The organism is Nostoc mirabile CHAB5784 (assembly GCF_020829645.1).
In the GTDB taxonomy this organism is placed as follows: domain Bacteria; phylum Cyanobacteriota; class Cyanobacteriia; order Cyanobacteriales; family Nostocaceae; genus Nostoc; species Nostoc mirabile.
Genome location: NZ_JAIVFS010000026.1, coordinates 1 through 101,285 on the forward strand (window position 1 = coordinate 1; position 101,285 = coordinate 101,285).

The 101,285-nt window shown below is 42.2% G+C and carries 83 protein-coding genes and 4 pseudogenes; 43 read left to right on the top strand and 44 right to left on the bottom strand.

Annotated elements, in window-relative coordinates; all coding sequences use genetic code 11:
• Window positions 1-373: 373 nt before the first annotated feature.
• The 3 genes from LC653_RS18060 to LC653_RS18070 form a co-directional block, all read right to left on the bottom strand.
• Window positions 374-736 (bottom strand): hypothetical protein, encoded by a 363-nt coding sequence (locus LC653_RS18060; RefSeq protein ID WP_229495839.1) that lies wholly within the window; start codon window positions 734-736, stop codon window positions 374-376.
• 470 nt (window positions 737-1,206) lie between these two features.
• Window positions 1,207-1,542, bottom strand: coding sequence for a type II toxin-antitoxin system RelE/ParE family toxin (locus LC653_RS18065; RefSeq protein WP_229495840.1), 336 nt, complete (start codon window positions 1,540-1,542; stop codon window positions 1,207-1,209).
• Window positions 1,526-1,816 (bottom strand): type II toxin-antitoxin system Phd/YefM family antitoxin, encoded by a 291-nt coding sequence (locus LC653_RS18070; protein ID WP_229495842.1) that lies wholly within the window; start codon window positions 1,814-1,816, stop codon window positions 1,526-1,528. Before LC653_RS18070 ends, LC653_RS18065 begins: the two co-directional genes overlap by 17 nt.
• Before the next feature lie 160 nt (window positions 1,817-1,976).
• On the opposite strand from LC653_RS18070, the gene LC653_RS18075 reads away from it, so the two are divergent.
• Entirely contained in the window at window positions 1,977-4,382 is a 2,406-nt protein-coding gene (locus LC653_RS18075) for a GH116 family glycosyl hydrolase (protein ID WP_229495843.1), read from the top strand.
• Window positions 4,383-6,625: 2,243 nt separating this feature from the next.
• Window positions 6,626-7,051, top strand: a complete 426-nt coding sequence (locus tag LC653_RS18080; protein WP_229495972.1) for a HetP family heterocyst commitment protein — start codon at window positions 6,626-6,628, stop codon at window positions 7,049-7,051.
• A 1,230-nt stretch (window positions 7,052-8,281) separates the two neighbouring features.
• Here the strand turns inward: LC653_RS18080 and rpe are convergent.
• Window positions 8,282-8,989, bottom strand: a complete 708-nt coding sequence (gene rpe / locus LC653_RS18085) for a ribulose-phosphate 3-epimerase (protein WP_229495844.1) — start codon at window positions 8,987-8,989, stop codon at window positions 8,282-8,284.
• Between the two features lie 228 nt (window positions 8,990-9,217).
• Here rpe and LC653_RS18090 point away from each other — a divergent pair, with 228 nt between their 5' ends.
• On the top strand, window positions 9,218-10,813 hold the full coding sequence (locus LC653_RS18090) for a S8 family serine peptidase (protein WP_229495846.1): 1,596 nt from the start codon (window positions 9,218-9,220) through the stop codon (window positions 10,811-10,813).
• Window positions 10,814-11,323: 510 nt separating this feature from the next.
• Window positions 11,324-12,655, top strand: a complete 1,332-nt coding sequence (locus LC653_RS18095) for a serpin family protein (protein WP_229495847.1) — start codon at window positions 11,324-11,326, stop codon at window positions 12,653-12,655.
• 132 nt (window positions 12,656-12,787) lie between these two features.
• Here LC653_RS18095 and LC653_RS18100 read toward each other — a convergent pair whose 3' ends face one another.
• Window positions 12,788-13,963, bottom strand: coding sequence for an AI-2E family transporter (locus LC653_RS18100; RefSeq protein WP_229495848.1), 1,176 nt, complete (start codon window positions 13,961-13,963; stop codon window positions 12,788-12,790).
• A 109-nt stretch (window positions 13,964-14,072) separates the two neighbouring features.
• Here LC653_RS18100 and LC653_RS18105 point away from each other — a divergent pair, with 109 nt between their 5' ends.
• Window positions 14,073-14,558: a hypothetical protein gene (locus tag LC653_RS18105; RefSeq protein WP_229495851.1), complete on the top strand. Its 486-nt coding sequence runs from the start codon at window positions 14,073-14,075 to the stop codon at window positions 14,556-14,558.
• A gap of 286 nt (window positions 14,559-14,844) precedes the next feature.
• The gene (locus tag LC653_RS18110) at window positions 14,845-16,275 is read left to right on the top strand and encodes an LCP family protein (protein ID WP_229495852.1); all 1,431 of its coding nucleotides are present in this window, start codon (window positions 14,845-14,847) and stop codon (window positions 16,273-16,275) included.
• 32 nt (window positions 16,276-16,307) lie between these two features.
• Here the strand turns inward: LC653_RS18110 and LC653_RS18115 are convergent, their stop codons facing one another.
• The 8 genes from LC653_RS18115 to LC653_RS18145 all read right to left on the bottom strand — a co-directional run bounded on the left by LC653_RS18115 (window position 16,308) and on the right by LC653_RS18145 (window position 23,295).
• Window positions 16,308-17,381, bottom strand: coding sequence for an anthranilate phosphoribosyltransferase family protein (locus LC653_RS18115; RefSeq protein ID WP_229495854.1), 1,074 nt, complete (start codon window positions 17,379-17,381; stop codon window positions 16,308-16,310).
• Window positions 17,382-17,502: 121 nt separating this feature from the next.
• Complete coding sequence (locus LC653_RS18120; protein ID WP_229495855.1) at window positions 17,503-18,450, bottom strand: LysR family transcriptional regulator; 948 nt, start codon at window positions 18,448-18,450, stop codon at window positions 17,503-17,505.
• Between the two features lie 362 nt (window positions 18,451-18,812).
• On the bottom strand, window positions 18,813-19,058 hold the full coding sequence (locus LC653_RS18125) for a hypothetical protein (protein ID WP_229495857.1): 246 nt from the start codon (window positions 19,056-19,058) through the stop codon (window positions 18,813-18,815).
• A 146-nt stretch (window positions 19,059-19,204) separates the two neighbouring features.
• Window positions 19,205-19,414 (bottom strand): DUF6887 family protein, encoded by a 210-nt coding sequence (locus LC653_RS18130; protein ID WP_229495859.1) that lies wholly within the window; start codon window positions 19,412-19,414, stop codon window positions 19,205-19,207.
• A gap of 118 nt (window positions 19,415-19,532) precedes the next feature.
• Window positions 19,533-19,727, bottom strand: coding sequence for a DUF6888 family protein (locus tag LC653_RS47350; RefSeq protein ID WP_372478187.1), 195 nt, complete (start codon window positions 19,725-19,727; stop codon window positions 19,533-19,535).
• Between the two features lie 314 nt (window positions 19,728-20,041).
• Window positions 20,042-21,403, bottom strand: a complete 1,362-nt coding sequence (locus tag LC653_RS18135) for a HEAT repeat domain-containing protein (RefSeq protein WP_229495860.1) — start codon at window positions 21,401-21,403, stop codon at window positions 20,042-20,044.
• Window positions 21,404-21,628: 225 nt separating this feature from the next.
• Complete coding sequence (locus LC653_RS18140; RefSeq protein WP_229495862.1) at window positions 21,629-22,042, bottom strand: QcrA and Rieske domain-containing protein; 414 nt, start codon at window positions 22,040-22,042, stop codon at window positions 21,629-21,631.
• A 2-nt stretch (window positions 22,043-22,044) separates the two neighbouring features.
• On the bottom strand, window positions 22,045-23,295 hold the full coding sequence (locus tag LC653_RS18145) for an RNA-guided endonuclease InsQ/TnpB family protein (RefSeq protein WP_229495864.1): 1,251 nt from the start codon (window positions 23,293-23,295) through the stop codon (window positions 22,045-22,047).
• A 688-nt stretch (window positions 23,296-23,983) separates the two neighbouring features.
• Between LC653_RS18145 and LC653_RS18150 the strand changes: the two genes are divergently transcribed.
• Window positions 23,984-25,612, top strand: a complete 1,629-nt coding sequence (locus tag LC653_RS18150; RefSeq protein ID WP_229495865.1) for a ferredoxin--nitrite reductase — start codon at window positions 23,984-23,986, stop codon at window positions 25,610-25,612.
• On the opposite strand, the gene LC653_RS18155 is transcribed toward LC653_RS18150, so the two are convergent.
• Entirely contained in the window at window positions 25,598-25,846 is a 249-nt protein-coding gene (locus tag LC653_RS18155) for a hypothetical protein (protein WP_229495868.1), read from the bottom strand. The genes LC653_RS18150 and LC653_RS18155 overlap by 15 nt on opposite strands.
• A 188-nt stretch (window positions 25,847-26,034) precedes the next feature.
• On the opposite strand from LC653_RS18155, the gene LC653_RS18160 reads away from it, so the two are divergent.
• From LC653_RS18160 to LC653_RS18185, 6 genes are all read left to right on the top strand, one after another.
• Window positions 26,035-27,537 (top strand): NarK family nitrate/nitrite MFS transporter, encoded by a 1,503-nt coding sequence (locus LC653_RS18160; protein WP_229495870.1) that lies wholly within the window; start codon window positions 26,035-26,037, stop codon window positions 27,535-27,537.
• A 471-nt stretch (window positions 27,538-28,008) separates the two neighbouring features.
• Complete coding sequence (locus LC653_RS18165) at window positions 28,009-30,363, top strand: molybdopterin oxidoreductase family protein (RefSeq protein ID WP_229495872.1); 2,355 nt, start codon at window positions 28,009-28,011, stop codon at window positions 30,361-30,363.
• A gap of 296 nt (window positions 30,364-30,659) precedes the next feature.
• Window positions 30,660-31,118 (top strand): phosphate-starvation-inducible PsiE family protein, encoded by a 459-nt coding sequence (locus tag LC653_RS18170; protein ID WP_229495874.1) that lies wholly within the window; start codon window positions 30,660-30,662, stop codon window positions 31,116-31,118.
• A 194-nt stretch (window positions 31,119-31,312) separates the two neighbouring features.
• Entirely contained in the window at window positions 31,313-31,765 is a 453-nt protein-coding gene (locus LC653_RS18175; protein WP_229495877.1) for a nitrate reductase associated protein, read from the top strand.
• A 201-nt stretch (window positions 31,766-31,966) separates the two neighbouring features.
• Window positions 31,967-32,569, top strand: a complete 603-nt coding sequence (locus LC653_RS18180; protein WP_229495880.1) for a DJ-1/PfpI family protein — start codon at window positions 31,967-31,969, stop codon at window positions 32,567-32,569.
• A gap of 947 nt (window positions 32,570-33,516) precedes the next feature.
• Complete coding sequence (locus LC653_RS18185) at window positions 33,517-34,899, top strand: PrsW family glutamic-type intramembrane protease (protein ID WP_229495882.1); 1,383 nt, start codon at window positions 33,517-33,519, stop codon at window positions 34,897-34,899.
• A gap of 1,082 nt (window positions 34,900-35,981) precedes the next feature.
• Here the strand turns inward: LC653_RS18185 and LC653_RS18190 are convergent.
• The 4 genes from LC653_RS18190 to LC653_RS18205 all read right to left on the bottom strand — a co-directional run bounded on the left by LC653_RS18190 (window position 35,982) and on the right by LC653_RS18205 (window position 42,072).
• A complete protein-coding gene (locus LC653_RS18190) occupies window positions 35,982-36,629 on the bottom strand; it encodes a hypothetical protein (protein ID WP_229495885.1) in 648 nt (215 codons plus the stop codon).
• Between the two features lie 155 nt (window positions 36,630-36,784).
• Window positions 36,785-38,365, bottom strand: a complete 1,581-nt coding sequence (locus LC653_RS18195; protein WP_229495887.1) for a CHAT domain-containing protein — start codon at window positions 38,363-38,365, stop codon at window positions 36,785-36,787.
• 145 nt (window positions 38,366-38,510) lie between these two features.
• Entirely contained in the window at window positions 38,511-40,787 is a 2,277-nt protein-coding gene (locus LC653_RS18200; protein WP_229495890.1) for a PP2C family protein-serine/threonine phosphatase, read from the bottom strand.
• A 925-nt stretch (window positions 40,788-41,712) separates the two neighbouring features.
• Window positions 41,713-42,072 (bottom strand): NAD(P)H-quinone oxidoreductase subunit M, encoded by a 360-nt coding sequence (locus LC653_RS18205; RefSeq protein ID WP_100900765.1) that lies wholly within the window; start codon window positions 42,070-42,072, stop codon window positions 41,713-41,715.
• Between the two features lie 874 nt (window positions 42,073-42,946).
• Here LC653_RS18205 and LC653_RS18210 point away from each other — a divergent pair.
• Window positions 42,947-43,231, top strand: a complete 285-nt coding sequence (locus tag LC653_RS18210; protein ID WP_229482490.1) for an Npun_R1517 family heterocyst differentiation transcriptional regulator — start codon at window positions 42,947-42,949, stop codon at window positions 43,229-43,231.
• A gap of 644 nt (window positions 43,232-43,875) precedes the next feature.
• On the opposite strand, the gene LC653_RS18215 is transcribed toward LC653_RS18210, so the two are convergent.
• Window positions 43,876-44,571 carry a response regulator transcription factor gene (locus LC653_RS18215; protein WP_100900763.1) on the bottom strand — a complete coding sequence of 232 codons (696 nt, stop codon included), beginning with the start codon at window positions 44,569-44,571 and terminating at the stop codon, window positions 43,876-43,878.
• A gap of 153 nt (window positions 44,572-44,724) precedes the next feature.
• Here LC653_RS18215 and LC653_RS18220 point away from each other — a divergent pair, with 153 nt between their 5' ends.
• The 3 genes from LC653_RS18220 (at window position 44,725) to LC653_RS18230 (ending at window position 46,065) form a co-directional block, all read left to right on the top strand.
• A complete protein-coding gene (locus LC653_RS18220; RefSeq protein WP_229495893.1) occupies window positions 44,725-45,048 on the top strand; it encodes an HAD family hydrolase in 324 nt (107 codons plus the stop codon).
• 45 nt (window positions 45,049-45,093) lie between these two features.
• A complete protein-coding gene (locus LC653_RS18225) occupies window positions 45,094-45,669 on the top strand; it encodes a Uma2 family endonuclease (RefSeq protein ID WP_229495896.1) in 576 nt (191 codons plus the stop codon).
• Between the two features lie 219 nt (window positions 45,670-45,888).
• The gene (locus LC653_RS18230; RefSeq protein ID WP_229495898.1) at window positions 45,889-46,065 is read left to right on the top strand and encodes a hypothetical protein; all 177 of its coding nucleotides are present in this window, start codon (window positions 45,889-45,891) and stop codon (window positions 46,063-46,065) included.
• Here LC653_RS18230 and LC653_RS18235 read toward each other — a convergent pair.
• Both LC653_RS18235 and ctpB read right to left on the bottom strand, forming a co-directional pair.
• Window positions 46,062-47,030 (bottom strand): glycosyltransferase family 2 protein, encoded by a 969-nt coding sequence (locus LC653_RS18235; RefSeq protein ID WP_229495901.1) that lies wholly within the window; start codon window positions 47,028-47,030, stop codon window positions 46,062-46,064. The genes LC653_RS18230 and LC653_RS18235 overlap by 4 nt on opposite strands.
• A gap of 684 nt (window positions 47,031-47,714) precedes the next feature.
• Entirely contained in the window at window positions 47,715-49,055 is a 1,341-nt protein-coding gene (gene ctpB, locus LC653_RS18240) for a carboxyl-terminal processing protease CtpB (protein ID WP_229495904.1), read from the bottom strand.
• Between the two features lie 309 nt (window positions 49,056-49,364).
• Here ctpB and LC653_RS18245 point away from each other — a divergent pair, with 309 nt between their 5' ends.
• The 10 genes and pseudogenes from LC653_RS18245 (at window position 49,365) to LC653_RS18285 (ending at window position 60,583) form a co-directional block, all read left to right on the top strand.
• Window positions 49,365-50,063, top strand: coding sequence for a YdcF family protein (locus tag LC653_RS18245; RefSeq protein WP_229495907.1), 699 nt, complete (start codon window positions 49,365-49,367; stop codon window positions 50,061-50,063).
• A 1,195-nt stretch (window positions 50,064-51,258) separates the two neighbouring features.
• Entirely contained in the window at window positions 51,259-52,140 is an 882-nt protein-coding gene (locus LC653_RS18250; RefSeq protein ID WP_229495910.1) for an EboA family metabolite traffic protein, read from the top strand.
• A gap of 33 nt (window positions 52,141-52,173) precedes the next feature.
• Window positions 52,174-53,175: a TatD family hydrolase gene (locus LC653_RS18255; protein ID WP_229495913.1), complete on the top strand. Its 1,002-nt coding sequence runs from the start codon at window positions 52,174-52,176 to the stop codon at window positions 53,173-53,175.
• 126 nt (window positions 53,176-53,301) lie between these two features.
• Entirely contained in the window at window positions 53,302-54,234 is a 933-nt protein-coding gene (gene eboC, locus LC653_RS18260; protein ID WP_308189100.1) for a UbiA-like protein EboC, read from the top strand.
• Between the two features lie 142 nt (window positions 54,235-54,376).
• Window positions 54,377-55,600, top strand: a complete 1,224-nt coding sequence (eboE, locus tag LC653_RS18265) for a metabolite traffic protein EboE (protein ID WP_229495915.1) — start codon at window positions 54,377-54,379, stop codon at window positions 55,598-55,600.
• Window positions 55,601-55,751: 151 nt separating this feature from the next.
• Window positions 55,752-57,128: an alkaline phosphatase family protein gene (locus LC653_RS18270; RefSeq protein WP_229495918.1), complete on the top strand. Its 1,377-nt coding sequence runs from the start codon at window positions 55,752-55,754 to the stop codon at window positions 57,126-57,128.
• A 655-nt stretch (window positions 57,129-57,783) separates the two neighbouring features.
• A complete protein-coding gene (locus LC653_RS18275) occupies window positions 57,784-59,277 on the top strand; it encodes a catalase (protein WP_229495921.1) in 1,494 nt (497 codons plus the stop codon).
• Window positions 59,278-59,365: 88 nt separating this feature from the next.
• Entirely contained in the window at window positions 59,366-59,575 is a 210-nt protein-coding gene (locus LC653_RS18280) for a hypothetical protein (protein ID WP_229495924.1), read from the top strand.
• 23 nt (window positions 59,576-59,598) lie between these two features.
• Window positions 59,599-60,060, top strand: a pseudogene (locus LC653_RS47360) (type II toxin-antitoxin system VapC family toxin); the annotation flags it as partial.
• Between the two features lie 250 nt (window positions 60,061-60,310).
• Window positions 60,311-60,583: a hypothetical protein gene (locus LC653_RS18285; RefSeq protein WP_229495925.1), complete on the top strand. Its 273-nt coding sequence runs from the start codon at window positions 60,311-60,313 to the stop codon at window positions 60,581-60,583.
• A 235-nt stretch (window positions 60,584-60,818) separates the two neighbouring features.
• Here the strand turns inward: LC653_RS18285 and LC653_RS18290 are convergent, their stop codons facing one another.
• Window positions 60,819-62,981: a tetratricopeptide repeat protein gene (locus LC653_RS18290; protein ID WP_229495927.1), complete on the bottom strand. Its 2,163-nt coding sequence runs from the start codon at window positions 62,979-62,981 to the stop codon at window positions 60,819-60,821.
• A gap of 203 nt (window positions 62,982-63,184) precedes the next feature.
• Window positions 63,185-63,613 (bottom strand): Tery_1686 family protein, encoded by a 429-nt coding sequence (locus LC653_RS18295; protein WP_229495928.1) that lies wholly within the window; start codon window positions 63,611-63,613, stop codon window positions 63,185-63,187.
• A gap of 342 nt (window positions 63,614-63,955) precedes the next feature.
• On the opposite strand from LC653_RS18295, the pseudogene psbQ reads away from it, so the two are divergent.
• The 4 genes and pseudogenes from psbQ to hemJ form a co-directional block, all read left to right on the top strand.
• A pseudogene (psbQ, locus tag LC653_RS18300) lies at window positions 63,956-64,429 on the top strand (photosystem II protein PsbQ); the annotation flags it as partial.
• 280 nt (window positions 64,430-64,709) lie between these two features.
• Window positions 64,710-65,825, top strand: a complete 1,116-nt coding sequence (locus LC653_RS18305; protein ID WP_229495930.1) for an NAD(P)/FAD-dependent oxidoreductase — start codon at window positions 64,710-64,712, stop codon at window positions 65,823-65,825.
• Window positions 65,826-65,985: 160 nt separating this feature from the next.
• The gene (locus LC653_RS18310) at window positions 65,986-66,837 is read left to right on the top strand and encodes an alpha/beta fold hydrolase (protein WP_229489893.1); all 852 of its coding nucleotides are present in this window, start codon (window positions 65,986-65,988) and stop codon (window positions 66,835-66,837) included.
• 318 nt (window positions 66,838-67,155) lie between these two features.
• On the top strand, window positions 67,156-67,737 hold the full coding sequence (gene hemJ / locus LC653_RS18315) for a protoporphyrinogen oxidase HemJ (protein ID WP_229489894.1): 582 nt from the start codon (window positions 67,156-67,158) through the stop codon (window positions 67,735-67,737).
• Between the two features lie 174 nt (window positions 67,738-67,911).
• Here the strand turns inward: hemJ and LC653_RS18320 are convergent, their stop codons facing one another.
• Entirely contained in the window at window positions 67,912-68,805 is an 894-nt protein-coding gene (locus tag LC653_RS18320) for a peptidoglycan-binding protein (RefSeq protein ID WP_229495931.1), read from the bottom strand.
• Window positions 68,806-69,117: 312 nt separating this feature from the next.
• Between LC653_RS18320 and LC653_RS18325 the strand changes: the two genes are divergently transcribed.
• Together LC653_RS18325 and LC653_RS18330 are read left to right on the top strand one after the other, a co-directional pair.
• A complete protein-coding gene (locus tag LC653_RS18325) occupies window positions 69,118-69,333 on the top strand; it encodes a hypothetical protein (RefSeq protein ID WP_229495932.1) in 216 nt (71 codons plus the stop codon).
• A 621-nt stretch (window positions 69,334-69,954) separates the two neighbouring features.
• The gene (locus tag LC653_RS18330; RefSeq protein WP_229495934.1) at window positions 69,955-70,563 is read left to right on the top strand and encodes a hypothetical protein; all 609 of its coding nucleotides are present in this window, start codon (window positions 69,955-69,957) and stop codon (window positions 70,561-70,563) included.
• Window positions 70,564-70,627: 64 nt separating this feature from the next.
• On the opposite strand, the gene LC653_RS18335 is transcribed toward LC653_RS18330, so the two are convergent.
• The 7 genes from LC653_RS18335 to LC653_RS18365 form a co-directional block, all read right to left on the bottom strand.
• The gene (locus LC653_RS18335; RefSeq protein ID WP_372478188.1) at window positions 70,628-72,082 is read right to left on the bottom strand and encodes a tetratricopeptide repeat protein; all 1,455 of its coding nucleotides are present in this window, start codon (window positions 72,080-72,082) and stop codon (window positions 70,628-70,630) included.
• Between the two features lie 3 nt (window positions 72,083-72,085).
• Window positions 72,086-72,223, bottom strand: coding sequence for a hypothetical protein (locus tag LC653_RS18340; protein ID WP_229495938.1), 138 nt, complete (start codon window positions 72,221-72,223; stop codon window positions 72,086-72,088).
• A gap of 38 nt (window positions 72,224-72,261) precedes the next feature.
• Window positions 72,262-73,005 (bottom strand): TIR domain-containing protein, encoded by a 744-nt coding sequence (locus LC653_RS18345; RefSeq protein ID WP_229495939.1) that lies wholly within the window; start codon window positions 73,003-73,005, stop codon window positions 72,262-72,264.
• Between the two features lie 353 nt (window positions 73,006-73,358).
• Window positions 73,359-75,128: an NAD+ synthase gene (locus LC653_RS18350; protein WP_229495979.1), complete on the bottom strand. Its 1,770-nt coding sequence runs from the start codon at window positions 75,126-75,128 to the stop codon at window positions 73,359-73,361.
• Window positions 75,129-75,233: 105 nt separating this feature from the next.
• Window positions 75,234-75,980 carry an NUDIX hydrolase gene (locus tag LC653_RS18355; protein ID WP_012411955.1) on the bottom strand — a complete coding sequence of 249 codons (747 nt, stop codon included), beginning with the start codon at window positions 75,978-75,980 and terminating at the stop codon, window positions 75,234-75,236.
• Window positions 75,941-76,540 carry a nicotinate-nucleotide adenylyltransferase gene (locus LC653_RS18360; protein ID WP_229495940.1) on the bottom strand — a complete coding sequence of 200 codons (600 nt, stop codon included), beginning with the start codon at window positions 76,538-76,540 and terminating at the stop codon, window positions 75,941-75,943. The genes LC653_RS18355 and LC653_RS18360 overlap by 40 nt, the downstream gene beginning before the upstream one ends.
• 57 nt (window positions 76,541-76,597) lie before the next feature.
• Window positions 76,598-78,013 carry a nicotinate phosphoribosyltransferase gene (locus LC653_RS18365; protein ID WP_229495941.1) on the bottom strand — a complete coding sequence of 472 codons (1,416 nt, stop codon included), beginning with the start codon at window positions 78,011-78,013 and terminating at the stop codon, window positions 76,598-76,600.
• Window positions 78,014-78,466: 453 nt separating this feature from the next.
• Between LC653_RS18365 and LC653_RS18370 the strand changes: the two genes are divergently transcribed.
• Complete coding sequence (locus tag LC653_RS18370) at window positions 78,467-78,619, top strand: hypothetical protein (protein WP_229495942.1); 153 nt, start codon at window positions 78,467-78,469, stop codon at window positions 78,617-78,619.
• Between the two features lie 249 nt (window positions 78,620-78,868).
• Here the strand turns inward: LC653_RS18370 and LC653_RS18375 are convergent.
• The 8 genes and pseudogenes from LC653_RS18375 to LC653_RS18410 all read right to left on the bottom strand — a co-directional run bounded on the left by LC653_RS18375 (window position 78,869) and on the right by LC653_RS18410 (window position 88,668).
• Window positions 78,869-79,489 (bottom strand): annotated as a pseudogene (locus LC653_RS18375) (Uma2 family endonuclease).
• Between the two features lie 45 nt (window positions 79,490-79,534).
• Window positions 79,535-79,786, bottom strand: coding sequence for a BrnA antitoxin family protein (locus tag LC653_RS18380; protein ID WP_229495943.1), 252 nt, complete (start codon window positions 79,784-79,786; stop codon window positions 79,535-79,537).
• Complete coding sequence (locus tag LC653_RS18385; protein WP_229495944.1) at window positions 79,761-80,045, bottom strand: BrnT family toxin; 285 nt, start codon at window positions 80,043-80,045, stop codon at window positions 79,761-79,763. The genes LC653_RS18380 and LC653_RS18385 overlap by 26 nt, the downstream gene beginning before the upstream one ends.
• A 272-nt stretch (window positions 80,046-80,317) precedes the next feature.
• A complete protein-coding gene (locus LC653_RS18390; RefSeq protein ID WP_229495945.1) occupies window positions 80,318-81,835 on the bottom strand; it encodes a trehalase family glycosidase in 1,518 nt (505 codons plus the stop codon).
• Between the two features lie 97 nt (window positions 81,836-81,932).
• Entirely contained in the window at window positions 81,933-84,731 is a 2,799-nt protein-coding gene (gene treY / locus LC653_RS18395) for a malto-oligosyltrehalose synthase (RefSeq protein ID WP_229495981.1), read from the bottom strand.
• A 705-nt stretch (window positions 84,732-85,436) separates the two neighbouring features.
• Window positions 85,437-87,284: a malto-oligosyltrehalose trehalohydrolase gene (gene treZ, locus LC653_RS18400; RefSeq protein WP_229495983.1), complete on the bottom strand. Its 1,848-nt coding sequence runs from the start codon at window positions 87,282-87,284 to the stop codon at window positions 85,437-85,439.
• Between the two features lie 256 nt (window positions 87,285-87,540).
• Complete coding sequence (locus LC653_RS18405) at window positions 87,541-87,945, bottom strand: thiol-disulfide oxidoreductase DCC family protein (RefSeq protein WP_229495946.1); 405 nt, start codon at window positions 87,943-87,945, stop codon at window positions 87,541-87,543.
• Between the two features lie 117 nt (window positions 87,946-88,062).
• Window positions 88,063-88,668: pseudogene (locus LC653_RS18410) on the bottom strand (Uma2 family endonuclease).
• Between the two features lie 1,043 nt (window positions 88,669-89,711).
• On the opposite strand from LC653_RS18410, the gene LC653_RS18415 reads away from it, so the two are divergent.
• From LC653_RS18415 to LC653_RS18450, 8 genes are all read left to right on the top strand, one after another.
• Window positions 89,712-90,278, top strand: coding sequence for a calcium-binding protein (locus tag LC653_RS18415; protein WP_229495947.1), 567 nt, complete (start codon window positions 89,712-89,714; stop codon window positions 90,276-90,278).
• A gap of 116 nt (window positions 90,279-90,394) precedes the next feature.
• Window positions 90,395-91,447: an aldo/keto reductase gene (locus LC653_RS18420; protein ID WP_229495949.1), complete on the top strand. Its 1,053-nt coding sequence runs from the start codon at window positions 90,395-90,397 to the stop codon at window positions 91,445-91,447.
• 116 nt (window positions 91,448-91,563) lie between these two features.
• Window positions 91,564-92,136 carry a DNA starvation/stationary phase protection protein Dps gene (gene dps / locus LC653_RS18425; protein ID WP_229495950.1) on the top strand — a complete coding sequence of 191 codons (573 nt, stop codon included), beginning with the start codon at window positions 91,564-91,566 and terminating at the stop codon, window positions 92,134-92,136.
• Between the two features lie 293 nt (window positions 92,137-92,429).
• Window positions 92,430-93,146: a pirin family protein gene (locus LC653_RS18430; RefSeq protein ID WP_229495951.1), complete on the top strand. Its 717-nt coding sequence runs from the start codon at window positions 92,430-92,432 to the stop codon at window positions 93,144-93,146.
• A 389-nt stretch (window positions 93,147-93,535) separates the two neighbouring features.
• Complete coding sequence (locus LC653_RS18435; protein WP_229495952.1) at window positions 93,536-94,153, top strand: hypothetical protein; 618 nt, start codon at window positions 93,536-93,538, stop codon at window positions 94,151-94,153.
• A gap of 16 nt (window positions 94,154-94,169) precedes the next feature.
• Entirely contained in the window at window positions 94,170-94,910 is a 741-nt protein-coding gene (locus LC653_RS18440; protein WP_229495953.1) for a hypothetical protein, read from the top strand.
• 181 nt (window positions 94,911-95,091) lie between these two features.
• Window positions 95,092-95,391 carry a hypothetical protein gene (locus LC653_RS18445; RefSeq protein ID WP_229495954.1) on the top strand — a complete coding sequence of 100 codons (300 nt, stop codon included), beginning with the start codon at window positions 95,092-95,094 and terminating at the stop codon, window positions 95,389-95,391.
• A 136-nt stretch (window positions 95,392-95,527) separates the two neighbouring features.
• Window positions 95,528-96,250, top strand: coding sequence for a class I SAM-dependent methyltransferase (locus tag LC653_RS18450; protein ID WP_229495955.1), 723 nt, complete (start codon window positions 95,528-95,530; stop codon window positions 96,248-96,250).
• 8 nt (window positions 96,251-96,258) lie between these two features.
• On the opposite strand, the gene LC653_RS18455 is transcribed toward LC653_RS18450, so the two are convergent.
• The 3 genes from LC653_RS18455 to LC653_RS18465 all read right to left on the bottom strand — a co-directional run bounded on the left by LC653_RS18455 (window position 96,259) and on the right by LC653_RS18465 (window position 98,522).
• The gene (locus tag LC653_RS18455) at window positions 96,259-96,687 is read right to left on the bottom strand and encodes a YidH family protein (RefSeq protein WP_229495957.1); all 429 of its coding nucleotides are present in this window, start codon (window positions 96,685-96,687) and stop codon (window positions 96,259-96,261) included.
• Window positions 96,688-97,069: 382 nt separating this feature from the next.
• Complete coding sequence (locus tag LC653_RS18460; protein WP_229495985.1) at window positions 97,070-97,732, bottom strand: hypothetical protein; 663 nt, start codon at window positions 97,730-97,732, stop codon at window positions 97,070-97,072.
• A gap of 79 nt (window positions 97,733-97,811) precedes the next feature.
• Window positions 97,812-98,522 carry a cadmium resistance transporter gene (locus LC653_RS18465; protein ID WP_229495959.1) on the bottom strand — a complete coding sequence of 237 codons (711 nt, stop codon included), beginning with the start codon at window positions 98,520-98,522 and terminating at the stop codon, window positions 97,812-97,814.
• A 214-nt stretch (window positions 98,523-98,736) separates the two neighbouring features.
• Between LC653_RS18465 and LC653_RS18470 the strand changes: the two genes are divergently transcribed.
• Window positions 98,737-99,738 (top strand): LysR substrate-binding domain-containing protein, encoded by a 1,002-nt coding sequence (locus tag LC653_RS18470; protein ID WP_229495961.1) that lies wholly within the window; start codon window positions 98,737-98,739, stop codon window positions 99,736-99,738.
• Between the two features lie 182 nt (window positions 99,739-99,920).
• On the opposite strand, the gene LC653_RS18475 is transcribed toward LC653_RS18470, so the two are convergent.
• On the bottom strand, window positions 99,921-100,289 hold the full coding sequence (locus tag LC653_RS18475) for a pentapeptide repeat-containing protein (protein WP_229495987.1): 369 nt from the start codon (window positions 100,287-100,289) through the stop codon (window positions 99,921-99,923).
• A 128-nt stretch (window positions 100,290-100,417) separates the two neighbouring features.
• Entirely contained in the window at window positions 100,418-100,954 is a 537-nt protein-coding gene (locus LC653_RS18480; RefSeq protein WP_229495963.1) for a PM0630 family protein, read from the bottom strand.
• Window positions 100,955-101,285 lie beyond the last annotated feature (331 nt).

Consider the following 101,285-nt stretch of genomic DNA (forward strand, 5'->3'; position numbering starts at 1 on the left):
TGGACGCAGGTCTGGGTTGCCGAGTCGCGCTGGACGTTTTTTACTCATGATGTATCACTAAGAACATCAAACCAGATGTTCTTAGATTATATCTTTTGCATCCTTTTTGCTTAAGTTGACACCAATGGGCATTGCCGTGCCCTCCAACCCATTTGGCATCTCAACGATAAATAATATTGTTTTGCACGATGTATATTAAGTTTGAATGATACTAATTCCTTGACGGGAAATTACAAATAAATTCTTGGCTGCGGTGAACAGTTCTATCAGGGCACAACATTGTTGTGCCCCTACGCAAGATATTTGTGGTAACTTTAGTTTGCAGGTTTGTGAAGATGGAATAATAAGGAAAATATTCGCCCTTGAATTACCATCATTCACCCTTGGATCTCGGTTGTTGCAGTTCTGAGCATGAAGTTCCGAGTTCAAAGGTCGAAGTTTCGAGTTCAGAAGTCAAACTTCCGAGTTCAAAGGTCAAAGTTCCGAGTTCAGAGGTCGAACTTCCGAGTTCAGAGGTCGAACTTCCGAGTTCAAAGGTCAAAGTTCCGAGTTCAGAGGTCGAACTTCCGAGTTCAGAGGTCAAACTTCCGAGTTCTGAAGCTGAAAACTGGAGTTCTGAGCCTAAATGGTGGAGATAATAAGTACAGACCATTGTAAGGGCACGGCAATGCCGTGCCCCCAACCCATCTGGCATCTCAACGAGAAACAATATTGTTTTGCACAGTGCGTATTCCATTTGAATGGTACTAATTACTCTACGGGAAATTACAAATAAAATATTGGCTAGGGTGAACAGTTATATCAGGGCACAACATTGTTGTGCCCCTACGCAAGATATTGGTGATAAGTTTAGTAGGTAATTTGTGTTTTTTGAGGTTGCAGGTTTGTGAAGATGGGATGATAACGAAAGCGATCGCTCCTGACTCACTATCATTCACTCTTGGATCTCGGATGTTGCAGTTCAGAGCTTCAAGTTCCGAGTTCAAAGAGTAAACCATCGCCCTCTACTCATCATCATTCACCTTTGGATCTCGGACGTTGCTGTTCAGAGCTTCAAGTTTTGTGTTCTCATCTCGAAATTCCATGTTCTGAGGTTGAAGCTTCGAGTTCAGAACTCGGAACGCCGAGTAATTTACTCCAACATCCGAGTTCTGAGCTTCAACATTGCCGACAAGCCGCTTTGCGTCTACGCCACGCTTTCAACAATCAAAATTCTTCTTCCTCGTCAACTTCCTCGCCTATCAGTGGAGCTTGCGAACTGTGACGTACATGAAGCACAAAAACAGCATCTTCCCGAATAGCGAACAAAATTCGGTACTTATTTTTTGACTTACCGTAAATAAGTTGACGGATTTCTTCAGTAAGTGCATCATTTTCTGGAGCTAGAGCGCAACGTAGAGGCTTTTCTTGCAGAGTAGCAATAGTATCCATCAACTCCCGAAACCATTTATCTGCATAAACTGGGTTACGCTGTCTCAACCAAGAGTAAGCATTATCAATTTCAGCTTTTGCAGTCTGAGTCACCCTAACTTGAAATGCCATACTTTTGCTGCATTTCTTGCTCAAACTCGCTTAGGGTACTGGTTCTACCAGCCTCTACATCTTCAAGTCCCTGCTTAATTCCGGCGATCACTTCCAATCTTTCCAACGCATCCAGCAGTTTTTGGTAAGACTCTGCATCCTGAACCACAAGTTCGGCTTTACCATTAACTGTCAGCACTACAGGTTTTCCTGTCTGCTTCATCTGCTGGAGGAATTCCAAGGTATTGCGTTTAAAGCTAGAGAGTGAATGGATGCCTCGACTAATGTTTAGCATATAGTTGATTATGCATTAAACTTGCACTTCATTTAACCCTATCTCAAAAGCTTCCGTCCAGTACAAAGTTAATTATTATGCTGTCACCGCGTTTTACTTGAGAAAAATCACACATCGCGCTAGTCTTCATTGACGTAACCGCACGCTGTAACATTAGGCGATGACAAATCAACTCTCTTTGAAAATTCCCTCTTGCACTTGGAGCCGTCCTATCGGCTTAGGCTGGGACAAACCTTATACCGTCCGCTACGGAAGTAATATCGATGATGGCCCTTGGCATGGTATGCCTTTAGGTGGCTTTGGTGCAGGTTGCATCGGTCGTTCTTCACGGGGAGATTTTAACCTGTGGCACATCGACGGCGGTGAGCATACCTTCAAAAACGTTCCCGCTTGTCAATTCAGTGTGTTTGAATCCAATAGCACATCTTACCAAGCCTACGCTTTGTCTACGCAAGCGCCCGATGATGGCACTCTCAAAGCTTGGCAATGGTATCCGACAACTCCCGCTACAGAGGGAACAGGTAATTATCATGGGCTATATCCACGTAGCTGGTTTGTGTATGAAAATGTCTTCCAAGCACAGTTGACTTGTGAACAGTTTTCCCCAGTCTGGGCAGGCAATTACCAAGAAACTAGCTACCCTGTGGCAATATTCCTCTGGAATGCCCACAATCCTACAGATGTAACCATTACTCTGGGCATTATGCTCACTTGGCAAAATATGGTGGGCTGGTTTACAAACGCTCTAAAATCTCCCGAAGTGCGGGTGCGCGATGATGGTAGTCCGGTTTATGAATACCAACCGCGCTGGGGCGAAAGTCAAGGAAACTATAACCAAATAGTTGAAAATACACAACAGTTTGGCTGTGTTTTAGGTCGGGTTAGTAGTGATGAACCTTTGCAAGAAGGTGACGGAACTTGGTGTATTGCGACGCTGAAGCATCCCCAAGTGGAAGTATTTCACCACAGCCAATGGAATCCAGAAGGAACGGGTAATGAGGTGTGGCAAAGCTTTGCTAAAGATGGTTCTTTGCCTAATTATCTAGATACCACAGCAATAGAGAATACACAATTAGGAGCTGCGATCGCACTCCGTTTCACTCTGCAACCAGGCGAAACTCTCGAAATCCCCTTTGTCCTCGCTTGGGATTTGCCGATCACAGAATTTGCCGCCGGGGTTAATTATTACCGCAGATATACAGATTTTTTTGGTAAAAGTGGAAACAACGCCTGGGCGATCGCATCTACTGCCCTACAAGAATATCAAACCTGGCGATCGCAAATTCAAAGTTGGCAAAAACCGATTCTCGACCGGGAAGATTTACCCAACTGGTTTAAAATGGCTCTATTTAATGAGCTTTATGACCTCACTAGCGGCGGTACTCTCTGGAGTGCAGCATCAGAACTTGACCCCATCGGTCAGTTTGCAGTGCTGGAGTGCCTAGATTATCGTTGGTATGAAAGTCTAGATGTGCGATTATACGGCTCTTTTGCCCTACTGATGCTGTTTCCAGAATTAGAAAAGTCGGTAATGCGGGCATTTGCAAGGGCGATTCCTCAAGGTGATGATAGACCCCGGATAATTGGCTATTACATGACAATTAAGGCAGAAAGCCCAATTGCAGTTCGCAAAGTTGCAGGTGCAACACCCCACGATTTAGGCGCACCCAATGAACACGTTTGGGAGAAAACCAACTATACCAGCTATCAAGATTGCAATTTGTGGAAGGATTTGGGTAGTGATTTTGTCTTGCAAGTATACCGTGATTTTTTGCTCACAGGTGCTGACGATGTAGAATTCTTAGCAGATTGCTGGAGTGCGATCGTTCAAACCCTCGACTACCTGAAAACTTTTGACATTGATGGCGATGGGATTCCCGAAAATTCCGGTGCGCCTGACCAAACCTTTGATGATTGGCGGTTACAGGGTGTCAGCGCCTATTGTGGTGGGTTGTGGTTAGCGGCGCTAGAGGCTGCGATCGCAATTAGCGATATTTTATTAACTTACCAGACAGGTGACACAGCAGAGTTGGCGGTTCAAAAATCCACTTATGAAACTTGGTTACAACAATCTCTTCCTATCTACCAAGAAAAACTCTGGAATGGGCAATATTACAAACTTGATAGTGAAAGTGGTTCCGATGTGGTGATGGCGGATCAATTATGCGGACAATTCTACGCTCGTCTGCTGGACTTACCTGATATTGTACCGAGCGATCGCGCTCTCTCTGCCCTAAAAACTGTTTATGATGCGTGCTTCTTGAAATTCTGCAATGGTGAGTTTGGTGCTGCTAATGGTGTTCGTCCTGACGGTTCACCAGAAAACCCCAAAGCTACTCATCCCCTAGAAGTCTGGACAGGGATAAACTTTGGCCTGGCAGCTTTTCTTGTGCAGATGGGAATGAAGGATGAAGCGTTTAGGTTAACGCAAGCTGTGGTGCAGCAAATTTATGACAATGGGCTGCAATTCCGCACCCCTGAAGCTATCACCGCAGCTGGTACTTTCCGCGCTAGCACTTACTTACGGGCAATGGCAGTTTGGGGAATTTACTTAGTTATTAATTGATAAAACACACATACAAGCGCACAGCTATCATGCGTGTCAACTCAAGGTGAAAGCCAATCTAGAGCAAGCTTTTATAGCAATACGCTCGGGTTAAGCATTTTCTCATTCTCTCTGTGTTCTCTGCGCCTCTGCGGTAGCCTGCGGCAAGCCGCTCCGCGTCTACGTTAAAAAAATTGACTTTGAAAGAGTTGTAACCTTAACTGAACCGTATTAGCTTTTATAGCGGTTCCCTCCCTGGTGAGGTATGTTTTCAAAGCTACTAACCTTGATAAACAAGATTTTGGTGTATCTCAGTTGCTTGGGAAACGCTATATTTGCAGCAAGTACCCAATGAGGAGCATTTCCAGCTAGAGGCTGGAAACTAGATTTAGCTTAAGTTTTTAGGTTTTCAGTAGCTGCTAAAAGCCGTAATACACCCTAGACTATATTCTAATTATTTCTGCCTACCTACTTATGGTATATGCGTTGCTAAATTTAACCTGTCTTTCTCTGAGAAAGCAGAGTCTAGATTTGTGATTTTATTTTCCGAGTGTTTCCGGAAGCGAAGGAAAATTTTAGTAATGGTAAGAGTTGAGCATTGAGAATTCAAGACTACTCTATGCCAACTATATCTTTGTTTTAGACCGAGGTATTCGTGTTGAGCAAGGCACCGATCGCGAACTCATAAACATTGGTAGTTTTGACTAGCATTTAGCTCAACTGCCACAGCATCCGTAATCTCAACTTTATAAAAGTTTTAAAGATTAAGACACATATAGGACTCCGATTTTATTTTTGAAATCCACGTAGGGGTGTGTTAGCGATCATGCGTGTCAACTTAACGTTAAAAGGGCGGTTATAAACCGCGTCTACACGAGACTTTACCCACCTCCGTGGGTTAAGAATCAAAGATTTTGTATTAGTCCACGGAGGTGGACGAGAGTTTGTGTAGCCGCGAATTCCCTGAGCCAAGGCTTAAGTTGACACCAATGGTTAACGATAGCCTAACGCACCAAAACCTTAGAATGGTGCGTTACGCTCCGCTAACACACCTTACAAGACTACTTAAATTTTTTCAAAAAAAATTACGATTCCTATAGGATTACTATTTGATTTTTGAATAAACACCGTACACCTCGAAAAGCCTGATTCCCTACTCCCTACTCCCTATTCCCTACTCCCTGCCCACGCAAATAATTTCAAAAATCAAAGCGGATTACTATATATAAGTTACTGTTGAATAAACTTCACAATATTATGTGTTAGTTAACTTTATCTCTATTAATAATTTTTTGAATATTTTACCGACTTAACCTGCTATATATTTTTTCTTACAAGCATCTTGCTACAAGTATTTTGCTTTATTCAATTAATGATAATTAAAACCAGCTATCTCTATTACTGCTAGCCAGTTTTTTTTCACAACTAGGCTATTTCTCATTACTAGCTGATAATCATGAAATAATTCACGATAAGTTTACAGTGATTTTATTTAGATACGCTAAAGCTGTAGTTCTTGTAAATCAAGAAATATAAGGATAATAAATATAATTCTCTAATTGAACTTATTAATAAAATACGTTCAATCTTATGCCTGGAACGTTTTTATTCTTTAAATTTTACTATTTTTAGAACTTGTTTTACATCATAGTTAATGGTAGTATTTTCTAGCAACTCGACAATAATAAAGGGTTTAAATTGAGATTGTATGGGGGGTCAGACCCCTCATGAATTAGCAAAGGAGGACAAAATTTAAAGTTGCACAATCCGCAATTACGTATCGAAATACATTCAGTAAATTTAACTTAAAAATCTACTAACTTAGTAGATGACATTAATGAAAAAAAATAGTATAAATACGAATGGCGTTATTAAAGCTCAAAGATAAATAAATTTTTCCCAATAATCGAAAAAATATGGAAACTTGCCGGAAAATGCTTAATTAAGCAGTAGTAAGAAATACAGGCGTTTTAACAGAGAAGATTTATTGAATTAGGAGTTGAGAAAGTTTCAGAGGACAAAACTGCATCTACTAAGAGCTACGCCAAGACTTTTATCCTACCAGTAAAATGAGAAGACAAAAGATAAATTTTTACTTTTCACTTACTAACAAGCTATAAGGAAAGTTTCCTCAATTCATCGCAGGAAATCTGGATAATTAAGACTGAGCAGCCAACAAAATTGATTAAAAACTTGATTGTTTTTAATCAAAGGTTACTTCATGAAAAAAATCATCAGGTCAAACAAGATAACTAAACACTATGATGAATCAAGACATTGCTGGTATTAATAGTAACTTAGATACAACAGTCAAGGCTCAACAATTTGACAAAGTAGTTGAAGCAATTATTGCTGGAAAGTACTCCTGGGCATGTGTTTTAATGCTACGTTTTACTGGTTATAATCCTCTCCATTACATTCCGTACCGTACCTACAATCGATTGCTTAAAGAAAACTCTCAAACCAACAGAACAAAACAACAGCAAAGTGAAAATATAACAATGCTGAAACATGCTAATGATTCAAGACCTGCTTATCTTGAAGTAGTTGGAAACCAAAAAACAGAAATCCGTGGTGGTAGTTTAGAGCAGAGATTGGGACACCCAATTAACGAACATCAATCAAGGAAATCGCCATTAAAACCAGAAGGCAGCCAAGATATTTCCTTGAAACGCTGTGGAGTCAATTAAAAACAATTTGGAATCCAGAAATTCTGTCCTAGAGTTGATTGAGTGTCTGAGAGCCTACTATGCTAATTTAAAATTTTTAGCATGGTAGGTTTTCTATAGCAGTGATTAATTTAATATTTATTTGCAAAAATCTGCCAAACTGGCAAATATGTACTGACGATATTGATAAACTAATAACAACTACAACTTCAAGCAAAATAGAGGTGATTAGCGGCAAGCAAGTTAATTTTAAAAAATAAAATCAATGATTAGTTCTGACTATGAAATAAATTAAATTTATTACAAAAGTAGTCAGCAGTTTATGGAGTAAATAACTCCTATACCAAGACCAACGATACAACCGTTGCTACTGGTGGTTCTTTTTCTAAGGAAGTCTCAGCAAAGAGAATTTGGGGAGGTGGATTCCCCCAATCCAAATTTTACACAGCTTTCATCGACTGCAGACGATGGGAGTAATGCTTATAAAACTTTCTATCCTGTGGTTGGTGTTGCTTTAGTTAAATATTGCAAACGCTTAACACCAATAACAGGAACGGAAACAGAAAAGTTACGGTAAAATCGTTGTCGTGGCTGGTAGAACTAGTACCGCAAGTCGGAAGTCACGCATTGAAAAGTCAAAAGTCAAACTTTTGTATATCAAGGCTTTTGCAAGTTTTAAAATGGTAGCTTGATTTGCGCTGCGTTGTACTAATAGGTCATACGCTTCTCTTTCTCTTTCGACTATTGTAATCCTAGTCCTCCCAACCTGGATTATCTCTGCTTTCTAAATTTTCAATTTATATAGCAACTACTGGAAGTTCAAAACTTGAATAGCTTCCAGTTTTTTTATGTGTATATAACTTACGCATTGACAATAAATACTAAATAAATATGCAGCAAGGTTAAAAACCATATCTTTCGTAAGGGCACAGCATAGTCTATTTACCATCGCAGAATAATTAAGAAAAGCCTGAACTTCCTATTTTAGGTAATACACATCACGATGCATTTGTATAGTGCATAATATTATGTCCGCATAATTAGTTATGATTCCCACAGTCATTGCACCCCACCCCGCCAAAGCTACGCTTTGTCTCCCCTCCCGAAGAGCGGGGAGGGGATTAAGGGGTGGGGTTCTTCGGGTTTAATAAGTAATCAAGCGGACATGATACAAGTCCTAGTGTAAATAAAAATAGGGTGAGCAATTTGCCCACCCTACTTTTTGTAGAGAATGGTTAATCCAAAAATGAATTAAACCTTAGCTAATTCTGGCGTAGGACGCTTGCTGTTGCGAATTGATGTAATAGCCTCAGCATAATCCTTAGCGTTAAATACAGCTGAACCGGCGACAATTGCATTAGCTCCCGCTTCCAAAACTTGCCAGGTATTATTTGCCTTGAGTCCTCCATCCACTTCAATCCAAGGGTCAAGACCGCGTTCATCACACATTTGACGCAGCTTGCGGATTTTGGGTAATACACCAGGGATAAAGCTTTGACCACCAAAACCAGGGTTGACGCTCATAATCAGTACTAAATCGCACAAATCTAGAACGTATTCAATTAGCTCTAGAGGGCTACCAGGATTAAGTACAACTCCAGCTTTCTTACCAAGCTCTTTAATTTGCCCCAAGGTGCGGTGCAGATGTGGGGAAGCATTATGCTCGCAGTGTACAGAGATAATATCAGCACCCGCTTTAGCAAATCCCTCTACATATTTTTCTGGCTCCACAATCATCAAGTGGACATCTAGTGGCTTGGTCGTAATCGGACGAATCGCCTCCACAACCAGAGGGCCTATCGTAATATTAGGTACAAAACGACCGTCCATTACATCAACATGAATCCAATCTGCTCCAGCCGCGTCTATGGCGCGAATTTCGTCACCCAGACGACTAAAATCGGCTGATAGGATAGATGGAGCAATTACAATGGGCTTTTGAGATAGGTTTTGGGTCATGGCTAGTGGGTTTTAAGCGTCCTCGTCTGTAAGCATTGTAACAAAACATTGAGCAAGACTCATAACTTTGATCCCGGTCTTTTTGGGGAGTAGCGAATGGGGAGTAGCGAGTGGGGACAATAATAACTCCTAACTCTGCTAATTTTGGATTTTGGATTTTTCCTTCAATCCCAAATCCAAAATTTAAAATCTAAAATTGAATGACTAATGACTAATGACTAATGACTAATGGCTAAAAAACTAACCTGGATAATTTGGGGATTAAGTGCTTCTTGTCTGAGTGCGCCGGTAATTGCTTCGGCTTTAGAATCTGCTTTAGGAACTAACGGCATTGATGCTCTGAAGCTACACCAAGCTCCTTATAATTTAATCGGTCGTAAGATTGCTATTGGTCAAGTGGAAATTGGCCGACCGGGAATGTTTGGGTGGGATAAGGCGGTGTCTAAAAATCGCGCTATATCTTTAGCGGCGGTATTCTTACGCAATGGGCCAGCTAAATCAAATAGTGGTGTTGACCCCCACGCTTACAATGTCGCTGGTGTGATGGTGAGTAAAGATAAAGCTTTGCCAGGAGTTGCTCCGGGAGCGCGACTGTATTCGTCTGCGGTGGGTTCCACTAAAAACATGGGTCAGCCAGAAGAGTGCTTATCAGCCCAGCACATAGCCCTACAAAATGGTGGCGATGTCCGCGCCATTAATTTTAGCTTTGGTGAACCTTTGAGCCGCGATCCTCGGCCAGAGGCTACTTTAGACGGTAATGCTTTACTAACTTTATGTGTTGACTGGTCTAGTCGCGTTCATGATGTTTTGTATGCGATCGCAGGCAACCAGGGTAAGGGCGGTATTCCTATTCCTACAGATAATTTTAACGGAATGAACGTGGCTTTTTCATCCCGCCGAGGGAAAGTTTTTAACAAAGTAGATGTGGCTAATCTGGCGGGTGCTAACCAAGGAGTGAGTGGAAGGCTAGCTGGAAGGGAATTTAATCTTGATGGGCGTCGCGCTATCAGTTTAGTTGCTCCTGGGAATAATATTCCCTTGCTCAATCCAGATGGCAAATTGAACAAGGTTACAGGTACCAGTTTTGCAGCGCCTCAAGTTACGGCTACTGTTGCTCTGTTGCAAGAATTTGCTGACCGACAGATACGGACAAAACAACCCCATTGGAGCATTGATTCTCGGCATCATCAAGTAATGAAAGCTGTATTGCTAAATTCAGCAGACAAAATCCTAGATAGCGGTGATGGCTTGCGGTTGGGAATGAGCCGAACGCTAATTGATAAACAAAATGAAAACTGGCTAGACTCTGATGCTTATAAAGATCCCACAATTCCCTTGGATGCCCAAATGGGAGCGGGTCATTTAAATGTATTTCGCGCTTATCAGCAACTTAGTAGTGGTCAATGGCAGCCATCAGGGGCTGTACCTGCCATTGGTTGGGATTATCGCACAGTCAATGCTGGAGCGTCTGTTGACTATATATTAGCAAAACCGTTAAAGCAGGGGAGTTTTGTTGCTGTTACTCTGAGTTGGGATCGATTGGTAGAACTCAACGATAAAAATAAAAACCAGCAATATGACGTAGGCGAAAATTTTCGCGATCGCGGTTTGAATAATCTCGACCTATACTTAGTAAAAGCTGATGCTAAAAATTCAGATGCTGGTGCTGTTTGCTCCTCAATCAGCCAAATCGATAGTGTAGAACATATTTTTTGCCCCGTTGCTGCTGCTGGCAATTACAAAATCCGCGTCCAGTTTCGTCAAAAGCGAAATGAAGTGACTCAACCATATAGTTTAGCTTGGTGGAGTGTACCTATCAATTAAATCAGTGAACAGTGAACAGTGAACAGTTATCACAGTAACTCTATCGGGGATTTGACCCTAACTGTTACCTACCACTTGTTAGAAGTGGGGGACTCTGACGAATCGGATAAATACATCATGCAACTGATAACTGATAACTGTTGAAATAGGGTAGCACAGCCGTCTGTCCCTATAAAAGTTTGGTATTTCGTAAACTGAAAAGCCTGATTTTATCTTTAAAAACCAAGAGCGCTGGTTATTTTGTGATTAGGTAATCTACAATACTTTTATAGATAAATAGGAAAATTCCTAATAATCGAGATTTTTCATAATTTGTCTGCATCGCTGCCTCAATTAGGAATTAGCAACTCTAATAGCTTGTGTTTAATTCCTCTGAGCTAATCACTTGCTGTTACAGAAACTGTAACAGTCCCATTTTCTATTGGAGCAAATGCAATAGTTAATCATTGACACAGTTTCTGCGTCAACCATGAGCACAGATCGGGAATCTTTGGCAAGTGAGGTAGCAGAATGAATCGACAAAAATTTAGTAACGCGAAAGAAAATTTCCTGCAAAGACGTTACGGTGTTAGTCTGGGCAGACGTTATGCTTTGGCAGCTGCAAGTGTTGTTCTATTCAGTGTATTAGGGTGTTCTCAAGTCGAGAGTAACAAAAGTGCCCTCGCCCAATCTAGTTTACCTCAGCCAGAAACTCCATTGCAAAAAAAAACAGTCAACCCTGATACAAGAATAGTTGAGTCTAGCAACAAGTTTGGCTTCAAACTATTTTCAGAAGTTCTCAAAGATGATCAGGCTCAGAAGAATGTTTTTATCTCACCTTCGAGTGTAGCGATCGCTCTTGCTATGACCTACAACGGCGCTAGCGGCTCGACTCAACAAGCAATGGCAAAAACTCTGGAATTACAGGGGATGACTCTACCAGAAATCAACTCTTCTTACGCGGCGGCATTAAAGCAGCTTTTAGACAATCAGGATGCGAAGGTGCAATTGAGCATTGCTAACTCACTTTGGGCAAATCAAGATGTTAGCTTTGCACCAGATTTCCTCAAGAGAACCCAGGATTTCTATCAAGCTAAGGTCAGCAATTTAAATTTTAAAGATGCCGCTGCATCTAGTATTATCAATAACTGGGTAAAAGAAAATACTAAGAGTAAAATTACTAAAATAGTTAAAACAATTGAACCCAATCAAGTGTTATTTTTGATTAATGCCATTTATTTTAAAGGTAATTGGAGTAACGAATTTGACAAAAATCAAACTGCTCAATACCCTTTTTACATTACATCTGGCAGACGAAAACAACACCCAATGATGTCACAGGAAGGTGACTATAGATATTATGAAAGCGAACAGTTTCAGGCAGTTAGTTTACCTTACGGCAAAGATGGTAAATTCAGTTTTTATATTTTCTTACCCAAACAGAACTCTAACCTTAAAGCCTTCTATCAAAACTTGAATGTTGAGAACTGGGAAAAATGGATGACTCAGTTTAACAAGCAAAAAGGGTTTATTCGCCTACCCCGTTTCAAAACAGATTACGAAGTTACACTAAATGATGCCTTGAAAACATTAGGCATGGAAGAGGCTTTCAGCAACAAAGCCAATTTTTCCGGCATGGGTAAAAATTTTGCCATTAGCCAAGTTAAACATAAAACTTTTGTTGAAGTGAACGAAGAAGGCACCGAAGCGGCTGCGGCTACTTCAGTGGGAATAGTAGCAACATCTTTGAGAGATGAACCAGAACCATTCCGAATGATTGTTGATCGTCCCTTCTTCTGTGCCATTAGGGATAATCAGACGGGAAATCTTTTGTTTATGGGTTCCATCATTGATCCACAGTAAAAAATTTAGGCATTGCAGAACAGTGGGATGAATTGAGGGAAGCAGGGGGAGAATTTTGGAAGTTGCTAAATCATCCCGCAAATATGTAACATCAAAATTCAAAATGAAGAAATTTTGAATTTTGAATTTAACTTAAGGTAATGTCGCTTCAGAAATACTCAATGTGTTGTTAGTATCAGCTTTCGAGGACTCGTTTGCTGCAATAGGTGCAGTTATTTCCCCAGTGGCGCTGTCATCTGTTTCGCTGCTAAGGCTCCCAGGACGCAAGGCGCTTAAAGCAGTCTTAATCACAACAGCTGTGGGTACTGCCACTATTACACCCAACAGTCCGCCAATTCTTGCGCCTGTTAAGACCGAAATTAAAATCCAAACTGGATTTAAACCCGTAAAGCTGCCTAAAATTCGGGGGGCAATTAAGTTTTCGAGAATTTGCTGTACAATTACTGCCGCTATCAAAACTCTCACACCCATTGAGAAATCTTGCAGTGCTACCAATAGTGTAGTCAGCGCGATACCTACAGAACCGCCAAAGGGGACGAGAGCCATCAGACCAATAGTTAGGCCGAATAGTAAACCAAATGGCACTTTCAGCCACAAAAACGTAGGAATGAGGGCTGATGCCATGCAAGTCGATAAAATTAGCTGGGTGATGAAGAAATTTTGGAAGCTCAGGCGGACTGTTTTGGAAAAAGGATCGCGAAATTTAAAGGGTAACCATTCCACTAAACTTTCCCAAAGTTCACCCCCATGCTGTAAAAGGTAGAAAGTCAAAACCATCGTCAAGAGAATATCTAGCAGACTAGTGACTGTAACTACTGCCAGATTTAAAACTTGTCCAGCGATCGCTTGCAATTGTCCCTTGACGCGATCGTTAATTTGCACTACCAGAGCATCAAGGTTAATCGGTAAACCATAAGTCTCAGCTTTTTCGTTTAATATCATTAACTGAGAGCGTCCAGAGTCGATCAACTCTGGCAAACGAGCTACCAGTTGTTGAGCTTGGGTAAGGGCCAACGGAAAAAGCGTCACACCCAACGCCAATAAAATCGATAAAGCCAAGAGAAATACTAAAATAGCAACTTGCTCTCGCCTAGCACCATGATGCTCCATCCAACTTACGGGGTAGTTGAGCAGAAATGCTAGCACTGAGGCTCCAACTAAAATGACTATGAGAGAATGGAAATAATTAAAAAATACCGAAAGTGCCCAACCATTAAGAACTAGTAGCGGAAGGAATAACGCGATCGCCCCGATTCGCGCTATTGGTGTGAATGTTTGCCACCAGTCGAGTAGCTTGCGTGTCTGCATTTTAAGCTGATTGCTGGATAGAACTAAATAAAATCTTTCTTTACAGATTATTATCTCTAACTATATGAGTCTTATTCATCCTTCTAGTTTAGGAGTTAGACTAACCCAAATGGAAAATTTTGAACCAAAAGAGAATGGGGAGTGGGGAGTGGGGAGTGGGGAAGAAGCAAGGGAGCTCTTAGCAGGGAGCAAGGGAGAAGAATTTTCCCCCCTGCTCCCTGCCCCCCGCCCCTCTGCCTTTTTTCAATACCCAATACCCAAAACACAGTTGCTTTTACATTTGATTCCAATCATCGGCTTTTTTCCGTCCTTGTGGACTCTCTATCGGGGCCAAGGGAGTCGGGAACAACTTGCTATTAGCCGTATGTCTATTACTTTGGCGCTTACTTGGCTGTTGGGATATCTATTATTAGGTACTGGAGCAGCAACTTCAGATTTTTTTCCGCTACGTTTTTTTATCCTGAATAGCTTTCTCACGTCGGGTTACTTTTTAGTAAGTGTCTGGTTGATTTTGCGCCTGATGCAGGGCAAATCTGGGCGTTTACCAGGGTTTACGACTTTAGCCGAACGAGTGTTAGGAAAGTACTTATCTTAATTTTTTAGGGTGATAATTTTTCAGTAGTTTTACCTATTTCCTAAAAAATTACTGTTGATTTATCTATATATCTAGTCAAATCCAGTTTATTATTGCCATACTTCAGTAAAACATCTCTAGGTTGACCCAAAAAAAGGAAAAATGCTGCTACAAGTGTTGTGGTTGACACTACATTAAAAAAATTAGCACTGATAATTAAGAGTTAGTTATTATGGGTTGATTTGTTTGGATGTTTTTAGTTTGCAAATTTACCGAATTTGATTAGTGAGTAAGTGTGAGGAAGTCTGTGACCATTCAAAGAAGTTCGGCGGAAGAAAACCAGTCGGGAAAAGCCTCAAAGTCCAGTAAAAGAATTCCCCTTTCCGATAACTCGAAATCCGGGCGTTGGCTGTGGTTTTGGGTAGGTATGAGTGGGATTGCAATGGTGTCAGCAACAGCAGGGGCGCTTTTGGCAGTGTCTTTGACCAGTACGCCTTTGCAACAAGCCCAGCTAAGTCCACAGGATGAAGCGGTGTTTGATGGCGATCGCATTTCTGGAGGTGTGCTGCGATTTTCAGAATTAACTCGCCCGGTGAATCTCTTGGTTATGGGGATGAGTGTACTTCCCCCAGATGTGCAAAACCCTCCCGAAGAAACCAAAAACCTTAGATACCTGCCCCAAGTAAACTCCTTTGATGGTCTTGCCGATGTGATGCTCTTGGTCAAATTTGATCCAGAGACTAAAAAAATAGTTATGCTCTCCGTTCCCAGAGATACCCGTACAGAAATAGAGGGGTATGGGGTGAAAAAAATTAATGCCGCCAATGTTGAAGGTGGGCCAGCTTTGACTGCCAGAACCGTCAGTAATCTCTTAGGTGGGGCAGGAATTGATCGCTATGTGCGAATTAATGTTCTGGGAGTTGCCAAGCTGATCGATGCTTTAGGGGGCGTAACAGTCTACGTCCCCAAAGATATGAAGTACCAAGATGATTCTCAGCATTTGTACATCAATTTGAAGGCGGGTAAGCAGCATCTCAACGGTGAGCAGACACTGCAATTGCTGCGGTTTCGCCATGACGAACTCGGTGATATTGGTCGGATTCAGAGGCAGCAAATGGTCATGCGTGCCTTGATGGATCAAACACTTAACCCCGCTACTGTCGCTCAATTACCTAAAGTTCTGGATGTAGTGAAAGACCACATTGATACCAACTTGACGGTTGAAGAGTTAGTAGCGCTGATAGGTTTTGGGGTGCGAACAAATCGCTCTAATATGCAAATGTTAATGCTGCCAGGTCGCTTTAGCGAGAAGAATGAATTTGATGCTAGCTATTGGTTGCCCAACAAAGATGGTATTGCTAAACTGATGGCTCAACACTTTGGTTTGGAGTCAGAAGAGGAACAGCAGGCGACTGCGACTGATCCACGCTCTTTACGTGTAGCAATTCAAGATAGTACAGGTGGCGATCGCTCTAACCTCCGACCCTTGATTAGAGCTTTGGAAAAATCTGGATATAGCAACATCTATGTGGCTAAGGCATGGGGTGAACCTCTAGAAGTAACTCACATTGTCGCCCAGCAAGGAGATGGTGACAGTGCCGAATCAATTCGTGACACTTTGGGGTTTGGCGAAGTGCGTGTGGAAAGTACTGGCAACCTTGGCTCGGATATCAGTATCCAAGTAGGCCAGGATTGGTTGCAACAAAAATCTATTTTGGAGGAGTTGCTGACGAAATAATTCGTAATTCGTAATTCGTAATTCGTAATTAATTACACTGGCACAAATGTTGCTGAGAGCGAATTTACTAACTGGCTGAGTTCTTGGAGTTTTGCTGCTACTGCACCATTAGTTAATAATTCTTCTGCCTTAGCTAAACCCTCTGGCATGTCTCCACAAATACCACTCCGCCATAGGTAAAAACCGCCATTCCACAAGGCTGTTTGCATTAGTTCGCCTGGTTCACCTGCTAAAACCTTCTGAATATCCGTCACCAGTTCTTCAGTAGTTCCAAGGGGTACGTTCTTGGTAGTAAAGCCGTAATCACGCGGTACGAGGTGCAATCGTTCTACCTCTTGGGATGCTACGGATGAAGATAAGCTGATAATCGCAGTGCGATCGCGCGGTAAGTCGCAACTACCTTCCAATCCTTTCACTAGTGTAAATTTTGTTACTCTCCGCAGCCCCAAAGCTATCTGAAACATCCCTTCTGTCGGCGGATGCACAAACCCAGCAATTACGTGAGCATCCCCAGCATAAGGACACCAGATTAGCTCCATTGTCGCCAATGGCGGACGTTTGCCAAGTTGGTCGCGGTACTCCCAAATACTGTTAGTTAAGGGAAAATGCTGAGGTAGATAAATAAAGCCGATTCCCGTTTGCTCAAACACTTGCTGGGTTTTTGCTAGTGGTAGGCTAGTCCAATCGACTCCTAAACCCTGCCAAATATCTATTAGAGGTAATCCATACTTAGTTGGGAGGCGATCGCCACCGTGCATTACCACTGGTTGTGCAACTGCGGCAAGTAGTAAAGCTGTTACCGGACTAATTGGTGCTGTGCGTGTTCTGCCATCATAGGGGATACCAAGAGCGATCGCTGGTCGCCAAGAGACGATTGGTTGCAGTTTTGGTCCCAGTTCATGATATGCATCTAACATTCCCGCTAACTCTTCCCCTGTGGGACGTTTGATTCGATGAGCAATCAAAAACGCTCCGATTTGGGCTGGTGTAGCTTCACCCAGCAGCATCATTTTAGTGGCGGTGGCTGCTTGGGCGCGAGTTAAATTCTCGCTTGTGTGGTTTCCACTACCTACTTTTTGCACTAATTCCCTAAATATATTGCTCATTTGTGCTTTGTGCTTTGTGCTTTGTCCTTTGTCATTTGTTCTTTGTCCTTTGTGAATAACCGAAAATGACTAATGACTAATGACTAATGACTAATGACGAATGACTAATAACTAATAACGCTTAAGAAGCTGATCGCTGCTGGTCAATTTGTAATGGGATATTTTCTCGCACGAGTTGCCAAAAGTGTTTGATGGGGGGAATTTGGAGCCGATCTTGAGTTGTTACCATAACTACCCGACGGGTCAAACTGGAACCATCTGCTAAACCACTAGTACTATTGCTAGCTAAGGAACGAATCGTTAGGGTAGGGTCAAGACGAGCTTCCACTAATGCTGATTGAGGTAGCAAAGCTATCAATTCTCCTTGGCGCACCACTCCCCGGAAGGCATCTAGGGTATTTACCTCTAAAGCCGCTTGGAGTGTAGCTTCCATTCGCTCAAATCTATCTTGTATTAAACGCTGCATCCCATAACCATCTTTAAAAACCACTTGGGGATAACGAATTAGCTCCGACCAAGGGACTAATTCATATTGGGCTAGTGGATGATTGGCTGCGGTTAGAACTTCTATAGGTTCATCATAAAGTACTTCTACCACCATTTCTCTACCAGTGGTTAAAAAGCGATTATTCATCACAATTGCTAAATCCACTAATCCATCTTTGAGGACTTTCAGGGCGCGATCGCTTCCCAATGAAGTCACCCGCAATTGCACATTTGGATAATCATTACAAAATTTTTGTAACACTGGTGGTAAGTAATATCCACAGAGGGAGTGAATCGCGGCAATGCAAAGTTCTGGCTGCTTTCCAGCGATTAAATCGGCTAATTCTTCTGTAGCTGTCTGCCATTCTTGGCAAATTTTGCGGGCACGGGGTAGTAAACATTCACCTCCCAGTGTTAATTTTGCATGAGTTGTTCTGTGAAACAGTTCTATACCCAAATCTGCTTCTAATGCCTGGATTTGGCGACTAATCGTCGATTGCGTAACACCAGATGTTCGCGCTGCTTGTTGAAAGCTGCCGGTTTGTGCGATCGCTAGAAAGGCTTGCAACTGCTCTAGGCGCATTTTTATGTAGCCTGAATTACATTTATAACTTTCATTAAAGTTAACGGTTTTTTACCTAAAATTTAGTATATTTTGTTACAGGTCTTTTCTAAAAATTTATATTTATGTAAATCGGGCTATACTCCCTTTTTCGCAAATTATCCGCTTTGCACAAAATTTTTTGGTAAATTCCGCCAAAAAAGACTTGACTATTTTCTTCTGCAATATATAAATTTTTAAATAAGATTTTTAATTCATCACATTATAAGGTTTCAGTAACACAATTTTCTTTGCAACCTCAAGCAAATAGCCGTGCAACTTGCGAATACGGCTGCGATCGCGTCATACTTGCATTTACTAATTACGAATTATGTAGATTATTTCTATTCTGTCTGCTGCACCGCAGTGTTAGGCTGCTGGCGTTGGGCAACCTGAATTAACAACCTCAATGCGTCATTCACCCTTTTATCATTAGGAAAAGCTTGGGCAACATCGGGATCTAAAAGTACTAAATTTGTTCCCTGAGGATACCGCTCAATATACTTGCCTCTGATGCCTCCCTCCATTTGAGCAAAATCGTACTCAGAACGTAATTCGTCTTCCATTTCATTCTCAATTTCTTTCTTCATAAAACCTTTTCTCCTGATGGGTGGCTTTCCCTGCGCTGATAATTCGTATTGGAGTGTTAACAAGCTACGTATCGATCTATTAATTTCCAATTTCCAAATAAGCAACTGTAACCCTCTGCATGGGTATTGTGCCTGTAATCGCTATCTCATGGCTCCGAACCGTTGCGAACCCGTTCAATAAATTCAGGATAATTTTCCAAATCATCTGGAGACTGTAACAGCGGCATTTCAACCCAGTTAGCTTCTGCGTGTAGCTTATCAAGATATGCATAAAATGCTTCTTGATTATCCCGATGGGCTAAAACGTAGGCTTGCAACTCTTTCTGACTCATTGCTTGAAAGTTAGGTTTGCTCATTGCACGTACCTTCATCTGCCATTGGGATATATTTCAATAATATTCTCCTCATATGATGTCCGGGTAATTAACCATAATAACCGGAACCCCACCCCGCAAAAGCTGCGCTTTAGCTCCCCTAAGAGCAAGCGGGGAGGGGTTGGGGGTGGGGTTCTTTTATTATGGGTGATTTGGCGGACATGATATCACCTGCCAAGAAGAACACATTCCCTGTTCGTTCGCCTACACGAACCACATTTATGGGCAAGTAAAATTTAGTAAACCAGCAGCACAGTATAAAGCACTGCGTCTTTTGTTCTGATGTAGGAATAATTCTTGCTCCTCATTATTTTTGATCGCATAAATTATCTTACTTTCTCTAGGCTATTTCTCTATTCCTCTGTCTGCTCCCAATACGCTTGGGTTAAGGCTAAAACTCTTTGTCAAAGTCAATTTTTTTTACGTAGACGCTGCATCGGCTTGCCGCAGGCTACCACAGAGACGCTGAGGGCACTGAGAGAAGAAATAAATGCTTAACTGAACTGTATTGTGTCTGCTCCAATCCGTGTCATACCGCATAATTTTCTAAGCCCAATTTAGTTACTTAATACTGAACGCGCACAGATAGCGCATACTCTTTGAAAAAATTTACCATTCGGCTAAAGCGATCGCTATTCCTTGTTGCAAATCTGGTGTGAGTGCAGCATTATTTGCTAACTGCTGCAATTGTTGATATGTGGCTTCCCCATCCAAATTTTTCAGTGCAGCGATCGCATGTAGTCTCACCGATACATTCTTGACAGCTAGCAGCGAAATCAATGGTTCAATAGCTTGCATTTCGCCTAACTGTCCTAAAGATAAAGCGATCGCACAATTGATGCTGGCAATTTCTGTGGCTGGATGCTGCGTTAGCGTTCGCGCAGCGTCTCGTAGAGAAGCTCGCCGTTCGCGTAGCGTTCCGCAGGAAAGGCATCGCAGTATTTGCAATAATATTTTTACGGCTGCTGTAGTTTGCGGCTTTTGCACTCGCCCCAAAACTGTAACAATTTCTTGCCAAAGTGTCTCTGAAGTGATTTGATTAAATGCAGTTTGCAAATATTCCAAACTGGATGGTGTTCCCACCCAAACCAAAGCGCGGATGGTTTCTAATTGCAGTGGTAGCGGTGTATGGGGTGATATTAGCAGCTTAAATAATTGCTGGGCTGCCTGATCACAACCCATTCGAGAAAGGGAAACTGCGGCTGCACAACAAACATCAATATTAAAGTCGTAAAGCTTGGGTTGTAGTCTCGTCACCAAATCTAATGCTTTGCGTAAGTCGGGGCGAAAACCTAAACCAAGTATTGCTGCACGCCTAACTGTGGCGGCTATATCATCCAAAGCGTTTAACAAGACTGGTGGTACACGTTCGTCATGAAAGCTGCTGAGGGCTTCAATTGCAGCCGTGCGGATTGTTGCTTGTGGATCTTGGACTACACTCAATAGCGGTGTGATGGTTTCTGTTTGGGGAATGCAGGAAAGCGATCGCACTGCTAAAAGCCTTGTATCTTCATCTGCTAGAAGTTCAGTTAGTGAAGTAATCGCAACACTACCCATTTTCCCCAGTGCTGTAGCTGCGATCGCTTTGAGTTCTTCATCCTCATCGGTTTTCAACAATTCAACTAAGGGTGCGACGGCTTCTGGGTGCTGAAATTCGCCTAAAGTCCGTGCTGCATACCAGCGTAATTCTTCCTCTGCATCTTCGTCTTCTAATATCTCAATGAGTGCTGGGATGGCAATATTTCCCAAGCGAGTCAACACCTTGGTGATTTCCCAGCGTTGCTGAAAATCCCCCATCTCTAACATTGAAAGTGTTAATTTCAGCAGATATTCTCGATTTTTAACTATCTCTGGATGTTCAGAATCTGTCCCTAAGATTAATTGTTGTAAATATTGAATTAGTGATGACCAATCACCTGCATCGTATGCTGTCTGGGCTTGCACCAAAAGCTGGTTGATATTACTCACCATACCCTAAATTGTGATTTAGTATGAATATAACGAAAGCACAAACTCGTAAATAAATCGCTGTTTTTCTTTGCCCTTACTCTGCTTTTTAGTACATCATTACACCAATTTTGATCGGCTTGTAGCTAGCGGCTCTAGCTCTGATTTAAGCACTAAAGTGCATACTACGAACTACGAACTACGAATTACGAACTTGTACTGAGCGTAGCCGAAGTATTACGAATTATTTTAACTTGCCTTGACTACAACTGAATTACCCTCAATTTTGGCGGCGTAAGTTTTAAGCGCTTCTGTCGCTGGGCCTTTTTGCACTTTCCCGTCAATGCCAAATTCCGAATCATGACAGGGACAGACAAATTTTTTTACTTCAGCTTTCCATCCTACCGTGCAACCTGCGTGAGGACAGGTAGGGTTAACAGCAGTCAGATTTGCATCCTTAGATGTGCCAACTACCAAGACAGGCCCAGCAGGTGAGTTTTTTGCCAGCAATTGGCCAGTTTTATCTAATTCTGCCGATGTACCTACTGTTTCCCAATTCTTAGATACTGGAGTTGTTTGAGAAGAACAGGCTGCGATCGCTACAGGTAGAGAACTCGCTATCCCACCCAAACCTACCCAATTCATAAAATCACGACGTTTCATAGCTACTGAATTGACACTCCCCTGACCTTTAGGTGAGGGGATTCTACATTCATAGACTCGCCGTTAGACGACAGGCTTGCGCCAATCGCCCAAGAGGGCAAATCTCCTGTAGCGTAAATTCCCGTATGCCCTACGGTACTCAGTCCTAGTCTCAAAATGTTGATACTGGCGTTCAAATCTCTATCCGCCATGTAGTTGCAATGAAGGCAAACATGGGTTCTTGTAGATAAAGATTTTTTCACTTTCTCGCCACAGTTAGAGCAATTTTGGCTTGTGTTATGGGGAGGAACTGCAACAGTTACTTTCCCATATTTATGCCCAAAATATTCTAGCCACAATCGAAAAGTGTACCAGCCAGCATCACTGATAGATTTAGCTAGATGTCGGTTGCGTACCAGCCCTTTCACATTCAAATCTTCATAGGCTACCAAATCATTAGATTGGATGACGGAGTATGCTAATCTCTTGCAATACTCTTTTCGTTGCCTACTTACCCTTAAATGTTTACGGGCATACCTTATTCTTGCTTTGTGGTAGTTGTTAGATTGTCGAGCTTTTTCTTTCTTCTTTGTCGTACTGAACTTCTTAGATTTTTTCCGATTAGCGCGGTTTAAAGCTTTCTCAGATTTGCGGTAAAACTTAGGCGCAGGTTCTACATTGCCAATATTATCGGCGATGAAATATTTCAAACCTAAGTCAATACCAACTACTTGAAGAGTTGGTTGTGTCTCAACTTTAATCTCAACATCAATTGCAAATTGAGCATAGTACCCATCAGCACGACGTACTAATCGGACACGCTTAATTTGCTTGAGTTCGTAGTAATTTAAGTCATAGGTTCCCTTTAGTTTCAAGGTTCCAATACCTTTCTTGTCAGAGAAAGTAATTGCTTTACGATTAGCAGAAAGTTTGTAGCCAGTAGTTTTATATTCAACTGAGCGACAATGTTTTTTAAACTTAGGGAACCCCTTTTTACCTTTGACTTTCTTCTTGCAGTTATCGTAAAATCGTGCTATTGCTGACCATGTACGTTCAGCAGCAGACTGTCTAGCCATTGAATTGAGTTCATCAGCAAAAGGAAATTCAGCAGCAAGTACAGCACAATATTTATTGAGATCGTACTTAGTAACATTTTTATTGTCCATCCAATATCTCAGCGATTTGTTTTGGATGAACTGACTAGTACGAATCGCATCATCTATTGCACGATACTGCTTGTCTTTTCCTTTGACCTTGAACTCGTAAATTATCATCGGTTCGACCTAACCAACCACACATTTATGCTAGTATGCTTGGCATAAGTTGGCAACTAAAGTCAAATAAAACTTTACGAAGTCCTAAAGAACTCAAATAGCTTTCATCACGCAGCCTGAAGTACGGAATACGCAACTACGTTCGGAGGCGGAGTGTCTCCGACTTTGCGCTGTTCCTCAAGGGTTTTCAGCATTTTTTCTATAATATCTAAGTTTTAGCTAACATCTGCCACTCAATTTTGGATTCAAGATTGATTTATGGCAATCCAAAATCCCTTTGATCATTTCAAATACCCTTCATTAAGGGCTTTACGTGGATCATTGGCTAGCTTTGATGCAATAAATGCATATTATTTATCCGTTTTCAGCAATTTTACCAAAAAACCGTAACAATTTATACGATTTTAACAGAAATATGCCTTTAAGTTATAGATATCGAAATTGTTACATGAACATTATCTAAACCTGCTTGACAAATTTCCAAGATGTAAATGGCAACAAGTTTTCCTTAACTAATCACGGATTTGGAGTTTCGCTTTGAATGCTCTGAAGTAAAAATAATCAACCGTAAGCAAATATTAAGTTTTTATTTCCTAATCCTCGTAGATACAACACTTGATGGAACTACGGGTTGATTGATATTGGGCAATTATCACCATATTCAGTAATTTGCATTGAGAGTCAGATCATGACAGACACAGCAACTACCACTACTAGCCTCAACAAGTTCGAGAAATTCAAGGCTCAAAAAGATGGACTCGCCATCAGGGATGAGATAGAGAAATTTGCCGCCTTGGGGTGGGAAGCAATGGACGAAACCGATCGCGATCATCGACTTAAATGGGTGGGTGTGTTTTTCCGCCCAGTCACCCCAGGTAAGTTTATGATGCGGTTGCGGATGCCTAACGGTATTCTCACAAGCAATCAGATGCGTGTTTTAGCCCAAGTAGTGCAGCGTTACGGTGATGATGGTTGCGCTGATATTACTACGAGACAGAATATCCAATTACGGGGGATCAGAATTGAAGATTTACCAGATATCTTTAATAGATTTCACGCAGTTGGTTTAACCACTGTCCAGTCAGGGATGGATAACGTCCGTAATATAACAGGCGATCCTGTGGCGGGGTTGGATGCGGATGAGTTGTATGACACACGAGAGTTGGTACAGCAAATTCAAGATATGCTCACCAACAAAGGGGAAGGGAACCCAGAGTTTAGCAACTTACCACGGAAGTTTAATATTGCGATCGCAGGTGGAAGAGACAATTCAGTTCATGCTGAAATCAACGATTTAGCTTTTGTTCCAGCATTTAAGGAGGGGATAGGGGACACTTCGACAAGCTCAGTGCATCGCTGGGGACAGGGGATAGGGCAAGAATTTTCACAATCACCAATATTCGGCTTCAACATCATTGTGGGTGGCTTTTTCTCAGCTAAACGTTGTGAGGCGGCGATTCCTCTAAATGCTTGGGTACTTCCCGAAGATGTAGTCGCTGTATGTAGAGCCGTTTTGGAAGTCTTTCGTGATCATGGCCCGCGTGCTAATCGGCAAAAATCGCGCCTAATGTGGCTAATTGATGAATGGGGTGTAGAAAAGTTTCGAGCAGAAGTAGAAAGCCGTTTGGGTAAATCATTATTATCCGCAGCAGCAAAAGACGAAATCGACTGGGAAAAACGCGACCATATCGGGGTATATAAACAAAAACAATCAGGATTAAATTACGCAGGTTTGAACATTCCCGTCGGGCGGCTGTATGCCGAAGATATGTTTGAAATTGCCCGTCTAGCGGAAGTTTACGGCAGTGGCGAAATCCGCTTCACAGTTGAGCAAAACATCGTTATTCCCAACATTTCTGACTCGCGTTTAGCAACATTTTTAACAGAGTCTTTGCTAGAAAGGTTTTCTATTGATCCAGGTTTGCTGACGCGATCGCTAGTATCCTGCACAGGCGCACAATTTTGCAACTTTGCCCTGATCGAAACCAAAAACCGCGCCCTGGCAATGATTAAAGCCTTAGAAGAAGACTTAACTTTCACCAATCCAGTCCGAATTCACTGGACAGGTTGCCCCAACTCTTGTGGACAGCCCCAAGTTGCAGACATCGGCTTGATGGGAACTAAAACTCGCAAAAATGGCAAAACCTTGGAAGGCGTTGACATATATATGGGCGGCAAAGTTGGCAAAGATGCTCATTTGGGAACTTGCGTCACCAAAGGCATACCATGCGAAGACTTGCAGCCAGTATTGCAAGATTTACTGATCAAAAACTTTGGGGCAAAACTCAAGCAAGAAGCCCTACTAGTTAGGAACTAGATTGGCCAAACAGGGCATTGGGCAAAACTCATACTTCAATCTTAAAGGCTCAACTTCCGAGATAAAAGGCTCAACTTCCGAGATAAAAGGCTCAACTTCCGAGATAAAAGGCTCAACCTCCGAGATAAAAGGCTCAACCTCCGAGATAAAAGGCTCAACCTCCGAGATAAAAGGCTCAACCTTCGAGATAAAAGGCTCAACCTTCGAGTTCAAAGGCTCAACTTCCGAGTTCAAAGGCTCAACTTACCCTCAATATGATTCGGATAAGATCCCCCCGCCTGTGGCGACCCCCTTAAAAAGGGGGTAATTAGAAAAAAAAGCCCCCCTTTTTAAGGGGGGTTGGGGGGATCTCCGACGAATAAACACGTTAACCGAACCGTCCCTACCTCTTTTCCGTATTTTATTCAATTAGAAAGATTAGAATGCTTAAAAACTTATTTTCATTTAGCGATCGCTACCGCATCTTACATCAAACTTGGTTTGCTTTCTTTCTCACCTTTGTCTGTTGGTTTAACTTTGCTCCCTTCGCTACAACCATTGGCAGAGAACTAAATCTAGCGCCTGAGCAAATTAAAACTTTAGGCATCTGTAACCTCGCCCTCACAATTCCTGCCCGGCTAATTATTGGGATGCTTCTGGATCGTTTTGGCCCCAGAATCACCTACTCAATGCTGCTGATGTTTGCGGTTGTTCCTTGTTTAGCAACGGCGCTAGCGCAAGACTTTAATCAACTAGTCATCAGTCGTTTGCTGATGGGAATTGTCGGATCTGGGTTTGTCGTGGGTATCCGCATGGTGGCGGAATGGTTCCAGCCGAAGGAGATGGGAATTGCTCAAGGCATTTATGGCGGTTGGGGTAACTTTGGGGCTTTTGGTGCAGAGTTTGCCTTACCGATACTTGCAGTTTCTACTAGCTTTTTCGCTGGTGGTGCTTCTAACTGGCGGTTTGCGATCGCATTTACAGGGATTATTGCAGCCATCTACGGCGTAATTTATTACAACAGCGTCCAAGATACGCCCACTGGCAAAGTCTACAAGAAACCTAAGAAAAATGGTTCTCTAGAAGTCACCAGTATTAAAAGCTTCTGGGCGATGATTGTCTCAAATTTTGGTTTGATTTTCGCTCTAGGTTTATTAGCTTGGCGCTTAGAACAAAAGAACATTCACTTCCTAACTTTGAGCCAAATGTATCTGGCTTGGTTCCTATTAGCAGGATTGTTTGCTTACCAAAGTTACCAAGCTTGGCAGGTAAACCGAGAACTTCTAACTGGTAAAAAAACTTACGCTCCATCTGAACGCTTTCAATTTGGTCAAGTAGCCTTACTCGAATTCACTTACATAACTAACTTTGGCAGCGAACTAGCAGTTGTTTCCATGCTCCCGGCATTCTTTGAAAAAACTTTTGCTTTAGAGCATGTTGTAGCTGGGATGATTGCTGCTACCTATCCGTTCTTAAATTTGGTTTCTCGTCCCAGTGGTGGCTTAATTTCTGATAAATTTAGCTCCCGTAAATGGACAATGACAATTATTAGTGCTGGCATTGGAGTTAGTTATTTGATTGCACATTTTATTAATAGTAACTGGCCGATTCCGCTAGCGATCGTAGTTACAATGTTTGCCGCCTACTTTGCCCAAGCTGGCTGCGGTGCAACCTACAGCATCGTACCCCTAATTAAAAAAGAAGCTACTGGACAAATTGCGGGAAATGTGGGAGCTTACGGTAATTTTGGCGGCGTAGTTTACCTGACAATTTTTAGCTTAACCGACGCTCCAACACTATTTAGCACAATGGGTATAGCTGCTTTAGTCTGTGCTTTCATGTGCGCCTTCTTCCTCAAAGAACCAAAAGGTTCCTTTGCCGCCGCCTATGAAGGTGAATTACCAGAAACCCCAACTAAAAAATCTATTTTCTTAACTGAAGAATAATCAACTTAAGGATGAAGTAGAAAATTAACTATAGCGCTTCTCTGTTGAGTGTAATACAGACCTAACCCCCAGCCCCTTCCCTTGCAGGGAAGGGGAGTAAGATTCAAGGCGTTGCTGAATCAAGGGATGATTCTTGTAGGGTGGGCGTCTCGCCCGCCCTGAAATACAAGGGACGGGCAAGATGCCCATCCCACAAAACTAGCAAAATCATCCCGCAAATATGCAACGCCGATTCAAAGCCTCTCTCCTAAAAGGAGAGAGGAATGGAAGTGAGGTCAAAATGTATTGTATCCAAACGAGAACCGCTATATCAAAATCCATGAAAATCTCTTTTTCTTCTCTCTGCGCTCTCTGCGTCTCTGCGGTTCGATAAATTAAGCTTTCTAGCAATTTTTCCCTAACACACAAATTCCTCAAACTGCCGCTACATCTGAGGTTGCACAATCCAAACAACAAAATGGTACAACTGCCATGAGTGAATTTACCAAAACCCTTTGTCCCTACTGTGGTGTTGGCTGTGGACTAGAAGTTTCACCCCCAGCCCAACATAACAAAGCAACTAATCGAGATAGCCAAGGAAATCCAACTTGGCGGGTGCGCGGTGATAAAGCCCATCCATCCAGCCAAGGAATGGTTTGTGTCAAAGGCGCAACGATCGCAGAATCTTTAGATAAAAATAGATTACATTACCCAATGGTGCGAGACTCCTTAGATCAAGAGTTTCGGCGCGTTAGTTGGGATGAAGCCTTTAATATCATCACGCAGCGCATTCAAACAGTACGCTTCACCCAAGGCCCAGAAGCCTTATGTATGTATGGTTCCGGCCAGTTTCAAACTGAAGATTATTACATAGCCCAGAAACTGATGAAAGGCTGTCTGGGTACTAATAATTTTGATGCCAACTCTCGCTTATGTATGTCTAGTGCGGTGGCTGGCTACATTCAAAGCTTTGGCTCAGATGGCCCGCCTTGCTGTTACGATGACTTGGAGTTAACCGACTGTGCATTTTTAATTGGTACTAATACAGCCGAATGTCACCCCATCGTTTTTAACCGACTGGAAAAGTATCACAAAAAGAACCGCAAAGTCAAAATGATTGTGGTTGATCCCCGTCGCACACCAACCGCAGAAGCTGCTGACTTGCATTTAGCAATTCGTCCCGGTACAGATATCGACTTGTTGAATGGCATCGCTCACTTGTTGATGCGCTGGAACTACATTGATACCATGTTCATGGACGACTGCACCAGCAACTTTCCGGCTTATGCTGAAGTGATTCGGCACTATCCCCCAGAAGTGGTGGCTCGTCAATGTGGAATCAGCATTGAAGATTTAGAAACAGCAGCTCGCTACTGGGGCAAATCAGAGCGAGTACTATCTTTGTGGTCAATGGGTGTGAATCAATCTTCAGAAGGGACGGCTAAGGTAAGAACTATCATTAACCTGCACCTGATGACTGGACAGATTGGCAAACCTGGGGCTGGCCCTTTTTCCCTCACTGGTCAGCCAAACGCAATGGGAGGAAGGGAAGCCGGAGGTTTGGGGCATTTATTACCGGGTTATCGGGTGGTGAAAAATCCTCAGCACAGAGCAGAAGTTGAGCAGCTTTGGGAACTTAAGCCAGGACAGATTTCGCCCAATCCAGGTTTGACTGCTTGGGACATGATTACTGGCTTGGAAAATGGCGCTGTAGAGTTACTGTGGATTGCGGCTACCAACCCAGCTGTAAGTATGCCAGATTTGGAGCGGACGAAGAAGGCATTATTGCGATCGCCTTTCACTATTTACCAAGACGCATATTATCCTACAGAAACTTCTGCTTACGCTCATGTTCTGCTACCAGCAGCCCAGTGGGGTGAAAAAACTGGTGTGATGACAAACTCTGAACGGGTGATAACTTTATGTCAAGCATTTCGCCAACCGCCAAGAGAAGCTAAAGCAGATTGGGAAATTTTCGCCGAAGTTGGACGTAGATTAGGTTTTGAGAAAGAGTTTGCCTTTGCTAACTCTGCCGAAGTTTATGCTGAGTTTGTCAAACTAACTAAAACTCGCCCCTGCGATATGACGGGTATCAGTCACGCGCAATTAAAAGCAGAAGGCCCGACTCAATGGCCTCATCCAGAAAAAAGTTATGAGTTAAGAGTGAGGAGTTATGAATTAGAATCTTCAACTCCTAACTGTACAGATGCGATTAATCGCGTCTCTACTCCTAATTGTACAGATGCGATTAATCGCGTCTCTACTCCTAATTGTACAGACGCGATTAATCGCGTCTCTACTCCTAATTGTACAGACGCGATTAATCGCGTCTCTAACAAACGCCTCTACACTAATCTTTGCTTCCACACCCCTGATGGACGCGCTCGATTTGGGGCATATTACTCAAAGGGACTGGCAGAACCACCAGACCCAGATTATCCTTTTGTACTAACTAATGGAAGACTTTACGGACACTGGCATACCCAGACACGCACTGGGCGAATTGAAAAAATTTGTAAAATGCATCCCGAACCGTTTATCGAAATTCATCCCCGTGATGCTGCTCGGTTAGGTATTGGAGATAGTATGTATGTAGAAGTGCGATCGCGTCGGGGTAAAGCCAAGTTTCCTGCTAAAGTGACAAAAGCGATCGCGCCTGGTACAGTTTTTGTCCCCATGCACTGGGGTTCACTGTGGGCAGATAATGCCGAAGCCAACGCCCTAACCCATCCAGAATCTTGCCCCGATTCGCTGCAACCAGAATTAAAAGCCTGTGCTGTGCAGCTGATACCAATATCTGTGGAAGTTACAGTCAAAGATTATCAACTCCAGTCCTCACAATGGTAAGCTCCTAACTGTACCGCTCAAGAGGTAATTAATAATCACTAATAGGTAATTTAGTCAATAATCAATAACCAATAGTGATTATCATTTTTTATGGCTCTCTACAATTGACCCATACCAATTACCATATCTAAAGAGTCAAAATCTCTAGTAACAAGAGGTTTGACAAGCGTAAATGGTAAGTTGTTTGATATGTCTAAGAGTTGCAAAACTGAATTACGAATTACGAATTATGAATTACTTTAATCCTCTAGATTTATCTATGGGATTTTATTTTATTTAAAAATCGGGTGCAGCAGATGAAAAAGTTAATGAGGCGAATTTTAGAAGTTACCAAAGATGAGAACTTCATGCACATCATTGAAAACATAGAAGTGATAGTTTCTAAAGTTCTATCTATTTTTATGGTGATCGTAATTTTGGTAGCGATCGGGGATTTAGGAGTATTTATTATTAAAGAGTTATTTACAGCGCCTTATGCAAAGTTTAACACAACCCTGTATAAAATTTTTGGTCTATTTTTGAATATTTTAATTGCTTTAGAAATCTTAGAAAATATCACAGCTTATTTACGAAAACACGTTTTTCAAGTTGAATTAGTTATTGTGACATCTTTAATTGCTGTTGCCAGAAAAATTATTATTCTTGACTTAGAAAAAATTGGAGGTATTGATATAATTGGTTTAGGAATTGCTATTCTCGCACTTTCAATTAGTTATTTGATAATTCGTTTCAGTAATGCCAAAAATACCCGTTAAAAATTAAAGAGGTCTGGCATAGAATTTAGTTAGATATAGGTTAGTGTGAACTCTTTGCAGATAATATATAGCAATCCGATTTTATTTTTGAAAAAATCGAGGTATATGTAAGGTGTGAAAGCATTGGGTAACGCACCGTTCATTGATGGTTAAAAACCTTTAATTTTGAATAATCGAATTTTGAATACTTTCTTATGACAGATTTCTTTGAATTTGAAGCAGACTTTGTTGATTCCCTGCGCTGTATCCCCATGCAAGTGCGTTGCAAATTAGATACTTGTGGCATTAAGCTAAAATTGTCTGATTGGAATCAAATGACTACAGCCGAGCGTCAAGCTTTAGTCGAATTACCTTGCACTAGAGAAACAGAAATTCAGTCTTACCGCGAACATATCCAGCAATTAATTCTACAGCGCACGGGTCTACCAGCTACAAAATTGCCCATCGAGCCTCATCCCGCATGGCTAGACTCTGCCACTCTACCAGCCAGCATCCAGGAAAAAGCTCAAGAAATAGGTGTAACCCTGACACAGCAACATTGGGCAGGTTTAACGCCCTTACAGCGTTTTGCCTTGATTAAACTCAGCCGCCCAGGACATGAAAACAAAAACTTTAACAGAGCGATCGCAGAATTTAATCTGCTTTAATTAGCCAATAGTCATTAACAGAAAAAATCTGTAGAGTGCATTACACTTTGTTAACTTGCTGCTCTCAAATGATACATTACAGCACAGTTAATGCTCTAATGTATCAGAAATTTACGCATGCTTAACGTAGCTAACTCTAAATTAATATTTACTTTATAGACCACTATTAACTATTGGCTAATAGGTGAGGGTAACAAAAATATGGCTGCAAAGAAACTTTTGATGCTGGTTGGGGACTATGTAGAAGATTATGAAGTGATCGTTCCTTTCCAGGCGTTGCAAATGGTGGGGCACACTGTCCATGCAGTTTGCCCAGACAAAAAAGCTGGCGACAAGGTACGGACAGCAGTTCACGACTTTGAAGGAGATCAGACTTACAGCGAAAAACCCGGTCACAATTTCACTTTAAATGCTACGTTCGCAGAAATAAAAGCCGAAACTTACGATGCCTTAATCATTCCCGGAGGACAGGCACCAGAATATATCCGTCTGAATCAGCAGGTACTAGAAATCACCCGTCACTTTGCCCAAACGAATAAACCGATTGCTGCCATCTGCCACGGCTTGCAATTATTAGTGGCTGCTGATGTACTGCAAGGCAAAAGATGTACTGGCTACCCTGCTTGTAGCCCAGATGTCAAGAGTGCTGGAGGGATTTATGTCGCTATCCCTGTTGATCAGGCAATAGTTGATGGTAACTTAGTGACAGCACCAGCTTGGCCTGCTCACCCCCATTGGTTAGCAGAATTCCTCACAGTACTTGGAACTAAGATTGAACACCCAGAACTGGCTACAGTTGTTTGAAGCAAGATACCGGAAATCTTTTGCTTCGATCTTCGGGGCAGGTTAAGAGTAAGAGGCATAAGGGACTTCCAAGAAATAAATTATCCAAATAAACGAACCACTCCAGACACAGAGAAGCCAGTGCGCCCTTGCGGGTTCCCCGACTTGAAGCAACTGGCGCAACACGGAGAGAGGAGAAATAGAGAGAGTTTTTGCGTCAGTTTTGGAACATTTTTTTATTTGGAAGTCCCTAAAGCAAGTGGCGTGGAAACCTCCTTTTCTACCAGACGCGCCGCGTTAGCAAAAGCCACAGTCCGGCGGAAATAAACCTACTATTTCCATTACAACCAGAAAGCCCAAAATTAAAGCATGTGTGAGTTTTGGCTTTTGAGAGCCAGTTGCTTCTCCCTACAGCCCTTCTCAAGACAGGAGACGCTGTTCGCGTTCGGGCATCCTACGGCAGGCGCTAGCCTCTCACGAATGGGATTCGGGAGACGCTGCGCGTAGCTTGCTTCCCCGGAGGGGTACAACGCTCTTAACCCGCGCAACGCACTGGCTCAAGATTGACTTCCGCTTTGCAGTCCTTGCCTCTCCCTTTGCGAGAATACCGTAGTGGCTCACACAAGACCAGTGAAAATTATATATTTTTTGAATAGAACAAAATGCAGTAAAAAATACTATTTTTTGATAAATTGCCGTGGGTTTAATTTGCAGTTAGGATGTCTTGAGTACACGACCGATACAATCTGATTTATCCGCCTAACAAGCCAGTTTTAGGATAAACTCTTAGCAAATGGAATACTTATTTACATTAGGTAAAACAATTTGAAATTTTGCATCTATAAATTTAAATTTCTTAGCAGTAAGTGAAGCTATAGTGGATTTAGCAATGCTGCTGTTAATGTGGCTAAGGTTAGTCCTGCTGCCAAATTATGTGAAGAATTAGTTTAGAAACGCACTTCTTATCGATGACAGGCAAACACGCAAGACATAATGCATTTCTGCGGCTAGTGTCTGGTAATGGGGCAGCTTTTGGATCAGAATCTCGCTACTCCCTGCCCCCCAGTAAAGAGATGGTAATTGGACGCGACCCCAGCTGCCAAGTTGTCTTGGATGCCATGATGTACCGAATGGTATCTCGTCGTCATGCAGTGGTTCGCCCACTCTCTCTATCGCCAGATAGTAAATTCAGTTGGGTGCTTTGTGATTTGAATAGTGCCAATGGCACTTATTTGAATGGACAACGCTTGTATGAATGTCAGGAATTGCACCCAGGCGATCGCATTTCTCTAGGTGCTGATGGGCCGCAATACGTTTTTGAGTACGAGTATACCTCACTCACCCCAGCCACAACAGTTAACCAAGTTACACCATTACCTTCGGCGACAAATTACCACAGCCACACACAATTAAAGCAGCCAGATTCTGTTAGCTTCACCCAGCTTTTTCCAATTATTTCCACTGGTAAAGATTTAACTCGTAAAGCTTACCTTGTACCAGGAATACTGACCGTCATCTTTGTAGTTTTAATGTTTGCTACAGTCGGTCAGCCCCAAGCTAATCAAGTTATCGTCGCAACTTACATCGCCTTCGCTGCCTACTATTTTGTTTACCAACTTTGCGGTAAACAGAAGCCTTGGTGGGTGCTAATGGCTGCGGCATTGGGTACGATGCTGATTTTGCTTAGTCCGCTATTGGATTTATTTATCTTCGTGTTTCGCACAGTCCTGCCTGGAAACTTGCCCTCATCCCAAGAATCTACCACCTTCACAGAGTTGCTGGTGCGGATGTTTTTTGGCGCTGGTTTGATGGAGGAATTACTCAAGGCATTGCCTGTACTAGGGGCCTTTGCCATCGGGAGAATGTTGTCTTCACCTTGGCGGGAACGCATAGGCGTCTGGGAACCTCTAGATGGTATTCTCCTGGGAACAGCTTCTGCTGTGGGCTTTACTCTCTTGGAAACTCTCGGACAATATGTGCCAGATATTACTCAAAATGTCACGCAACAGGTGGGTATAGGCGCTGCTGGTCAACTGGCGGGTTTGCAACTGCTAATTCCGCGAATTTTAGGCTCTGTAGCCGGACACATGGCTTATAGTGGCTACCTGGGTTATTTTATTGGGTTAGCTGTTCTCAAACCCAGTAGAAGTTGGCAAATTCTCTCTATTGGTTATCTTAGTGCTGCTGCGCTCCATGCTTTGTGGAATGCTACAGGATCAATTAATGCCTTGCTGTTGGTAGTTGTTGGGGTGTTATCTTATGCCTTTTTGATGGCAGCAATTCTCAAGGCACGGGTGCTATCACCGACGCGATCGCAAAATTTTGCTACTCGATTTCTTGGCCCAAAATAAGAGATGGAGCAGGGGGAGTAGAGAGAAGTGGGAACGGCGCTACCCTGCTGGTTCTTTGTGTACCCCTACGGTGAAGCAAGCGACGCGTAGCGTCTCGTAGAGAAGGAGTACCGCTACCATTTCATTACAGCCAGAAAGCGCAAAATTAAAACATACGTGACTTTTGATTTTTGACTTCCGCCTTGCGGTAGTATACGCTTTGCGGCTTGCCGCAGGCATCTGAACTGACCAGAATTAACAATTCAAAATTCACGCATTCACGCATTCAAACATTTTAGACATTTTCAGACGAAGGCGAATGCGTCTCTAAGAGTTGAGAAGTGCCAAGCGATAGGTTAAGAGCGTTGTGGCAACTACGTTCGATTTAAACCCCGACTGAAAATGATCGGAGGCGGAGTGGCTCCGACTCCGCACTACGTGTAATGGTTGGGGTCTTAAACCCTTTGATTTCCGATAAAAAGGTACAGAGTAACTAAATTTATTTATGGAAAATAAAAAAATGTATGTAGTGACACGTAGTGCAAGAAATACTACGTCAAAATAATTCGTAATTTATAATTCGTAATTCGTAATTATTACCCCACGACTGAAGTCGGGGGCCTAATTGAGGAATAAATTTATTTGTCTCCATAAACTTTAGTTAGGGGCTTGTACCTTTAATTACGAATTACGAATTACGAATTACGAATTAGTAATTATTTGGTCAGTTGACTCAGAGCAACTAAATTTATTTATGCGCTTGGTAAATTTTTGAATGCGTGAATGCGTGAATGCGTGACTTCCCCGAACGCGAGTGCGTCCCGTAGGGAAGGGGCTGACGCTGTTCGCGTTCGGGGGGAACAGGCGAGCCGGGAGAGAAGAGGATATAAAAGACCTCTTAAGCGTTGACTGTTGACTTTTGAATATTTATATCTTGGGATAGATAGCCTAATCTGAGAATCAGTTTAAGGTAAGGTTAATATAGGCGAACTATACAAAAATACTAATAATTAGTGAATGTTTAAATAGTCGCACAAGGTTACTAGCAGATAAATCTGCCTGCACCTGAAATTTATCTAGAAAACAGAGACAATTCATTCAAGTTATGCTTCATAGTGAGACTTGTTGATTTCATTGAAAGCATAAGAAGCGATCGCTAAACTAACCTTTGCTTTCTCTACTTCTGATAAAGCTGTCCACTGGCTATTTTGAAGATTACTGAGTGCAGATGCGGCGTTATGAGATTCGCTACTTCGCATAGCGTAAGCAAAAGGACGAGCTAAAACTAAAAGATCCTCTGTTCTCCAATTTGGTAGTACTGTCTGAACACACTCAACCAGTTGTTCACCGATTGATTGCTGGGCAGCAAGAATTTCAGCAGCTTTGGTGGCGATGGCATTGAGCAATGCTTGGGGGACACAGGCGGCAAAAGTAATAGATAATGTTTCTTGAAGATTAAGCACTAGTGCTTGTTGGGGATTGTGATTAGAGTCTGACTCCACAAAGACGCCAGACCAAAGTGTGTCTAGATGGCTATAAAAATCTTCTGATCGCGTTGTCAGTTCTTCCTCAAGCAAATCTTGCATTCCGAACTGTTGTTCTAATTCGTCAAAATAAGCTTCTGACTCTTCATCAGCTGGATTCCAGGGATAGGTAGCATCCTCTGGTTCCAGTAACACTTCTAATAATTCTAAATCTACTTGAGATGGCAAAGAAGAGAAAGTGTCTGAGCCGTTAATTTTATTAGCCATTTTTCATTGCCTCACAATTATTTGGTGGTATTGACAACTACAATTCCTCAGAAGAGATTTCCGCAAAAATAGTCGAATTTTTCTATGTTTCTATAGTAAAAACAAATTTTAAAGGTTGATGATAAAGACTCAAATTTATTTCTGCAATAGCTCTGCTAGGAGTCTTCAATAATAAACTCCCAGGTTTCAGCTCTAGCGCTTCCAAACTTTAACTGCATTCCCGATTTCAATGGGACTTCCTCTCGGAGGATTTGTTGCCAACCATTAGGGCCTAAAAACCAGGTTGTCCCGTAGGTGGAAAAATCTTGCAAATAATAACTTCGCACCAATGTAGCATCAGTTAGAGTATTGCGGCAGAAAATTTCGGCGTGGCGTTTGGATACAGATGGTTCAGGGATGACAATATCATTGTCTTGCGTGCGACCGATGCGGGTGACTCCATAACGCAGTATCCAGGTTTTACCTTTTGGGGCGAGCGATCGCAACGAAGCAGCCGGAAGCGGGGAACCTATATCAGGAATGGCTGTATCTGGTACTTCGGTAATACCTTCATCTAGATTCTTAATTAGTTCGCCATTAAAATCTGGATGAAGGTAGAGAACAGGCAAAGTCCAAGCAGGTTGATTAAATTTATACAATGTTAACAACTCTTGCCTAGCCTGGGCTACGGCTTCATCAATTGGTTTGTGCGATCGCAAAGCTTCGGTAAAGGCTTGAATAAAACTGTGGCTTTCTTGGTCTGCGATTTCATCACGCATCCCCAAAACCGCAGGCACACCATGACGAATCAGCACTTCTGCTAAACTGCTGGCAGGTATAGCTTGATGATTGATAGCAGCTGGTTGTGCGCCCCAACAGGCGTTGAAAACTGCTAATTTCACACCTGTACGGGTCAATACTTGCGCCAATTCTATCCCATTCAGGGGCATATCTGGTCGCAAAAACAGTAACCCCCCATCTGGGTCTGGCAAACCATGTCCAGCGTAAAAGAAAACATTGTATGCTCTGGTTTCTAATTCTTGAATTAACTCTTGTGGAGTTGGTTGTAGGAGTTGATTCACTATACAAGGTGCATATCTTTGGAAATTACCACCCACAGACGTATCTACAAGAGTTTGCTGTAAAATAGCAGCTTCTTGTTCTAGTTGCAGCTTGTCATCATGACCTAAAACCAGCAAAATATTTAAAGCTTTGTCAGTTCGCAAATAGGGTAAAGCGTCAACTTCAGTGCTGGTGCGACTAAATAGCAAATCTTGGGAGAGAGACATAGCCGATTGACCAGGTTCACGCTGCATAATTTCCCAAGGGAGAGCGATCAGATGGGGGTCGCGGATTTCTAATCGGAAGCGCAAACGTGTATGCTGACCCATAGCAATACCGCGACTGCGTTCTAGACTACCAAGAATTTGCCCGTCAAATATCCAGCGCCATAAATTCATTCCCAAGTTTTGCATTAGACGACTGCTGTAGGGGCCAGTGGTTTGACCTGAAGGGGGAGAAATCCAATCTATGGGGAATGGGTTGGCTTTTTGAGATGTTGAGTTTGGGGAAATATCTAAGCGACTATGACCAGCAAACATCTGCTGCCATTCTTGCCAGACTTGATTGAGTTCATCAGGCCATACACAGTCACGTAAAACGTAGCCACTGGGATAGGGAGCTTTGACCACCCAAATGGCGAAGTTGTCAGTGCCAGTGTTTAGGAGACGGGCGATCGCCAAATTCAGGGATGGCATGGATTCATTAAAATAAAAACTAAAATAAATAATTTCAAATAAGAATTCTCCAAGGTGAAAACTTTCTACTTTTTTACCTTGTAAGTTTTTACTCTGATGTTACCTGTTATTATTCCAGGTTTCTACCAGTTTATAGATTATTTCATTAAGTTGGACTGCTATCGTCGTCGGGTGGTTGAGTAACTGGTGGTTGTGTGACGGTTGTACATGGACTTGGTACATCTTCTGGTAAAATAGAGACGCCAAAGCGTTTCAGCTGGGATAAGTCCAGCAATACTGTTTCCGGCAAAGGTTTTGAATTTGATGAAACTGAGGAAGTTACTGCTGGATTATTAGTATTAGCTGGAGTTTGTGTGCTTTTATTAGCACAGACTCGCATAGACACGGAAAAATTAAGAGAAGCAGGTTTAGGATTTGGTTTTGTGTTGATAACTTCTAAAAAAGCTCCAGGGGGAAGGGATTGGTTGTTTCCCAAGGGGATTTGATTGTTGGTTTTAATTACCCAGCCAGGAGAAAGGTTAGCAAGCGATCGGGCTGCGGGTGTCGATTCGATGCTAGGGTTTTGAGTTTGTAAGGGATTGGAAAAAACTGGAAAGGCTCCTGATGGCGATCGCAGTTGCCTCACGAACAATCCTAAACCTCCTGCTGCTACCACAAATATTAAGGGAACAATCCACTGTAGCGGTAAACCGGAACTTTTAGCAGGCTCAGTGTCTGGAATCACCTGAGTTTTGTGGTTTGGGCTACCTAAAAGTGTCGCATCTGTCGCTCTGGATGCAAAATCAACAGTTTTGGCAGAATAACTCTCTGGAATGGAGGCTTTAATCGTGATTTCTGGTTCCCAGTATTGGACTTGATAATGAACTAAAGCGATGGTGACATTATCGTGTCCATTCTTAGTGTTAGCGATTTCAACTAATCTATCCGCAACATTACCTATAGGGGCTTCCCCAGCTAGAATCGGCAAGATTTCTGTTTCCCAGTACTCCTCCACCCGATCAAAATCACTCAAACCATCGGATGTGAGCAGAAAAACAGCATCTTCGTCGAGCATAAACCGCCCAGATGTGGGATGCAATGAAGTGCTGGGTCCCATGCCCAAAGCCTGGACGAGAGAGCCAGCAGAACTTTGTTGTACAGCCTCGCGGTAAATGGCATAGCCTAGCCGCACCTCGCGGGAGGCAACATCATCGTCCAGGGTAACTTGATAACAGCCGTGGCGGGTAATCCAGTAAGCACGACTATCACCGACGTGGGTAATGTACATTTCATGAGCAACAGGCAATGCCATTACTAAAGTCGTGCCCATCCGCTGCCGCCCTTGGCGATTTTCACTGTCATTGCGCTGACTAATTTTGTCATTAGCAATTGCCACTGCCTTTTCTAGGTCATTAAGTAGCAGTGAGGGATCTATATGGTCGTAGGGAACTTTTGTTAGTTGCTGTACCTGCTGCTGGATCGTTTCAATGGCTAAATTTGATGCGACATTGCCACCCTCGTGCCCACCGATGCCATCACAGACAATTGCTAAGGCTGTTGGCTGGGGTGGTTTGCTCACCAGAGTTCCACTGGGTGGGCTACAGGCATCTTCGTTACGTTGGCGGCTTGGCCCGGTATCGGTTTTGGTGATAATTTTGATTGTGGGTGTTTGCGATCGCCCTAACCCAGCTAGTGCGCGATCTAAAACTCCGATTAATTGATCGGTTGAATTAATCTTTCCCTGAATTAAGGAAAGGCTAACCTCATTAACAAATTCAGTTATGGCTGGTTTAGCACCACTAACCAACTGCTGCCAAAATTCACCTAATTGGGGCAATTCTGGTGATGTTGCTGCATCGAAACGCAATTCTAACAAACGGACTAATGATCCTTCTACCCTTAATACATAAGAGTCAAGCAAGCTAGATGCGACACCTTCACTTGCAAGAGGTTGCCACAGATGAGCTATTTGCCATAACCAATTGAGTTGGCGCATCGATGTTGCATCACGCCAAGCGGTGGTTAACTCGCTGGCCAACTGGACTTGTTGGATTTTGTCATCTACTAACAATGGAGGTTTTTCTAAAAGTAATATTTCTCGATGGGAAGGCCCGTCACCGAGAAAAAGCACTCCATATACCTGCGGTACGTGTAACCGGTAGGGAATGAGTCTCAGGTAAGCTTTTAGAGGCTGCAAATTATCTAACTCAGGTGTTAGCGCTAATAAACCAGGTTTCGTATCTAAAAGAAGAAATTTATCAAGGACTAAATAGCGATCGGCTAATATTTCTCCAGGGCTACCCACACTAGGGCCATCTACCACAGCCCAGAGGTAATTTTTGGTTAGGGGCGTGGAACATCGCAGGCAAAACTTGTGAGTCAGGGGGTTGGCAGCCTGACAATTTTCATTTGTACAGTAGAGCGTTGCCGCGTCATTTTCCATAGTTTTCGCACCGGGAAGCGATTGGCAATTTCTTTAACAGCATTATTAGGGACAATCTAGACCGCTCATCTTTCTTAAACTTGACATACCCAGACTTTAGATAATGATTTTAGCTGGCGGATATCAGCAGGTGCTAATACTTACTTATCCAAAGAATACGCTCCTAACTCAACCCTACAGCCTCATCATAGCTTCTATTGCTCTGTGACTCTCCATCGCCAAAGCAACTAACTCCAACCCTGTTACCAAAGCATAACCCAAGCATAACTGCGCCCCAAGCTTTTGCTGAATTACCCCATCATCAAGAGACAGATAATCTTGGTATTTATTTAGTTTATAAGTAGGATAGCAACAATTAACTTTAATTAAGAATTAAGATAATTAAATATACTTTTAGCAGAAGTACCTGACTAATGAAGTGGCTTTAAGCTGACTTTTGATGGTATCTAGAAACCTCTCTTCTATTTCTCTCTCCTACAACGAGGAGAAACTGCGCCCTTGCGGCTCTACCCACTTGTTCGCTCTTAGCCAGGACTTAGGCAAAAATTGCTAAAAAGCTTAATTTATCGAACCGCCCTTCGGGTGACGCTCGTTCGCCCTTGGCGTCTCCCCTTGGGAGAAGACTCGCTACCGCTACGCTAACACCAGTCACCTACGGCGGGAAACCCGCCTACAGCGCTGGTTCACCAAGACGCCTTCTGGTGCGTCGGCTTCCGCCAACGCGCAGCGTCTCGTAGAGAAGAACGCCGAGAATTCGTAGACTGTGCGTAAGTCCTGTTAGCGTTCCTGCAGGGTAGCATGTGGCGTCAGAGACTTTTAATTTTCCCCCTTCCTGCGTTGGGAAGGGGGTTAGGTTTTTGGTGGACTTTTCCAGGTGATCTGAATTGTCAGAAAGGTTCAGCCAGATCGGTACCAACTCATTGGCTTATTGTTTGTCGTCAATTGCAACTTGGGGGACTCCCATGCTGTAATTGGTAACGCGGGCAGATAGATTGTAGCTGATTTCGCCGAGTTGCAGGAGCGATCGCAGATAATGCTCTAAGTCTGACCCAACACGGCGCAAGTTATAGTCTGTGAGGTCTGCGCCACTAGATGCTTCTACTAGTTCATCAAATTTTCGATAAACTTTTTGCAGCGCATCTTCATTCCAGTTAAATTCGTTATCTGGGTCAATATCTAACGTTAAAACCTGTTCACTGGGAATCAGTTCGCCATCCCGGTCAATTTCGCCTGCAAAAATGCGGACATGCCGGGTTGTGGACTTGAGCAGCATCGGGTTATCCATAAAAGGGTGTAAGATTTGGGTGGATTACACTGAAATTATTGTAAACGGTATATTCAAGCTTGAATGCTCTCAATTTACAAGCTTTGAACGCAGTTTCAAAAGGGTATATTGAATGGGCATAAGTAAAAATATCACCTGTACTGATTAACTTACTACTTCTGTTAGGAGTTGAAGACACAATTAGCAGCTAGTACTGACAGTAGTCCAATTATTATCCTGTAAAAATTACTGTGAAAAGTATTTTTATTTGGCGTATACAAAGAAGTCAAAGCGGTGTGCTAATCTTACCTACTGCTAAGATTTTCGTACTTATGAAGTCTAAAAGCCAGTAGGATAAGGCACTCACCACGAATGATTTGATCTGTGTACATTTTTTTATGGAGAACAAAAGTTTTTACCTTAATAATTCTGCTTATCAATTTATTCGGATTTTTCTATTGCAAAAAACGTACATCAAGTAATTTTACTGAATAGGGCTACATCGACCTCTGGCTTTAATAAGTTCAAAAAAATTAAGCGATTTTACTTACGTATAAACACCAAAATTAAAGTAACAAGTCAAACTGTTGTTGACGTTAACATAAAGTTGATGTAAAAAGCTTTAAAAAGACCGGACAACTTCTTACAGAAACTTTATTGTGTAGAATCTTAAAAACTGAATAATAGTTATGGTTTACCATAAGCTACATCTGGCACAAGAACATCAAAATCTAGCTTGAAAATAAAACATAGGAGACTGAAATGGAATACAAAGGTGATTGATGAAGAAAAATTCTTAATTCAAGCACTTTGGATTCAAAGAAGATATAAAGAATTTTGCTGGGCATCTACCTCCTTATCCTCATGACCACCAAGTAAAGGAATCTCAATAGCTATGAACTCCAAAGCATTACCACGCCAAATAAATAATCTCGAAGTAGGTGTTTATGAATGCGAAATCCATCTCAAATTCCGATTGATTGAGGAAAAAAGTCTATTGGGCGATCGCGAACAACTGTTACAAGTGTTACTTGATGCCTTGACCGAGGGTTCTGACGACTTTCTAGAGACACTGCAAGCGTCTGTTAAAGCGCAGGAAGTGTCCGAGTTCAAAGCCTCACCTCAAATGCGACGCCAGTTGATGCGCTTGCGTAATGCTGCTGAAAATCCGCCAACTTAAAGGTATAATTTAAGTAGTAAAAAAACATGAATTGGGCATCAAATCAAATGTTGATCGCGTGGCCCCGTTGCAATAAAAACTAAGCAGCAAGTAGAATTCATAAAATATTGTGATTTCTAGTTTGTGAAAGTCTTATTTAGCAGCACAGAGTCCCAGGAACAGTTTCTTCTATTAAAAACTTTGTAGCAAAGGATACTGGTAGAATCTCAGAGCAAATTCAGCCGGGTGCATTTTACCGAGTTTTTATCAAAACATTGCAGGAACAAGAAAACCCTGTGTCTTTACAGATGGGGAATTGGACAACAGGCGCGAATTCAATGAAAATCTAAAAAGCCAAAGTGAAAATAAATAACCTTACTTTTAGCTTTTTACTTTAGGTAAGTGCCTGATTTGCTGAAATACTTATGTTTTATTTATTACTGGTAATAGGTTACGGTTTAACAGCCAGTTACCTATTACCAATTACCCACAAGAAGAGGGCAGGGGGCAGGGGGCAGGGGGCAGGGGGCAGGGGGCAGGGAGCAGGGGAGCAGGGGAGCAGGGTAGCAGGGAGCAAGGGAGAAGAGTTTTCCCCTCTGCCCCCCGCACCCCGCCCCTCTGCCTCTTTTCAATGCCCAATGCCCAATGCCCAATTCAAAAGCTGTCTATTTAGCAAGACCGTGTTCTAGGGCGAAACGGACTAACTCTGTACGGCTATTGGTGCCAGTTTTACTAAACAAACGGCTGACGTATTTTTCTACATTGCGGACGCTGGTTTCCAAGCGACGGGCGATTTCTTTGTTCATTAACCCTTCAGCGACCAAGTTCAAAACACTTTGTTCTCTAGGAGTCAAATCAATTTTGAAAGGGGCTGGCGATTGGGAAATGGCATTTCTTTGAGTTAACAATGCCTTAATTTGGGCAATCTGATTGGCTAGTTCAGCAATATCAGGGGTTTCAACGTCATCTCCGGTAGTTGAAGCCTTAGCGGCACGGCGGGCTAGCAAATTTTCGACTATAGCCACTAACTCGTCTGGATCGAAGGGTTTGGGTAGATAGGCATCAACACCAGCATGATAGCCTTGGATGCGATCGCCTGTCATACCTTTAGCAGTTAAAAATACTACCGGGAGTGCTTGGAAGCGGGGGTCTTCTCGCAATTGCTTCAGGAACTGATAGCCATCCACCTGAGGCATCATGACATCAGAAATCACTAAGTCAGGTGTATTCATCTGCATCCATTCCCAACCTTCAAGGGCGTTACTGGCGACTTGAACGCTGAAACCGCTCTCTTGCAAATAATCCTTCACGGCTTCCCGTATCCCTGGTTCATCATCCACCAGTAACAATTGTGCTGACATTTAAAATTCCCTTGAGTTTTCCTTTTTCCAATTTAGCGAAAGTTGACAGGCATTGAACAAAAGGATAGAAGGGAAGATGAAGAAGATATTGCCCTGTCTATAAGTACCAATATATAAAGGTACACTAATTGTAACTTTTTCCACAAAAACACTATGGTATGGTCACTAGAAGAAATTGCCAGAGATAGCCGAATAGCCAAAGAATATTTAGGGGAGATTTCTAGAAAAGAACCACCTCAGAGTGAACTGTGGGATGAAATACAGTCCGAAATCCTAGCAAAGTATGATGAGCAATTAGAGCAACTTGGAATTAATCTCCTTGACTGGGAGTTGATAGAAGCAATCAAGTATGCCATTTGTTTAGAGGATGCCATCATCCGAACGCTGCAACGTGCAAAGTATGGTTTTGAAAGTAAAACCCATGCTCACAGATACTTTGCAGCCGCACTTAGGGAAGGTTGGACTCCAATCTGGTAGCAGGTTAACCATAATAGTGATAATCAAGACAGGAGAAACTGCAAGATGAATGCTATTACTCTGAACTTAGAACCATTAATCAATCTCACTTCTGAGCAGTTTTATCAGCTATGTCAAGTCAACCCTGATGCTAAACTAGAGCGCACTGCATTAGGAGAATTAGTTGTAATGGCACCAACTGGTGGAGAAACTGGTAGTCGAAACCGCAGACTAACTCAACGCTTGGGAACTTGGACAGATGAAGACGGGACTGGAGAAGCTTTTGACTCTTCAACGATGTTTCAGCTTCCCAATGGAGCTTTACGTTCGCCTGATGCGGCTTGGGTTTATTTAGAGAGGTGGGAAGCACTGGCTCCTGAACAACGAAGAACTTTTTCACCCATCTGTCCTGACTTCGTAGTAGAGCTGCGCTCTGAATCTGATACGCTCAAGTCCCTCCAAGACAAAATGCAAGAGTATATGGAGAATGGTACGCGCTTGGGCTGGCTGATTGACCCTAAAGGAAAGCAGGTAGAAATTTATCGCCAAGGAAAAGAAAAGGAAGTGCTACTTTCACCAAATCAGTTATCAGGGGAGCAGGTACTGCCAGGTTTTGTTTGGGATTTACAAGGAATTCTTTAATAATTTTTACCATTTAGCGAAAGTTGACAGGGATTGAACAACTTGAATTCACTTCTACCGCCCCCAAAGCTTTAAAAATTTATTAATAACAGTGTATTTGCTGTACCTATTTTTAGATATATTTACTATAGTGATGTAAACGAAAAAATAAGGTTTTCAGGTGATGCTTTTGGACTAACAAGAGCGTTTGTTTTTTCTTACGTGTTGCGAAATTCAGGTATGAAAATGATTTTGCGTGATTTCAAAACCTTTGTAGAGACGTTGCAATTGCAACGTCTCTACACCAAGATTTATATATCTAATCAGCAACGCCCAACGCCGAAAAAACCTTTCCTTACTCCCTATTCCCCATCCTCACCCAGCAAACTCTGCTTGACAGACTACTGGTATTGTTAGAGTCGAGCAATTATCTTGGCATTCTCTGGTAGCTTGGCGTCTCTTTGTCCAGCAGTACGCGCCCTAGCTGTGAACAAACCAATGGGAGTATTTAATAAATCTACAAGGGTGGCTTGACCAGCAATCGCCTTTTTAATATCTCTTGGTATTTCCTTCAAGAACCAACGTGCCAAACGATAGCCATATTCTTTGGGTGTCATCTTTCGCATCAAATCTACACCGTACAGTTCGTGCAGATAGCGATTTGAGCGTCCATAGCGCCGCCATTGACTTTGCAGTTCTTTAAGTGTATTGCGGTGGCGGTGCTGAACGATCGCATTCGGGGCAAATTCCAAACGCCCGATGTTTTCCCCCAAAATCCGCCAGCAAATGTCGGCATCGCCACCAGTGGTAAGATAGGGACGAAATAAACCCGCTTTTTCTAAGGCAGTGCGTCGAATCGCCAAATTAGCCGTTTGACCATAGGGACGAAAGGAATGTTTAAGGGTATGCTTTTGCGACAAAGTTTCTTGACGGTCTGCGTGTTGTTCTAGCAGAGTTGTGCCTGGTAGTGCCAAAATCTCACCAGCGACAATTACCACTTCTTTGTTGACAAAAGGCTTAATTAATGTATCTAACCATTGCGGTTGTGGACGACAATCTGCATCAGTAAAAACGATAATTTCACCCGTAGCGGCGCGAATCGCAGTATTACGAGCAGCATAAGAGCTTTGAATTTGGTTTTCGCTCAATGGGCGAATTGTGATGGGGCAATTTTCGGCAGATGTTTTGAGGATGGTGAGAGTGCGATCGCTACTATTATTGTCCACTAACAAGTACTCTACTTGGTCTTTCGGGTAAGTTTGAGACAACAGACAATTGATTAACTCTGCTAAATCCGCCTCACCGTTATAAATAGGAACAACCACCGACACCATTGGTAAAAAGCTGGTGGCGGTGCTTGCATCAACTGGCTGATGATTCATAAATCTGAGATTTGGGAGATGGGATTACTAGCTAGTATTCCCAAACTAAAATCCTGGAACGGTATATCAAGCAGTTTTCTTGACACTCCCCGCAGCTATTGCCGAGGGGATTCTTGGTTCAACGAGTCCACTTAATCTAGACGCCTTGCAGTATCTAAGCCAGAGGTGGTTCTCTCCCCAAACTTTAACTTTCGGTATGCCCTACCGTAGTTGCATTACTGCAAAGTTTGTTTGAAGTTTAATGCTGGTCGTCTAGCTCCCATGTTCGCGTTAGCGTCTCGTAGAGAAGATTTTACCTATTCTTGGGATGTTCTAGAACTGTGGAATAGAACCCTATATCTTCAATTGTCTTCGCGTTAGCGTCTCCCCTTGGGAGAAGGTTCAGCACGGCAGTTGACGGCAGTTGCTCATGGGGGAAACCCCCAAGACCGCACTGCCTCCTCCACTTGGGGAGACCCCAAGACCGCACTGCCTCGTCTACGTGTTAGGTAGCAATAGGGTTTTTTAAGTGGTTAATTACCCTTCCACTACAGTAACTATACCACATTCCACTGAGGGCTAAAGCCCAAAAGCTAAGGTTTTCATCCCCGGTTTAAAACACGAAATACGCAACTACGTTGCTTTTTCTCCGGGGTTTTCAACCTACCCTTTATAAACACCTGGGAACAAATCATTCGCGTCAATCTAAAATTTTAGGTTATCGGCGCGGCTCATGGGTCGAGTGGGCTGATTTGCTGGCGGTTGGGCAAAGTTGTTATTTGATAAAATTGCGATCGCACGGGCATATTGCGGATCACTCTTAGTTCCGATTAAATCGGGATTAGAAGCCAACTGCCGCTCTTGTGCCTCTGTCAAGTCTAACTTGATATCTGGGGCAATCCCTTTATGGTTAATATCTGTTCCCGCCGGGGTGTAGTAATGGGCAATGGTGACAGCCAAGCCGGAACCATCTGCAAGTTCATGAACTGACTGCACTAAGGCTTTACCAAAGGTTTGACCACCTACGACTACCGCTCGCTTATTATCCTTGAGTGCCCCTGTGAGGATTTCGCTAGCACTAGCTGAATTACCATCCACTAAGACCGCTAAAGGACGATTTGTTAGAGCGGTGCGATTGGCTTTAGTTTCCTCAGTGCTGCCCACACGGTCTACTGTCTTGACAATGCCGCCGTCATTATACCACATTCGGGCAATTTCAATGCTCGCCTGTAACAACCCGCCAGGATTTCCCCGCAAATCCAAGACATAAGAATCAACTTTCTTAGTGTTCAAATCGCGGATGGCTCGTTGCATTTGGTCTGCGGCATGAGCGCTAAATTCCCGCAAACGGATATAGCCAACGCGGCGATTCCCTTCTTGCTTGAGGGTATAACGTACCGTTGGCACTTCAATACTTGCCCTTGTCAGCTTCAAATCAAAGGCATTTTGCCCCGCCCGTCCCAGCTTTAGCTTGATGGCAGTACCCGCTTTGCCACGAATTAGCTTAGAAGCATCATCCACCTTCATTTTGAGAGTGGGTTTGCCATCAATTGCCAAAATTTCATCGCCTGCTTTGATTCCAGCTTTCAATGCTGGAGAATTTTCTATGGCTTCGACAACAGTGAGCCGCTGAGTTTTTTCGTTCACTTCCATCCGAATGCCAATACCAGAGACTTCCCCAGATGTTTGGCTAGTCAGAGCTTCAAACTGTTTGGGGTCCATGAATCGAGTGTAAGGATCTCCCAACTTTTGTAAAGCTTCGCGGATGGCAGTATAAGCTTCTTCTCGAGAAGAATAGTCTTTGCTCAATAGGCTTTGCCTGGTTGCTTCCCAATCTTGTTGATTAAATTTGCCATCAACATATTCATGATTCACCAGTTGCCATACTTGGTCAACTATCACTTTCGGGCTGTCTTGTAGGGCTAGAGCGGCACGGACACCACGAGTCCAAGCGGTGCCGAACAAAGACATAGTAGCAGTAGTGGCGATCGCTCCACCAATCAAGGCTACTTGGAGCGGCGAGTAACTTTTCGCAGATTGGTTCATGTATATTAGCTGGAATAATTGTGTTATTGACAGTTTAGCAATCAGGCTTTCAAGAGACTTTTAAGTTTTTATACCCCAAACTAAGCTCTGCTCCCTTCATCATTTTTATCGTTGAATGATGCCGAAAATACTGCATTCTTAACAACCATTTCTCAGTTTGTTAGCCTTCTCCGGAAGGCTATACTGAACATGTGACACTTTGATCAGCGTCATTTTTGTACTTATTCATTACTTTTATAACATAGCACTTTGATCACTGAATTGCAGTACTGTTAGACAGCCATTAAATCAGCTTTTCTTACCTAAGTCATGAAACGTAAATTTCCCATCAAATCGTTAATTTCTATTAAAAAAAATTTTGCTAATCTGTGGCAATCGTTACAAAAACTAACTGGTGGATTGTACTTTGTTTTGGGCACTTGGCTGATTTTTACCACTATAACCTTAGTTTTTGCTTCTTCGCAGCCAGTAGATGCTTTCTTTGTGCTTGGTGGCAGTATTCGTCGAGAAACTTATGTTGCCCAACAAGCAAAACAATACCCGCAAACCCCAATTTTAATTTCTCATGGTTCCCCAGACCCCTGTATATGGTTGATTTTTCAGGCGGAATTAGCAAGGTTACAAAACGTTTGGTTAGAAAACTGCGCGAATTCTACCTTTGAAAATTTTTATTATGGTATTCCAATTTTGCGACGTTGGGGAGTGCATAAAGTCATGTTGATTACCTCGCCAAGTCATTTACCCAGAGCCAAATGGATGGCACAGATTCTCTTGGGCGCTCATGGTATTTGGTTAGAGACAGAGATTGTTGAAGAGTTGGGTGTTCCTGGTAATAATGAATCTTGGGTCAAAACTGGATTAGATGTAACACGTAGCTTATTTTGGGCGATTGTAAGTCAAATTATTCAACCGCAATGCTCAAATGTAACAAGACTTACCGAAGTAGATATGCAAGCTTGGGAGAATCGAGGTTTTCATTGTGAACACCAAGGCGGGTTGAGGAGATAACTTACTCGTAATGTGTCCACATGCGAATTATCTTAACTACTTGCTCGGATTCGATGACCTCATATCAACCTCCAACTCGCTCCTTCAGGGTTTAGAAGTGGCTCCTCAGATGCTTGCTGACTCACCAATCCAACTCTCCATTACATTCTTGGATCTGGGTTGCTAGTCCTTCTTTGATAGATTCTCGCATTCCAGGGATAGACAATAAGTAAAGAGTCTCCTGAATTGCAGACCAATCTTTTTTTGCAAGTAAAATCGCATTACAGAATCGTTCTTGACTGCTTCTTTACCCGGAACTACTATCGGTTCACTGATCAGTGTTAGTACATCTTCATAATACTGAGCATAGCCCTGTTTTGTCACTCTCGGAAAACAATAATCGAAGCAAGATTCTGAAACTTTGATTGAGTCAAGCTTTGAGCCAATATTATCTAACAGTAACTGAAATTTATAGCCAAAACCTGGAGATTAAAGTCCTGAAAGGCTTTCAGTGATTGGGTTATCCCAAAGTGATAAAAGAGGGTTATAGTAATCCTATCTGAGTTGTGGAAATTACTTTTTAATCGAACCACAGAGGCGCAGAGAACACAGAGAGAAGAATCAACAGAAATTTTCACAAATGATTTAGGACTGCTATAGTGAAGTGAACATCATAATTAAAGGTCACGCGAATACATTGATTAATTGGTTGTAGATTAAAAGCGGTTTTTTGTTGAATAACCATTAGAATATTATTATTTTTTAATTAATTGTGAATATATGCAGCAATGCAATCAAAATTAATATTAAATTGGCAAAAAAGTCTTTAAAAGCTAAAATTTAAAATAAACCTTTTTAAAAATAGGCTGAGAGAATAATTATACTTTTGTAGCGTATTTACCTTAATGTAAAAGCTTAAAAATTAGATTAATTTAAAATTTTATTGATGTCCAGATTTGATATTTAAGATTGCCTATGCATATCATTATTATATTAAATTCTAATTTTTTTCCGTAACAAGTTTTGATGCTTTATCTAATCGAAATGGTATCTTTACAGTATCTTATTGAAAGTCAGGATATTTTTATAGATTCAGTGAAGTTATGATCTCAGTAATATATTATCTAGCTGCTTGAATCACAAAGTATCAAGTTTAGTGCTAGATTTTATACTTGGTTGCCACAAAAAAGTTGGGCAACTTCTCCTGAAATTCATCATGAGTAAAGTAAACGAGTTATTGCATCACTGGCTGTTAAAGTCTGTTTCAGAGAAAGCTTTTGCTTGGCTGGAACAGAAGCGATCGCAGATTGCTAGCGGCGCTGCTCTTAGAGTGTTTTTTACGGCTTTTAGTGCTGTGCCGCGTTATCTAGGTAAACAGGATTTGCAGCTAACATTCCAGGACTTGGAAGCAGCACAGGATGTGATTCCCGGTTGGTATGCTGATCATTGGAGTGTAGATCAAGCAGGTCGCACACTCTTGCTTTTAGCTTTGCCCCATGATGATGCTGAGGGCTATGTGCGATCGCTTGATAAATTCTTCTCCACTGCCGATATGGGGGAGTTAGTTGTCCTTTATCAAAGTTTGCCTTTATTACCACATCCAGAGTTACATCGCCATCGCGCTGCTGAGGGAATTCGCAGCAATATGAGTAATGTATTCCAAGCCATAGCACTACGAAATCCTTATCCAGCAAATTATTTAGATAATGCTGCTTGGAATCAGATGGTGCTAAAAGCTGTGTTTGTCGGCAGTCCGTTGCATCTAATTTGGGGACTAGATCGGCGTGCTAATCCAGAATTGGCGAGGATGTTAGCAGACTATGCCCATGAACGTTGGGCAGCTAAACGCTCAGTTACGCCAGAACTTTGGCGACCTGTAGGACGGTTTGCGGATAGTGCAATCATCACAGATTTGGAAAAAGTACTGGCTAATGGGGATATACACGAGCAAGAAGCAGCAGCCTTAGCTTGTGCTGAGTCTCCTTTACCCCAAGCACAAGCATTACTTTCTCGCTACCCAGATTTACAGTCATCGATTCAAAAAGGTAATCTGACTTGGAATAGTTTTAGCCGCGATGGCCTTTTTGTTTACAAATAATAGGGACTGGGGACTGGGGATTGGGGACTCGGAATGAGGAAGACAAGGAGAATAACCAATGCCCAATTCCCTATTCCCAATGCCCTATTCCCAATGCCCAATCCTCAATGCTCAATCATTAAAACCATGATGTTTATCGATCCTCACATTCACATGTGTTCGCGCACTACTTACGATTACTTAGTAATGCGGGAATATGGCATTGTCGCTGTTATTGAACCAGCCTTTTGGTTAGGACAACCGCGAACAAACGCTGGCACATTTAAAGACTACTTCAGTAGTCTTGTGGGCTGGGAACGGTTTCGTGCTAGTCAATTTGGCATCCAACATTACTGCACAATCGGCCTCAATCCGAAAGAAGCTAACAATGAGGCATTAGCAGCAGAAGTTATAGAACTGCTACCACTTTATGCCTGTAAAGAAGGAGTTGTTGCCATTGGTGAAATTGGCTACGACGACATGACAGAAGCAGAAGATAAGTACTTTTGTCAACAGTTAGCATTAGCCAAAGAACTCGATATGTTGGTGCTAATTCATACGCCTCATCGCAATAAAAAGGCGGGTGCTAGTCGGAGTATGGATCGCTGTATTGAATATGGCTTAGATCCTTCACAAGTAATTATTGACCACAACAACGAGGAAACCGTTGAGGAAGTATTAGGACGGGGTTTTTGGGCAGCTTTCACGATTTATCCACAGACGAAAATGGGTAACGCCAGAATGGTTGAAGTTGTCCGTAAATATGGACGTGATCGTATCATTGTAGATAGTAGTGCTGATTGGGGTATTAGCGATCCTTTAGCAGTCCCGAAAACGGCTCAGTTAATGTTAGATAGGGGCATTCCTGAAGAACATGTACGAGCAGTTTGTTATGAAAACGCCCTAGCTGCTTACAGTCAAACTGGGCAGATGCAAGCATCAGACTGGCTCAATCCTCAATCTATTGATCAGCGTCAGTTGTTCAATGGCAATTCTGTGTTGCGGGGACAAGAACCAGGAATCAAATCAGTTTCAGATTATGTGTTGATTGAGTAGAAAATTGGGAGAGACGCGATTAATCGCGTCTGTACTAGGGAGTGGGGAAGAGGAATTGCATAAATATCTGATTCATCTGTAATATGCGGTTTATTTTGATAAATGATTAGGAACGGAGGCAGATAAGTGAATGTTGCAAGCTTGAATTTTCAAGGCTGGCGGAGTTATCTGGAATTGATGCGTCCTGCTAATATTGTTACTGCTTGGGCGGATATTCTTGTTGGTTTTGCTGCTTCTGGCTCTGGGATTATTTTTGCTCAATTAATCAATGGAGAAGCAAGTTTTACTATACTAATTCCATTAGCTTGGTTGTTATTGGCTACAACTGGTTTATATGGCGGTGGTGTAGTTTTTAATGATGTTTTTGATGCTGAATTAGATGCAAAAGAGCGACCAAATAGAGCAATTCCCAGTGGTCGCGTATCTCGTGAAAATGCTACTTTATTGGGAAGTATACTATTTGCGATCGGGATTATAGCTGCTTTTCAAGTATCCTTGGTGAGTGCTGCGATCGCTATATTTATCACTCTTTCATGCCTATTGTATAACTCATTCGCCAAACATCATCCTTTTTTTGGCCCTTTAAATATGGGTTTGTGTCGTGGCAGTAACTTATTATTAGGCGTAAGTGCTGTATCACCAATGATAGGAGAACGTTGGTATTTAGCGCTGATTCCTGTTATTTACATTGCTGCTATCACCGCAATTAGTCAGGGTGAAGTTCACGGAGGTAAGAAGATTACGGGAGTACTCGCATTACTGCTGATTGCAATAGTTTTGACGGCAGTTTTAGCTTTAGGATTATTAGGAGACTATGCAGCGATCGCAGCACTACCATTTGCTGTTTTATTAGCCATCAGAGTCTTGCCTAATTTTATCAAAGCTGCGCGTGAGCCAGTCGCCGAAAACATCCGAAATGCCGTAAAAATAGGCGTTTTATCTCTAATAGTTTTAGATGCAACTGTTGCATCTGGTTTTGCTGGTTTGTATTACGGCTTATTCATTCTAATTTTGCTACCATTTTCTATGAAGTTAGCAAAAGTATTTGCCGTTACTTAAATTTTAATGTATACACCCAGTAATACCATAAATCAGTTGTATGGGCGCACATCTATGCGCCGATACAAATGAATATGTGGCAGGGATTTTGTGAAATAGTATAAGCCAAATAAATTACATATACAAGGGATAAAGCTAGAAAATGAAAATTACAAAAAACAATAATCACTTAACTTATTGCAGCAATATTCACCCTGGTGAAAGTTGGCTAGAGGTTTCCGCAAATTTAGAAAAATATGTTCTCAATCTCAAATCACGTTTATCACCAACAGCACCTTTTGGTATTGGTTTAAGATTAGCAGATGCAGCTGCCAAAGAACTGTTACAAAATAATAACTTGGCTCAATTCCAAGCGTGGCTTACTCAAGAAGATTTATACGTTTTTACCTTAAATGGATTCCCTTATGGCGGATTCCATCGACAGGTAGTAAAAGACCAAGTTTATGCGCCAGATTGGTCTACACAAGAACGGGTCAATTATACATTAAACTTGGTACAAATTTTAGCTACTCTATTACCAGAAGGGCTGGATGGCGGAATTTCTACGCTGCCATTATCTTATAAACCTTGGTGGCAAAAAGACCAAGTAACTTTCGAGACAGTTCTGAAAAAGAGTTGTTTAAATATAGCATCAGTTGTTGTAGAAATGATTCGCATCTGCGAAGAAACAGGAAAGATACTCCATATTGATTTAGAACCTGAGCCTGATGGTTTAATTGAAAATACCTCGGAAGTAATTGATTTCTATCAAAATTGGTTATTACCAATTGGCGGTAATTACTTATCAGAAAAATTAAATATTGAACAGAGTCTAGCAGAAACTAAATTGCTAGAACACGTTCGGATTTGCTATGACACCTGCCATTTTTCAGTTGAATATGAGGAACCGCAATCTGTATTTGCGCGTTTCCAATCGGCAGGAATTAAAATTGGCAAAATTCAAATCAGCGCTGCAATTAAAGTAAAAATCCCTGCTGATGTTGAAAAGCGGAGTTTGATAGTTGAACGCTTACGTCCTTTTGCTGAATCTACTTATCTTCACCAAGTAATAGAACGTCGCAGTGATGGTACACTCCATCACTATGCTGACTTAATAACTGCGTTACCGCATTTAGAACAATCTCTGGCTGAAGAGTGGCGTACTCACTTCCATGTCCCAATTTTTATTCATGATTATCAAATTTTGCAGTCTACCCAAGATGACATTGCTACTGTTTTACATCTACTTCAAACAAACAATGCTTGCTCACATTTAGAAATTGAGACTTACACTTGGGATGTATTACCAGCAGAAATGAAGATAGATTTGCTGACTTCTATTCAGCGAGAATATGAGTGGGTATTAAAATTAATTCGTAATTCGTAATGGGCTACGCCCCGCTTCGCTAACGTAATTCGTAATTAATGAATTAAGATTTAACTGGGTTTTCAGGTTTAAATCTGTAGAAATGCGTTATGGAGCCTTTCTACTTATTTTTTAAAATTGGTATAAGTTGGTATAAGAGAGGATTAAGTTTATGCAGAAAACTGTTGTTCTAAATGTCGTGGGATTAACGCCCAGTTTACTAGGAGAAAATACACCGCTTTTATCTTCTTGGGCGGCTATTGGGCAAGTAGTGCCGATCACAACAGTTTTACCTGCTGTAACTTGTTCTGTTCAGGCTACTTATTTAACAGGAAAATTGCCTGATGAACATGGAATTGTCGCTAATGGTTGGTACTTCCGCGATGAATGTGAAGTTAAGTTTTGGCGGCAGTCTAATAAATTAGTGCAGGCTCCCAAAGTTTGGGAAATAGCTAAATCAATTGATCCAAACTTCACTTGTGCCAACCTTTTTTGGTGGTACAACATGTATTCCTCAGTAGATTATGCCATTACGCCGCGCCCGATGTATCCCGCAGATGGGAGAAAATTACCTGATATTTATACCCATCCTAGTGATGTGCGATCGCAAATTCAATCTGATTTAGGTAACTTCCCTTTGTTCGATTTTTGGGGCCCAAAAACTTCTATTAATTCTAGCCAATGGATTGCCAATTCGGCAAAATGGATTGAGGAACGTTACAGCCCTACATTATCACTGGTTTATCTACCACATTTAGATTACTGTCTGCAACGATTTGGTCACGATGAAACACACATCCAAGCAGATTTACGAGAAATTGATGCTGTTTGTGGCGATTTAATTAAATATTATCAAGCACGTAATACTCAAGTAATTATTCTTTCTGAGTATGGCATTACCCCAGTCTCTAAAGCTGTGGATATCAACCGCGTACTACGGGAAAATGGTTTAATTGCTGTGCGGGAAGAATTGGGGCGAGAACTGCTCGATTTTGGTGCTAGCATTGCCTTTGCTGTTGCCGATCATCAAATTGCTCATGTATATGTGAATGATCCAGCATACATCCCGAAAGTGCGATCGCTTTTAGAAGCGACTGAAGGCGTAGCCCAGGTATTGGATGAAGAGGGTAAACAAACCTACCATATTGCTCATCCTAGATCGGGAGAGTTGGTAGCGATCGCCAAGTCTGACGCTTGGTTTACCTATTATTATTGGCTCGATGAGGCAAAAGCGCCTGATTTTGCTAGAACTGTAGATATCCACCGCAAACCTGGTTACGATCCTGTAGAACTTTTCCTTGATCCGCAAATTAAATTTCCTCAAGGAAAAATTGCTCTCAAGTTACTTAAGAAACAACTGGGTTTTCGCTACTTAATGGACGTGATTCCTCTGGATGCTTCCCTAGTACGTGGCTCTCACGGTAACATTAGCACTTCTCCATCTGAAGGGCCTCTATTTATCACCCATCAAACTCATTTAGTTGATGAAAATCGAATTGAGGCGACAGATGTTTGCTCGTTGATTCTCAAACATTTGAATAGGGAGTAGGGAGTAGGGAGTGGGGAGTGGGGTAATACGGTTCGGTTAAGAATATTTGTAGCTATAAGTCTTCTAGCCCGTACCAGACACCGCCGAATCTAGCGCAGCGTTCCTCAGTTGCGTCAATGCTCCAACCCCTGCTTTTTTGTTAACGATCGATGGCTTGACTTTTAAGACAGTCGCTACACATTTTCATTTTTTGGGCTTAACCGAACCGTATTGGGAGTGGGGGCTGGGCGTTAGGTCTGTATGGAACTCAACCGAGAAGCGCTATAGCTGTCATGCGTACCAACTTATGTCCTTTAAAACCTCGTTTGTAGTCAGAGGCTAGAAATGCTTCTCATGGCGGCTCTGGCGCGAGTAAAGAAGGCGGCAGCCCCCCTAGTAGGCATTCCCAGTCAGAGCAGGGGGACGAAGATTATCCTTAAAAGCTGTTTTTAAGCTGGCTTTCACCTTAAGTTGACACCAATGCACATATATGCATCACTACAGATTCCAAAAATACAAAACAATTTTGTGGCAATTCATAGTCATATCGAGTACGATTTATATATGAATTCGTTATGACTATGAATTAATTAGCTCCATTAGTGGGCAACCGCCTATCTGCTGGCTAAGTTTTACATTGGCAATCTCAAGAACTTAACGGAGAACTTCTTTATCCATGACTGAACCCCAAAACTTAACAACTGCTGACGGTATTCCTGTTGCGGATAACCAGAACTCACTCACAGCTGGATCGCGTGGCCCTTTATTAATACAGGATTTCCACCTTCTAGAAAAGCTGGCTCATTTCAACAGAGAACGTATTCCTGAGCGTGTTGTCCATGCCAAAGGTGCGGCTGCTCATGGTACTTTTACTGTTACCAATGACATCACACGCTACACTAAAGCCAAACTTTTTTCGGAGATTGGCAAAAAAACGGAAGTCCTCCTGCGCTTTTCTACAGTCGGGGGAGAAAAGGGTTCAGCAGATGCCGAGCGTGACCCTAGAGGCTTTGCCATCAAGTTTTATACTGAAGAGGGCAACTGGGATATTGTAGGCAACAATACGCCTATTTTCTTTATCCGCGACCCGCTCAAGTTTCCTGATTTTATCCATACCCAAAAGCGCAATCCTCAAACCAATTGCAAAGACCATAATGCAAAGTGGGATTTTTGGTCACTCAGTCCAGAATCGCTCCACCAGGTGACGATCCTGTTTTCAGATCGGGGAATTCCGAAAACCTATCGACACATGGATGGCTTCGGTAGCCATACCTTTAGTTTGATTAATGCTCAGGGCGATCGCGTCTGGTGCAAATTTCACTTTAAGACTCTGCAAGGGCATCAAACCTTGACGGAGGAAGAATCGAGCAAGATCAAAGGCGAAGATCCGGATCATGCGACTCATGATCTGTTTGAAGCGATCGCTCAAGGAGACTATCCTAAGTGGCGGATGTGTATTCAAGTAATGACCGAGGAGCAAGCAGCCAAACATCCTGATAATCCTTTTGACTTGACGAAAGTTTGGAAACATTCAGAATATCCTTTAATTGAAGTCGGGATATTAGAGCTAAATCGTAACCCTGAGAATTATTTCGCCGAAGTAGAGCAAGCTGCTTTTAGCCCTAGTGCGGTGGTTCCGGGTGTTAGTTTCTCTCCAGACAAAATGCTTCAAGCTCGCATCTTTTCTTACCCAGATGCTCAACGGTATCGCTTGGGTGGTAACTATCAGCAACTACCTGTCAACCAGCCCAAATGTCCAGTGATGCATTATCAGCGAGATGGTTTTATGGCATCGGGTAACAACGGCGGTAGCGTTCCTAACTATGAACCGAATAGTGCTGAGGGTACGCCCAAAGAAAATCCAGCTTATGCAGAACCACCTAATCATTTAGGTGATGTCACAGTCGATCGTTACAGTCATCGTGAAGGAAACGACGATTACACCCAAGCCGGTAATCTGTATCGGTTACTAACTCCTGAGCAGCAAGAGCGTCTTGCTCATAATATCGTCGGCAGTCTCAGTCAAGCAAGGCAGGACATCCAGATGCGTCAACTTTGCCACTTCTTCCGGGCAGATGTTTCTTATGGTCGTCGTGTCGCTGAAGGATTGGGCATTTCAATTGATCCCTCAATGTTTTCTGCTACTGCTCAACCTGTAGGTAATTGGTAAGCCTTATCCAATTTTGTGGGGTGGGCATCTTGCCCGCCCTAAAGCAAATTCATTTGATTAACTTACAAAAAAATCGAGGTAATTAAACATGAAATTAACAGCAACAGAAAAAGGCTTATTAATTCCTAAAGAACTATTAGGAGAAAATCAAGAGTTTGAGATTATTCAAGAACATGGAAAAATTATTATTACTAGCATCAAACAAACATCTTCTATTTGGGATTTAGGTTCAAATCCTGTAGAATGTGATGTAAAAGATGGTGCAATTAACCACGATCGCTATCTCTATAACCCGTGAGAAGTATCTAATTTTTAGATACCAGCTATATTTTAGCTCTGGAAATCAAAAATGAAGATGCTCATCAAAAAGTATTACAAAATTGGGCTACTTTAATAAAATCCAAACCTTTTTTAATAACAAAAACATACATTTTTGATGAAGTTGTTACTTTTTTTAATAGTCGAAACCTTCATTATAAAGCAGTTGAAGTTGGTAATCGGTTATTGGAAAGTCCTGATATAGAATTAATCGAAATTGATCGAACTCTATTTAATCAGGGATGGGAATATTTTCAAAAGCATAAAGACAAATCTTATTCTCTCACTGATTGTTTATCATTCAATACTGCTCGGTTAAGAATATTCGTAGGTTGGGTTGAGGCAATGCGTTACCCAACAAACCCTGCTCTTAGGTTGGGTTTCGTTCCTCAAACGCCACTTGCTTCAAGTCGGGAAACCCGCCCAACGCAGTGGCTCCCCAACCTACACATTTTAATTTTTTAGCCTTAACCGAGCAATATTGGTTTATCATTTATCGTTATGCAACAACGAGAGATTGTTACAGCTTTAACCTTAGATAATCATTTTTATCAAGCTGGATTTCAAATTTTACAATCATAAATTAAGTATAAATAACAAAGATATATTTACTATTTTATTCTGAATTTGATAATGTCTTAGAAAGTAGAGTCAAAACTACTTGCAGTTAGATCCCTGATTTTTCAAAGAAATCGAGGATCTGGAATTGCTGTAGGTGGATAATGGAGAGGAGTTCAAAGACTCGTTGACGGAGTTCAGAGGCTCATTAATGGAGCTAAAAGACTCATTAATGGAGTTCAAAGCCTCATTAATGGAGTTCAGAGACTCATTAATGGAGCTAAAAGACTCATTAATGGGGTTCAGAGGCTCATTAATGGAGTTCAAAGACTCATTAATGGAGTTCGGAGGCTCATTAATGGAGTTCAGAGGCTCATTAATGGAGTTCAAAGGCTTATTAATGGAGTTCAGAGGCTCATTAAGTAGATAAACAAAAATATTTACAGTTATTGCGATCGCACCCTTCGCAGAGCATATCGTAGAGAAGTAGTTGTAGACGTTGCGATCGCTTTATTTCGCTTTGCTGCATTTGCAATGACATTGTGTAATTAATTATGTTGCCTACTTATTAAACTAGGATTTGAATCCCAGGCGGGTAATGCAGCCGGTGCAGATTACCTAAATGACTGAAACCAATAGGAGACAAAAGCAACCATTCTCCTGAATCAAGGCTGACGATTCCGCCGCAAGTATTCCAGATTCTCACGAAAGGTTATTGTATTGGGATGATTTGCCCCCAAACGTTGTTCAGCGATCGCCAAAGCTTGGATGTACAAAGGTTCGGCATCGCTGTACCTTCCCTGTGAATAGTAGAGTAATGCCAAATTGTTCAGGCTTTGTGCAACATCGGGGTGTTCATCCCCTACCAGGCGTTGATACATCTCTAAAGCTTGGATGTACAAAGGTTCGGCATCGCTGTACCTTCCCTGTGAATAGTAGAGTAATGCCAAATCGTTCAGGCAAGTTGCCACATTCAGGTGTTCATCCCCCAGCAGGCGTTGATACATCTCTAAAGTTTGGATGTACAAAGGTTCCGCATCACTGTACCTTCCCTGTGAACGATAAAGTAATGCCAAATTGTTCAGGCAAGTTGCCACATTCGAGTGTTCATCCCCTACCAGGCGTTGATACATCTCTAAAGCTTGGATGTACAAAGGTTCCGCATCACTGTACCTTCCCTGTGAACGATAGAGTAATGCCAAATTGTTCAGGCTAATTGCCACAGACGGATGTTCATCCCCCAGCAAGCGTTTATACATCAACAAAGCTTGGATTAACAAAGGTTCGGCATCGCTGTGCCTTCCCTGTGAACGATAGAGTAATGCCAAATTGTTCAGGCTACTTGCCACATTCGGATGTTCATCCCCCAGCAGGCGTTGATACATCTCTAAAGCTTGGATGTACAAAGGTTCGGCATCGCTGTACCTTCCCTGTGAATTGTAGAGTCCAGCCAAATTGTTCAGGCAAGTTGCCACATTCGGGTGTTCATCCCCTACCAGGCGTTGATACATCTCTAAAGCTTGGATGTACAAAGGTTCGGCATCGCTGTACCTTCCCTGTGATTCGTAGAGTCCAGCCAAATTGTTCAGGCAAGTTGCCACATTCGGGTGTTCATCCCCTACCAGGCGTTGATACATCTCTAAAGCTTGGATGTACAAAGGTTCCGCATCACTGTACCTTCCCTGTAAATTGTAGACTCTGCCCAAATCGTTCAGGCTAGTTGCCACATCTGAGTGTTCATTCCCAAAACATCTTCTAGCAGCTGATAAACATTGTTCATACCAAGGTAAGGCTTGCGTGTAGGCTCCTTGACCTTCGTAAAATCTAGCCAAGCCTACAAAAGGCCAGATTAAATCATCATCGCTTAACCAAGCTTGGTAAACTGTTACAATTTCCGCAAGGTGAGGGATGGCAAGAGTTGCTTTAGCAATTTCTATCAATGTGGGTGTGTAAGGAATATCTTTTGCTACGGCTACCATTGCTTGACAAAAGCCCCGCTTGAGTTCATCTACTTCAGTTAACTCTTCTAACTTGTCACTCCAGAATTCTCGAATCAGCTGATGCAGTTGGTAAGTTTCTTCTCCAGTGCGCTGAAGTAAACTTAGATTCACTAGGTAATCATCTCTGACATAATTTGTTCCGATTGGCAAGGCTAGTCCAACAAGTGGCTTTAACAACCAGCTACCCAATCCTAACTCCGCCTCTGTCAAAGCCAGAGTCAGCAATTCCACAACATTATCCCGCAATTGGGCATCAGTGAGTATCGGGGGAAATTTTTGTTGCTGTTCGCTAATAAACATTGCTTGAGCTGCGATCGCTCTAGCTATTGGTGCATAATATTCACTCAAATCAGATTCGGAAACTGTGAGCAATGCCTGATGATACGGTTCACTGTGGATAACAGTTTCTCGTGCTGGCTCAAATACCTCTGCAATTCCCGCCTCTTGCAACTTGGCTTGCAGTTGAGATGCTGGAGTGAGACTGGCTACACGAGATTCTAAAATATCCCCTGGCTGTTCCCCAAAGGGATTTCCTGACTCAATCGGTTTCAAAGACAACAGCCGTAATTCATACAGAGGATCGCGGTATAATTGCCCCCACAGTACAATCTCTGCGTCTTCTTCTTCCTGAGATAAAGCCAGTGTTGCATCTTCCAAGGGTACTGATGCCCGATTATCATTGAACCTTGCACCTAATGCACCCCAAAGACAGGGAGCAACTTTGATATCAGGACGTTGGGCGTGAATCTTTTGCTCAATTATCTGAAAGATTTCGTTGTATTCTCGTTCCCTAATGCCTGTGCCATGTACAAATATTACAGTGGTCACAATAATTCGTAATTTATAATTCGTAATTCGTAATTTTTACCCCATACCTGAAGTTAGGGGCTTGAATAATGATACTACGCGTTTTTATATTTCCATTGATGAATCAAGAGGCTTGTACCTATTTAATTACGAATTACGAATTACGAATTACGAATTAGTCATTATGTATTATTCCTCACTACTTTGTCTGACACAAGTTGATTTCATTCACTTGGTTTATTAAAAACTTCTAAAATCTGTCGGCAAATCTGTTTGAGCTTATCCTCGATTTCACCAGAAGGCGAAGATGCGCCGACAATACTCCAGTTATCTACCGTAGAAAGCCGCCACGCTTCGCCGCGATGATCAAATCCAGCTACCTCCACGCCGATCGCACGGCGGGAATTATTGATGGGATCTTGATAAAATCGGATTTGAATTAAAATGCTGCGACTTCGCCAAGATTTGCTGATACCAGGAAAGTGAAAGCCAATATCTATAGAATCTGGATCGACTAACTCTCTAGTTTCCGGGTCATTCTTCCAGGGTTTGAGATCAGATTTGGCATCAGGAAACTCGAATTTGAACAAATTAACCACCGTAGCAATGTTGCTGGCGAGTTCAAGGTTCGTTGCCTGTTCAGCTGCGTTCACTAAAAAATACTCCTATATTGTGTCGGCATCTTCCGGGATGTGAAGACAGAAAAGCCGCCAGAAGGCTTATCATATTGGTGTTTCAGCTTATCAAGACCTTTGAGATTTAGCAACTCTAAATCATACTTCCCTAACAATCCTGGTTACTAACAGATGCTAAAAATCATTTCTTGTTGGGACTGCCTAACACCTATTAAGTAATTATACTTAAAAAACTCCTCAAAAGCAGATGAAACTCTGCCCTTTGTAAAAAATATCAAGATTTTCTGCAAAATCCTTGGCTGACAAGAACGATAAATTACGCTAGCGATCTAAAATGACACTGTTAATCGGCAAAAAAACAGTAATCAAGTTCAATGTATGGCGCGTCAACGCTCGATTTTTTCATTTTTTCTAGTATTATTGGCCACATTCCTCATTAGTTGTGGCGGCCCTGGTGTTGCGGTAGCACCTCCGACTTATACAGCAACACAACTTGAAAGAATTCAGGCTTATGTTCCTGAAATTCAGGCTGTGCGCGATCGCTCAGGAGAGTTAAAAAGCCTGATCCAAAGAGGTGATTGGATCAATGTGCGTAACTTTATACATGGGCCCATAACAGAAGCAAGGCTGAACCTGACTTATGTCACTCCCAACCTTCTGCCCAAAGACCAACCCGCAGCACGTCAGATAACGCGAGATTTGTTTAACGACCTGGTTAAACTTGATAAAGCTACTAGTGCTGGCAATGCTCAAGTTGCCCAGAGTAACTCCCAAGCTGCTTTCGCAGAGATTGACAAATTCCTCCAGCTGCTTCCTAAAACAGAAGAGAGTTAGGAGCAAAGCCGGAGACGTTTTTGTTGCTCCGGTTATTAGTTAGGAGTTAGGAGTTAGGAATTTTAAATTTTTAACTTCTAACTCCTAACTTCTCACTTCTAACTCTAAACACAAGTCAAAATAATTCGTAATTTATAATTCGTAATTCGTAATTATTACCCCACGACTGAAGTCGGGGGCCTAATTGAGGAATAAATTTATTTGTCTCCATAAAATGTTAGTTAGTTGCTCTGTACCTTTAATTACGAATTACGAATTACGAATTAGTAATTATTTGGTCATGAATGTAGTTATTATCGGTTGTGGTGTGGTTGGGGCTGCGATCGCCTATGAACTCAGTCAAGTAAAAGGGCTGAAAATCACAGTTTGCGATCGGCAAGCACCAGCACAAGCTTCTACGGGCGCTGCACTTGGCGTTTTAATGGGCGCAATCAGCCAAAAAATTAAGGGCAAAGCTTGGCAGATGCGACAAACTAGCATCCAACGCTATGAGACTTTGATTCCTGAACTAGAAGCTTTAACAGGTCGTAAAATCCCCTTTAACCGCCAGGGAATTCTCAGTCTTGGTTTGGAAGAGGAGAATTTAGCAGCATGGGAAAAACTTGTGGAAGTTCGCCACTCTCAAGGCTGGCATTTAGAAATATGGGATACGGCTAAACTCCAGAATATCTGTCCTCAAGTTGATAGCGAAACAATTACTGGTGCTGTCTATTCTCCTCAAGATCGTCAACTTGATCCAACTGCTCTCACATTAGCTTTAGTTGAGGCTGCCCAGCAAAACGGTGTGACTTTCAAATTTGGTGTGGCTGTTTTGGATGTCCAAACCTCACCACCTGAATCTTCTCCCCAATTTTGCAATCAACTTGAGACTACAGAAGGAAAAATAGCGGCTGATTGGGTTGTAGTCGCAGCAGGGCTAGGTTCAACACCACTGACAGCAAAATTAAATCAAATAATTGATATCCGCCCCGTACTTGGGCAAGCATTGCAAATGCACGTAGGGCATCCGTTGGGTAATCCAGACTTCCAGCCAGCAATAACGGGTAACGATGTGCATATTGTTCCTGTGGGCGGTGGAGATTATTGGGTGGGTGCAACAGTGGAATTTCCCAACAATGGCGATGAAATACCGCCAAATCAAGAACTGCTGGAATCCGTTAGAGAACAAGCCATCGCATTTTGTCCAGAATTAGCCACAGCAACTATTCTCCGCACTTGGTCAGGGTTACGTCCCCGTCCTGAAGGACGCCCAGCCCCAGTTATTGGTAAGTTGCCAGGGTTTAGTAACATCCTCCTAGCTACCGGACACTATCGCAACGGCGTTTTACTAGCGCCCGCCACAGCTTATACGATTCGTGAGATGATTATTTCTCAGGAAGTGGGGAGTGGGGAGTAGGGAGTGGGGAGTGGGGGGGTGAGGGAGCAGGAGGGGCAGGGGAAGCTGGCGTTGCAGGGGCAGAAAGAATAACTAATGCCCCATGCCCAATGCCCAATGCCCAATGCCCAATGCCCAATTCCCAATTCCCAATTCCCAATGCCCAATATAGGAAAATAGCGTGTCAATAACAGAACATAAAATCAATGTAGATTCACTGGAATGGTTTTATCGGGAATCTTTACCAATCGGTAGAACTGACTTAGCGCCTGTGTTGTTGCTACACGGCTTAGTTTCACAAAGTTATAGTTGGCGTAATATTATACCTGCTTTGGCGAATCAGGGTACAAGAGCGATCGCACCAGATTGGATTGGTTACGGCAATTCTTTAAAACCAGAAAAACGAGATTTTGCTTACACGCCCGATGCTTTTATCACAGCTTTAGAAGGATTTGTTAAAGCGCTAGAACTTGAACATTTTTCTTTAGTTGTCCAAGGTTTTTTAGGTTCTGTAGGACTACAATATGCTTTGCGTCATCCAGAACAAATTGCCAATTTAGCTATTTTAAATACACCAATTTCAACTGCTGCCAGATTACCCTGGAAAATTAAACAAATGGGTTTACCTTTGGCAGGTGAAGTCATGACCCAAGACCCGCTTTTAGTTGACCGGACGCTAGAAGGTGGAAGCCGTTATCGCATAGGAGATAAAGAATTAGATGTTTATCGAAAACCATTTTTAAAAAGTTCTTCATCTGGGCGGAGTCTCTTATCAAGTATTCGCAATTTACAGCTAGATTCAGCAATGAAAGAAATCGAATCTGGCTTTAAAGAATGGCAACAGCCAATTCTGATTCAATGGGGTATAATTGACCCTTGGTTACCCGTAGAGATTGCCCAAAATTTTGCCAATTCTGTACCAAATACCGAATTAATAAAACTTAATAACGTTGGACATTATCCTCAAGAACACTACCACGAAGCGATTTTGGAAGACCTTTTACCCTTTGTGCGTCGTAAAGATGCTCATTGAGAATATACCTCTGGCAAAAGTCCCTAACACCCCACCCCCAACCCCTCCCCGCTCTTCGGGAGGGGAGACAAAGCGTAGCTTTGGCGGGGTGGGGTTCTTATTTTGGATTTATGCAAGAGGTCTAATATACCTCTGGCAAAAATCGATATTATAAAAATGAACCAAGATTACCACAGATAAATCATAGATATTTATCTGTGGTAAAAAATAAATTCTGGATTTTTGCTAGATTGATAAATGTTATCCCCGCCTGCATTTGTGAACTTTTTATTACCATTAAAAATGCATCACAACCACAAGTAAAGGAGATTAGTCTTCATGGCTTATTCATGGTTTAAAGCCTTTCATATTGTCGGATTTGTAGTTTGGTTCGCTGGTTTGTTCTACTTAGTTCGTCTTTTTATCTATCACGTTGAAGCGAACCAAGAGGCTGAACCAGCGCGAACGATACTGAAAAATCAGTATCAAATTATGGAAAAGCGTCTCTACTCTATCATCACCAACCCAGGAATGTACGTGACGATCGCAATGGCCATCGGTTTATTAACTACTGAACCGGACGTTTTAAAAGAGGGTTGGTTGCACATAAAACTGCTGTTTGTTGCCATTTTAATTGGCTATCATCATTACTGCGCTCGGCTGATGAAAAAGTTAGCAGTAGATGAATGTGGCTGGAATAGTCAGCAATTACGTGCTTTAAATGAAGCACCCACAGTTATGTTAGTAGCGATCGTCCTGCTGGCTGTGTTTAAGAATAATCTACCTACAGATATCGCTGCTTGGGCTATTTTCGCCATGATTGTTTTGATGGCAGTCACTATTCAACTTTACGCCAAAAAACGCAGGCAAGATAAAGAAAAGTTGACGGCACAAATAGGGCAACCACAAGAACAAAGTTAGACAAACCTCTCCCTGCCTTGAACTAAAGTTCAAGTCTGTCCCTCTCCGAGTCGGAGAGGGAAAAGTTTTGTGTTTCACGTTAAGTTGAGACTTATAACAGCTGTGCTACCCTGCCAAAGGTTGCATTACAACAACAAATGCTACCCATTAACCATTACCTCATCCTGGAAACGTTTACAGTAAATCATCCCCAGGAATCACGGTAGTGTAAAAAGTATATTTGCGATTAGCGACATAACGGCGGTCTTGTTTAATAATCGCCATAAACTCTCTATGTCCCTCACGAGTCCGTCCCACTAAACAACCCGCGCTAGCAAGGCGAATATCATTCCGGGGAAAATCAAAGCCGTAGTGTTGATTCACATAAAAATCATCACCTGTATCAAGTTTGTCGCCAGTCCGTTTAAAATCTTTGTTGAAATCTCTACAAACAGTTATATCTCCAACCTGCACTAATGCTTCGTGAGGCTCTGCTGTGCCGTGGGTACCAACAGCCCAAGCTTTGTATTGTCCAAACTGAATCCTAGCTGCTCCTTTGGGATTCATCGGACTATAAGTGTAGTACTTCCCTGGTTCTGTAGTAGCTTCCCAGTGATCTATGATTTTGGGAACGCCATTTACTACTTCAATGACAATCCGCCGATCGTTAAATTGATTGGGTGTATCACTGTTGAGAGTCCAGTTTGCATCTATGCCCTCTACATAAACAATGTTGTATTCTTTTGGATTGGTAAATACCTGATAACCTTTGGATAGCATATATTTCACAATCTTACTAGGGATGTCATTGCCTAGTTTTAAAGGGGGTTTAGGAAGATCATCTATTTTGGTTTCAATTAGTTTCTTAGCTGTGACTGCTCCTAAAAAGCCACTCTCTTCAGTCTTTGTTAATTCTTGAAATTTTTTGAGAGATATCACAGAAACAGGGCCAAATTTACCATCGGCTGGAGGTTCCAGCAAACCTAAGCCGATTAACAGTATCTGAATCTGACGAGCTAAGTCTGCATCCTCAGCGATCGCGTCGAATGCCCATTTCTCATCTTTTCCCAAGAAATCTTGTAGTTTCATTATGCACCTACCTTAATTTACTTACTTCTAAGTATAAACATCATTTTCACGATTGATGTTGTTTGAAACAATACTCTTAAGCAAAATGTAATGTTAGAATTTTTACTATTAATTTATAATCCAACACCCGAAAAATTTACAATTTATACAGTATAAAAACTATTTATTCGCAAAATACTTGCGTAATTATATTTAAATAAACAGAAAGGTATAAATCCAGCAGGACTTACGCACTCAAAACCTGAAAACTCGATCCCCCCTTAAAAAGGCTACAGTCTACACACAAGTCTTTTCACCTGCAATGGCATTGTTTTGACTAACAATGGCATTGTTTTGACTGGCAATGGCATTGTTTTGACTAACAATGGCATTGTATCGACTGACAATGGCATTGTATCGACTAACAATGGCATTGTTTTGACTGACAATGGCATTGTATCGACTAACAATGGCATTGTATCGACTAACAATGGCATTTTTCTGGTTCCCATGCTTTGCATGAGAATGAGGAAAGCCTCATCAAGCTAGGTTTTTAGGACTTGTGTGTACACCGTAGCTTAAAAAGGGGGGATCTGAAAAGCCCGCTTTTTAAGGGGAGCCAGTGCGTTGGGCGGGTTTCCCGACTTGAAGCAACTGCCGGCGGCTCTGCTGACTTGTTCGCTCTTAGCGTTCCCGTAGGGTAGCAACTGGCGTGGGTTGGGGGATCTCTTATGCGTAAGTCCTATCCAGAACAAGCTTGTTTATAGAGCAATACGCTTGGGTTAATACCGATTACTTGTGAGGTTGCATAGAACAAGGCGCTTAGAGGTTGTTTGAAAAGTCCTATTGTGGGTATAAAAAGTTTTAGATCCCTCTAAATCCCCCGATAAATTGGGGGACTTTGACTCCGGTTCCCCCCTTTTTAAGGGGAGCCAGCGCGGTCTTGGGGTCTCTCCAAGTGGAGCGACTGGCGTGGGTTAGGGGGGATCTAAAAGTGCCTAAAATCACAGCAAAACACTTTTAAAACAACCTCTTAGAGCAAGTTGTCTGACTGAGCTTGATACATCTTGAAAAAATTAATTTTTGTATAAAAAGTTTCAAAAAATACAGAGGTGAGTTAGTTTCGTCATAATTAAAAAAATCAAGATTATTCTTGGGTGTTTAATAAAAATGGCAAATAAAATACTACTCAGTCTTCAAGATTTAAAACCAGAATATCAAAAGCTTTGGAATAGCTGCGAAATCAGACCAGATAAACTGAGCAGTACTCAAAATATAGTTGCGAAAATCATTGCAAATCGCCCTTGTTACGAAGCATTGGTGCAAAAAATTAATGTGCCTTGGTACTTCATTGCAGTCATCCATAATATGGAATGTTCCCTTAACTTCAGCAAACATTTGCACAACGGCGACTCGCTAAAAAAACGTACTGTCAACGAACCATCTGGTAGACCACTAGCTGATCCCATCAACGGCTGGGAGGTAGGATACACTTGGGAAGAAAGCGCTATTGATGCTTTGACAATCAAAGAATTAAACCGAGTAAAAGATTGGAGTTTGCCAGCACAACTTTGGCAGCTAGAGAGATACAACGGTGTTGGTTATAGACAGTACCATCCAGAAGTTCTCACACCTTACCTGTGGTCAGGGACTAACAACTACAACAAAGGCAAGTATGTAGCAGATGGCAAATGGGATGCTAATGCCGTTTCTGCCCAAATTGGCGTGGCAGCTTTGTTAAAAGTTTTGATAAAGGAAGCAAATCTTAACATCCAATAAGACGTAGCGAACAACACATGATCGCACACTGTTGAGATGAATAAGACTAAGAATATTCTACTCGTCAACCAAATAAACGCCCCCAAAAACCCTTCTTCTGATTTCTACAAATCTCTAAGTTGTGACGAAACGCAGCGCTAGTAGGTTTGAGGTGAATAGCTATTTCTAGTTCTGCGATCGCTTTTTCCAACTTCCCTTGACCGTATAGCGCATTCCCCAGTCCAGCGTGAGCTTCTGCAAAGTTTGAGTTGATTTTCAGGGCTTTTTGGTAGGCGGCGCTCGCTTCTTCCAACTTCCCTTGCTCGTACCGCACATTCCCCAGTTCAGTATGAACGAATTCATCGTTTGGGTTGATTTGCAGGAATTTTTGGAAGGCAGCGCTCGCTTCTTCCAACTTCCCTTGCTCGTGCAGCACATTCCCTAGGTTCCAGTGAGCGGGTTCACAGTTTGGATCGATTTGCAGGGCTTTTTGGAAGGCGACCCTCGCTTCTTCCAACTTCCCTTTCTTGTACAGCACATTCCCCAGTCCAGTATGAACGAATTCATCGTTCGGGTTGATTTGCAGGGCTTTTTGGAAGGCGACCCTCGCTTCTTCCAACTTCCCTTGACAGTACAGCCCTAACCCCAGTTGCCTGTGAACTTGTGCAAAGTTTGGGTTGATTTGCAGGGCTTTTTGGTAGGCGGCGCTCGCTTCTTCCAACTTCTCTTGACAGTGCAGCGCATTCCCCAGGTCATAGTGAACTTGTGCAAAGTTTGGGTTGATTTGTAGGGATTTTTGGTAGGCAGCGCTCGCTTCTTTGAACTTCTGTTGAACAAACAGCACATTCCCCAGTAGAGCATGAACTTCTGCATAGTTTGGGTCGATTTGCAGGGCTTTTTCGTAGGCGGCGATCACTTCTTCTAACTTCCCTTGCTTGTACAGCATTAACCCCAGTCCAGCGTGAGCTTGTGCAAAGTTTGGGTCGACTTGCAGGACTTTTTGGAGGGCGGCGATTGCTTCTTCCAACTTCCCTTGCTCGTACAGCACTAACCCCAGGTTACTGTGAGCGAGTACAGAGTTCGGGTCAAGACGGAGAGCTGCATTGTAGTAGAGGGCTGCTTCCTCGAACTTTTTAGCTTTGCCCAAATGCCATGCTTCGTTTATCAGGCTTGTGACTTGATATTGGCGTTCCAATTCTTGTGCAGTTTGTTTGGGGGGTGAGTAATTCGAGTTAGGATCTAATTGTGCGATCGCCTTACGAATTCCCTTGACAACTTCTAAGAATGCTTTGTCTCGGTCAGTCCAGCTTTTTATTGGTTCGCGATTACTAGGCAGAGGTGATAATTTATCAATGGGAGGATTGTCCCAATCTGCATAGCGTAGCAATATCGGGATCACACGAGCTTTACCTGCTGCATTCTGTTCTAAGGCTCGTGTAACTTCAACTGTCCAGTGATAATGAGAATTTATGAAATCAGGGCTGATTAACAATAAGATCAGCCCAGCCTGGTTTAAATGCTGATCAATTTCGCCTTTGATTTCTTACCCAGCGACGATTTTGCGAGCATTCCAACTTGTAATAATGTTTTCCCGAAGCAAAGACGCTAGATGCTTCTCTAACTCTTCGCGCAGTTCTTCATCTTCTTCGTGATAAGAAATAAAAACTTCAATAGATTTCATTGGGGATATGACAAGACGCTGGTTGCTTTAAAAGAAGACTACACAAGCTTTTGCTCGATTTCCTGAAGCTGCCGCTCCAACCGATTTAGTTCTGTTTTGTTTTCCTGAATTTGTTTCTCTAGCTTAAACTTTGTAGCTGTATCAGTTTCAATGGCGTATGCTTGGCCCAGGCGATCTAATTTTGTACTAGCCAAGTCATACTGTTGTTGCAGTGAATCCCGTTCTTGCTCTAATCGGCGACGCTGGGGTTCAGTTAAACCCCCACTCGTTGCAGGAAGGCTGGAAATTGCAGGTGTAGTAGTTCTAGAAGCATTTGAGGAAGAGGTTTTTGATTTGGCAATATCTTCAACTACTCTGCGAATCCCTTGAGCGACATTTAAAAAAGCCTCATCTTGGTCTTGCCAGGTTGTAATCGGTTTAGCATTTTTGGGAAGTGCTTGTAGTTTACCAAAAGTCGCACCATTCCAGTCTGCCGGCCTAAGAATAATCGGAATTATACGAGCTTTCCGCGTTTCATGTCGTTCCATTGCTCGTGTCATTTCTATATCGTAACAATAATCTGAAACCAGAAAGTCAGCACTTACGAGCAGTAGAATAATATCTGCAACTTCAAGATTTTCATCAATGGCATTTGCCCATTCACTGCCGGGACTGATTTCGCGATCGTGCCAAGCTTCAATAACTCCTTGACGTTTCATCATGCTCAGATGAGTTGCTAATTTATCTCGCAACGCTTCATCTTCGTGGGCATAGGAAAAAAATACTTTAACTGCATTAGACATATTTTTGAATCTACTTGATTAAATACCTGTATAAGAGTAGGTAAGTTAATTTTCCCAAAATAAAAGCTTAAAGGGAGAATATTTATTTAACGTGAGTCTCTAACAGCTTATATCATGTTCGTTTAATCAGTCCAATAAAAAGATATCTCCCCGGTTTTACTAAGCAAAAGCTGTCCAACTCTGATGTAAAGAGGGACAGACTTGAACAAAAATTCAAGGTAGGAAGAGGTTTGATAACTAATTAGGGACTTCCAAGAAATAAATTATCCAAATAAACGAACCACAGAGACGCAGAGAACACAGAGGAATAAGGAGGAGAGAGTTTTTTGAGTATTTTTTTATTTGGAAGTCCCTTACTTGATTTGCGGATGCGTGTCTTGTCCATCCCAACAAACTAAGGTAGGTGTAGCTATGCTTTTAGTCTGGTAAGCATTTTTGACACCAACCCAGTTACTGGCAATTGGCATTCGCCAACCAGTTCCAAAGGCGCGATCGGTGATTTTTAAACCGGGGGGTGCTTGTCGCCGTTTAAATTCAGCCCGCGCCACCATTTGAATTACTCTATCTACAATCACCGCATCGTGACCGGCTGCAACAATTTGCGCTGCTGATTGATGATTGTGAATCAGGCGTTGCAAAATATCGTCCAAAATTTCGTAGGGCGGTAGAGAGTCTTGATCTACTTGGCCTGGTTTAAGTTCGGCGCTGGGTGGTTTAATCAAGACGTTTTGCGGGATGATTTCACGTAGGCGTAGCCCGTCGTAGACATCGCGATTTAACCATTGGCAAAGTGAATACACACGGGTTTTAGGAACATCTGCAATCACCGCTAACCCGCCATTCATATCACCGTAGAGAGTACAGTAACCAACTGCCATTTCTGACTTGTTACCGGTAGATAAAAGCAGATAGCCAAATTTATTAGCGATCGCCATTAATAAATTACCGCGAATCCGGGATTGTATATTCTCCTCTGCCAGTCCAAACTCAGTACCTGCAAATAAATCACCTAAAGTTTGATCAAAGCCTTGCATTAACTCGCCAATTGGTAAAAGATTAGTCTTAATCCCCAAATTTTCGGCTAATGCCAAAGCATCGCTAATGGAATGCTCGGAACTGTAAGGGGAAGGCATGAGAACACCGAGGACATTTTCGTTACCAAGTGCCGCAGTTGCGATCGCAGCTACTATTGCAGAGTCAATCCCGCCACTTAAACCCAAAACTACTTTAGAAAAGCGACACTTACGAGTATAATCTCGCACTCCCAAAACCAAAGCTTGCCAAATTTCTTCATCTTCCGACTCATAGACAGGTGCTACAGAACTTAATTGAAAATCTCGTTGCGCTTCGTCAAATTCAACTACTACTAAATCGGTATCAAAGCCACGGGCACGACACATAACTTCACCTTGACGATTCAAGGCAAAACTACGCCCATCAAAAATTAGGTCATCATTTCCCCCAACCTGATTAGCATAAATCATCGGTTGTTGAAAACGTACTGCACTATGCCTGAACATGGTTTCTCGAAACTGCTGCTTGCCGACCGTGTAGGGGGAAGCAGATAAATTTACAATCAAATCTACACCCAGAATTGCTAAGTCAGCAATCGGATTTACTGTATAACTACGTTTGCCCCAAAATTCCTCATCATTCCATAAATCTTCGCAAATAGTTACGCCAATATGGATATTATCTAAGGTGAAATAATTGGCTTGCAAACCTGGTTCAAAATAGCGACGTTCATCAAATACATCGTAAGTAGGCAAAAGTCGCTTGTGAAAAACTTGCTTGACCTTGCCATCTTCTAACAAAGCCATGCTGTTAAATAAACTTTTACCACCACTAATATGTGCTTTGAGGTTTTGTTCAACAGTTCCTACCAACACAGCTAAATTCGGTGGTAAATCCTGGGCCAAGTTTTGTAAAGTGATGCCCATTGCTTCCACAAAACTAGGATTTAGTAATAAATCTCTTGGTGGATAGCCACACAAAGAAAGTTCTGGTGTTAGCAACAAACGCGCACCGCTAGATGCTGCTCGTTGTGCCGCCTCTAGGATTTTTTGGGCATTTAAAAGCAAATCACCAATTGTCGGATTAATTTGAGCGATCGCAATTTTCATATTATTTGTCATTTGTCATTTGTCATTTGTCATTTGTCATTGGGCATTGGTTATTAATTCTTGTCCCTCATCTCCCTCATCTCCCTCATCCCACGTAGCGGTTCATTAAATAAACACCAAGGGTTTATCTTTTAAGGGAGCAAAAGCTTCAGCATCAAACTTATACAAACTCGCTGGACGACCAGCACCTCGTGATACTTTAATTCCGGTATCGCATAAAAAACCTAACTTGAGTAGACGCGCTCTAAAATTAGAATAATCGGAAAAATTGTCACCTAAAACTGTGGCGTATAACTGATATAAATCATTCAAGGTGAACATTTCTGGCAAGACTTCAAAAGCCACTGGGCTATACTCTAATTTATTTCGCAAGCGCCTGTGTCCATAAGCCAAAATTTCATTATGGTCAAAAGCTAATTGCGGCACTTGTTTGACTGGATACCAAGCTATGCCAGTCATGCGATCGGCAATCAATTCGGCTTCTTCAAATCGCACTAGGGCAAAGTAACTAACTGATAGATAACGCACACCATAACTATCAGTTGCTTCCCGTGGATCGCGATTCGGCCCGCCAAATGTATAGAGTTGTTCTAAATAGAGATTGTTGACCTTAATTTTCTCTGCCATAATGCGATAGGCGGCATCTTCTAAAGACTCTCCTGGACGTACTAAAGTACCGGGAAGACTCCAATGATTTAAAAATGGTTCTTGCTGTCGCATTACTAGTAGAACTAACAGCCGATTTTGTACAGTATCTACAGAAAAAATTACATTATCAACACCAACCTTGAAATCGGCCAAAGGTTGTTGGTTTAACGGAGTTGGTATCTTTTTTTGTGAACGTCCTGGCATTCGTACAAATGCTCTCGATTAATATAGGCAACTACAGGGGCTGTGAGGGCTTGAGAATCTCCATGTTCGCGGTACGCTGTTGAGGAAACATCTAGACCGATCAGACTAGCGATCGCAATCTTCCCTCCCAGCTTTTGCACTACCTCTGAACTAGATTCATCTATTGCATATCCCGGTCGCGGCACAATCAGTAGTTGCACTTCCTGTAACAAATCTTCAATGCGATACCAACGTGGTAGCTGAGTCAGTAAATCTGAACCAATAATCAACGTCAATTCAGCATCTTCACTCCAAATAAGCTTCGCTTTTTCTACTGTCTCCAGTGTTCTGAAGCTACTCAGTTCTTGTTCCAAAGCAATATTGTGCCGTGGCGAGTCTATATCCGCAATCAACAGTCGCAACATTGCCGCCCGATGTTCTAAGGGTGTTTGATGGGACTTAAATGGATTATCCGCTGCCCAAACCGCTACCCAATCATAACGCTCAGACAACCAACTCAGAATTTTTTGATGTCCAGCAGTTGGTGGATCGGCACTAGTACCAAACAAAGCAACTCTCATAATAATTCGTAATTCGTAATTCGTAATTCGTAATTAAGACATACCGAAAGAGTAATTTTACCTCTGTGTTCTCTGTGCCTCTGCGGTTCGTTTCTTAGTTTCTTCAGTCAATACCCGTAACTCGTCAGAAATCTCCACCTGCACCGAAACAGGATGATCCAAACGCCGTGTCTGTTGTGGCAAACTGGCAACTGAGGCGGCGGTACGTTGACGAATTGTTGTCAATGACTCTAACGGCTGCAACGGTTGACCTTGCTGCACTACCAACTGCAACAAAGGTTCTTCGTCCAAAGGAGTTTCACCTAAGAGTCCCAACCTGTCTGCTTTTACCTTACCTCCCGTAAACGAGCGAAAAATCTGCTTGCGCCCTGGATAAGTAACTTTACCACTTGACTGTTTCATCACTGGGATACCATCAATGTCTACAAGTTTATAAACTCCATTTACAGGCGAACCTGTAACTAGTCGCGTTCCCAGTCCGTAACCATCAATCTGGGCCCCAGCAGCTTTTAATCTGGCAATTTCCCACTCGTCCAAGTCGCCACTGACAAAAATTGGCACACCGGGAAGGAGCGATCGCACCTGTTTTGATAAGGTAACTAAATCTCCTGAGTCCAATCTCACTCCTGTTAATTGCATTTCCCCGGAATTTACTTTTTCGGCCAAGCGCCCGGCAGCAGCAATGGTATCGTAAGTATCAATCAGCAACGGCGCACCCGGAAAATATCGATGAAATGCACTAAAAGCTTGTTCTTCAGTGCCTTCTATTGCTGACAACGCCATCACCAGGGCGTGTGCCATAGTACCACTTGGCTTTTGTCCCAGTTGTAGCGCTGCTAACACATTAGAAGTGGAATCTAACCCACCTGCCAACGCCGCCCGTGCTGCCCACAAAGACCCTTGGGGACTAAATGCTCGTCTTGTGCCAAATTCTAAAAGTGTTGCTTGCTCCCCCGCTACATCCCGCAACCTTGCTGCTTTTGTGGCAATCAAAGTCTGGTAATTAATTGTATTTAGGAGATAAGTTTCCACTAGTTGCGCTTGCCAAAGGGGTGCTTCCACTCGCAACAGTGGTTGATTGGCAAACACAGCCGTTCCTTCTGGTACTGCCCAAACATCACCTGTAAACTTTCCCTCAGCTAAAAGTGACCAAAAGCGATCGCCTGCTTGAGCAAAAATTCCCGTTGCCTGTAATGCCGCAATTTGCGCGGAACTAAAGCGGATTTTGGCTAAATATTCCAATGCCTGCGTCAGCCCCATTGCAATTAAATAACCAAAACCCTCTGGTAATCGCCTGACAGACAATTCAAAGCTTGCCCGTCGTTGTTCTATACCTTCGCCTGTGTAACAAGCTGCCATCGTCAACTGGTAAAGGTCGGTCAGCAAGCTGTAATCATCCGCAGAGAGGTTTAGTTCCTGGTTCTGCTGGCTCTGCTGTTTATATACATAGTCCAAATCTGGCAAAGTTGTCATGCAAGAGCTTCCTTACAAGATGCTTCTTTTATTTATGGTAATATTTACCATAAATAATGTCAACTCCCGGCAAGTATATTTTCTGAGATTGCCGTATAACAGTAGATTTATAGGCAAATTAATACTAACTTCATAGAATACTTAATGTTTTTTAATAGTAAAAGCTAGCAATAATGTTAATCGGATCAGGTGTCTAAGGAAAGGAAACAAGATTCTGTCAGAGAAAGTTTGTTTGGCAGCCTCTTTCCCCGACTAGGGTTGAATAAATAACTATGTTACAATTAGAATCAAAGAGATAAAGTTTGACTTTTTGACAAGCTAAAGTATTGCGAAGTTATCTGAATAAACATTGCATATATTCTCAATATATTGAGAACTAGAGCCAGCTTTGAATATTAGCATTACAGTATAGTCATCACCATTAAAGCGACTTGAAATAAGGAGTCCAATATTATGGATATTTCCAAAATCATTGCGAACATAACCCAGTATATTTCTGAAGCTGCAATGCGGATTTTTGGCCCTACGGATGATGCTTATCCTGCTGTTGGCGTACAACCTTTTACAGGTGAGCCTTACGATGAAGATACAGATGATAATTGGTAGGTGCTGATACGGCATTGATAAATAGGAGTCAAAATTCAGAATTCAGACGAGGGCAATTACTGGGAGTTTAGGCAAACCATATAATAGAAAACTAGTAAATTGTAGATTTAGCTCCGTACTTAAACCCTTTTATTCAAAAGTAGTGGCGTATTGCAATACGCCACTATTCCAATTCTTCTGCATTCTGGCTCCTGATGAATAGATATCTTGCAAAAATCATATAGCAATCAAAGTTGCAATTGATATAAACTACTTGGCAACAGATCGCCCAGCCGTAAAGATTTGTTGTGCCGTTAGTTGCAAGTTGGGAAAGATTGAGGAAACAAGTTGATCGTTGTTTTGAAACAACTGTTTTCGATACTCATCCTCTATTAGTGTACAAATTGTCACCGTTGGCTATTTGGGTTTGCCAATATATTCTCTGCCACCAATGCCCAGATAATCAACAATCCAATATTCAGGAACTCCTAACAGGGCGTAATCTTCAGCCTTACGGGCGTAATCGTTCTGCCAGTTTGTGCTGACAACTTCAGCAATCAGTTTAATTGAGTTTCCTGATGTAATTACAGGTTGTTGTTGCCATAATGGTTCATTAATCAATTGAGTTTGGTCTAACACGATCGCATCGGGACGAAAAGCTGTTTCTGTTCCTAATAGTTTAATTAAACAGCGATGGGGGATAAAATAGCTTAGATCCTGACGATCAATTTTTACATTCAGTTTTCGCCCAATCAATGCAGATACTTGCTCGTGTGGCCCGGTTGGTTCCATTTCAATTAATTCACCATCAATTAGTTCATAGCGATCGCACTCACTGTAGTTGCTAATAAATTCATCAACGGTTATAATTTTTGGGGCTGATTGAACCATTGTGATTATTCCTCATGATTTGGTACGAGCCAGTAAGGTAAGGCGTTATAGCGATGAATTATGCTCAATATAAGAGCGGAGGGCGGAGTTAATTAGAGATTGGTAGCCTTTTCCTTTGCTTTTAAACCAATCCAAAATATCTTGATCTAGTTGAATTAATGCGGCTTCTTGGCTAACGGGTTTTACCATTTTGGCTGTTTCCCAGAATTGCTGATCTAATTCAGGAATATCTGAAGTATCAATCGCTGTATCAGGGATATTTTGGAGTTCTTTAAGTCGATTGGGCGAGATACTCATAGTAGGTTCTCCTTTCTTTGGGGGTGGCTTTTCGGGCAGAGATTAATCGAATTTTGCCGTTTCTGTCTGTATGGGCGACGGTAATAACTACAACGCCTTGGATTGAGCCAATACTAATTTCTCGAATTTCTTCATAGTCGTACCGTTCATCAATTGAGGTGAAAACAACACCGTCAAATATTTCTGTAGCTTCTTCAAAACTAATGCCATGTTTCTGGATATTTTGTTGGTTTTTATTTTTGTCCCATTCAAATTCCATTCAACTATATATAATCCATATAGAGTCAAGTGTAATGGGAGCATCCCAAATGTGTAAAAACATATTTTGTCATTGCGAGCGTAATGAAATGAAGCGAAGCAATCGCAAAGTCTAGATGCTGCGATTGCTTCATTCCGTAACTCTTAGAGACGCTCCGCGAACGCTCCATTCGCAATGACTACCTGCTAACTTGGTAAATTTGCTTGCATTGGGATGCTCCCAGTGTAATAAATTAAGATAAAGGCGTGAGGAAAAAACTCACGCCTTTTTATTTAAACTTTTTTCCTACCGCCTGCTAAGAGTTCCAGAATGACTCCATTTGTCCAGCCGAAACCAACTTCGTTAGAACTATATCCAAAGGAGATTTCGTCGGAAACGTTGGCAGAACAACGCTCAACATCATATTTCTCAACTAGGGTGTTGTGACGCTCGAATTCTTTAATTACCATCGCTAGAAATTTGTTGGCAATACGATCGCCTTCTGTATGATAGCCATAACGGTGAAGTCCCCGGACAGCAATGAACGTCAATGGTGCCCAACCGAAGGGAGCATCCCACTGGTTTCCGGTGACATGAGTACTGGTAAGAATTCCGCCTGGGGCTTCAAAAAAAGAGAGGTTTTCCACGACGCGCTGGGCTTGGGCTTGAGAAGAAATTCCCAGCCACAGGGGATAAAATGTGGTAGCAAATTCGTAGCGGCGGCGTTTTTCACTCTGGAAATGATAGTCGAAATAGAGTCCTCGTTCTTCATTCCAGAGAAATTGATCGATCCGATCGCGGCGGATATCTGCACGATCGCGCCATTGCTGTTCCAGTTCTTCGTTCCCCAAAATATTGTTAATTTGTCCCAAGTCTTGTTCTACCTGATACAGCAAACTGTTGAGGCACACAGGAGCGTAGTGGAGGATATCAGCACTGAAGGGGCCAAATCGGTTGGTGATATCAAAACCGGACTCGCGCATGGTGCGATCGCCCTTGTAAAATAGGTGGGTCAGTTTGTCATTTTCGCGATCGTAGTAAAGATTAACGTCGTAATCGTCAACCTCAAAGGTTTGGTAATATTCCTTGACGCGATCATAGTGGCTTTTTCCCTCCTCATCTCGCTCGGAAAACACAACTTCTGGCGCCGGGCCTTCCCCAAAGGCATAGAATCTAGATAACCCGGTTGCGGGATTCAAATGAGGCGGTACTACCCAGTAATAGTAAAATTGTTCTAGCAGTGGTACGGTTGATCTCAACCACTCTTCATCTTGGGTGTGCTGGAATAGTGCCAAAACCATCATGCTGAGGACTGGAGGCTGCGATCGCGACAGCATATAAGTCCGGTTGGAATTGAGGATAGTGCCGTAATGCTTCACCTGGTACAACAATTGATCAACTTGGCTTTGCGCTAGCTCCCATTCTTCATCGTGCAAAAGCCCCAGTAATATAAAGTAGCTGTCCCAGCCATACATTTCGTTAAATCGGCCACCTGGTACGACATAAGGCCCTGGTAGGTATAGTAAGCCATGCTGCTTAATCGCTTCAACTTCTGAGGGCAAAGTGCGAATTTCAATTCTTTGCATATCCTTGGGAGATAGCGATCGCTCCAATACAGTCTGAATATTGGGACAATCTTCTAAGGGGGAAATGTAGACAAGCCAAGGAGTGTCGGTTTTGTGGTCTAGTTTGGTATCCTTGGCAGATTGTAATAAGTGTTCGTGCGATCGCGTTAAGGTTTTCCAGGTTTTTTTGATATGCGATCGCACAGTGTCAATCTGCGTGGTGGTAAGTGTTGGTGAAGTGATCATAATTCAGAATTTTTTTAACGCAAAGGGACGCAAAGGGAATCGCAGAGGTACGCAGAGGTTTTAGGGGGTTTTCTCTGCGTGGGATAGATTTATGTTTTTATTCGGCACTACTAACTAATAGGGCGACTGGAAAATGGGCGAGGGCTGATCCGATAGATAGGGTTTGTGTGGCCTCTAAGGGTTGTTGAGTGAGGACGTTTTTCCAGGTGGAGGGAGTTCCAGGGGGTAATTTCAGGTGCGTATCTTGCCATACTGACAAGCCGTTGGGGTTTTCTCCTGGTTGGATGAGGTTTGTTAAAAAGCGAGGCGCGATCACGATCGCTGTTTGATTGCCTTCTTGCCGCGCAAAGGCGATTATGTGATTGGCGTAGGTTCCTTGAACTTCTAAGGGGAGATAATCGCCGTCCTGGAATAATAAGACATAGTTTGTTCTGGCTTGGAGTAATTGAGCCGTTAAAAACAGTTTGATTCTGCCGTCGGTTTTATCACTCAGCAATTCTTGAATTAAACCCAGAATGTCGGTTTTCACCTGTTCGCGGATCGCGCTTAAGTAGGTGCGTCGCTGTTCAAAATCTACCGGGCGGCGGTTGTCTGGATCGACTAGGCTTAGTTCCCAAAGTTCTGTTCCTTGGTATAAATCGGGTACGCCGGGGGCGGTAATCTTCAGTAGAGTTTGGGAAAGGGAATTGAAGATACCATACTCTGCAATTCGCCCTTGAAAGGGACGAAAGGCTTCTAGGAATTCCCCGGAGAGGGAAGGGTCGAGTACTTTCTCAATGAAGGAGGTACAAGCTTCTTCATACTCGCTATCAGGTCGCAACCATGCTGTATGCACTTTCGCTTCTCGAATTGCCTTAATTATATAGTCTTTCACCCGTTCCACGAAGGATGCATGTTCGTGTTCTGCAAAAGGAAACGCCCCTACCAAGGTTTGATAGAGAAAATACTCGTCGTTGCGATCGGGCATAGCGAACCCGTGGCGATGGCTACGATGTCCTCGATTCATGGCACTCCAGGTATTTACCTGCTGATCCCATTCATCGGGGATTTCTGAGAGGACATTCAATCTGGCGCGTACATCTTCGCCGCGTTTGGTGTCGTGGGTGGCTGTGGTGTTCATTGTGTGAGGCCAGGTTTCTTGGTGCTGTTTGTTAAAGGCATGAAATTTGGCTAAGTCGATGCCAAAATGGCCCGGATTTCCCCCGACTTCATTCAGCGACAGCAACCGATTGTAAACATATAATGTGGTGTCTTCTACGCCTTTTGCCATTAATGGGCCGCTGTATTGCTGCATCCGTAAAACAAAATATATCCACTGTTCGCGTTCTGTTTGAGTCAGAGAATTATCAAACTCTAGCAGCATTAACTTTTCAATAAAGGTCAGTTCGTTCTGCAACAGAGGCGTTTGTTCTTTGGCTTGGCGAATTACTTCTTGAATGGTAGCGCGATCGCTTTCTCCAATTCCATCGGGTGTAATGTAGGTGCGGTAAATTGGGAACAGTGTCAAAACTTCGGCGATCGCTCTTTTTAATCCATTCAGTGTAAAATCATTGCCATAGCGATATTTGCTGGAAACGTTCTTTAGCAAAAGGGCCAGATTGTCAATATCACCTGCTAAATTCTTTTCCAAAATCAGGTGTTTTTTATCCTTCACCACCGATGCATAATCTGCTCTAGAACTGATAAAGTTTTGGTAAATTTTATCGAAGAATGATTCATTTTCTGTTTGACAAAATACACCATTTACATAATTTAAAAAGTCATATCCAGACGTACCTTCTATTTCCCAGTTTTCCGGTAACTCTTCGGTGAGTTCTAAAATCTTCTCGACGGTGATATAAACATCCCCCGTCTTTTCCCGCAGCCTTTCTAGATACTGGATTGGGTTATAAAGTCCATCAATATGGTCAATCCGTAAACCTGTAAATTTGCCTTCCTCAACCAGCTTTTGAATAAAGCTGTGGGTATTATTAAAAACCCGCAATTCTTCAACTTTAACGGAAATCAGTTCATTGACAGTAAAGAAACGGCGGTAGTTCATTTCTTCGGCCCCAACTTTCCAAAAGGCGAGGCGGTAAAACTGGTCATTCAGTAATTCATCTAGGAGGTTAAAGCTTTCTGAATTACCGGGTTCTCCGTTGAATGTTTGGAGATTTTCGTCAATGAACTCGCGGATGGCATCGTTTGTGGTGTAGAGTTCCCAAACCAATCCTTTAATAAATGCGATTTGGTCTTGTCGCTGTTTTCCTGCAACTTCTGAGGGCACATTTTTGAGAATGTAGAGAATCCCCAATAGCTTAATAAAATCGGGATGATTGCGTCCTAATGTGCGGGTGAGTTTACCTAAATTATGAGTGATAAATTTTGTGTAAGATTCTAACCGGAGTGGCAGTTTCAAGCTGTAATAGTTGACGGTTAAACCGTTTTGTTCGTATTGCAGTTGAATGTGTCCGTTTTCCAAGGATGTACCATAGAAATCTCCTAGCAGAGGAGCGAGAATTCGTTGTTGGCGATCGCCAAAGGGAGCATTCCAAGAAAGATCGAAGTAGTCGGTATAGCTGGAATCTGGGCCGTGTTCCAATACGTCCATCAAGTAATCGTTTTCGCTGCTATATGCCATGTGGTTTGGCACTATATCTTGTAACCAGCCCATACCAAGGGATTGAATTTCACTAACTAATGCATCAAAGGATTCATTAGTTCCAAGTTCTGGGTTAAGTTGAGTGGCATCTACTATATCGTAGCCGTGTGTACTCCCGGATCTTGCTCTGAAAATGGGGGAAGCATACAAATCGGAAATACCTAAATCTGCTAGATAAGCTGCGATCGCTTTAGCGTTGTCAAAGCCAAACTGAGGTGTAAACTGAATTCGATAAGTTGCGGTGGGAATTCGCATATTTTTTTTGAGTGGGGAGTGGGTAGAGACGCGATTCATCGCGTCTGTCTGTACAAAGAGACGCGATGAATCGCGTCTGTACAAAGTGGGGAGTGAGGGAGATGAGGTTTTGAGCTTGAACGTTGAAGCTTTCAGAGGATGTTTGAAAAGTCCTCTTCACGGTAGCGAAATGTTCTAGATCCCCCTAAATCCCCCTTTTTAAGGGGGACTTTGATTCCGGTTCCCCCCTTTTTAAGGGGGGTTAGGGGGGATCAATAAGTGCAAAGATACAGCAAATCACTTTTCAAACAACCTCTTAGCTTGAACTTTGAACCTTTTTACTTGAACGTTGAGGCTTTTAGCTCGAACGTTGAGGCTTTTAGCATGAACGTTAAGCCTTTTAGCATGAACGTTGAGCCTTTTAGCTCGAAGGTTGAGCCTTTTAGCTCGAACGTTAAGCCTTTTAGCTCGAAGGTTGAGCCTTTTAGCTCAAACGTTGAGCCTTTTAGCTCGAACGTTAAGCCTTTTAGCTCGAACGTTGAGCCTTTTAGCTCGAACGTTGAGCCTTTTAGCTTGAAACTTGAGGTTATGAGGCTGAACCTTTAAGTTCTAATACCAATTTGAAAAAAGAATGCGACAGATATACACTCTCAAACCCTTGTGATATCTAGTTTTCTTCATTTTGAATTTTGAATTTTGAATTTTGAATTGGTATAACTCTCCCCCTCATCCTCTTTCATACAGGACTATACTAGTAGCTTTTACTCTTACTTCTTGCCCGACAGAGAGATGTTCAGGGGCTTGGGAACCAGGCCCAGACCATGATGTATCTGCTGAGTCTAATAGTTTATGAGCATTATGCTCAATCGGCAGAGTCACTGTCACTGAAGACGAATTGAAATTCATCACAAATATTAGTTCACTCGATTCGCACCAACGACGCACGATAACCACCTGCTTGTCTTCATCACTAGTCGCTTGGATAGAGTTGCGCTCTTGATTTAAAAGTGCTGGATGCGTCTTGCGGAAATTAATTAACTGGCGATACCAATCCCACAGAACTTTGTGCTGTCCATCATTGCGTAATTTCCAGTTGAGTTTAGACTTGAGGAAAGTTTCTGCCGATTCCGGATCTGGGGGATCATCTGCGTAGTGAAATGCTTCAAATTCTTCTTTGCGTCCGGCTCGAACTGCTTGAATTAAATCTGGATCGGAGTGACTGACAAAGTAAATAAAGGGTGCAGTTTCACCGTATTCTTCTCCCATGAACAACAGGGGTAAGTAGGGCGATAGCAGCACAGCGCCAGCAGCTAACTTCAATCCCTCAAAAGAGATTCGCTGGCTGAGGCGTTCTCCCTTCATTTGATTGCCGATTTGATCGTGATTCTGAATGCAGACTGAAAACTGTGATAAAGGGCGATCGCGACAAGATACACCGTGAAATCTCTTGCGGTGTGGTGCGTACTTCCAATCGTAAATAAAAGTATCTTCATAAGCTTTCGCCAACTGAGCTACTTGCCCAAAGTCTTGATAATATCCTTGGCGATCGCCTGTTAAAAGTGCGTGTAATGCATGGTGAAAGTCATCACTCCACTGGGCATCAAGACCATATCCACCCAATTCTGGCGGACGAATTATTTGTGGATTATTCATATCACTTTCGGCAATTAGATGGCGTTTCCATTTTTGCCCTTGTTGTGAAAAATGATGAACTGCTTCCGCCAGTTCCCACAAAAAATGCTTCGCCCCTAAGTCGTAAATTGCTTGAGTCGCATCTAGCCGCAATGCATCTATGTGGAACTCGCGCAACCAGTAAAGCGCATTCTCGATAAAATAATTTCGTACACCCTGACTATGGGCATCGTCGAAATTCATCGCATCGCCCCACGGCGTTTTGTAGGTTTTAGTAAAGTAGGGCGCGAACTGACTCATATAGTTGCCTTCTGGGCCAAAGTGGTTATACACCACATCCAGCACTACAGCAATGTCGTTTTGGTGACAAGCATTTACCAGTTGTTTCAGTTCGGCTGGGCTACCGTAGGAATTTTGTACAGCATAAAGGTAAACCCCGTCATAACCCCAGTTGCGATATGTCAGAGAAGCTTCAATATGGGTATCTCCCGGAAACTGAGCAATGGGCATGATTTCAATGGCGTTAATTCCCAGTTCTCTTAGTTCCGGTAAGCGGGGAATGATGGCGGTGAAATTTCCTTCAGGCGTGAATGTGCCAACGTGAAGTTCGTAGAAAATCATCGACTCCACAGGAACGCCAGTCCACCCTTCATCAGTCCACTCAAAATGTTGATCGACAATTTGAGACGGCCCATGTACCCCTTCCGGTTGATACTGCGACGCCGGATCGGCAAAAGCATCTTGCCCATTTAAGACATACCGATAAAGCGTGCCTGGATATACATCGTTGACTTTCGTTTGCCAGTATCCCTCAGACTGAGGCTTGAGCGGAATTAACTGCTGTTCTGGCGTCAAAATTTGTACCGTGACGCTCTCTAATAGCGGAGACCAAACTGTAAATTCGCACTCTCCGTCACCCAAGTAGTTAGCACCAATTCTCACGCAGTATCCTCCCATCAGTTCCAGTTTGTTGTGGCGAATCATGGCGCGATGGTGTACCCACCCGCCGTAGGCGATCGCAAATGTCATTAATTGCACAATTACAAACACGCCAGATAGCATAATGGTTGGTCTACCGGGCTTTTAGCTAGCACCTGTAGGCGGATTTTTGACCAGAACAAATTCTCTCTAATGACAAATGTTAAGGAAATGGCCTAGAAAAAACGCAGCATTCGTAGGCTAGCACAGCAATGTATCCCTACGGCTTGCAGCTACCATCCACACAGTATGCCGATTGATATGTATTAGAACGCTTACCAAATATGGTGTAGCGATTATCGCGGATTTGTTCGTAAAAGCGATCGCCTGCCCATTTCATGCCCGGTAAGGCTCGATAAGCGTCTACAAATATACTTCCTGCTGGCAATAATCGCCCAATTTCTTCAGCTGCATTACTACCTTGCCAACGTCTCTGAGGTTCATTGGCATCAATTAAAATCATCCCCTGTTCACAGTCTAGGGCTGTAATTCCCCACTTTAAAAGTGTTTGCTCATCTTGCATAGGACTGTAGCGAAACAGCTTTCCTTGGTCTAAGGTTTCTAGCAATTGCACTAGGGTAACGCAGAGATTACAATTTCCATCGTAGATTACGTAGTAATTCATAAAAATAACTGAGTTGTCAGATGTGTTTAAATACAACTTTGGTATTCTAGCTTAGAAAAAAGCCGCAAATCAGCAATTGTTACTTCAGCCACTTGCTTTGGGATACCGTGGCGATCGTCAAATATGCATAATATCGTCGAGTTTAAATTGTAAATTTGGCAACAGGTCAGACGAAATAGTATCTCCTAAGCGATATTGTTCTTGTTGGTACACACCGTTAACTAACTGACAAACGGTGAATGTAGGTTATTTGGGATTGCCAATAAATTGCAAACCACCCAAGCCACGAAAGTCCACAATCCAATATTCTGGAATCTTAAGAAAAGCGTATTCTTCGACAATTCTTGCATAATCATCTTGCCAATTTGTACTCACAACTTCAGCAACAAGCTTGATTGTACTGCCGTTACAAATAATAGGTTCTTTTTGCCAGAGCGGTTCTTTACTAAGTTCTGCTTTATCTAAAACAATTACATCAGGACGCAGCGCTGTGGCAACAGCCGCAGGTGGTTTAATCAGACAAGTTTTTGGAACTAGCCAGTTGAAATTGGAATTAAAAATTTCGACATAGATTCTACCAGCAATACTACCTGCAACAGCTTCATGTGGCCCTGTAGGTTCCATGTCTCTTAGTTGTCCGTCGATTAATTCGTAGCGTGTATTGTCTCCATATTGGGCTATAAATTCCTCGAAGGTAAGTAGTTTGGACGAGGTGTAGGTCATTATGTCTTGTTTTGACTTGACGTAGGCTTATTATAGCGACTGCCGTTGCAAAGTAGAGGAAGGAATAAGAGTTTTAGAGAATTATTGCGTAAATCTAGTTTCCATCTCAATTAACAAGGCGGCTGTCGCATTCACAATGCAAGCGATCGCATTAAATAATTCGTAATTCGTAATTCGTAATTCGTAATGACGCTCGATGACTCGCTAACGCTGCGCTAACGTAATTCGTAAATTTTGTTTTGTAATGGGGATTTAACCCCAACACAAAACAAAATTTTTATTGAACCGGGAGACTTAAACCCACGGAACTAGTTAACAAGGCAGTCATCGGTTTTGTTTAGACTTACCCAGATTGCTATTTTTCTTTAAATGATCAAACAATCTAGAACTTATCATTGACAAAAAATACCAAATATGGATAGCTTTAAAACCCACATCTTTCGTAAGGGCACAGCAATGCTCATAGGTGTCAACTTAACGTAAAAGCTATGTCCCGCAAGGAACTGAACTTCCTTGGCTTTTAGCGGAAGTCTTCTGTTGATGACTAAATATAGCCAAAAATCTTTAGTTTACTTCAGTAGACTTTAGCTATCAGCCTTGAACTTTAGTTCGAGGCGGGTGAGGAAGCTTTCAGTTAAGCTACTTTTAGCTTAAGTTGACACCAATGAGCAATGCTGTGCCCCTACAGCATGGTCTATTTACGAGCACACGATAATTAAGAAAAAGCTGAAACAACTTACTTTTGTTAATGCACATCACGATGCATTTGTACAGTACGTAAGCCCTACAATCATAGTTTCCAAATAAGGACTATAAAATATTTGCCTAGCAAATTACTTTCATTACAAAAAAAATAATTATCCTTCATTATTTTATTATTATTCTTTAATAAAAAAAACATTAGATATTTATCATTATTTACAAAATAGTCTTTTATCATACACAACATGAGTACAAGAAAATACTGATTGCTTGCGACACGTAAGTATATCTTTAATTTTCAGACTTTGTAACTTCAAACACCAATTACCTCATAAAGAAATATGGCTGATATCACTGGAACTCCTCTAAAGAATATTCTTAACGGTACACCCGACAACGATCTAATCCTTGCACTGAATGGAGATGACGTAATTATTGCTAGTGCTGGTAACGACATTATTAATGGTGGGCATGGACAAGACACTGTAGATTACAGCCAAAGTGGTGGTATCACGGTATTACCAACAGGTACAGTTCAAAAAAGTGGTGGTGCTAAAGACCAACTTATTAGGATTGAAAAAATTATTGGTTCAGCAAATGCGATAGATACGATAGACGCTTCTGGAACCGATGTAGAGCTAATTGCTGATTTATCTGCCGAACAAGTCAACATCAGCAATATTCCCGATTTCGGTTCTTTAAATTTCCGAGTTGTGAACTTTGAGAACGTTATCGGAGGTAATGGAAATGACCCCTTAACTGGGAATGCTGGAGTCAATACCCTGAATGATGGTAGAAATGGTGATGATATTCTAATGGGCGGATTGGGTAGAGATATCTTAGCTGGTGGAGGAGGAGCTGATATCTTCCGTTACAACAGTGCTTTAGAGGGTGGCGGTTGCATTTAAATAGCACGACAACAGAAATACTAAACGGCTTATTCTCAAACATCGCCCCCGGTTTCCAGCTATCATGCTTTTGGAATGGTAAACGCTATAGTTTTTTCATTAATGAGAAAATATTCATGAGATACAAACTCTTGGGCAAAAGCGGGTTAAGAGTCTCTGAACTCTCCTTGGGAACCATGACCTTTGGTGAAGATTGGGGTTGGGGTGCATCTGTTGACGAAAGTCGTAAAATCTTTGATAGCTATGTAGAAGCAGGGGGAAATTTCATTGACACCGCCAACGGTTATACCGATGGTAGCAGTGAAAAAATTGTCGGTGAGTTGATTGCTAAAGAACGGCAACGCTTTGTAGTTGCAACAAAATATTCTTTTCCTTTGGAGATGAATAACAAAAAGGGCGACCCTAACGCCAGTGGAAACCATCGCAAGAATTTAATTCAGTCTTTAGAAGGTAGCCTGAAACGACTGAATACTGATTACATTGATTTATTCTGGTTACACGCTTGGGATTTTACAACACCTATTGAAGAAGTTTTGCGATCGCTTGATGATGTAGTTCGTCAAGGTAAAGTACTTTACATTGGTATTTCTGACACACCCGCTTGGATCGTTTCCCAAGCAAATACCATCGCCCAATACCAAGGATGGACGCAGTTTGTCGCCCTGCAAATTGAGTATAGTTTAATTCAACGAACACCAGAACGTGACTTGCTACCGATGGCTAAAGCCTTCGATTTAGCAGTAACACCGTGGTCGCCTTTAGGTGGTGGTGTGCTTACAGGTAAGTATAATCAGCCTCCTGAAGCAGACGATGAACAAGGACGATTAGCAAATGCAATGTTTGGAACTATTTCAGAACGGAATTTAGCGATCGCTCAAGTTGTTAGTGAAGTTGCAGCCCAAATTGGACACACACCTTCACAGGTAGCATTAGCTTGGTTACGCGCTCAAAGTGGTGTGATTATTCCGATAATTGGGGCACGTAAATTAACGCAGTTTCAAGATAACTTAGCTTCTTTAAATATCACCCTCTCGCCAGAACATTTGCAACGTTTAAATGAAGTGAGTCAAATTGAACTGGGTTTTCCCCATGACTTTTTGCACAATGATGTAATTCGCGATCGCCTTTTCGGTGGTACATTTAATACCATAGAAAACCATCGTATTTAACTAATAGTAATAAACCGTAACACATTCAGACGTTAATTCAATCCATCGTCAGAGAGTTTCGCCAAGCCAAGCAATTCTGTAAAGTTAGATATAAAAGGCATTAACAACGTAGAATCATGAGCGACAACAGCATTACATCACGTTTGTACCCTACTCGCATTGACATTCCCGCCGAAGCGCGAGTGCAAATCGTGGTAATTCTCAACCAAACCTTGGCTGCTACTTCGGATCTGAAAACCCAAGCAAAGCAAGCGCACTGGAATGTTAAAGGTACTGACTTTTACCAGTTACACCTATTATTTGATGAACTTGCTGGGGAATTGGAAGAGTACATCGATCTGGTAGCTGAACGCGTCACAGCTTTAGGTGGATACGCTTTCGGAACAGCCCGTGCCGCAGCTAGTAATTCAATTTTGCCAGAATATCCCTTAGATATTTTGGATGGTAAAGACCACGTAACAGCTCTGTCAGATCGCTTTGGACTCTATGCTAAACATATTAGAGAAGCGATCGCTAAAACAGATGACTTAGGGGATGCTGATACCGCCGACCTTTACACCGAAATTTCCCGCACCATTGACAAACGACTCTGGTTCTTAGAAGCTCATCTGCAAGTAGCAGAAATTAAGGGAGAGAATGGCAAAGCGGGTGCTACTACAACTCAAAAGATACCTGTTGGTGTAAAGTAAGCACTTCTGAGAAAAGTAGTCTTTGGTAAATCTATTAGTATCTTTTTGGTAAGTACGTCACTTTTAAGTGCGTACTTTTCATTTTATATGTATATACTTTACTATTGAAATAGTTCAAAACTAGGTCGAAAAATTCCAGAATATCTTCGACAAGTGATACATCAAGATTAATACTGCAACTTCAATAAGCTATCCGTTAGTAAAAAAGTATGCTAATTCCATTTTGATTCCTAACTCTTGTACAGACGCGATTAATCGCGTCTCTAAATACTCATTAACAACGAGGTAAATATATGTCTCAAAATACAATTAGCCATCTAATTCATGATAGAAACGCCCGTGGTCACGCTAAAATGGGCTGGCTCGATAGTTATCACACATTTTCCTTCGGTAGTTTTTACGATCCCAACCGCATGGGATTTCGCTCTCTGCGAGTGATTAACGACGATCGCATCGCCCCGGGTGCTGGATTCCCTACCCACAGCCATCGTGACATGGAAATCCTCACTTATGTCTTAGAAGGTGCTGTAGAGCATAAAGACAGCTTGGGTACTGGGTCAGTGATTCGTCCCGGTGATGCACAGATTATGAGCGCTGGTACTGGAATCAGCCACAGTGAATTTAATCCCTCACCAACTGAAGCACTACACTTGCTACAAATCTGGATTCTTCCCGATCGAGAAGGGTTGACACCAAGATATGAACAAAAAGCTTTTCCTTTGGAAGAAAAGCGCGGTAAATTACGCTTAATTGCTGCTAAAGATGGGCGCGATGGTGCTGTGACAATTCACCAAGATGTTGATTTATACACATCTGTTTTAGAGGATGGTGATGTTGTTAATTATCAAGTTAAACGCGATCGCTATGCCTGGTTACAAATAGCGCAAGGCATAGTTAACTTGAATGGCGAAGAACTCAGAGCAGGCGATGGAGTGCAAATCAACGGCGAAGAACAGCTAGAAATTAGCACTAATATCGGCGGCGAAATCTTGCTTTTCGATTTGGGTTAATCTCAAGTCTGTTTGCTGAAAAGCTAGCTTGTAGGGTGGGCATCACAATGTCCACCCTACAGTCGTTTATATTACAATACGCTTGGGTTAAGGAAAATTGTAGGTTGGGTTAAGCAAAGCGCAACCCAACAAAGCCCCGGAAATGTTGGGTTTCGTTCCTCAACCCAACCTACACAATTTAAGGTTTTTGGCGCTAACTGAACTGTATTGGTTTATATTAGATAGACTTCTTGCAGAAGTGGGTAAGGGGTAAGGGGTAAAGGGGAAAGCGGCTCAGAAAAACCCTTTAACTTTTACCCTTTTCTCCCTCTTGCAAAAATAGTTTTGCAAGAGGTCTATTGTTTGCATAACTGTTAGAGTTAACTTATAAATCATTGAGGATGTTGCAGATGGCATACAGTGATTTCACGCTTGCCAAAGTTCGAGAAACGTTTCAACTTGTAATTGATGAAAAGCGCAATCTATTTAAAGATGTGTCGCCTATTCAACCTTCCGCTAGCTTAACAACGCTCTTAGAAGAATATACTCAATTAGCAACTGCCATCAACACTGAAAAAGCCCGTTCCGAATTACTAATTATGCCAGTTCTTACGGAAGTTAGGAGACAGCTAAATTATCAAATATCACTGTTTTCTGGAACAGATTTTGATGTAGATAGTAGTAAAGGATTGAATGGATTTTGTGATTTCATTCTCTGTGGTTCTGAAGAACAGTTTTATATTAAAGCGCCTGTACTTACAATTGTTGAAGCCAAGAATGAAAATATCAAAGGTGGTTTAGGACAATGTATTGCCTCTATGATAGCTGCCCAATTATTCAATCAAAATACTCAACAAGAAGTTAAGACAATCTATGGAGTTGTCACTAGTGGAACAAACTGGCGGTTTTTAATGTTGGAAGGACTAACAGCATACATTGATATAGTTGAATACTACATCAATGATGTTGATAAAATTTTGGGTATTCTGTTGCAACCATTCCAAACTGCTTTGCTACAAACGTCTTGATAAATAAATCAATATTATGCAACCAGAAACAGAGCAAATTTTAGGAACTCTACAAGTTATTGTTGAGCCTTACTTAACTATTGATTTACCAGGTCATGAAAATGGTGGTACTATTATTGTTCCATTTGTTTGGGACGTATCTGAACAAAGAGAATTTAATGTTATCAATCTCTGTTTGGCTAATGGTTGGCTACAGCTTACAGATGTAGATAAGCGAATCAAAAGTTGGCAAGAAATGGAATATGCTAAATCGTTTTATAACTTTTTTTTAGGTGTTGAGGAGGAAAATATCAGGAAAAATAAATTTGAATCTTTACTGCAACTTTTACATATAAATTTACAAAATTTAGAATTTTTTTATCAAGATTTAGAATCTTTTAGCTCGATGCCTTATTCTTGTAGCAGAGGCGTTATTTTACCAGGTTTAGTAATTGGTAGAACAGAAGATGGAGCTTGGATTTGTATTTGTCCAACTGTTTATAAAGAAACGGCAATTCCACAAGAGCTAATTCATCATTGGTTATGCCTTGCCCCCACTGTTCCCGATCAAGTAAGCGATAATCGCCGCGATCGCAATCAACCCACAACACAAATTATCTCCGAAGAATCACCAAGCGAAGCAACTCAAACTCTCATAACTAAAGTTCAAATTCTGGGAGCATCCCAAATGTGTAAAAACATATTTTGTCATTGCGTTCGCCCAAGGCGTTCCCGCAGGGTACGTAATGAAATGAAGCGTTCGCGAAGCGTCTCTTAGAGTTGCAATCGCAGCATCTAGACTTTGCGATTGCTACCGTTCGGGAACGCCTTGGGCGAACATTCCGCAACTCTAAGAGACGCTACCGCGTTAAGCGAAGCTATGCCGTTGGCGGAGCCTCTCGAAGAGAAGGCTTTACGCTCCATTCGCAATGACTACCTGCTAACGAGGGTCAATTTGCTTGCATTGGGATGCTCCCCAAATTCTGCTCAATAATCTCACCCCAATTACCAACTACGGCTACTACCACGGCGGATACAATTATACCTACCAACATCAAATTGTGGGTGCATTAGCCAAAAGCAAAACGATTGCCATTGAACTTGCACTGCAAGCAGCAACTATGGTTTTTTTGGAGAAGCGAACAGTTGAATATGCTGATAATGGCTACAATAGCCGTAAACTCAGCCAGTTTATGAACCAGTGTTTAGCTCATCACACTTATTACAGTATCAGTTTTTGGGATATTGGCTACACCTAGGAAGTCGGACAAACCCGAGCAGGAGATTGGCTAGGGGTGCGATGCCTTCTCTACGAGAGGCTTCGCCAACGGCGGGCGGTTACGCCATCGCAAAGCGAATTTGACTACAATCCTTAGAAAGAGTAGCAATAATCTAATGTCTAAAAAGTCGGATTCGCAGTTCCAAAATCTCTTTAGTTCACCCAAATCAACAAACTGGGACGAAAGATTAGCCCAAATAGCCTATCGCTTTAACCGGGAGTATCAACGTGAAACCTTTGAACTCCCAGCAGAAGTACAGGCGATGCCGATATTTGGCGAGTGGATTGGAGGTAGTTTCTCAGGAAGAATTGCTTCCCCTTTCTGGGAAATTGCTGAACCTAAAAAGAACCAACACTGTATAGATATTGGCTGTGGTATCAGCTTTTTAATCTATCCTTGGCGGGATTGGCAAGCATTTTTTTATGGGCAAGAAATCAGTAATGTCGCACGCGATACCCTTAATTCTCGTGGGCCGCAGTTGAATTCCAAGTTGTTCAAAGGTGTTGAGTTGGGAGCAGCCCATCAGTTAAATTATCCATCAGAGCAGTTTGATTTAGCGATCGCAACAGGATTTAGCTGCTATTTTCCACTCGAATACTGGAATGCTGTACTAGCAGAAGTCAAACGGGTGTTAAAACCAGGTGGGCATTTTGTGTTTGACGTTCTCAACCCAGAACAGCCTTTAGCAGAAGATTGGGCAGTTTTGGAAACCTATTTGGGGGCTGAGGTGTTTTTAGAGCCTTTGGCTAAGTGGGAAAAAACCATTAAAGCGGCTGGTGCTAAAGTCGTAACGCACAAATCAGGGGAATTATTCGAGTTATACAAAGTGCGGTTTTAAAAATACAATTACTCAGGGATAAGTGGACTTAATGGATCTAAAGAGGTTGTAAAAACAAAATAGATTACCCCAGTTCCGAGAATCATCACAGCGAGACTGAACAGCAACACCCAACGGTCTGTCGGTTCATAAGTATCTTCTTCGATATCACGACGGACAGCAAAATAGTGTGCCGTTGATAGCCACACGGTAATCAAACCCACCAGCGAGAAGACTAAACCTAACTTCCAGCCGTTGCCCGGACGGGGTATTAAAGGTACTTGGAAAGCACGCAAACGCACGATGACGACACCAAAACCTAAAAGAGCGATCCCTGTCCGCATCCAAGCGAGGTAAGTACGCTCATTTGCCAAGTGATCTCGAATTCGGGACGGATTCAGTCGTCCTAGCTTTTTTTTATCTTTATCTTCTTCTGTAGGTTTCGATTTTAACTGCATCAATAACACCCTTATCCCCAAAGCGGCTCTTATCAAAAAAATACGGAGGTCATAGCAAATCTCTTTCCAGATGATTTGCACCCAGCGCAATAGTTGCGCTAATGAAATATACCTGTTGTGATTGTACATTTTTCTCAAAATTTATTTTAATGCAGATATCTAAATAAAACAAGCCTGAGTGAATAATTCGTAATTCGTAATTCGTAATTCGTAATTCGTAATTGATGGTAGAGAGCAAGTGTAAGTAATAAGGTGTAATTAAGAAAACAGCCAATATCAGAGAGGTTTTTCACTACTGCGTGTCCTGTTTATCCTCTGATTTTGGCTGTTACCCTGTTGAAATTCAGAACAATCATTCAAAAATAGATTATGCAGTTCTATCTCAAGACTGATTGCTAGGCGCATTAGGAACTCGTGTATTTATGAGAGCCTGCGATATATCTGGGATAAACCAATTAGCCTTTTTGCTGTTAAGAACTTTCACAGTCGGAACATTTAAGTCAATCGCAGCAGTATCTGGATTCGTCTTAATTACCAACTGAGTTCCATCAAGTATTTTTAGAGCAGCCGGGCCTGTCAATTCTTGACCTTGCCCATTAGGACTAGAAGTGAAATTTGCTACCTTAACATCATTCGCTAGATAGATGCCATCACAATCCCAGTTGTTTTCAGTGGACTGACCATTAGCTAGAAAATACAGATTATTGTCGTATACGGCATCCTCTTCGTCTTCATCATTTGGTGTTTTGCCATATACAGCGATGGTATTACCTGTTTGGTTGTCGCATTGACCCCAGTTGATTCCCGTCTCTAAAGCATATTTTTGCAGTGTTAATTCTTCGGTTCTCTTTTGAATTTCTTCTGGTGTAAGACCTTCAATTTGAGTTTGGGCATCTTTTGTCTGAGAGAGTTCTTTCAGAGCTTTAGTGACTTCGATATAGTCAGGGTTTTTGCTAAACTTTGGTCTATCAGCAAAAGAAGGTTGAGCAAAGGCGAGATTCACCAAAACCATCAAGACAATTAGCAGAGATTTCCAGATTTTCATGTTTTGACTCCTGTTGATAGGTAAGAGATTTTGCAGTTTGGAATTCATTTTAGTGAGAAAATTCATGAGGCACCTCTTCTTAGATACTTAATTTTTCTTGTTCTTCACTCGATGACTGAGTATTGAAACCTAAAATTAATGAAAATATATAACTAGAAACTACAGATAAAAGAGTCCAAGTAACATTCTCTGTCACAATAAATATACCGAGTCCAATCAATATACAAGGCACAAAAGTATTGCCATTCTCTGTTAAAAAGTTAGCGATCGCAGGCAAGTAGGTTAACTTGTAAGCGGCATAACACCATACACCCACCAGCGTAAAAAATACACTTAGTATCACCAGCAGACTATCTAATTCAGTGTTGGCAAACAGGGGCACGTAGACGCTGATATTATCACTACCATTCGCAAAGGCGATCGCAGCTACATTACATGTTTGCGGAGAGATAAAACTGGCAAGTACAGAAGGACTTGACGGTTCGGTTTCTTCTTCAGCTTCCTCTGGTGAATCCTCTTCGCGTTTTAGTAAACTACTCACACCAATGATTATTGGCATTAAACCAAGTAGTCTAATCCAGTCCTGCGGTATAATTAGTCCACCGAAGAAACCGGGAAGGCTAGCAATGATCAATGCAGCAAAACCGAGATACTGCCCACCAAGGATGTGACGACTGCGGAATGTTTTATTTATTTGTGAAAAAAGCAACGTCAGAATGACAATATCATCGATGTTGGTGGCAATGAATGCGGTAATCCCTGTGGTAATTGCAGTAACGAAATCGCTCATTTATGGAAGTCCTTATTTTCATGCTTGGTAATTGGCCATGGGGCATTGGTCATTTACAAAGGACAAGTGACCAATGACTAATGACTAATGACTAGGTAGAAAGCTTTGATTTATACTTTAGTCAAACTAACCGATAGAATCAAATGCTTTTGTTTGTCAAAATGATAAATGAAAGTGATTAAAAATTTTACACCAAGTTGTAGGGATACCATAAATGGCAGGAATGACGCTTGAGCAGCTAAAAATTTTTCTGGCTGTGGCGCAGCACTTACACTTTACTCGCGCAGCAGAGGAGCTTTATATTACACAACCTGCCGTCAGTGCAGCAATCCACAACTTAGAGCAAGAATATGGTGTGAAACTGTTCCATCGGATTGGTCGCCATATCGAGATTGCTGAGGCTGGCAAATTACTGCAAGTGGAAGCACAGAAAATTCTCGATCAAGTTTCCTTGACTGAAAGGGGATTGCGAGAATTGAACAATCTGCAACGGGGTGAGTTGAAATTAGGGTCAAGTCTGACAATTGGTAACTACTGGCTACCAAGCAAGATTAGTGAGTTTAAAAGCCGATATCCGGGTATCCAGATTGACTGTAGCCTTGCCAATACAGAAGAGATTTGTATGGGAACGGCAACAGGACAGTTTGATTTGGGTTTGGTAGAAGGAGATGTGAAGCCAGCGCTTCAGAGTACTCTAGAGTATGAAATAGTGGGGAGCGATCGCTTACAAATTGTAGTAGGCCAAAAACACCCTTGGTTTGAGTGGGGAGAAATTGACTTAACCCAATTGACTCAAACCCTTTGGGTGATGCGAGAACCAGGTTCTGGAACCCAGCAAAGGTTTGAGGAAGCCCTACAAAATTGGGGAATCAATCTCAGTGAGCTGGATGTAATTTTAGTGTTCAACAGTGGAGAGATGACAAAAGCAGCGATCGAAGATGGTGTCGGTGCTATTGGAATTTCTGAGTTGATGGTAAAAAAAGAAATACAGTTGGGAACTTTGCGAGCAATTCGAGTGATTGATAATAGAGATGGTAATGGTGCGATGCCTACGGTGGTCACTGAGCGCAGCCGAAGTGCGGGCTACGCCTACGCAGAAATAGTTCGACCTTTTTTCAAACTCAAGCATCGTCAACGTTTTCAAACTGCTCTTTCCAAAGTCTTTGAACAAATGTTGATATCGTCTATGTTAGATAGCTCACATCAAGATGTATAAAAATCAGTCATTTAAAGCAATACCTTGTCCTTTAGGACACGCTACGCGAACACCAATTTAATCAGAAATAATCAAAGCGTCAGTCGTACAGAATAGAGCCATGAATTCTGTACAACTAGCGGATGAATTGAAAAACGCTGTAATATCCACTTGCAGGGAAATTACCCAGTCCCCAATCCCCTTCATACCTTTCGCATATTTTGACTGATGGGGTCAAAACCTCTAGAAAACCGCGTGCTGTCATCGTAGTAAGCACCAGTCAGATTCGCTCCATACAACTTAGCATAGTTGAGTTTTGCTCCCCGGAGATTTGCTTCATTGAGTTTGACACCACTCAAATTAGCTCTGGTCAAGTTTGCTTTGGCTAAGTTAGCTCTACTCAAATCTGCTCCCCAGAGTTTAGCTTTAGCTAGGTTCGCTCCACTCAAGTCACAACCCCATAAATTGATTCCAGGCAAATAGGCTCCAATCAGCTTGTTCCTACTCAAGTTGACGGCTGGAAAATATCTTTCTCCTGCGGCAAAACGCCGTTTTAATTCCTCAGCATTCACGATCGCCACCAAACAAGAATCAAACTTCTATCTCTAAGATACTCTTCAGCTTAAGGTTAAGGGGAAAAGAAGAAGCAAGGAAGCAGGGGAAGAAGAACTATTGATTATTGACCAATGCTCAATCCCTTTCAAATCTGCTTTACTGGAATAATTTCAAACTCGAAAGTACTGATCAAACGGTCATCAATATAAACCTCTATTTTATGCTTACCAAGCGGATCGCCAGGAGCGATCGTCCAAAAATTCTCAATCACACCGTCTGGAGCCGACTGTGTGCGCCGTGTCACAGATGTAGTGCCATCTGCTGATATTGAGAAATCTTCACCGTTATCTGTACCCCAAGTTTCTGGAGGTTTTGGTAAATGCAAGACTTCGCGCCATTTCACTTCACCTTGGTAGTCTTTGAGTTTAATCCGCCATCCGTAGGCGTTTCCTTCCTGAAGTGGCACTCTTGTTGTCCGCAAAATGGTAACATTCCCTTTGGCGTCAACTCTCTTCAGCCCGAACTCAGTGTTACTAACAGTAATCTCTTTTGTATTCGTTGGCGCAGGAGATGATATGGCATTTTCTACCAAAACAGAAGTAGCGTTGATTGGCTCAGAACCTATAACCCCAGATATTAGCCAAGAAGAAGCTAGCACAGCAGTAATAGCCCAAATTCTCATTAGTATGGTTTTCCTGTCAGACTTTTGGTACTTATTCAAGTAATCTGACATGTTTTCCGGGTCAAGGCTATCTATGGTTGGAGAAAAACGAAATTGCTTTTAATAATTGCCAGATTCAGGAACTCAGGGAAAACTCGAATTCGATGAATAAGGCTTTTAAGGGATTGAATAGACTCTTGCAAAAGTCTATCCCCTTTTCCACATCTGACTTTTCCCGTTAAGTCTTGAAAGGCTTACTGATAAAGGATTTAACAAACAGCACAGCATATACGGTAGAGTAATTGAAATCGGGTGCTAAAGGTAACAAGCAATGCTGGACTGGTGGGAGAAG

What these genes read in the sequence shown, in the direction of transcription:
- LC653_RS18220 (WP_229495893.1), top strand. Translation starts at nt 44,725, where the DNA reads ATGGTATGGTCACTAGAAGAAATTGCCAGAGATAGCCGAATAGCCAAA.
- LC653_RS18190 (WP_229495885.1), bottom strand. Translation starts at nt 36,629, where the DNA reads ATGGCTAATAAAATTAACGGCTCAGACACTTTCTCTTCTTTGCCATCT.
- LC653_RS18305 (WP_229495930.1), top strand. Translation starts at nt 64,710, where the DNA reads ATGAATGTAGTTATTATCGGTTGTGGTGTGGTTGGGGCTGCGATCGCC.
- LC653_RS18460 (WP_229495985.1), bottom strand. Translation starts at nt 97,732, where the DNA reads ATGAAAATCTGGAAATCTCTGCTAATTGTCTTGATGGTTTTGGTGAAT.
- LC653_RS18170 (WP_229495874.1), top strand. Translation starts at nt 30,660, where the DNA reads ATGAAAAAGTTAATGAGGCGAATTTTAGAAGTTACCAAAGATGAGAAC.
- LC653_RS18370 (WP_229495942.1), top strand. Translation starts at nt 78,467, where the DNA reads ATGGATATTTCCAAAATCATTGCGAACATAACCCAGTATATTTCTGAA.
- LC653_RS18180 (WP_229495880.1), top strand. Translation starts at nt 31,967, where the DNA reads ATGGCTGCAAAGAAACTTTTGATGCTGGTTGGGGACTATGTAGAAGAT.
- LC653_RS18350 (WP_229495979.1), bottom strand. Translation starts at nt 75,128, where the DNA reads ATGAAAATTGCGATCGCTCAAATTAATCCGACAATTGGTGATTTGCTT.
- LC653_RS18095 (WP_229495847.1), top strand. Translation starts at nt 11,324, where the DNA reads ATGAATCGACAAAAATTTAGTAACGCGAAAGAAAATTTCCTGCAAAGA.
- LC653_RS18140 (WP_229495862.1), bottom strand. Translation starts at nt 22,042, where the DNA reads ATGAAACGTCGTGATTTTATGAATTGGGTAGGTTTGGGTGGGATAGCG.
- LC653_RS18120 (WP_229495855.1), bottom strand. Translation starts at nt 18,450, where the DNA reads ATGCGCCTAGAGCAGTTGCAAGCCTTTCTAGCGATCGCACAAACCGGC.
- LC653_RS18340 (WP_229495938.1), bottom strand. Translation starts at nt 72,223, where the DNA reads ATGAAATCTATTGAAGTTTTTATTTCTTATCACGAAGAAGATGAAGAA.
- LC653_RS18270 (WP_229495918.1), top strand. Translation starts at nt 55,752, where the DNA reads ATGCAGAAAACTGTTGTTCTAAATGTCGTGGGATTAACGCCCAGTTTA.
- LC653_RS18070 (WP_229495842.1), bottom strand. Translation starts at nt 1,816, where the DNA reads ATGCTAAACATTAGTCGAGGCATCCATTCACTCTCTAGCTTTAAACGC.
- LC653_RS18255 (WP_229495913.1), top strand. Translation starts at nt 52,174, where the DNA reads ATGAGGAAGACAAGGAGAATAACCAATGCCCAATTCCCTATTCCCAAT.
- LC653_RS18200 (WP_229495890.1), bottom strand. Translation starts at nt 40,787, where the DNA reads ATGGAAAATGACGCGGCAACGCTCTACTGTACAAATGAAAATTGTCAG.
- eboE (WP_229495915.1), top strand. Translation starts at nt 54,377, where the DNA reads ATGAAAATTACAAAAAACAATAATCACTTAACTTATTGCAGCAATATT.
- LC653_RS18090 (WP_229495846.1), top strand. Translation starts at nt 9,218, where the DNA reads ATGGCTAAAAAACTAACCTGGATAATTTGGGGATTAAGTGCTTCTTGT.
- LC653_RS18080 (WP_229495972.1), top strand. Translation starts at nt 6,626, where the DNA reads ATGAATCAAGACATTGCTGGTATTAATAGTAACTTAGATACAACAGTC.
- LC653_RS18455 (WP_229495957.1), bottom strand. Translation starts at nt 96,687, where the DNA reads ATGCAGTTAAAATCGAAACCTACAGAAGAAGATAAAGATAAAAAAAAG.
- LC653_RS18210 (WP_229482490.1), top strand. Translation starts at nt 42,947, where the DNA reads ATGAACTCCAAAGCATTACCACGCCAAATAAATAATCTCGAAGTAGGT.
- LC653_RS18060 (WP_229495839.1), bottom strand. Translation starts at nt 736, where the DNA reads ATGGAATACGCACTGTGCAAAACAATATTGTTTCTCGTTGAGATGCCA.
- LC653_RS18125 (WP_229495857.1), bottom strand. Translation starts at nt 19,058, where the DNA reads ATGAAGAAAGAAATTGAGAATGAAATGGAAGACGAATTACGTTCTGAG.
- LC653_RS18185 (WP_229495882.1), top strand. Translation starts at nt 33,517, where the DNA reads ATGACAGGCAAACACGCAAGACATAATGCATTTCTGCGGCTAGTGTCT.
- LC653_RS18420 (WP_229495949.1), top strand. Translation starts at nt 90,395, where the DNA reads ATGAGATACAAACTCTTGGGCAAAAGCGGGTTAAGAGTCTCTGAACTC.
- LC653_RS18275 (WP_229495921.1), top strand. Translation starts at nt 57,784, where the DNA reads ATGACTGAACCCCAAAACTTAACAACTGCTGACGGTATTCCTGTTGCG.
- LC653_RS18405 (WP_229495946.1), bottom strand. Translation starts at nt 87,945, where the DNA reads ATGAATTACTACGTAATCTACGATGGAAATTGTAATCTCTGCGTTACC.
- LC653_RS18330 (WP_229495934.1), top strand. Translation starts at nt 69,955, where the DNA reads ATGGCAAATAAAATACTACTCAGTCTTCAAGATTTAAAACCAGAATAT.
- LC653_RS18345 (WP_229495939.1), bottom strand. Translation starts at nt 73,005, where the DNA reads ATGTCTAATGCAGTTAAAGTATTTTTTTCCTATGCCCACGAAGATGAA.
- LC653_RS18065 (WP_229495840.1), bottom strand. Translation starts at nt 1,542, where the DNA reads ATGGCATTTCAAGTTAGGGTGACTCAGACTGCAAAAGCTGAAATTGAT.
- LC653_RS18380 (WP_229495943.1), bottom strand. Translation starts at nt 79,786, where the DNA reads ATGAGTATCTCGCCCAATCGACTTAAAGAACTCCAAAATATCCCTGAT.
- LC653_RS18165 (WP_229495872.1), top strand. Translation starts at nt 28,009, where the DNA reads ATGAGTGAATTTACCAAAACCCTTTGTCCCTACTGTGGTGTTGGCTGT.
- LC653_RS18430 (WP_229495951.1), top strand. Translation starts at nt 92,430, where the DNA reads ATGTCTCAAAATACAATTAGCCATCTAATTCATGATAGAAACGCCCGT.
- rpe (WP_229495844.1), bottom strand. Translation starts at nt 8,989, where the DNA reads ATGACCCAAAACCTATCTCAAAAGCCCATTGTAATTGCTCCATCTATC.
- LC653_RS18480 (WP_229495963.1), bottom strand. Translation starts at nt 100,954, where the DNA reads ATGAGAATTTGGGCTATTACTGCTGTGCTAGCTTCTTCTTGGCTAATA.
- LC653_RS18160 (WP_229495870.1), top strand. Translation starts at nt 26,035, where the DNA reads ATGCTTAAAAACTTATTTTCATTTAGCGATCGCTACCGCATCTTACAT.
- LC653_RS18145 (WP_229495864.1), bottom strand. Translation starts at nt 23,295, where the DNA reads ATGATAATTTACGAGTTCAAGGTCAAAGGAAAAGACAAGCAGTATCGT.
- LC653_RS18355 (WP_012411955.1), bottom strand. Translation starts at nt 75,980, where the DNA reads ATGCCAGGACGTTCACAAAAAAAGATACCAACTCCGTTAAACCAACAA.
- LC653_RS18150 (WP_229495865.1), top strand. Translation starts at nt 23,984, where the DNA reads ATGACAGACACAGCAACTACCACTACTAGCCTCAACAAGTTCGAGAAA.
- LC653_RS18465 (WP_229495959.1), bottom strand. Translation starts at nt 98,522, where the DNA reads ATGAGCGATTTCGTTACTGCAATTACCACAGGGATTACCGCATTCATT.
- LC653_RS18235 (WP_229495901.1), bottom strand. Translation starts at nt 47,030, where the DNA reads ATGAATCATCAGCCAGTTGATGCAAGCACCGCCACCAGCTTTTTACCA.
- LC653_RS18100 (WP_229495848.1), bottom strand. Translation starts at nt 13,963, where the DNA reads ATGCAGACACGCAAGCTACTCGACTGGTGGCAAACATTCACACCAATA.
- LC653_RS18365 (WP_229495941.1), bottom strand. Translation starts at nt 78,013, where the DNA reads ATGACAACTTTGCCAGATTTGGACTATGTATATAAACAGCAGAGCCAG.
- LC653_RS18435 (WP_229495952.1), top strand. Translation starts at nt 93,536, where the DNA reads ATGGCATACAGTGATTTCACGCTTGCCAAAGTTCGAGAAACGTTTCAA.
- ctpB (WP_229495904.1), bottom strand. Translation starts at nt 49,055, where the DNA reads ATGAACCAATCTGCGAAAAGTTACTCGCCGCTCCAAGTAGCCTTGATT.
- LC653_RS18225 (WP_229495896.1), top strand. Translation starts at nt 45,094, where the DNA reads ATGAATGCTATTACTCTGAACTTAGAACCATTAATCAATCTCACTTCT.
- LC653_RS18075 (WP_229495843.1), top strand. Translation starts at nt 1,977, where the DNA reads ATGACAAATCAACTCTCTTTGAAAATTCCCTCTTGCACTTGGAGCCGT.
- LC653_RS18440 (WP_229495953.1), top strand. Translation starts at nt 94,170, where the DNA reads ATGCAACCAGAAACAGAGCAAATTTTAGGAACTCTACAAGTTATTGTT.
- LC653_RS18195 (WP_229495887.1), bottom strand. Translation starts at nt 38,365, where the DNA reads ATGCCATCCCTGAATTTGGCGATCGCCCGTCTCCTAAACACTGGCACT.
- LC653_RS18450 (WP_229495955.1), top strand. Translation starts at nt 95,528, where the DNA reads ATGTCTAAAAAGTCGGATTCGCAGTTCCAAAATCTCTTTAGTTCACCC.
- LC653_RS18360 (WP_229495940.1), bottom strand. Translation starts at nt 76,540, where the DNA reads ATGAGAGTTGCTTTGTTTGGTACTAGTGCCGATCCACCAACTGCTGGA.
- LC653_RS18470 (WP_229495961.1), top strand. Translation starts at nt 98,737, where the DNA reads ATGGCAGGAATGACGCTTGAGCAGCTAAAAATTTTTCTGGCTGTGGCG.
- LC653_RS18280 (WP_229495924.1), top strand. Translation starts at nt 59,366, where the DNA reads ATGAAATTAACAGCAACAGAAAAAGGCTTATTAATTCCTAAAGAACTA.
- LC653_RS18135 (WP_229495860.1), bottom strand. Translation starts at nt 21,403, where the DNA reads ATGGTGAGTAATATCAACCAGCTTTTGGTGCAAGCCCAGACAGCATAC.
- LC653_RS18130 (WP_229495859.1), bottom strand. Translation starts at nt 19,414, where the DNA reads ATGAGCAAACCTAACTTTCAAGCAATGAGTCAGAAAGAGTTGCAAGCC.
- LC653_RS18205 (WP_100900765.1), bottom strand. Translation starts at nt 42,072, where the DNA reads ATGGATAACCCGATGCTGCTCAAGTCCACAACCCGGCATGTCCGCATT.
- LC653_RS18320 (WP_229495931.1), bottom strand. Translation starts at nt 68,805, where the DNA reads ATGAAACTACAAGATTTCTTGGGAAAAGATGAGAAATGGGCATTCGAC.
- LC653_RS18175 (WP_229495877.1), top strand. Translation starts at nt 31,313, where the DNA reads ATGACAGATTTCTTTGAATTTGAAGCAGACTTTGTTGATTCCCTGCGC.
- LC653_RS18390 (WP_229495945.1), bottom strand. Translation starts at nt 81,835, where the DNA reads ATGATCACTTCACCAACACTTACCACCACGCAGATTGACACTGTGCGA.
- hemJ (WP_229489894.1), top strand. Translation starts at nt 67,156, where the DNA reads ATGGCTTATTCATGGTTTAAAGCCTTTCATATTGTCGGATTTGTAGTT.
- LC653_RS18230 (WP_229495898.1), top strand. Translation starts at nt 45,889, where the DNA reads ATGAAAATGATTTTGCGTGATTTCAAAACCTTTGTAGAGACGTTGCAA.
- LC653_RS18415 (WP_229495947.1), top strand. Translation starts at nt 89,712, where the DNA reads ATGGCTGATATCACTGGAACTCCTCTAAAGAATATTCTTAACGGTACA.
- LC653_RS18105 (WP_229495851.1), top strand. Translation starts at nt 14,073, where the DNA reads ATGGAAAATTTTGAACCAAAAGAGAATGGGGAGTGGGGAGTGGGGAGT.
- LC653_RS18250 (WP_229495910.1), top strand. Translation starts at nt 51,259, where the DNA reads ATGAGTAAAGTAAACGAGTTATTGCATCACTGGCTGTTAAAGTCTGTT.
- LC653_RS18115 (WP_229495854.1), bottom strand. Translation starts at nt 17,381, where the DNA reads ATGAGCAATATATTTAGGGAATTAGTGCAAAAAGTAGGTAGTGGAAAC.
- LC653_RS18385 (WP_229495944.1), bottom strand. Translation starts at nt 80,045, where the DNA reads ATGGAATTTGAATGGGACAAAAATAAAAACCAACAAAATATCCAGAAA.
- LC653_RS18215 (WP_100900763.1), bottom strand. Translation starts at nt 44,571, where the DNA reads ATGTCAGCACAATTGTTACTGGTGGATGATGAACCAGGGATACGGGAA.
- treY (WP_229495981.1), bottom strand. Translation starts at nt 84,731, where the DNA reads ATGCGAATTCCCACCGCAACTTATCGAATTCAGTTTACACCTCAGTTT.
- LC653_RS18245 (WP_229495907.1), top strand. Translation starts at nt 49,365, where the DNA reads ATGAAACGTAAATTTCCCATCAAATCGTTAATTTCTATTAAAAAAAAT.
- dps (WP_229495950.1), top strand. Translation starts at nt 91,564, where the DNA reads ATGAGCGACAACAGCATTACATCACGTTTGTACCCTACTCGCATTGAC.